Genomic DNA, 109,890 nt, shown 5'->3' on the forward strand with positions numbered 1-109,890 from the left:
TACTCACCCTCTCGGGCTTTCCTCCGGGCGCTTCCCTTCGGTATTTCGTGTTCCCGACTCTATCAGACTCTTTCGTGTCCGATTCCCCGTCGGAATTGGGGTTCGCTTCGAGTTCTTCGCTTTCGCGTTTCCCTTTCGGCGTGACCACTACTTTAGCGGGTTTCCCCGGCTACTCATAATCGAGTCATTCGAGTTCGAATTGCGGCATGCCGAAATTCGCACCCGTTGGGGTTCGATCGTAGGTAGTGGATGGCCACTTGGGGTTGCTGAACAGCAGGGCCCGTCTCAAGCGGCTCGGGCCACGTTAGGCGTCCCTTGAAGCCGAGTCAAGTTCGGCGGCGGCGCGGCTGATGGGCCCGGTAGGGGCTCACCGTGGGGTCGTCGGAGATCCAGAAGCGCCAGAGGTGCGGGGCGCCGTCACCACCCACTCCGGTACGCGGACCGCTGCGTACCTGGTCGGGCGTGGGAGGGGTGCCGGCGAGCATGGCGAGCGGGGACTCCGGGCCACCGCACACGTCCGTGCCGTTCAGGTGCCGGCCCACATCGAGTGCGGTGGCCAGCCGGGCCGGGCCTTTGGCCAGTTCTTTGTCATGACGGGCCGAGAGTCGACGTTTGCGGGCCAGTTCGGCGCCCACCTGGAACTCCCCCGCCCTGAGCAGCACACCGCTCGCCCTGCCTTCGGGGCCGCACACCAGGTTGAGGCAGTGCCACATCCCGTACGTGAAGTAGACGTACGCGTGTCCGGGCGGGCCGAACATCACGTCGTTGCGGGCCGTGCGGCCGCGGAAGGCGTGCGAGCCGGGGTCGTTCGGGCCGTCGTACGCCTCGACCTCCGTCAGGCGGAGTTCAAGAGGCCCCGCCGGAGTGCGGCGTACCAGCGTGCGGCCCAGGAGGTCCGGGGCGACTTCCAGGACCGGGCGGTCGAAGAAGTCCCTGGGAAGTGGCGTACGTTCGGTGCCCGCGATCATGCCGTACGAGGGTAGTGGACGGCGGACGGAACGGGATTCCGCGGTCGCGCGTTCGTCAGGCCGACGTCGGCGGGCGGCGGAACTGGTTCTGGGGAGAAAGCCCCCTAGGCTCGGGCCTACCAGTTGATGCCGAATCAGGAGGTGCCGACGTGAGCGAGCTCAAGAGGCCGCCGCTTCCCCACGACTTCCACCCCGAGGTGCCGTCGTTCACCGTGGTGAGCGAGGACCTCGAGCCGGGGGCCGTGCTGAAGGACGCCCAGGTCTACGGGGGCGGGAACACCTCGCCGCAGCTGCGCTGGGAGGGTTTCCCAGCGGGGACCAGGAGCTTCGCGGTGACGTGTTTCGACCCGGACGCTCCCACGGGCAGCGGGTTCTGGCACTGGTCGCTGTTCGACATCCCGGCCTCGGTGACCGAGCTGCCGGCAGGAGCGGGCAGCGGGAAGTTCGAGGGACTGCCGGCCGGGGCCGTGCAGGTGCGCAACGACTACGGTTCGAAGGACTTCGGGGGCGCCGCGCCGCCGGCCGGGGAGACCCACCGGTACGTCTTCACGGTGTACGCGGTCGACACCGACAGGCTGGGCCCCGACGCGGAGGCCTCACCGGCCGTGGTCGGTTTCCATCTGCGGTTCCACACGCTCGGGCGGGCCCAGCTCATCGGTGAGTACACCTCTCCCGCGCAGAGCTGACAGTTCGCTTTCCGTTTGCCCTGCCCTGGTCTTGGAGAGATCAGGACAGGGCATTTTTCTTTTGCCGGGGTCCGGGGTGCGCCTCGGGCCGGCCCGGATATTGCGTTGTCCATCGTGGCGAGCCCGGCCAGAGTTGATCCATGCCCGCCAGGGAGTGGGCCGGCACTACGGAGGTGGGCACGATGCGGGACACGCTGGTACTGAACGCGAGCTTCGAGCCGCTGTCGACGGTGACGCTCAACCGCGCTGTGGTGCTGGTCCTCCAGGACAAGGCCGTGGTCGAGCAGTCCCACCCCGAGCTGCGGATGCGTGCGGCCGCCGTCGACATACCGGTGCCGCGGGTGATCAGGCTGTGCAGATACGTACGGGTGCCGTTCCGAAGACAGGCACCGTGGTCGAGGCGGGGGGTGCTGATCAGGGACCAGCACCGGTGCGCGTACTGCGGGCGGCGCGCGACGACCGTGGACCATGTGGTGCCGCGGGCCCAGGGCGGCCGGGACGGGTGGCTGAATACGGTCGCGTCCTGCGCCGAGGACAATCACCGCAAGGCGGACCGGACGCCCCAGGAGGCGGGGATGCCGTTGCTGCGGCAGCCGTTCGTGCCGTCGCCGGCCGATGCGATGCTGCTGGCGATGGCGGCCGGGGACCGGTCGGAGCTGCCCGAGTGGCTGGCTTCGGGCGCCGTACCGGCCGCGTAACAGGGTCAACTTCCTTGCGGGGAGCCCGCCTTCACGATGAGGGCGGGCTCCTTCACGTGCGTACGGCCGCTACTTGAGGGTCAGTTGGAGGATGGCGACGACGCCGACGGCGATGATGACGCCGCGCAGGACCGCGGGCTTCAGCCGGCGGCCGACCTTGGCGCCGATCTGGCCTCCGACGGTGGAGCCGACGGCGATGAGCAGGACGGCGGTCCAGTCGAATTCGGCGACGAAGAGGAAGAAGACGGCCGCGATGCCGTTGACGACGGCGCCGAGGATGTTCTTGACGGCGTTGATGCGCTGCAGGCTGTCGCTCAGGAGCAGGCCCATCAGGGAGAGGTAGAGGACGCCTTGGGCGGCGCCGAAGTAGCCGCCGTACATGCTGGCGAGGAAGAGGCCGACGAGGAGGGCGGTGCCGCCTTCGGGGTGGGCCTCGGTGCCGCGGGCCTCGCGGCGGCTCTTGATGACGGCGGCTATGCGGGGCTGGAACAGGACGAGGACGAGGGCGGCGCCGACCAGGACCGGGACGATCGCGTCGAACGCCGTGGACGGCAGGGCGAGCAGCAGGACCGCCCCGGCGAGGCCGCCGAGCAGGGCGGTGCCGCCGAGCCGGAGCACCCGGCGCAGCTGGCCGCGCAGTTCGTGGCGGTAGCCGATGGCTCCGCTGATGGAGCCGGGGACCAGGCCGAGCGCGTTGGACACGTTGGCCGTGATCGGGGGGAGTCCGGTCGCCAGCAGCACGGGGAAGGTGAAGAGCGTGCCTGAGCCGACGATCGTGTTGATGGTGCCCGCGCCGATTCCGGCGGCGAAGACCGCGAGTGCTTCCCAGATGGACAAGGCCATCTCCTTACACAATCAGTGAGTCGCCTCCCCGCCATGGAGGTCGAGGGGCCGCACTGATCATGCATGCACGGTGCAGGGCACAGTCAACTGCCCTCAGTCGACGGGGGGTTCCTCGCGGCGCTCGACGGGGGCGTTGCCGGAGTTGCCGCCCGTGTTGAAGCCGGGCATTCCGCCGCCGAGGTTGCCGAAGGCGCCGGAGAGGCCCTTGAGGGCGTCGCCGATCTCGCTGGGCACGATCCAGAGCTTGTTGGCGTCGCCCTCGGCGATCTTCGGCAGCATCTGGAGGTACTGGTAGGAGAGCAGCTTCTGGTCGGGGTCGCCGGCGTGGATGGCCTCGAAGACCGTACGGACGGCCTGCGCCTCGCCCTCGGCGCGCAGGGCGGCCGCCTTGGCCTCACCTTCGGCGCGCAGGATCGCGGACTGCTTCTCACCCTCGGCGCGCAGGATCTCCGACTGCCGTACACCTTCGGCCTGGAGGATCGCGGCGCGCTTGTCCCGGTCGGCGCGCATCTGCTTCTCCATCGAGTCCTGGATGGAGGTCGGCGGCTCGATCGCCTTGAGTTCGACGCGGTTGACGCGGATGCCCCACTTGCCGGTGGCCTCGTCGAGGACGCCGCGCAGCGCCGCGTTGATCTCCTCGCGGGAGGTCAGGGTCCGCTCCAGGTCCATGCCGCCGATGATGTTGCGCAGCGTGGTGACGGTGAGCTGTTCGATCGCCTGGATGTAGCTGGCGACTTCGTAGGTCGCGGCGCGGGCGTCGGTCACCTGGTAGTAGATGACGGTGTCGATATTGACGACCAGGTTGTCCTGGGTGATCACCGGCTGGGGCGGGAAGGGGACGACCTGTTCGCGGAGGTCGATCCGGTTGCGGATCGAGTCGATGAACGGGACGACGATGTTCAGTCCGGCGTTGAGGGTCCTCGTGTAGCGGCCGAAACGCTCCACGATCGCGGCGCTGGCCTGCGGAATGACCTGGATGGTCTTGATCAGGGCGATGAAGACCAGCACCACCAGAATGATCAGGACGATGATGATCGCTGACATCGCGTACCCCGTGCCCTTCTTGCTCTCGGTAAGTCCTGGAAGCTGTCGGAAGTTCCGGACCGGATGATCCTGGCATGGTTCACATGACGATGGCAGTGGCTCCGTCGATCTCGACGACATCGACCCGGCGGCCCGGTTCGAAGACCTGGTCCTCGTCGAGTGCGCGTGCGGACCAGATCTCGCCCGCCAGTTTGATCCGGCCGCCGCGGGCGTCGACCCGTTCCAGGACGAGGGCCTGACGGCCCTTCAACGCCTCGACTCCGGTGGCGAGTTGGGGACGCTGGTTGCGGTGCCGGGCGGCGATGGGGCGTACCACCGCGATGAGCGCGACGGAGACGGCCACGAAGATGAGCACCTGCGCGACGAGACCGAGACCGAAGCCCGCTCCGATCGCGGCGGCCATCGCGCCGACCGCCATCATGCCGAACTCGGGCATGGCGGTCAGTACGAGCGGAATGCCCAGACCGGCCGCGGCCACCAGCCACCAGATCCATGCCTCGATGTCCACCAGGTCATGGTAGGTCGGGGTGGCCGCTCCCCGACAGTGCGCGCTGGTCAGCCGAGCGGGAGACCGGTCGCGGTGTAGCGGTCGCCGCGGTGCTCCACGAGCAGCGGGAGGCCGAAGCAGAGGGAGAGGTTGCGGGAGGTCAGCTCGGTCTCCATGGGGCCGGCGGCGAGCACCTTGCCCTGGCGGATCATGAGGACGTGGGTGAAGCCGGGGGCGATCTCCTCGACGTGGTGGGTGACCATGACCATCGAGGGCGCGTACGGGTCGCGGGCGAGCCTGCCCAGGCGGCGCACCAGGTCCTCGCGGCCGCCGAGGTCGAGACCGGCGGCGGGCTCGTCCAGGAGGAGGAGTTCGGGGTCGGTCATCATGGCGCGGGCGATGAGGGTGCGCTTGCGCTCGCCCTCGGAGAGCGTGCCGAACTTGCGGTCCAGGAAGTCGGTCATGCCGAGCCGGTCGAGGAAGGCGCGGGCGCGGTCCTCGTCGACGGCGTCGTAGTGCTCCTGCCAGGTGGCGGTCATGCCGTACGCGGCGGTGAGCACCGTCTGCAGGACGGTCTGGCGCTTGGGGAGCTTGTCGGCCATGGCGACGCCGGCCATGCCGATGCGCGGGCGCAGCTCGAACACGTCGACCTTGCCGAGCTGTTCGCCGAGGATCTTGGCGCTGCCGGTGCTCGGGAAGAGGTAGCTGGAGGCGATGTTGAGGAGGGTGGTCTTGCCGGCGCCGTTGGGGCCGAGGATGACCCAGCGCTCACCTTCCTTGACCGACCAGGAGACGTCGTCCACCAGAGCGCGTCCGTCGCGGACCACGGATACGTCCACCAGCTCCAGTACATCGCTCATGAGCGCGTTGTCTCCCCATGCCATCGTCTTGAGTTCGCGAGTGCCGTTCGGGCGCGCCTGTGGGCGCGGCCCCAGGGGAAAACCTACGCCACCGGTGAAGTGATCCCGCCCTTAGGGGGTGGCCGGTGGATGAGGGCCCTGCCAGGCGTCGCGACCCCGGCCCTGATCCGCCGGACACCCCCCTGGGGCCGGTCGTGGGGCTTCCCTAGGCTGGGGGCATGTTCTCGGAACCACGTTCAGGTCGGCTGGCCGCTTGGGGAAATGCCCTGTTGGCCGGAAATGTTTCGCCGGACGACGCTGCGCTCGCGATCGTCGGGGAGGACGCGGTGCACCGCGTGGCCGGGCTGCCCGGCGAATCCGCGCCGGTGGGGCTCACGCTGGCACTCGGCCGGCTGCGCACGCTCGGGGTGAGCGGGTGGCGGGTCGCGCTGCCCACGGCGGGGCATCCGCTGGGGCTCAGCGGTCCCGCGGAGTTCAACGCGCGGGCGCTTGAGGCCGAGGAGGCGGTGGTCGGGTTCGGGGCGCCGTACGGGCTCGTCCCCGAGGTGTACGAGGTGGGGCCGGCCGGTGATGTGCATGCCGAGGTCCGCTGGCACTGCCTGGCGGTGCGCGAGGCACCGCCGGCCGACGTGCCCTCGCTCGGGGAGGCGGAGCGGGAGCTGGCGGAGGCGCTGCGGGAGGCGACGGCGGAGCTGACCCGGCTCGATGTGGCGGGCTCGGGCCCGGCCGCGGCAGCGGCGATCGACGCGTACCGGGCACGGGCCGAGGGCCCCGACGAGGAGGTGCTCGCCCCCGGGTATCCGCCGCGCGCGGTCCGGGTCCTTGAGCTGGCCCGGCGGGTCGCACTGCTGGTGTCGATCGCGTACGAGAGCGGCCACGGGGGCGCGGTGAGTGCCTCGGAGATCGCGGCGCGGGGCGAGGCGCTGCGCCCGGTGGAGCGGGTGGCGAGGCGGGCGAGGGTCGCGGCGTACAACGCGTATGTGGAGGAGCGGGAGCGGCGGGGCTGACCCCGGGCGGGCCCGCGGTTGCGCGGGGCGTCGGCCCCCGCGTCCGGTCGCGGGTACGCCTCCGGCCCCCGGGCTGAGCCTGGGGGCCGGAGGTCACTGCGTGGGCGCGGGGCCGGTCAGTGGTTGGTGCACTCGTTCCCGAACGCCGGGTTCAGCAGGCCGACCACGTTGAGCGTGTTGCCGCAGACGTTGACCGGGACATGGACCGGGGCCTGGATCAGGTTGCCGGAGACCACGCCCGGGGAGTGCTCGGCCTTGCCGTCGGCGTTCGCCCCGCCGTTGGCGGAGGCGGCACCCGCCGCAGCGGCGAGCATGCCGCCCGCGACCATGGTGACGGCGACGGCCTTGTTGAGCTTCTTCACTTCAGGATCCTCCTGGTCATCGCCGCGGCCAGCCGCCGCGGCACGCCATGAAGAACGGCCGCCGACCCCCAGGGGATGCGCTATGTGGGTGACATACACACGACGGTATGAATGTTCAGCAGGACCCTGACGTTCCGGTTCGCCGCGGGTCAGCCCGTCACCCCATGTCGTACGGCCCAGAGCGCGGCCTGGGTGCGGTCGGCGAGGTCCAGCTTCATCAGGATGTTCGAGACGTGCGTCTTGACGGTCTTCTCGGACAGGACGAGCGCGCGGGCGATCTCCCGGTTGGAGCGGCCGTCCGCGATCAGCGCCAGGACCTCCTTCTCCCGCTCGGTGAGCGTGGAGCCGCGGCCGGTGCCGCCGTGCCCCTCGTCCTGGGCGAGCAGGGCGCCCGCGACTTCGGGCTGGAGCAGCACGTGCCCGGCGTGCACCGAGCGGATCGCTCCGGCCAGCGCGTCCGGGTCGACGTCCTTGTATACGTAGCCGAAGGCACCCGCGCGCAGGGCGGGGACCACCGTGCGCTGCTCGGTGAAGCTGGTGACGATGAGGACCCTGGCGGGGTTGGCGAGCTCGCGGAGCTTGCGCAGGGCCTCGACGCCGTCCATGCCCGGCATCTTCACGTCCATCAGGACGACGTCCGGCTTCAGCTCCTCGGCGCGGGCGACGCCCTCGGCGCCGTCGGAGGCCTCCCCCACCACCTCTATGTCGTCCTGTACTTCCAGGAAGGTCCGCAGCCCCCGGCGGACCACCTGGTGGTCGTCCACGAGCAGGACCCTGATCACCTTGTCAGCCACCGGGGACCTCCATCTCGATCGTGGCGCCCTCGCCGGGTGCCGATTGCACGGTCAGCCGGCCCGCCACACCGCTCGCCCGGTGCCGCATCGACACCAGGCCGAGATGGCGGCCGGCCCGGCGGACCGCCCTCGGTTCGAAGCCCTTGCCGTTGTCGGTGACGCGCAGGACCGCGCCCTGCCCGTTCCTCGCCAGTACGACGTCGACCCGGTCGGCGCCGGAGTGGCGCAGCGCGTTGTGCAGGGCTTCCTGGGCGACCCGCAGCAGGGCCTCCTCCTGGGCCGGGGGCAGCGCGCGGACCCCGCGGTTGTCGAAGGTGACGCGGGCCGCGTGGGCCCGGTCCAGGACCTGGATCTGGGTGCGCAGGGTGTTCACCAGGCCGTCCTCCTCCAGCGCCGCGGGCCTCAACTCCACGACGGCGGCCCGCAGTTCGTCGGCGGCCTCGGCGGCGAGGGCGGCGACCTGCTGGAGCTCGCCCTTGGCGCGGGCCGGGTCGCGGTCGACGAGCGCGGCTGCCGCCTGGGCGGTCAGACGCAGCGAGAAGAGCTTCTGGCTGACCGCGTCATGCAGCTCGTGCGCGAGCCGGGAGCGCTCCTCGGCGATGGTGAGCTCTCGGCTGCGCTCGTACAGGCGGGCGTTGGTGAGGGCGATGGCGGCGTGCTGGGCGAGGATGCCGAGCAACTCCTCGTCGTCCTCGGTGAAGCCGCAGCCGCCCTCCGGTTTGGGGCAGCGTTTGTTGGCGAGGAAGAGCGCGCCGATCGTCTCCTCGCCGTCGCGGATCGGCATGCCGAGGAAGTCCGACATGTCGGGGTGGGCGGACGGCCAGCCCTCGAAGCGGGGGTCCTCGCGGACGTCGGCCAGGCGCTCCGCCTTCTCCTCGTGGAGCATCGCGGCGAGGATGCCGTGCTGGCGCGGCAGCGGTCCGATCGCCCGCCACTGCTCCTCGCTGATGCCGTCGACCACGAACTGGGCGAAGCCGCCGTGGTCGTCGGGCACGCCGAGCGCCGCGTACTCCGCGTCGAGCAGTTCGCGCGCGGACGCGGTGATCGTCTTGAGGACGTCCCTGACCTCAAGGTGCCGGCTCATGGCGAGCAGGGCGCTGCTCACGGCGGCGAGGCCCGCGTTCGGCGACGGGCTCTCCCCTGCTGGGGCGGGGTGGACGGGTCGGGGACGGCTCATGTGGTCACCGTACCGGCGGGGTACGACAGACCGCCTCGGCCTGTGGACGGCCACGGCCTGGGTCCCCGGGCCTAGGTCGAAGTGCCTTGGCGGGGTGGGGCCCGCGTCCGAGGCGGCGGGACCGGGCCCGGCGCCACTCTGAACGCAGATCGACGGACGCGGATCGACGTATGCAGATCGACAGATGCAGATCAGCGCACGCACATAGACGGACAGAGGGGCTGGACACCATGCCGGTTGCGATCATCACGGGGGCTTCGAAGGGGCTGGGGCGCGCGCTCGCCGGGGCGCTGGCCGCGCGGGGCTGGGATCTGGTCCTCGACGCCAGGACCGCGCCCGTACTGGAGGAGACGGCGCGCGGGCTCATGGCGTACGGGACACAGGTCGTGGCGCTGCCCGGGGACGTCACCGATGCCGGGCACCGCGCGGAGCTGGTGGCGGCGGCGCGGGAGCTGGGCGGGCTCGATCTGCTGGTGAACAACGCCTCCGCGCTGGGCGCCGAGCCGCTCGTAGGGCTCGATGCGCTGGATCTCGCGGGGCTGCGGACGGCGCTGGAGACCAATGTGGTCGCGGTGCTCGGTCTGGTACAGGAGTCGCTGCCGCTGCTGCGCGGGGCGCGGGCGGGCGCGGTGGTCGCGGTCAGCTCGGACGCGGCGGTGGAGGCGTACCGGACCTGGGGCGGGTACGGGGCCTCGAAGGCGGCGCTGGACCAGTTGGCGGCGGTGCTCGCCGTCGAGGAGCCGGGGCTGCGGGTGTGGGCGGTGGACCCGGGAGACATGCGGACGGATCTGTACGCGGCGGCGGTGCCGGTGGACGACGACTCCGGCAGGCCGGAGCCCGCCGCGGTGGTCCCGGGCTTCCTGCGACTCCTCGACGAGCGGCCCGCGAGCGGGCGGTACTCCGCTCCCTCTCTTGTGGAGAAGGCGCGTCTTGTGGAGGAGGCGCGATGACGGTGCCCATGGTGGTGCGGGTGCCGGACGGACTGCTCGCCTCGGTGCCCGCGGAGGTGCGCGGCTCGGGGCGGGACGACGTGCGGCTGATGGTGTCGCGGGGAGAAGCGGTGTCCCATCACGCGTTCCGCGATCTCGCGGGACAGCTGCGGGCCGGGGACGTACTCGTCGTCAATACCTCCGCGACCCTGCCCTCAGCGGTCGACGGCACGGTGGCGGGGCGGCCGGTGGTGGTGCACTTCTCCACCCGGGGGTCCGACGGGCGCTGGGCGGTGGAGCTGCGTACACCGGCCGCGTCCGGAAGTACGGAGCGGCGGATGGGGGACCGGTCGGGGACGGTCGTCGCGCTGCCCGGCGGGGAGCGGCTGGTCCTCGATGAGGCGCTGAGCCCGGACCGCCTGTGGTGGGCGCGGAGCTCGGCGGTCGATGTGCCGGGGCTGCTGCACCGGCACGGGCGGCCCATCCGGTACGGCTACACCGAGCGGGACCAGCCGCTGGCCGCGTACCAGACGGTGTTCGCGCTGCCCGCGCCCGGCGGGCTCGGCTCGGCGGAGATGCCGAGCGCGGCGCGGCCCTTCACGGTGGAGCTGGTCGCGGAACTGGTGCGGCGGGGTGTGCAGTTCGCGCCGATCACGCTGCACACGGGGGTGGCGTCGGCGGAGGCGCACGAGCCGCCGTACCCGGAGCGCTTCGAGGTGCCGCGGGCCACGGCCCGGCTGGTGAACGCGGCGAAGGCGGGCGGCGGCACGATCGTGGCCGTGGGGACCACCGCGGTGCGCGCCCTGGAGTCGGCGACCGGGCCGGACGGGGTGGTGCGGGAGGCGTCGGGGTGGACGGATCTCGTGGTGACCCCGGAGCGCGGGGTGCGGGTGGTGGACGCCCTGCTGACCGGGCTGCACGAGCCCGAGGCCTCGCACCTCCTGATGCTGGAGGCGATCGCGGGGCGCCAGGCACTGGCCGTCGCCTACGACCAGGCGCTGAGGCGGCTCTACCTGTGGCACGAGTTCGGCGACGTCCACCTCATACTTCCGGCCGAGAACCCTCACCCTGCGCATTGCTACCGCAACGCCCGGTAAGACTGTTACGTGTTCGATGTGAGCCCGGGCATAGGACGCATATCACTTACGAAGCTCACTAGTGGACAAATAAAGGCGGTGTGAGCGGGGCGAGAGCGGGTAGGACGCGTCTTTCGCGGGCCCCTGATCCACTATCCGGCTTCGTATGTCGCACCTTTGCCACACGATTTTGCGGCCGCTAACAATGACTCCCGTCGCACAGCGCTGCGGCTCAACCGCCGCGGCGCCTCGGTGCGCCGTCCACGTCATTCGGAAGAGGTCCAACCGCCATGCCCGAGTCCAGCAACCCTGGTCATAGTCGTCTCCACAAGACGCACAAGATCTCGATTGCCGGTGTCGCCGCCCTCGGCGCCGCCGCTCTCGCCCTGACGGTTCTCCCCGGGACAGGCACGTCGGGCAACGCCGTTGCCGCCGAGCCGGCCGCCTTCTCGGCGACCGTCGCCAGCACCAAGACGCTCTCGGAGAGCATCTCCCAGCAGCAGGTCACCGCGGGCAAGCAGGCCCAGGACGCCGCGAAGGCCAAGGCCGACGCGGACGCCAAGGCGAAGGCCGAGGCCGACGCGAAGCAGCGTGACGAGGCCGCCGCCGCCAGCCGCTCCGCCGCCCGCAAGCCGGTGTACGCCAACAACCTCGACGGCTGGATCCGCCAGGCCCTCGACATCATGAAGAGCAAGGGCATCCCGGGCTCCTACGACGGTCTGCACCGCAACATCATGCGCGAGTCGACCGGCAACCCGAACGCCATCAACGGCTGGGACATCAACGCCATCAACGGCATCCCGTCGAAGGGTCTGCTCCAGGTCATCCAGCCGACCTTCAACGCCTTCCACGTGCCGGGCACCTCGTCGAACATCTACGACCCGGTCGCCAACATCACCGCCGCCGCCAACTACGCGGCGAGCAGGTACGGCTCGATCGACAACGTCAACAGCGCCTACTGAGCGACGTAGGGCGTACCCGACGCCGAAGGGCGGCACCCCGCACAGGGGTGCCGCCCTTCGGCGTCTTGCGGCGCGGCGCTACTTGCGCATGACCTCGGGCTCGTGGCGGCGCAGCAGGCGCGCGACCACGAAGCCGAGGGCGATGCCGATCAGCATCAGCACCGAGATGTCGGTGAACCACTGCGCGGCGTCGTGCTTCCACAGCGGGTCGAGGTTGGTCGGGTTGTTCTCGTCCATCGGCCCCATCAGGTGGGACAGGTCGAGCGTCGTGCCGGCGCCGGCGATGGCCCAGCGGGACGGCATCAGCCAGGCGAACTGCTCCAGGCCGACCGAGTCGTACACCTTGAAGAGAATGCCGGTGAAGACGACCTGGACGATGGCGAACATGACCAGGAGCGGCATCGTCTTCTCGGAGGTCTTCACCAGCGAGGAGATGATCAGGCCGAACATCATCGAGGTGAAGCCGAGCGCGATCACGACCAGGCACATCTCGATCGCCGGCGGCATCACCAGGCCCTCGGTGGGCAGCTTGCGGGTCGAGAAGCCGATGACGCAGAGGATCACGCCCTGGACGGCCGTGATGACGCCGAGGACCAGGATCTTGGACATCAGGTACGCCGAGCGGGACAGGCCGGTGGCCCGTTCGCGCTCGTAGATGACCCGTTCCTTGATCAGTTCTCGTACGGAGTTGGCGGCGCCGGAGAAGCACATGCCGACCGTGAGGATCAGCATGATCGTGCCCGCGTCGCCGTTGAACCGGGACGGCGGTGTGGGCGCCGCGAGGCCGAACTTCGCCGGGATGACGACGCTGACCGCGCCGATCACGGCGGGCAGGGCCACCGACAGGACGAGGAAGCCCTTGTCGGAGGCGATGACCGACGCATAGCGGCGCATCAGCGTCCACAGCTGGGAGACCCAGCCCTGCGGCTTCGGCGGCTTCATCGCCTGGGCCGGCGGCATCTGCACCGACTGCGGGGCGACCGCGTCGATGTCCGCGGCGTACATCTGGTAGTGCTGCGAGCCCTTCCAGCGGCCCGCCCAGTCGTAGTCGCGGTAGCTCTCGAAGGCGGAGAAGACATCGGCCCAGGTGCTGTAGCCGAAGAAGTTCAGCGCCTCCTCCGGCGGACCGAAGTAGGCGACCGAGCCGCCCGGCGCCATCACCAACAGCTTGTCGCAGATGGCGAGTTCGGCCACCGAGTGGGTGACCACCAGGACCGTGCGGCCGTCGTCGGCGAGGCCGCGCAGGAGCTGCATGACGTCGCGGTCCATGCCCGGGTCGAGGCCGGAGGTCGGCTCGTCCAGGAAGATCAGCGAAGGCTTGGTCAGGAGCTCCAGGGCCACCGACACGCGCTTGCGCTGGCCACCGGAGAGGGAGGTGACCTTCTTCTCCTTGTGGATGTCCAGCTTGAGCTCGCGCAGCACCTCGTCGATGCGCTGCTGGCGCTCGGTCTCGGTGGTGTCGGCGGGGAAGCGCAGCTTGGCCGCGTACTTCAGCGCCTTCTGGACGGTCAGCTCCTTGTGCAGGATGTCGTCCTGCGGGACCAGACCGATGCGCTGGCGCAGCTCGGCGAACTGCTTGTACAGGTTCCGGTTGTCGTAGAGGACGTCGCCCTGGTTGGCGGGCCGGTAGCCGGTGAGCGCCTTGAGCAGGGTGGACTTTCCGGAACCCGAGGGGCCGATGACCGCGATGAGGGACTTCTCGGGGACGCCGAAGGAGACGTCCTTGAGGATGTCCTTGCCGCCGTCGACCGTGACGGTCAGGTGGCGGGCGGAGAAGGAGACGTCACCGGTGTCGACGAACTCTTCGAGCCGGTCGCCGACGATGCGGAAGGTCGAGTGTCCGACGCCGACGATGTCGTTGGGGCCGAGCAGCGCGGTGCCCGACTTGGCGACGGGCTGGCCGTTGACGTAGGTGCCGTTGTGGGACCCGAGGTCGCGGATCTCCATCCGGCCGTCGGGCGTCGCGTGGAACTCGGCGTGGTGGCGCGAGACCTGGAGGTCGGAGACGACCAGCTCGTTCTCGAGCGCACGGCCGATGCGCATGACCCGGCCGAGCGACAGGTGGTGGAAGGTGGTCGGGCTGCGGTCCCCGTAGACGGGCGGGGCGCCGGCGGCGCCGCCCTGCTGCGGGAACTGCGGCTGCGGGGGCTGCTGTTGGGGCTGCCCCTGCTGTGCCTGCTGCCACGACTGCTGCGGGACCTGCGCCTGCTGGGCCTGCTGCGGCGGCTGGGGCTGCTGCTGTTGCGGAGCCCACCCGCCCTGCTGGGGCTGCTGCGCAGGGGCCGCCTGCGCCTGCTGGGCCGGGGCGGGCTGCGCGTAGGCGGCCGCGGCGGCACCGGACAGATTCAGCCGCGGACCGTCGGTCGCGTTGCCGAGGTGGACCGAGGAGCCGGGGCCGATTTCCATCTGGTGGATCCGCTGGCCCTGCACATAGGTGCCGTTGGTGGATCCGTGGTCCTCGATGACCCAACTACGTCCGCCCCAGCTGATCGTGGCATGCCGCCACGAGACTCTGGCGTCGTCGACGACCAGGTCACCCTGCGGATCACGTCCCAGGGTGTACGACCTGGACGCGTCGAGCGTCCAGGTGCTGCCATTCAATTCCAGTACGAGTTCCGGCACTCCAGCCCCACTTGTAGTCCCCCGAAAGGCCTCCGCGCCGGAGGCCTGTGACTCCCGCACGGGGAGTCTAGGGATGGTGAACATCGGGGGGAACTATTTCAGGCCCGGGCTCGTATCCGAAACCCGGGCCTTGTGAATTACGTGCACAGACCGCGCACAGTCCGGTCCCGGTCCTGCAACAGGCCCCCGGCGTCCGCCCGTTGACGTGGAGCAAACACCCCCCGAGAGTAGTAAGCACCCATGAGTGCGTACGGATCATGCTGTCCACCCATAAATACCTTGGGATGCGGATCAACATGCTCTCTCCGCATTAATGGGGCAAGTCGGCTCTTATCCGGGGGTCCTGATGGGTGTGCGCGACAACACGGGCCGGGGCGCGATCCGATGGGGCGATGCCGTCCTCGCCGCGATCGCCTCGGTGAGCTGGGCGCTGGTCGCGATGGCGGGGACGGCGGCGCTCGGTCTGCATCTGCTCGGGGCGGACGCGGCGGGGGCGCTGGGTCCGATGACGGCGGCCGTGGTGGTGCTGGGGGCGGGCGGCTCGGTCACGCCGTCCGGCGACGTCTCGGCGTTCGGTCTGAGCGGCGCGGAGGCCAGCACCACCGTCGATTTCGCGCCACTGGGGGTCGGTCTCGCGGGCGCGGTCCTGCTCGCCTGGTTCTTCCTCCGCTCGCTGCGGGCCGCCGGAACCTGGATCTCGGGTACGGAGCTGGCGGTGCGCGCGGCAGCGGTGGCCGTCCTCTTCGTCGCCGTCATCGGCGGACTCGCCTGGGCCGGTCACGACCTCATCACGATCGACGGCGGACAGCTGGGCCTGGACAAGGTGAAGGTGCCGGGCATCCCCGGCCTCGGGGACATCGGCGGTCTGCTGCCGGGCCGGCTCGCCGGCCTCGCCCACGCCAAGGCGCGGGTCGGCTTCAGCGTCGATGCCGCCCGTTCGCTGGCGGGCGCGGTGTGCTGGGTGCTCGGGGTGCTCGTGATCGCCCTGCTCGCCTCGCGCCGCACCCCGCTGCCGCGCGGCTGGGAAGCGCTGCACCGGGTGGTGCGGCCCGCCGTGTCGGCGCTGGTCGCGGTGGCTTTGGTCGCGGTCGCGGCGGGGCTCGCGGCGGCGGCGTACGCGGCGATCGGCGACGCCCACCCGCGGCGCATCGCGGGCGCCGCGCTGCTCGGCGCCCCGAACGCCGTCTGGCTCGCGATCCCGCTCGGCCTCTTCGTGCCGTGGAGCGGACACGCCACCGGAACGCTCGCCCGGCTGCTCCCCCACCCGCTCGACCAGCTCCTCGGGGTCCGGACCGACCAGTCGGTGACGCTGGGGCGGCTCGCCCAACTCGACCACCGGGTCTGGCTGTTGGCCCTCGCGACGGCCGTCCTCATGCTGTACGCGGGGGTGCTCGCCGCGGCTCGTACGCCGGTGCGCGGGCGCTCCCTCGGCGCGTTCACGGGGAGCTGCGCGCTGGCGCTCGGCGCGGCCACCGCGCTCGCGCTTCCCCTGATGGTGTGGCTGACCGGGGTCTCCGCGAACGCCTCCCTGTCGGTCCTGGGCTTCGACGCGTTCGGGGCGGGCGTCGAGCTGCACGGCGACGCGGGTCTCGCGGTGGCGCTCGGGGCGGCGTGGGGCGCCGGGGCCGGGGCGGCGGGGGCGCTGCTCGCCCGGGTGTCGGGGGCGGCCGGGCGGCGGGCCGCGCCGCTCGCGGGCGAGGCGAGCGCACCACCGGGGCCGCGCGGGGAGACGGCCGGGGCACCGGGCCCGTACCACCCGGCGCCGCCCTACCGGCCGCCGAACCCCGACACCAACCCGTATCTGAAGCTGCCGCCGGGACTGCACGGCTCCCCCACGCTGCCCGGCCTCCCGGACCGCCCCCCGGCCGGGCCCCGGCCGCGCAGGCCGCCGTACGAGGGCCCGCCGCCCCCGCCGGGTGCGCCCCGGGGCCGCCGCTGAGCAGCGCGCGGGCCGGGCGAGGGGGCCGTCCGAGGGGGCGCTGTCCGCAGGTCGGGACGGCGTGCCGGGCCTCAGCTGCGGGCGGATACGGTGGGATCACCATGACGCCATCGCCCCTGCACCCCGCCGGCCAGACCTCCGACGCCGGTCAGAGCTCTGACGTACCCACCCTCCTCGTCAAGATCTTCGGTAAGGACCGCCCCGGCATCACCGCCGGGCTCTTCGACACCCTCGCCGCCTACTCCGTCGATGTCGTGGACATCGAGCAGGTCGTCTCCCGTGGCCGCCTCGTACTGTGCGTGCTCGTCACCGAGCCGACCGTGGCTTCCGCGGGCGAGCTGCGCGCCACCGTGCACAGCTGGGCGGAATCGCTCCGCCTCCAGGCCGAGATCATCTCCGGCATCGGCGACAACAGGCCGCGCGGCAGCGGCCGTTCGCACGTCACCGTGCTCGGCCATCCGCTCACCGCCGAGTCCACGGCGGCCATAGCGGCCAGCATCACCGCCACCGGCGGCAACATCGACCGCATCTTCCGGCTCGCCAAGTACCCGGTCACGGCGGTGGAGTTCGCCGTGTCCGGCGTGGAGACCGGGCCGCTGCGCACGGCGCTCGCGACCGAGGCCGCCGCTCTCGGCGTGGACGTGGCCGTCGTCTCGGCGGGGCTGCACCGGCGGGCCCAGCGGCTCGTCGTGATGGACGTGGACTCCACGCTGATCCAGGACGAGGTGATCGAGCTCTTCGCCGCGCACGCCGGCTGCGAGGACGAGGTCGCCGAGCTCACCGCCGCCGCGATGCGCGGCGAACTCGACTTCGAGCAGTCGCTGCACGCCCGGGTGGCGCTGCTCAAGGGCCTGGACGCCTCGGTGGTGGACAAGGTGCGCTCCGAGGTCCGCCTCACTCCGGGCGCCCGCACCCTGGTCCGCACGCTCAAGGCGCTCGGCTATCAAGTCGGCGTCGTATCGGGCGGGTTCACCCAGGTCACCGACGGCCTCAAGGAGCAGCTCGGGCTCGACTTCGCCTCCGCCAACACCCTGGAGATCAAGGACGGCAGGTTCACCGGCCGGGTCACCGGCGAGATCGTGGACCGGGCCGGGAAAGCGCGGCTGCTGCGGGAGTTCGCCGCCGAGGCCGGGGTGCCGCTGGCCCAGACGGTGGCGATCGGCGACGGCGCCAACGACCTCGACATGCTGAACGCGGCCGGTCTCGGCGTCGCCTTCAACGCCAAGCCGCTGGTCCGGGAGGCCGCGCACACCGCGGTGAACGTGCCCTTCCTCGACACCGTGCTGTATCTGCTCGGCATCACCCGCGAAGAGGTCGAGGCCGCCGACGGCCTCCTCGACTGAGTCTCCGAACGGCGTAACGGATGCGGGGAGGGCCCCGGTGCACTGCGCCGGGGCCCTGTCTTCGTACCGCGTACGAGTCGTCAGTCGTGCGGGGCCCAGAAGTCCACGAGCTTGCCGACGCCGTGCTCCACCGACTTCCAGGAGCCGCTGAAGGTGACCACGGCGAAGGCGGAGGTCGGGAAGCCGCCGCGGTTCATCCGCGCCAGCACATCGCTCTCGGCCTGCCCCGCGAGCGCGTCGGCCAGGGCGTGCATCCCGGGGTTGTGCCCGATGAGCAGCAGGTTGGCGACGTCGTCGGGGGTCTCGTTGAGCAGCGCGATCAGTTCGCCGAGCGACGCCTCGTACAGCCGCTCGTCGTAGACCGTCCTGGGGCGGTGCGGCAGCTCCTGGACGGCCAGCTTCCAGGTCTCGCGGGTCCTGGCCGAGCTGGAGCAGAGGGCAAGGTCGAAGGGGATACCGGATGCGGCCAGCCGGCGGCCGGCGACGGGGGCGTCCGTCCGCCCCCGGTCGGCGAGCGGCCGGTCGTGGTCGGACACCTGGGGCCAGTCGGCTTTCGCGTGCCGGAGGAGGACGATCCTGCGGGGTGTATCGACGCTCATGCTTCCCAGCTTCGCATGAATGGCGGCGGTGGGCGCAGGGGGTCCGAGGGCTGCCCCACCGGCGTGATAAAGGAGGTTCGCGGCTAGCGGGACAGGGTCTGCTGGATGCGGTCGACGAGGTGGGCGAGGGTGGCGTCGGCGGACCCGGCCTGGGTGTCGCCCGATCCGATGACGAGCGCGAGGAGCACGCCGAACGCGATCGCGGGCAGCACGACTCCCCACCACGGCAGCCTGAAGTCGACGCCACCGGTGGCCGGGTGGGGGGACCTGGGGTGCGTGTGGGCCGGCATGACCGCCTCCGTGTGGTTCCGGTACGAGTTCCGCGTACGAACGTGGCGTTCGTCGTGGTACCTCAGAACCTACGGATCCGGCGGGCCCGGTCCCATCCGGTGACCCACCCAGTCGACCCTGACCCTGGCCCCCTAGGGGATGGTGGGGACAGCACCACCATCCGCTCTTCGGGGGCGTCGGTCAGGGGGAGGCGATCGTCGCGATGATCGCGACGACGACCGTGACGGCGAGCATCGCGCCGAGCACGAGAAGGAGCTTCTTCTGGCTGTTCTGCGGATTCGGTTCGAGCACTGGCATGCGGTCAGTGTCGCATCCCGGTTTCGCCCGCTATCGCCCGGCCCCGGCCTCGTCCTCGATCGTACGGTCGCGTCCGGCCAGCACACCGACCGCGATCTGGGGCACCATCAGCACCGCCATCAGCGCGATGGGCAGGTCCCAGCCGCCGCTGCGGTCGTGCAGGACGCCGACCAGGAGGGGGCCCGGGATGGAGAGCAGATAGCCGACGCACTGCGCGAAGGCGGAGAGCCGCACGACGCCCGCGCCGGTCCGCGAGCGCTTGCTGATCATGGTGAGGGCCAGCGGGAAGGCGCAGTTGGAGATGCCGAGGAGCAGCGCCCAGACCCAGGCGCCGGCGGCCGGCGCGAAGTAGAGCCCGGCGTAGCCCGCCAGGCCGCAGGTGCCGAGCGCGACGACGATGGGGCCCTGGCTGCGCAGCCGGTTGACCAGCCACGGGATGACGAAGCCGAGCGGCACGCCCATGACCATGGTGATGGAGAGCAGCAGGCCGGCGGTGCCGGCCGAGACGCCCGCGTCGCGGAAGATCGTCGGCATCCAGCCCATGGTGATGTAGGCGCCGGTCGCCTGGAGTCCGAAGAAGCAGGCCAGCGCCCAGGCCGTGCCGCTGCGGGTGATGCGCAGCGCGGGCGCCGCCTGGGCCCGGGAGCTGGGGGCCGGATCGGCGCTGCCGGAGCGGTCGCGCGCCAGCGGGATCCAGACCGCCACCGCGACGACGGCGAGCAGCGCCCAGATGCCGAGGCCCTGGCGCCAACTGCCGCCCAGCGCATCGGTGATGGGCACCGTGGTGACCGCGGCGAGCGAGGTGCCGGCGGCGAGCGCCATCGAGTAGAGCCCGGTCATCGAGCCGACCCGGTCGGGGAAGTACCGCTTGACGATCACCGGCATCAGGACGTTGCTCAGCGCTATGCCCATCAGGGCGAGCACGCTGGCCGCGAGGAAGGTGACGGTGCCGCCCGCCAGGGAGCGCAGCAGCAGTCCGGCGGTCACCGCGGCCATGCCCGCGAGGACGACGGCGCCGGGGCCGAAGCGGCGGGCGAGCCGCGGCGCCATGATGCCGAACAGGGCGAAGCAGAACGCCGGTACGGAGGTCAGCACTCCGGCGATGCCGCCGCTCATGTGCAGCCCGCCGGTGACCTCCTTCATCAGCGAGCCGAGGCTGGTGATCGCGGGGCGCAGGTTGACGGCGGCGAGCACCAGCGCGAGCGGCACGAGCCAGCGCGTCCACGACGGCACCCGGCTCGCACCGGCGGGTAGCCGCGGGGACTCGGCGCGGACGGTGGGCGCGGGGCTCAGCGTGGTGGTCTCTTCGTCGGGCATGGTGCCATCATAGAATCATGGGATGATTGGTTGTCCAATCGTGCCCGCGCCCGTCTTTCGCAACCGTCCCGAGCCGTGTTTTTCGCAACCGTCCCGCGCCGTCCCGTACGCTTCTCGCCCTTCGCGCCCTCACCGCGTCCCGTCTCACCCCTTCCCACCCCGCCCCTTCTCGCACTGGAGCACCCGCACCATGACCCTGAGCTCTCCCCGGCGGTCCGCCCTCGCCGACCAGGTGATCGCGCAGTTGCGGAACCAGATCACCTCGGGCGAGTGGCCCGTCGGCGCGCGCATCCCGACCGAGCCGGAGCTGGTCGAGCAGCTCGGGGTGGCCCGCAACACGGTCCGCGAGGCGGTCCGCGCCCTCGCGCACAACGGCCTGCTCGACATCCGGCAGGGCTCCGGCACGTACGTCATCGCGACCAGCGAGCTGGCCGGGGTGATGCACCGCCGGTTCGCCGACGCCGACCCGCGCCATGTGGCCGAGCTGCGCTCGACGCTGGAGTCGTCGGCGGCCCGGCTGGCCGCGCGGCGGCGTACCGAGCGGGAGCTCAAGCAGTTGGACACGCTGCTTGAGCGGCGCGAGCGGGCCTGGGCCTCCGGCGACCGGGAGGCCTTCGTCGCGGCCGACGCCACGCTGCACCTGGCGGTCGTCGCCGCCTCGCACAACGACGTACTGACCGAGCTGTACGCGGACCTCGGGCATCTGCTGCGCGACTGGCTGCGCGACGACGTGGGGCTCGACATGACGCCGGAGAACCACATGGACCACGGCCGGATGGTCGACGCGATCCGCGCCGGCGACGCGGAGACGGCCGCCACGGAGGCCGCCGCCCACGCCTTCCACTGCCTGCAGGAGCGGCTCGAAGGGCGCTGAGCAGCGGTCAGCGAGCCTTCTCGTGCGTCACCCAGACCGTGCCGACGTCCTTCCAGCAGCGGTCGATGAGCTTGATGGTCTGCCCGGGGTCGACCTCCACGGGCGCCGAGTCCGCGTCGAGGTCCCACCAGAGCGCGCAGTCGATGTGCAGCCGCACCCGGTCGGCGTCCGGATAGGGGTTGTGGCAGTACATCGTCACGTGCGAGCCCTGTACGGAGGTCCGGCAGGTGGCGCCGAAGGGCTCGGGCGGCGCCGGGGCGGGCGCGGCAGCGGGCGCCCCGGCGGCCCGCACCACGGAGGGGGCGGCCAGTCCGGCGGCCGCCGCGAGCAGCAGGAACAGCAGGGCCAGGGCCCGGCGCTGTCCGACGCGCAAGGGGCGCACACCGCCACCTCCTCCCCGGCCGACTGCCCGACATGTCCGTTTCGATCAGTCTGCGGGGAAGTCGCGGTCCACGCACGGCGGCCGCCCACCGGAAGGGTCCGGTGAGCGGCCGCCGAGGGGCGTACGGGCGTTACGCGCCCATCATGTGCACGCCGCCGTCGACGTGGATGATCTCGCCCGTGGTCTTCGGGAAGAAGTCCGAGAGCAGCGCGACGATGCCGAGGCCCGCCGGCTCCGGGTCCGCCATGTCCCACGCCAGCGGGGAGCGGGTGTTCCAGACGTCCGCCAGGTCCGCGAAGCCCGGGATGGACTTGGCGGCCATCGAGCCGATCGGTCCGGCCGAGATCAGGTTGCAGCGGAAGTTCTCCTTGCCCAGGTCGCGGGCGAGGTAACGGGAGGTCGCCTCAAGTGCGGCCTTGGCCGGGCCCATCCAGTCGTACTTCGGCCAGGCGTACTGCGCGTCGAAGGTGAGCCCGACGATGGAACCGCCGTTGGGCATCAGCGGGCGGCAGGCCATGGTGAGCGACTTCAGGGAGTACGCCGAGACGTGCATCGCGGTCGCGACGTCCTCGAAGCTCGCCTCCAGGAAGTTGAAGGCGCCCTGCGGGGCGAAGCCGATGGAGTGGACGACGCCGTCCAGACCGCCGAGCTCCTCCTTGACCAGACCGGCCAGGCGGTCCAGGTGCTCCTGGTTGGTCACGTCCAGCTCGATGACCTTGGCGGGCTTGGGGAGCTTCTTGGCGATGCGCTCGGTCAGGGTGGGCCGGGGGAACGCGGTGAGGATGACCTCCGCGCCCTGCTCCTGCGCGACCTTGGCCGCGTGGAAGGCGATGGAGGACTCCATCAGCACACCCGTGATGAGGATGCGCTTGCCGTCGAGAATTCCGCTCATGGTGATCAGTGACCCATGCCCAATCCGCCGTCAACCGGGATGACGGCTCCAGTGATGTACGAAGCGTCGTCCGAGGCGAGGAACTTCACCGCGGAGGCGATCTCCTCGGGCTGCGCGTAGCGGCCCAGCGGCACCTGGGACACGATGCCCTTGCGCTGCTCCTCGGTGAGCGCCTTGGTCATGTCGGTGTCGACGAAACCGGGCGCGACGACGTTGAAAGTGATGTTGCGGGAGCCGAGCTCGCGGGCGAGCGACCGGGCGAAGCCGACCAGGCCCGCCTTGGAGGCGGCGTAGTTGGCCTGGCCCGCCGAGCCGAGCAGCCCGACGACCGAGGAGATCAGCACGACGCGGCCCTTCCTGGCCCGCAGCATGCCGCGGTTGGCGCGCTTGACCACCCGGAAGGTGCCGGTGAGGTTGGTGTCGAGGACGGACGTGAAGTCCTCCTCGGACATCCGCATCAGGAGCTGGTCCTTGGTGACGCCGGCGTTGGCGACGAGCACCTCGACGGGGCCGTGCGCGTCCTCGACCTCCTTGTACGCCTGCTCCACCTGTTCGGCGTCGGTGATGTCGCACTTGACGGCGAGGCACCCCAATTCCGCCAGGGCGGCCGGCGGCTCTCCGGAGCGGTACGTGATCGCTACCTTGTCGCCGTTCTCGGCGAATGCGCGGGCGATGGCGAGGCCGATGCCCCGGTTACCTCCGGTGACGAGAACCGAGCGGCTCAACGGATCACCCTTTCGATCGGCGGATTCGTACTCCCCGCAAACTATCGGTACCGCCCGACTTACGAGGAATCGAGCCCTGACAGTGGCGCAGAACGAGCGCTGTCGGGTCCCTACAGAAAGGCGTAGTCACAGCGCCCGCCGACGCGACATGATCGGGGTGTCCGGTCTCATACAACAGGGAGACGACTGTGCCATCTGGGACCCATTCCATCGACGAAGCCTTCACGGCGCTGCCGCTGCGGGCCCTCGCCGACGCGGCGCTCGCCCGGGCCCGCGCCCTGGGCGCCGACCACGCCGACTTCCGCTTCGAGCGGGTGCGCAGCGCAGCCTGGCGGCTGCGCGACGCCCGGCCCGCCGGGTCCTCCGACACCACCGACCTCGGCTACGCGGTCCGGGTGGTGCACGGCGGGGCCTGGGGGTTCGCCTCCGGCGTCGATCTGACGATGGACGCGGCGGCCAAGGTCGCCTCCCAGGCGGTGGCCATGGCCAAGCTGTCCGCGCAGGTCATCGCGGCGGCGGGGTCGAGCGAGCGAGTTGAGCTGGCGGCCGAGCCGGTGCACTCCGAGAAGACCTGGGTCTCCTCGTACGAGATCGACCCCTTCTCGGTGCCGGACGAGGACAAGAGCGCGCTGCTCGCCGAGTGGAGCTCGCGGCTGCTCGGCGCCGACGGGGTCGAGCACGTCGACGCCTCGCTGCTCACCGTGCACGAGAACAAGTTCTACGCGGACACGGCGGGCACGGTGACGACCCAGCAGCGGGTGCGGCTGCACCCACAGCTGACCGCGATCGCGGTGGACCGCACGACCGGTGAGTTCGACTCGATGCGGACGATCGCGCCGCCGGTCGGGCGCGGCTGGGAGTACCTGACCGGCACCGGCTGGGACTGGGACGCCGAACTGGAAGAGATCCCTTCGCTTCTGGCCGAGAAGATGCGGGCGCCGAGCGTCGAGGCCGGTCGCTACGACCTGGTCGTGGACCCGTCCAACCTGTGGCTGACCATCCACGAGTCGATCGGCCACGCCACCGAACTGGACCGGGCGCTCGGCTACGAGGCGGCGTACGCGGGGACCTCGTTCGCCACCTTCGACCAGCTGGGCAAGCTGACGTACGGCTCGCAGGTGATGAACGTGACCGGCGACCGGACCGCCGAGCACGGGCTCGCGACCATCGGCTACGACGACGAGGGCGTCGCGGCGCAGTCCTGGGACCTGGTGAAGGACGGCACCCTCGTCGGCTACCAACTCGACCGCCGCATCGCGAAGTTGACGGGGCTCGGCCGCTCCAACGGCTGCGCTTACGCGGACTCCCCCGGGCATGTGCCGGTCCAGCGGATGGCGAACGTCTCGCTCCGGCCGGACCCGGGCGGGCTCTCCACCGAGGACCTGATCGGCGGCGTGGAGCGCGGCGTCTACGTGGTCGGCGACCGGTCCTGGTCGATCGACATGCAGCGCTACAACTTCCAGTTCACAGGGCAGCGCTTCTTCCGGATCGAGAACGGCCGGCTCGCCGGCCAGCTCCGCGATGTCGCCTACCAGGCGACGACCACCGACTTCTGGGGCTCCATGGAGCAGGTCGGCGGCCCCCAGACCTACGTCCTGGGCGGCGCCTTCAACTGCGGCAAGGCCCAGCCGGGCCAGGTGGCGGCGGTCTCGCACGGCTGCCCCTCCGCCCTGTTCCGCGGCGTCAACATTCTGAACACCACGCAGGAGGCCGGGCGATGAGCTCCCGTACGACCGTCAAGCCGCACGAGATCGTCGAGCGGGCCCTCGAACTGTCCACCGCGGACGGCTGCGTCGTCATCGCCGACGAGCACTCCTCGGCGAACCTGCGCTGGGCCGGCAACGCGCTGACCACCAACGGCGTCACACGCGGGCGGACCCTGACCGTGATCGCGACCGTGGACGGCGCCGAGGGCACCGCGTCCGGTGTCGTGTCGCGGTCGGCCGTCACCGCGGCCGACCTGGAGCCGCTGGTCCGCGCGGCGGAGGCGGCGGCGCGTGGCGCCGGGCCCGCCGAGGACGCGCAGCCGCTGGTCGGCGGGGTCCCGGTGGCGCCGGACTTCACCGACGCCCCGGCCGAGACCAGCCCGGCCGTGTTCGCCGACTTCGCGCCCGCGCTCGGCGAGGCCTTCGCCCGCGCCCGGGCCGGCGAGCGCGAGCTGTACGGTTTCGCCAGCCACGAGCTGACCTCCACCTACCTCGGTACGTCCACCGGCCTGCGGCTGCGCCACGACCAGCCCAACGGCACCCTGGAGCTGAACGCCAAGTCCCCGGACCGGACGCGTTCGGCGTGGGCCGGCCGCGCGACGGCGGACTTCAAGGACGTCGACCCGGGCGCGCTCGACGAGGAGCTCGCCCGCCGGCTCGGCTGGGCCCAGCGCCGCGTCGAGCTGCCCGCCGGGCGGTACGAGACGCTGCTGCCGCCCGCCGCCGTGGCCGATCTGCTGATCTACCAGATCTGGTCGGCGGCGGCCCGGGACGCCGCCGAGGGCCGCACCGTCTTCTCCCGGCAGGGCGGCGGCACCCGCATCGGCGAGACGCTCTCCCCGCTGCCGCTGTCGCTGCGCAGCGACCCGAACGAGCCCGGCCTGGAGTACGCGCCGTTCATGGTGGCGCACTCCTCGGGCGACACGGAGTCGGTGTTCGACAACGGGCTCCCGGTCACCGCGACCGACTGGATGCGGGACGGCCGCCTGGAGCACCTGGTCACCACCCGGCACAGCGCGCAGCTCACCGGTCTGCCGGTCGCGCCCTCGCCCGGGAACCTGATTCTGGACGGCGGTGGCGAGCGCTCCCTGGACGAGATGGTCGCCGCCACCGAGCGGGGCCTCCTGGTGACCTGCCTGTGGTACATCCGCGAGGTGGACCCGGCGACGCTGCTGCTGACCGGTCTGACCCGGGACGGCGTCTACCTCGTGGAGAACGGCGAGGTGGTCGGCGAGGTGAACAACTTCCGGTTCAACGAGTCGCCGGTGGACCTGCTGTCGCGGGCCACCGAGGCCGGGCGCACCGGGAAGACCCTGCCCAGGGAGTGGAACGACTACTTCACCCGGGCGGCGATGCCCGCGCTGCGCATTCCCGACTTCAATATGAGCTCGGTCAGCCAGGGTGTGTGACGCCCATAGACTGGGTCGAGCAATCAACCCTGGATCCAAGGAGACGTAGAACCGTGACGGACATCGTCGACGAGCTGAAGTGGCGCGGGCTGTTCTCGCTGTCCACTGACGAGGACGCATTGCGCAAGGCTCTCGCGGACGGTCCCGTCACGTTCTATTGCGGCTTCGACCCGACCGCGGCCAGCCTGCACGTCGGCCACCTGGTGCAGGTGCTCACCGTCCGCCGGCTCCAGCAGGCCGGGCACCGGCCGCTGGCGCTCGTGGGCGGTGCGACCGGCCAGATCGGCGACCCGCGGCCGACCGCCGAGCGCACCCTGAACGACCCGGAGACGGTCGCGAACTGGGTGAACCGGCTGCGCGGCCAGATCGAGCCGTTCCTGTCCTTCGAGGGCGAGAACGCGGCCGTGATGGTCAACAACCTGGACTGGACCGCGGGCCTGTCCGCGATCGAGTTCCTGCGGGACATCGGCAAGCACTTCCGGGTCAACAAGATGCTCACCAAGGACTCGGTCGCCCGGCGTCTTGAGTCCGAACAGGGCATCAGCTACACGGAGTTCAGCTACCAGCTGCTCCAGGGCATGGACTTCCTGGAGCTGTACCGGCGGTACGGCTGCACCCTCCAGCAGGGCGGCAGCGACCAGTGGGGCAACCTCACGGCCGGGCTCGACCTGATCCACCGCCTGGAGCCGGACGCCGAGGTGCACTGCCTGGCGACGCCGCTGATGGTGAAGTCGGACGGCACCAAGTTCGGCAAGACCGAGGGCGGGGCCGTCTGGCTCGACCCGGAGATGACCACCCCGTACGCGTTCTACCAGTTCTGGCTGAACGTGGACGACCGGGACGTCTCGACGTACCTGCGCATCCTCTCCTTCAGGTCCCGCGAGGAGCTGGAGGAGATCGAGAAGCTCACCGAGGAGCGGCCGCAGGCGCGTACCGCGCAGCGTGCGCTCGCCGAGGAGCTGACCACGCTGGTGCACGGCGCGGACCAGTGCGCGGCCGTGATCGCCGCGTCCAAGGCGCTGTTCGGCCAGGGCGAGCTGGCAGAGCTGGACGAGGCGACGCTGGCCGCCGCGCTGTCCGAGCTGCCGCACGCCAAGGTGTCCGAACTCGGCCTGGTCACCGACCTGTTCGCCGAGGTGGGCCTGGTGGCGAGCAAGTCCGCCGCCCGCCGCACCGTGAAGGAGGGCGGCGCCTACGTGAACAACGTGAAGGTGACCGCCGAGGACGCGGTGGCCACGGCCGGGGAGCTGCTGCACGGGCGCTGGCTGGTGCTGCGCCGGGGCAAGAAGAACCTGGCGGCGATCGAGGTCGTCGAGGTCACCGGCGCCTGACGGGTACGAACGCACGGAAGGGGGCGGTTCCCCTCACGGGACCGCCCCCTTCCGCGCGCCGTCAGGCTCTCTGCTTGTTGCCCCGCAGCGCCATGTACAGCATGTCGCCGAGGAAGACGATGACGACCGCGGCCGCGATCTGGAGCCCGTGCCGGCCCCAGTCGATGCCCTTGGTCTCGGCGATCCCGATCGCCCGGGCGACCGAGTTGCCGACCACGCCGCCGATGATGCCGAAGATGGTGGTCAGCCAGAGCGGACTGTGCTGCTTGCCGGGAATGATCGCCTTGGCGATGAGGCCGAGCACGAATCCGACGATGATGGCCCACAACCAGCCCATGGCTGCCTCCTAGTGCGGCTCGACGTGAGCGGGTCCAGCCAGTGTCTGCCCGTACCCCGTACGGCGCATGTCGGACAGGTCCGTACGTGGTCGGTACTGCGCCATCCGCGCAGGTTGGAGCCGCCCCGGTCTCGAACCCGGCGGAGCCCCGGCGTACGGTGATATCAGTACGGGCCGGGGAGAGCCCGGGGTGGAACTCAGGTGGTGGAACGTGATGCGGAAGCAGAGCGGCGGTCAGGTCTTCCGGATCACGGGGGCGCGCACGGGGCTCGCCGAGGACATCCGGGGGCGGCAGCGCCGCTACGTGATCTCGATGTCGGTCCGTACCGTTTCGGTGGTTCTGACCGCGGTGCTGTGGAACGTCGAGCGTCCTGTCGCCATCGTGACGCTCGTGCTCGGTGCGCTGCTGCCCTATGTGGCCGTGGTGTTCGCCAACGGGGGCCGGGGGAACGTCACTTCGCTTCCCTCAACGTTCATTTCCGCACCGAGCCGGCCGGCCCTCGGTGCGGCACCGACGGACGGGTCAGCGGAATCCGCGACGGAACCCACAGGCAGTGACCGCGAGCCCCGGTCACCCGGACCGGCTTGATCCGTCACCGTCCGCAAACCTCAGGAAAAGCTCAGATCAATCATGAAGTTCCGGTGCCCGACACCGGGTGCCCCATGCCATACTTCGTAGGCGCTCCGCATCCCCCGTCGGAGCGACGGACCGACGCCGGGCAGCTCCCCCCGTGGCTGCTCGGCGTCGCCCTTTTGTACGGGCCCGGATGACGCACAATGTCTCTGTGAGTGACGAGACGAGTGACGAGACCCCCATCTGTTCCGCCAAGGGCTGCCGTGCCGACGCCGTCTGGGTGCTCGCCTGGAACAACCCGAAGGTCCATACCCCGGAGCGCCGCAAGACGTGGCTCGCCTGTGCGGAGCACCGCGAGCACCTCTCCCAATTCCTGGGCGTACGGGGCTTCTTGAAGGATGTGGTGACGCTCGCCGAGTGGGAGTCGGCCGGCTCAGCCGCCGATCGCTGACATCGGGCGGTCGGGCTGCAGGAACGAGGGGTCGTCCAGACCGGATCCGGCCTTCTTCCCCCACATGGCCAGCTTCCAGAGCCCGGCGATCTCCTCGTCGGGGGCGCCCGAGCGCAGCGCGGCGCGCAGGTCGGACTCCTCGCGGGCGAACAGGCAGGTGCGCACCTGGCCGTCGGCGGTGAGGCGGGTCCGGTCGCAGGCCCGGCAGAACGGGCGGGTCACCGAGGCGATGACGCCCACGGTGTGCCGGCCGCCGTCCACCACCCAGCGCTCGGCGGGCGCGGAGCCCCGCGCGTCGTCCCCTTCGGGGGTGAGCGTGAAGCGCGTACGCAGCGATTCCAGGATGTCGCCGGCGGTGATCATGCCGTCGCGCTTCCAGCCGTGCTGCGCGTCCAGCGGCATCTGCTCGATGAAGCGGAGCTGGTAGTCGTGCTCGACGGCCCAGGCGAGCAGATCGGGGGCCTCGTCGTCGTTGAGGCCGGGCATCAGGACGGCGTTGATCTTGACCGGGGTGAGGCCCGCCGCGCGGGCGGCCTCCATGCCCTCGATGACGTCCTTGTGCCGGTCGCGGCGGGTCAGCGTCTTGAAGACGTCGGGGCGCAGGGTGTCCAGGGAGACGTTGACACGGTCGAGGCCGGCCGCCTTCAGGGCGGCGGCGGTGCGCTTGAGGCCGATGCCGTTGGTGGTGATCGACATCTGGGGGCGCGGCTCCAGGGCGGCGCAGCGCTCGACTATCCCGACCAGGCCGGGCCGGAGCAGCGGCTCGCCACCGGTGAAGCGGACCTCGGTCACCCCGAGGTCGGTGACGGCGATGCGGATCAGCCGGACGATCTCGTCATCGGTCAGCAGATCGGGCTTGGCGAGCCACTGCAGACCCTCTTCCGGCATACAGTACGTACACCGCAGATTGCACCGGTCTGTGAGTGAAACGCGCAGGTCAGTGGCCACACGGCCGTAGGTGTCGATGAGCACTGTGGGCCCCCTTCCCTGTCTCGGAACGCTGTCTCGAAATGGTTTCGGCGTGTATACACCGAGCCTACGCGAGACGTCCGACAACAGGTGGGGGCCGATTGTCACGAGGTGCGGCGAGGCCGTGTCGTAGGACTCTACGACACGGCCTCGGCCGTCCGCCGTGCGGATGTACGTCAGTGGGCGCCGACGCCCGTGAGGGACTTGACCTCCAGCTCGGCGTACTTGCCCGCGTCGGGCTCCTCCTTGGAGAGCAGCGAACCGATCCAGCCGAGCAGGAAACCGAGCGGGATTGAGATCAGGCCCGGGTTCTCCAGCGGGAACCAGTGGAAGTCGACGCCCTTGAACATCGACGTCTTCGGGTTGCCGGACACGACGGGCGAGAACAGCACCAGGAACACCGAGCTGAACAGGCCGCCGTAGATCGACCAGAGGGCGCCCTGGGTGGTGAAGCGCTTCCAGAACAGGCTGTAGAGGATGGTCGGCAGGTTTGCGGAGGCGGCGACGGCAAAGGCGAGCGCGACCAGGCCCGCCACGTTCATGTCGCGCGCGAAGGCGCCCAGGATGATCGCGACCGCCCCGATGAAGACGGTGGCCCAGCGGGCCGCCCCCATCTCCTCCTTCTCCGTCGCCTTCCCCTTGCGGATGACGTTGGCGTAGATGTCGTGCGCGAAGGACGAGGACGAGGCGAGGGTGAGGCCGGCGACGACGGCGAGGATGGTCGCGAAGGCGACCGCCGAGATCACGGCGAGCAGGGTCGCGCCGCCGGTGGTGCCGACGCCGCCGCCGAGGTACTCGGCGAGCTGCGGGGCGGCCGTGTTGCCCGCCGGGTTCTGGGCCTTGATCGCGGCCGGGCCCACGAGGGCGGCGGCGCCGAAGCCGAGCGCGATCGTCATCAGGTAGAAGGCGCCGATGATGCCGATCGCCCAGTTCACCGACTTACGCGCGGCCTTGGCGGTGGGCACCGTGTAGAAGCGGATCAGGATGTGCGGCAGGCCCGCGGTGCCGAGGACCAGGGCGATGCCGAGCGAGATGAAGTCCAGCTTGGAGGTGCCGTTGACACCGTACTTCAGGCCGGGCTCAAGGAACTTGGAGCCCTTGCCGCTCTTCTCCGCGGCCGTGCCGAGCAGGTCGGAGATGTTGAAGTGGAACTTGAGCAGCACCAGGAAGGTCATCAGGATCGCGCCCGCGATGAGCAGCACGGCCTTGACCATCTGGACCCAGGTGGTGCCCTTCATGCCGCCGATGGTGACGTACACGATCATCAGAACGCCGACCAGGGCGACGATGAGGATCTTGCCCGCGTCGGTGGTGATGCCGAGCAGCAGTGAGACGAGCACGCCCGCGCCCGCCATCTGCGCGAGCAGGTAGAAGATCGACACGACGATGGTGGAGGCGCCCGCCGCGGTGCGGACCGGGCGCTGGCGCATCCGGTAGGCGAGGACGTCGCCCATCGTGTAGCGGCCCGAGTTGCGCAGCGGCTCGGCGACCAGGAGCAGCGCCACCAGCCAGGCGACCAGGAAGCCGATGGAGTACAGGAAGCCGTCGTAGCCGAAGAGGGCGATGGCTCCGGCGATGCCGAGGAAGGACGCGGCGGACATGTAGTCGCCGGAGACCGCGAGGCCGTTCTGGAAGGCGGTGAACTGGCGGCCGCCCGCGTAGAAGTCGGAGGCGTTCTTGGTCTGGCGCCCGGCCCAGACGGTGATGGCGAGGGTCGCGGCGACGAACACCGCGAACAGCGTGATGATCAGCGGCCGGTGCTCGGTGGTCGAGGAGGCCGCGGCGAGGGGAACGAGTGCGGGGCTCATGCGCCGGCCTCCATGCGGGACCTGATGGCCTCGGCCTTGGGGTCGAGCTTCGCCGCGGCGTGCCGCGAGTAGAACCAGGCGATGAGGAAGGTGGTGAGGAACTGGGCGAGGCCGAAGACGAAGGCCACGTTGATGTTGCCGATGACCTTGGTGGCCATGAAGCCGTCCGCGTAGTTGGACAGCAGCACGTACAGCAGGTACCAGGCGATGAAGGCGATGGTCAGCGGGAAGGCGAACGAGCGGTGGGCGCGGCGGAGTTCGCCGAATTCCGCGCTCTCCTGCATCGCGGCGAACGCCTCGGTGCTGGGCTGGGCGGGGCGTTGGTCCGCCCCGGCTTCGGGCGGCGGCGCGTCGGTGGCCACGGAATCTCCTCGCGATGCGGGTGAGGCTGGAACAGAAAATCCGGACAAGGGGACCTCGCTGTGGGGGCGGGTGATGCGGTCCCCCTGACAACGGCACGGAGCCCGCGGCGTCTCGGTTCAGTCCGGCCGTTTTTTTCTCCGCGCGGGATCCATTCACGCCGGATGGGCGGCATTCCTCGCTAAATCGGCGGAAGTCGTTGATCTGCCGAGATGATCGGCGATAGCTTCACTCGTCATACATCCGCCGACCCCCGGCGCCCCGGCCGGACCGGTGCTGCCGCTCTTCACCTCCGTACGCATCGAGAGTTCCGCCAACCACATGGAGACCCCATGACGTTGCACATCTCCCGTACGCGCCGCGCCATCGCCGTCTCGGCGGGTCTGGCCACCGCCGCCGCGCTCGCACTGCTGCCCGGCACCGCGTCGGCCGCGGCCACCGGCATCGGCTCGGTGACCGCGAAGGCGGCGCAGCCGACCGGGCCCGATCTGAGCTACATCGTCAACATCCGCCCGGGGAAGGGGAATTCGGACCGGGTGCAGAGAGCCATCGCCGACGCGGGCGGCACGGTCGTACAGGCGTACGACCAGTTAGGTGTGATCGTGGCGCACTCCGCCGACACGGGGTTCGCGCCGGCGATCCGCAAGGTCAGCGGGGTCGATTCGGCGGGGGCGACCCGGGCCGCGCCGCTGCCCGCGCAGTCCACCACGGACGTGGGTATGCCGAAGATGCTCACCGCCGAAGACCTGAAGGCGGCGAGCGCCAAGGCCGCGCCCGGTGAGGATCCGCTGGAGCCGTTGCAGTGGGACCTGAAGGCGATCAAGGCCGACAAGGCGCACGAGAAGACCCTGGGCAGCCCCAAGGTCACCGTCGGCGTCATCGACACGGGCGTCGACGACACCCACCCGGACATCGCGCCCAACTTCGACCGGGCGAAGTCGGTCAGCTGCATCACCGGCAAGCCGGACACCACGGACGGCGCCTGGCGCCCGTTCACCACCGGCGGCTCCCCGCACGGCACCCATGTCGCGGGCGAGATCGCGGGCGCCAAGAACGGCATCGGCATCACCGGCGTCGCCCCCGGTGTGAAGATCGCGGCCATCAAGGTGGCGACGCAGGGCGGCAGCTTCTTCTACACGGAGTCCGTGGTGTGCGGTTTCGTGTGGGCGGCCGAGCACCACATCGACGTGACGAACAACAGCTATTACACCGACCCCTGGTACTTCAACTGCAAGAACGACCCGGACCAGAAGGCGCTGGTCGAGGCGATCACGCGGGCGTCGACGTACGCCGAGTCCAAGGGCACCGTCAATGTGGCGGCGGCCGGCAACGAGAACTACGACTTCGCGGCCGACGCGATCACCGACCCGTCGAGCCCCGACGACGCGACCCCGGGCAGCCGGGTCGTCAATCCGCGTGAATGCCTGGACATCCCGACCCAGCTGCCGGGTGTGGTGACGGTCGCCGCGACCGGCGCCAAGGGCATCAAGTCGTCGTACTCCAACTACGGCCTCGGCTTCATCGACATCGCGGCACCCGGCGGCGACTCGACCGCGTTCCAGCCGCCGCAGGCCCCGGCCACCAGCGGGCTGATCCTCGGCCCGGTCCCCGGCGGCGGCTGGGCGTACATGGCCGGCACCTCGATGGCGGCGCCGCATGTGGTGGGCGTGGCGGCGCTGCTGAAGTCGGAGCACCCGGACGCATCGGCGTGGGAGATCAGGGCGCTCCTCGAACTCCAGGCGGACAGGACGCCGTGCACCACGCCGTACGACATCGACGGTGACGGCAAGGTCGACGCGGTCTGCCAGGGCGGGAAGTTCTACAACGGCTTCTACGGGGCGGGTATCACCGACGCCCTCAACGCCGTGACGAAGTAGGCCAGTTGAGGGGGCCGTCCGGTTGGCCGGGCGGCCCCCTTGCCGGTGTCAGACGGTGACGAGGACCTTGAGGGCGGTGCGCTCGTCCATCGCCCGGTAGCCGTCCGGTACGCCCTCGATGCCGACCGTGAGGTCGAAGACCGGGGAGGGGTCGATGGTGCCGTCGAGCACGTCGGCGAGCAGCTCGGGGATGTAGGTGCGCACGGGCGCGACGCCGCCGCGCAGCGCGATGTTCCGGTCGAACATGACGCTCAGGTCGAGGCCGGTGCTGCTGCCGTGCGGGACGCCGACGTAGCCGATGGCGCCGCCGTCTCGGGTGATCTCGACGGCGGTCCGCATCGACTGCTCGGTGCCGACGGCCTCGATGACGGAGTGCGCGCCCTGGCCGCGGGTCAGCTCGCGCACCGCGTCCACGGCGGCCTCGCCACGCTCGGCGACGACGTCGGTGGCGCCGAAGAGCTTCGCGATGTCGGTACGGACCTGGTGGCGGCCGAGCGCGATGATGCGCTCGGCTCCGAGCCGCTTGGCGGCAAGCACTCCGCACAGGCCGACGGCGCCGTCCCCGACGACGGCGACGGTCGAGCCGCGCTTGACTCCGGCGCCGAGAGCCGCGTGGTGGCCGGTGCCCATGACGTCGGACAGCGCGAGCAGCGCGGTCAGCAGGCGGTCGTCGGAGGCCGCGTCGGCGGGCAGCTGGACGAGGGTGGCGTCGGCGAACGGGACGCGGACGGCCTCGCCCTGGCCGCCGTCGGAGCCGGCCGAGCCCCAGAATCCGCCCTGCGGGCAGGAGGTGGGCAGGCCCTCGGCACAGAAGTCGCAGGTGCCGTCGGACCAGACGAAGGGCGCGACGACGAGGTCGCCCTTGCGGAACCCGCGTACGTCCGGTCCGGCCTCCTCGACGATGCCGAGGAACTCGTGGCCGATGCGCTGTCCGGGCTCACGCGCGGACTCGCCGCGATACGCCCACAGATCGCTGCCGCAGATGCAGGCGCGCAGGACGCGGACGACCGCGTCGGTGGACACCCGCACCTTCGGGTCCGGCACCTCCTCGACCCGGATGTCGTGGGGGGCGTGGATGACGGTGGCGCGCATGGTGCGGGTCCTTGCCGGTCAGGGGGTGGTTCGGGGCTTCCCACGGTACGCCTGTGCCAGGAGTGCCTGCGCGCCGAGATAGCTGAGCATGACCCAGAAGTCGGGGCGCGGCGGCTGCGGCCAGTGGGCGACGCCGGTGGCGATGAGGGTGTCGGAGAGCAGGAACAGCGCACCGCCGAGCCCGACGAGCGGCCCGAGCCGGGAGGAGCGGTAGGCCATCGCGGTGAGCAGCAGGCTGTATCCGGCGACCGGGATCCGCAGCCCGGCCGGCAGGTCCGGCCAGAGCGCGGCGACGGTCGCGACCAGTGCGATCCCGTACCCGGCGCCGAGCCCGGGATGCGTCCTGCCGCGCCCGAACAGGACGAGGTAGCAGACGTGCCCGGCGGCGAAACAGCCCATCCCCAGCAGGAAGGCGGGGTCGGCGTCCGAGAGCAGGAAGACGTCTCCGCCCCAGCCGCACAGCAGCGCGGCGACCAGCAGCCGGGGCCCGCCGCGCGCGGACACGTGCCCGGCGAGCAGCGGCATGAGGAGCGGTTTGGCGACGAGGTGTCCGGCGCGCCAGCCCGCGAGCAGTGAGCCCAGGTCGACGGCGGCTGCGAGACCGAAGGCGAGGAGCAGCGGGGCCGCGTACCGGGCCCTCGGGTACCCGGCGCCGGCCGTCGTCACGCGGCGTTCTCCGGGACCGCCTGCGGCGCGGCCCCAGCCCGGGGCGCCGGCTGCCAGCCCGGCCCGCGGAAGATCCGCCCGGCCCGCTCGCGCCAGCTGCGGGCGGCGCGCACGTCGCGGGCGATGGCGGCGTACTCGTGGGTGGCCACGCGCAGCGGGTTGAAGGTGGCGATGTTCTTGGTGAGCCCGAACACGGGCCGCTCGGTCTCGGCCGTGAACGAGCCGAACATCCGGTCCCAGACGATCAGGATCCCGCCGAAGTTCCGGTCCAGATAGCCGCCTTGGGAGGCGTGGTGCACCCGGTGGTGCGAGGGCGTGTTCAGGACGAACTCGAACGGCCGGGGCAGCTTCCCGACCCGCTCGGTGTGCACCCAGAACTGGTACACGAGGTTCGCCGACGAGCAGAAGGCGAGGACGGCGGGGTGCACGCCGAGCGCGATGAGCGGCACGTAGAACGGCCACACGGTCCACGTCGTCCAGGGCTGGCGCAGCGCGGTGGTGAGGTTGAACTTCTTGCTGGAGTGGTGCACGACGTGGCAGGCCCACAGGACCCGGATGACGTGGTGCCCCCGGTGCGACCAGTAGTAGAAGAAGTCCTGCCCCAGCAGCATCAGCGGCACCGTCCACCACAGCACCGGGATCGCGAGCGGGGTGAGGGCGTACACCGCGGTGTAGATCGCGACGATGGGGATCTTCCAGAGCGCGTCGAAGACCAGGCTGCCCAGTCCCATGCCGACGCTGGTGGCGGCGTCCTTCGTCTCGTACCCGGCGGCGTCCTCGTCCGGATGGAGCCGGTAGCTCACCATTTCAATGACGGTGAGCAGCACGAAGGCGGGTATCGACCACAGCACGACATTGGGCAGGTTCGGCGACATGCCTGCACCGTAGGGGCGTGGTGGCGGGCCCGGCTAGATGTTGTTACCGACAAGTATGCGAGACGAGTTGTCAGCAGCCTTTGGTGAGTTCCACCAATGAGGCGTCACAGGCCCGGCGTACGATCGCTGGCACCGGTGCGCTCTGGGGGAGGCAACTGCGGTGCCAGGACTGGAAGTTGTGGTCGTGCGGCTGGCGAGCACGGTGGTGTCGGCGGTCGCGAAGTCGGCCCTGTCCCCGAAGCCGGGTGCGGGCCTCGTCACGGGGCCCCTGCGCCCGCTGCCGAAGCCCGCGTCACCGGACCGGCTGGCGAAGGTGCTGGGGCGGCGCCTTGAGGAGGCGTACGGCGCGCTCCCCGAGCACGAGCGGACGGCGGCCGTCGACGCGGTACGGGACGGCTTCGCGGCGGCGGGCGCGATCGACGCGGAGCGGCTGTTCGCGCTCGGCCTCGCCCCGGACCGCCTTGCCGCCGAACTGCGCCGCCCGCACCCGGGCCGGGGCGAGGCCCTGTACGAGGAGCTCCTCGCCCTGTGCTGCGCGCATGCTCTCGAACAGCTCACCGCACACCCGTCGTTCGCGGCACGGGCCGCGGTGGAGCAGGTCCGCTCGGCCGACGCCACGCGGGAGTTGATCGAGGAGGTACGCGACCGGGTGGGCCCGCGTGCCGAGGCCACCGCGCTCGTCTTCGAGGAGCGGTACGCACAGTATGTGGCGCTGACGCACGGGCGGTTGGAGCTGTTCGGGCTGACGCTCGGGCGGTCGGGGAGCGAGTGGCCGCTGGACACCGCGTACATCAGTCTGACGGTCAGCGGCGATCCCCGGCAGGCGGTGGGGCTGCCGCATGCCAGGCCGACGGCGGTGAGCGTGGAGCACGCCCTGGCCGGCACGGACCGGCTGCTGCTGCGGGGCCCGGCGGGCTCGGGCAAGTCGACGCTCGTCCAGTGGCTGGCGATGAACGCGGCCCGCCGGTCGTTCGGGCCCGAACTGGCCGACTGGAACAGGTGCGTTCCGTTCGTGCTGCGGCTGCGGGCGTTCACCGCGGCCGAGTCCCTGCCAATGCCGGAGGACTTCCTGCGCGCGGCGGGCGTACCGCTGTCGCCCGCGCCCGGCTGGGCCGAGTCGCTGTTGGCGGAGGGCCGGGCGCTGGTTCTGGTGGACGGTGTGGACGAGGTGCCGATGCGGCTGCGGGCCCGGACCGAGGCCTGGCTGAAGTCGCTGGTCACCGCGTTCCCGCGGGCTCGGTACGTGGTGACGACCCGGCCGTCGGCGGTGTCGGAGGACTGGCTGGCGGGGCGCGGGTTCACGGCGCACTCGCTGCTGCCGATGGAGCGCGAGGACGTGCGCGCGTTCGTGGCGCACTGGCACGACTCGGCGCGGCTCGCCTGCCCGGCGCCCGAGGAGCGGGCCCGCCTGGACACGTACGAGAAGTCCCTGCTGACCGCCGTCACCACCCGGCGCGATCTGGGGCGGCTCGCCACCAACCCGCTGATGTGCGCGCTGCTGTGCGCCCTGAACCGGGACCGCCGCATGCAACTCCCGCGCGCCCGCAAGGAGTTGTACGACGCGGCCCTGGACATGCTGCTTGTCCGGCGGGACACCGAGCGGGAGATCGCCGGCGTCGAGGGGGTCACGCTCACCCGGGACGAGCAGACGGCGCTCCTTCAGCGGCTCGCGTACTGGCTGATCCGTAACGGCCTTACAGAGGCAAACCGGGACGAGGCCGCCTCGATGGTCGCGGGGTGGCTCGGTGCGATGCCCCAGGTCAGCGGCGCCCCCGACCAGGTCTTCGCCCACCTGCTGATCCGCAGCGGACTGCTGCGCGAGCCGATGCCAGGTGCGGTGGGCTTCGTCCACCGCACCTTCCAGGACTACCTGGGCGCGAAGGCGGCGGTCGAGGAGCGGGACTTCGGAGCCCTTGTGAAGAACGCACACGACGACACGTGGGACGACGTGGTGCGAATGGCGGTGGGGCATGCACGGATCGATGAACGCGCCCGCCTGCTACGGCAGTTGATGCGCCGCGCCGACCACGCCCCGCGCCTCCGCCACCGGCTGGTACTCCTTGCCGCAGCCTGCCTCGAACACGCCCCGGAGCTCGACCCGCAGGTGCGCGCCGACGTGGAGGAGCGGGCCCGGGAACTGATGCCCCCGCGCACCTGGGACGAGGCGGAGGCGCTGGCCAAGGTGGGCCCGCTGGTCCTCGAACTGCTCCCGGGGCCGCAGGGGCTCACCGAGGAGGAGGCGGCCTGCGTGGTGCGGACGGCGGGGCTGATCGGCGGTGACGCGGCGCTGAGCGTGGTGAGCCGGTTCCGGGGGGAGGAACGCGCGATGGTGCGCGTCCAACTATCCCTGGCTTGGCGCAAGTTCGAGGCGTACGAGTATGTGACGGAGGTGCTGGCGCCGGCTCCGGAGTGGAGCACGACCTATCTCTCCGTACGGACCGAGGAGCAGGTGGCCCAGTTGGGGCGGCTGCGCCACATGAAACTGATCATCCTGGAGGGCGACCACCCCCTGTCGGACGGCCTCCTCGCCCACCGGGACCTGACCGCCCTGACCCTCGCCGGGAACAGCGTCGTCGACGACTTGACCCCGCTGGGCCGACTGCCCGCTCTGGAGCGGCTCGGGCTCAACGTATGCCCGGCCGTCACGGATATTGCGCCGGTCTGCGACCTGCCCGCCCTCCGCAACCTCTCCCTCATCGGTCTGTCGCCCGGACTTCCCCTGGAGCCGCTCGCCCGACTCGACCAACTGGAAAGTCTTGTTCTGGGAACCTCCGGTGAAACACGGCGGCTTGCCGACCTTCCGGCCCCGAAGTGCCTCCTAACCCTGGGGCTGTACCGGGGGTCGGAAGGGATCAGTCTGAACGGTCTGGAGCGCTGGCCCGATCTCCACAACCTGACCATCACTGGTGGCCTCCAGGCCGGGGAACTGATCCACCGCTCCACACTGCGGGAACTGCGAACCCTGCAAATCTTTGATCATCGGACCCTCGACCTCGCCGCATTGATCCAGCACTACGGGCTGACCACCCTCTACCTCAACGGCTGCCATCTGATCGCAAGCCTGTCGGTCCTGCGCGAGCTACCGGATCTGCGGCGCCTGGAGTTCTTCAACTGCACGGGACCGATCGACCTCAGCACCCTCGTCAACCTGCGCCAGCTCCATATCCGGTACCAACTCACCGAAGTCCAGGGCGCCGAATTCCTCCCACCAGAGCGCGTACAGCGGGCTTGAAGGGGCTCACACCCCCACCGCCCCCAACAGCACCCCCGCCCCATACGTGACCCCCATCGCCACCGCTCCCCCGCCCACGTTCCGCAGCACCGCGCGGCGCGCCGGGGCGGAGCCGAGGCGGGCGCTCCACCAGCCTGTGAGGGCCAGCGCGGCCAGGACGGAGCCGACCGTGACGTACAGGCGGGCGGAGGCCGGGGGCAGCACGATCGCCAGCAACGGGAGCAGCGCGCCCGCCGTGAAGGCGAAGAAGCTCGCCCATGCCGCGTGCCAGGGGTTGGTGAGTTCGTCGGGGTCGATGCCGAGCTCGACGCGGGCGTGCGCGCGCAGGGCGTCGCGTTCGGTGAGCTGGACGGCCGCCTCCCGGGCCAGCTCCTCGCTCAGCCCGCGCTCCATCAACAGGCCGGTCAGCTCGGCGAGTTCGGCCTCCGGCGATTCCCTCAGCTCGCGCCGCTCCATCGCGAGCGCGGCCTTCTCCGAGTCGCGCTGCGTGGAGACGGAGACGTACTCGCCGGCCGCCATGGACATGGAACCGGCGAGCAGTCCTGCGAGGCCCGCCGTCAGCAGGGCCGAGCGGTCGTCCGTCGCACCGGCCACGCCGACGACGAGGCCCGCGGTGGACACGATCCCGTCATTGGCGCCCAGGACCGCGGCCCGCAGCCAGTTGAGCCGCGAACCGAGCGCCCCGTTGTGTGCCTCGTCGTGGTCGGGGGATGAGCTCATGCGGGGAGGGTCTCACCATCCCCCTCACCACACCCGCACCGACCCACCCAGCGCGAACGCCGGGCTCGTCGCCGCGGCGGGGATCTCCTTCAGCGGCTCGGCGATCTCGTCCACCGTGGGGCCGACGCGTGCCGCGATGGTGTCCAGGAAGGTCAGGTCGAAGCCGTACACGCGGGCCGCGTTGCCGCCGACCATCGCGGCGACCTCGTCCCTCGGCAGACCGGCGTACGCGATCCGCAGGCCCTCCCTGGAGAACGGGGTCGTGCCCTCGTCGTGGGGGTAGTCGCTGCCCCACATGATCTTGTCGAGGCCGATCCGGTCCCGCAGCGGCACCTCGTGCGGCCGCATGAAGCTCGCGCCGACGAAGCAGTTGTCCCGCCAGACCTGGGACGGCCCCTTGCCCATGGACTGGGCGAGGCCCGCCCCGAACTTCGATTCGGCGGTGGCGGCCCTGGTCGCCGCGGCCACCAGGCGGTCGTGGTAGTAGTCCAGCATGTCCAGCACCCCGGGGATCCAGCCCGAGCCCTGTTCGGTGAGGACCAGGCGCAGCTCCGGGTGGCGGCGGAACACGCCACCGAAGATCAGGTGCCACAGCGCGCGGTGCGAGAACCAGGTCGTCTCCACCATGAACACGGCCCGCGCCGCCGGTTCCTCGCCCAGCGGCGGCGACGCGGACCCGCCGTGGTGGTTCACCGGGAAGCCAAGTTCCGCGCAGACCGCCCAGATGGGGTCGTACGACGCGGAGTGGAGCTCGACAAGCCCCGAGCCCGGCGGAGTGCCCGGCAGCAGGATGCCTCCCGTCAGGCCCGCCTCCTTCACCCGGCGGACCTCCCGTACCGCCTCGTCCACGTCGTTGAGCAGGATCTGCGCCACGCCCGCCCGCTGACCGGCCGCCTGGCCGCAGAAGTCCGCCAGCCAGCGGTTGTGGGCGCGCAGGCCCGCCCAGCGCTGCTCGAACTCCTCCCGTGTGGGCGCGGGGGCCATCAGCGAGGCCGAGGGGAAGAACGGCGGGATGGTGTTCGGGAAGACGACCTCCGCCACGATGCCGTCCGCCTCCAGCTCGGCCGTCCGCCGGGCCGAGTTCCAGTTGCGGTCGGCCGTGTCGGCCATCAGGTCCTCGTACGGATTGACGTAGGTCGCCGCCCACGCGTCGAAGTCCTCGTGGTACTTCGACTCCAAGTACGGCTTGTAGTCCAGGAGATCGGCCCCGGCGTGGCAGTCCGCCGAGATCACCGTGTAGCGGTCCGTCATCACGACACCCCCAGGGCCGGGAAGTCGTGGCCGGTCAGCCAGTGCCGGCCCACGTCGCGCGAGCGCGCCCAGGAGGCCGCCACCGCCAACTGGTCCTCGCTCTGGCCGAGTTCGGCCGGGGTGGGACCGATCCGGCGGGCGACCGGGGCCAGCTTCTCGGTGTCGAAGCCGAAGACCTCCGCCGCCGCGAGGCCCAGCATCCGCCGGGTCTCGGTCACCGGGATGTCGTGGAAGGTGTTCTTCAGCCATTCCCCGGTGTGGGGCCACGTCCCCTCCGGATGCGGGAAGTCGGAGCCCCACAGGATGTTGTCCACGCCGATCTCGTACCGCTGGGCGAGTTCGCGGCGCTTGGTGTTGGTGGCGCAGATGAACATCTGGCGGTCGAGGTACTCGCTCGGCGGGCGCTTCAGCTCCGCGAACGGCGAGAGCTTCTTGCCGCCGTGGGCACCGAGGTAGAGGCGGTCCATGAACCACAGCAGGTTCGGCAGCCACCAGCAACCCGATTCGGCCACCCCGAACTTGAGCCCGGGGTGCCGCTCGAAGACCCCGGACCAGAGCAGGAACCAGAGCGGCCTGGCGGGCCACCACGTCACCTCGGAGACGTAGATGCCCAGATGGTCGCCGTACTCGTGGCGCGGGGCCGCGCCGGAGTGCGTGACCATGGGCATGCCGGTCTCGGCGGCCGCCGCCCAGACGGGGTCGTAGCGGCGGTCGTGGTACGGGGCCCGGTCCACCCACATCGACGGGATCATCAGCGCGCCGAGCCCGGACTCCTTGGCGCGGTGGATCTCGGCGACCACCCGGTCGACCTCGCCCGTGATGGGCAGCAGGGCCACCCCGCAGTGCCGTTCGGGATGCTGCCCGACGAACTCGGCCAGCCAGCGGTTGTGCGCCTGGGCGCCCGCCATGCCGAGGTCGGGGTCCTGGTCGCCGGAGAGGCCGAGTCCGACGCCGAAGGGCGCCGCGGTCCGGCTGTCGACGGCGTCCGCGTCGGGGAAGACGACCTCGGCGGCCACCCCGTCCCCGTCGAGTTCCTTGAGCCGCCGGGTGGCGTCCCAACCACCCTTCAGCCCTTCCTCGTTGTCGCTGAACCACCTGTCGGCGAAGGCCTCGTTGCGCACCCCGAGCCGGGTCATCTCCTCGCGGCGGCGGTCGCGCCCCGCGAGGAACGCGTCGAAGTCCCGGTGGAAGCGGGCGTCCAGATAGGGCCGGTACCGCTCGGTGGGCAGCCCGGCGTGGCAGTCGGAGGAGATGATCAGGTACGGGTCGCTGCTCTGGTACGGGTCGTTCTGAGCCGTCATCACACGTCCCTCAGTCCAGAATGAAGCTTTCCAGGTACGACGGGTCGGCGCGGTCGAGCATCGACGTCGACCTCGCTCTGATCTGCCGGTCGCTGTGCTCGCTCGCCGGCAGCATCCAGAACCGGCCGGCGCGGATCCCGTCGACCACCTCCGCGGCCACGGACTCGACCGGGGTGAACTCGATCTCGTGCCCCGCCGCCTTCATCGCGGACTCCCACTGGCCGAGGCTGCGGTACGGGGTCCTGCGCGGCCGCTCCTTGGCGTACCGCTCGGGCCGGTTGCGGTGCGACTCCCACAGTCCGGTGCGCAGCATGTGCGGGCCGGGGAAGAGCACCGAGGCGCCGACGCGCACACCCTCCGCCTTGAGGTGGGCGTACAGCGACTCGGTCATCGTCACCACCGCCGACTTGGTGACCGCGTACACCGAGGCGGTCGGCAGCGGGGCGATGCCGCCGTCGCCGGAGGAGGTGTTGACGATGTGGCCGGGCTCGCCGCCCGCGATCATGCGGGGCACGAAGGCCTGGATGCCGTGGAAGACGCCCCACACATTGACCGCGAAGGCCCACTTCCAGTCGTTGACCTCGTGCTCCCACATGCGGCCCTCGGCGCCGGAGCCGACCCCCGCGTTGTTGCACAGCACGTGCACGGCCCCGAAGGCGTCGTACGCCGCGTCCGCGAGCGCGGTCACGGAGTCCCGCTCGCTGACGTCGGCGATCCGGGCGAGGACCTGCGCTCCCTCTTCGCGCAGTTCCCCCGCCGCCTTCTCCAGGGCGGCCGCCTCGACGTCGGCGAGGACGACCCTGAGGCCCTCGGCGGCGAACCGCCGGGCCATCGCGAGCCCGATCCCGCTCGCCGCCCCCGTGACGACGGCGACCTGCCCCGCGCGCAGCTCCATCTCAGACGCTCCCCTCGGGCGGCCCGTCGAGGATCTGCTGAGGGTCGTCGTAGCGCTGGTGGATGTACGGCAACAGGGCCTCGGCGCTGACCCGTTCGGCCACCCTGCCCCGCTGGTCGGTGGTCTTCTCGCCGATGGTGATGTCGACCACCCGGCGCACCGGCAGATCGGCGACCGGGTCGTACCTCGACTCGCGGAGCACCACATCACCGGCGATCTTCTCCAGCCTGCGCACCTTCTCGTTGCGTACGCAGTGGACGAGGACCGGATCGGCGTCGAAGCCCGCGCCGTCCACGGCCGGCAGGAACTTGAAGTAGAAGTCGGTCTTCCGGGTCGGCCCGGGCAGCGGCAGCGGGCCCTCGACGGCGCCCCGCACCTCCACGAACGCGATCCCGTGCCGGGCCAGCGAGGCCCGTACGACCAGGCCGTCCCGCTCGACGAGCACCTCGCCGAGCTTCTTCGGCTCGCCGAACACCTCGCGGCCCCCGATCAGGGCCCGCTCGTGGGTCATCGGCATGACCAGCGGATACCAGCCCTGCTGCCCGTCGTGCACGGCGGCGACCGCCACCGAGCCCGCACCGAGCGGATAGCCGGGCAGGTCGACCTTGCTGATGTTGGCTCGCACCAGTGGGCGTTCGGCGGGCTTGAGCGGCGGCGGCAGAACGGCCGCGACCGCGTCGGGATCGCTCTCCCAGAGGGCCACCACACCGGTCGACCAGATGTCGGGGAGCTTGGCGCTCGCGGTGCGCGCGGCCTGGATCTCGGCCTCGGTGCGCGCGCCGTACCGTACGCGTGCCATGTCGTACCACCCTTCGTGACGTCATCCGTTCCGGGTCTGTCCGGGGGTCTGTAACACAGTTACACCGAGCCCGATGAAGGGTAAAGGCCCGTGCACGCACCGGAATTGAGGGGGGATCAGAAATGACGCGCGCGTCGCTCACCCGGGAGGAGATCCTGGCCGCGGCCGGATCCCTGGTCAGGCAGCACGGCCCGGCGGCTCTCACCATGCGCAAGCTGGCCGCCGAGCTGGGTACCGCGGTCACCTCGATCTACTGGCACGTCGGCAACCGCGAGTCGCTCCTGGACGCGCTGGTCGAGCGGACCGTCGAGGAGCTGGGCGAGATCAGACCGCGCGGGCGCACCCCGGCCGCCCGCGTCGTCTCGGTCGCCCGCGCCCTGCGCCGCGAGCTGCGCGCGCGCCCGCACCTGATCGCGATGGTCCACGAACGGGGCCTGACCGAGCGGATGTTCCTGCCCGCCCAGCAAGCCCTGGTCCACGAGATGCACGCGGCGGGCCTGCGCGGCACCCGGGCGGCCCAGGCGGTGCGGGCCGTGCAGTTCCAGGTGGTGGGGTACGTCCTGGTCGAGCGCAACCGGGAGCGCGCGCCGGTGCAGCGCCCCGACGAGGAGGAGCTGTGGCACACCGCCCCCGCCGAACACGACCCGGCGCTGGCCCGCGCCCTGGCCGGCCCGGTGGACCAGGACCGGCTTTTCACGGACTCGGTACGGGCGCTGGTGGCGGGGCTGCTCGCGGGCCCCGGGAGTTAGCGCCCGTACACGGAGGGGTGGCTCTTGAGCGGGCCACCAGGCCCGCAAATCGCCTGCGGCCGGGCCCAGTTGACGGCCGGGGCCCAGCCGCGCCCGCCGCCGGGGCACCGGCGGCGGCACCGGCCGCGGCCGAGGCTGTCAGTGCGGCCCCGTATTCTCTGTGACCATGCTCGACGACCTGACGACAGCAGCGACGTGGCCGGCCGCCTACCCACAGGGGTACGCGGTCGTCGACGTGGAGACCACCGGCCTCGCCCGCGACGACCGGATAATCTCGGCTGCCGTCTACCGGCTCGACGCCCAGGGCAACGTCGAGGACCACTGGTACACGCTGGTCAATCCCGAGCGCGACCCCGGGCCGGTCTGGATCCACGGTCTGACCAGTGACGTGCTGGCGGGGGCCCCGCTCTTCCCGCAGATCGCCGAGGAGTTCGCGGCGCGGCTCGACGGGCGGGTCCTGGTCGCGCACAACGCGATCTTCGACTGGCAGATGATCGCGCGCGAGTACGCCCGCGCCGAGCGCACCGCGCCGGTCCGGCAGCGGCTCTGCACCATCGCGCTGTCCAAGGAACTGGCGCTGCCGCTGCCCAACCACAAACTGGAGTCGCTGGCCGCGCACTACGGCGTCGTGCAGCAGCGCGCGCACCACGCCCTGGACGACGCGCGGGTGCTCGCCGAAGCGTTCCGGCCCAGCCTGCACGAGGCGGCGGCCGGCGGGGTGCGCCTCCCGCTGCTCGAATGCCGGCCGCTCACCGAGTGGACGGACTCCCCCGCGACCCCGCGGATCGGCTACCAGGCCTCGTACAGCGGCGCGGGCAGCTGGCGGGCCTCGCGCAAGCGGCCCGCCTGCCCCTACCCCAACCCCGGGCGCTACGCGCCGGACCGGCCGCTGAAGCAGGGCATGCGGGTGGCGTTCTCCGGCGACACCTCCGTCGACCGGGAGCTCCTGGAGGACCGGGCGATCGAGGCGGGGCTGCACGTGGCGACCAGCGTCTCGCGCCTCACCAGCCTGCTCGTCACCAACGACCCGGACTCCGCGACCTCCAAGACGGTCAAGGCGAAGTCGTTCGGCACCCCGGTCGTGGACGAGGCCGCCTTCACCCAGCTCCTGCGGGACGTGGCACCGGCAGACGGGTGACCGCCGGGCGTGCCGTCCGGCCCCGGGCGGGCGGCACACCGCACCCTGTGGCGCATGGCACGTTGCGAGGTCTGCGGAAACGACTACGGGATGTCCTTCGAGGTGCACGCGCAGGGCGCGGTGCACGTCTTCGACTGCTTCTCCTGCGCCATTCACCGCATGGCGCCCATCTGTGAACACTGCCGGGTCCAGATCATCGGCCAGGGCGTCGAGGTGGGCGACCTGTGGTACTGCGGGGCGCACTGCGCCCGAGCGGAGGGAAAGGCAGGCATCGTGGACAAGGTCTGACCGTCCTCCCCGCACCCCACTCGGCGCACCCCGTGGTCCGAGTTGTACGGTCATGGGGTGTACCGCTTCCTGTTGTCCCGGCAGTGGGTGCTCGTCACCCTCCTGGCCCTCGCTCTCATCCCCACGATGATCGAGCTGGGTTTCTGGCAGCTCCACCGGCACGAGCACAAGGTCGCCCAGAACACGCTCATCGCCGACAACCTGAAGTCCGAGCCGGTCCCGGTGACCGACCTCACCTCGCCGGGCCACACGGTCCCGCAGGGCGACTACTGGCGCCGGGTCACCGCGACCGGCACGTACGACACCGGCCACGAGGTCGTCGTGCGGCGCAGGACCGCCGCCGACGGCCGGGTCGGCTACCACGTGCTCACGCCGTTCATCCTCGACGGCGGCCAGACCGTGCTGGTCAACCGGGGCTGGATCGCCGACAACGGCAACCAGATGGACTTCCCGAAGATCCCCGCGCCGCCCAGCGGCAAGGTCACGGTCACCGGCCGTCTGATGGCCGACCAGACGACCGCGGCCAGCGGCATCAAGGACGTCAAGGGCCTGCCGCCCCGCCAGGTCATGCTGATCAGCAGCGCCCAGCAGGCCAAGGCGCTGGGCCGTCCGGTGCTCGGCGGCTACATCGAGCAGACCGCCCCCGAGTCGGCCGACAACTCGCCCGAGCTCATCCCGGCCCCCGACGACGGCTCGATCGGCCCGCACATGGCGTACGCCGTCCAGTGGTGGCTGTTCTCGGCCGGGGTGCCGGTCGGCTGGTTCATCCTGGTACGGCGTGAGAAGCGCGACCGGGCGGAGGCGGCGGCCCAGCCGGCTGCCACGCCCGAGCCCGCGACTGCTTAGCAATTTGCCCGGGCGGGAACACGCCATGGCGTGACCCAACGTACTCAGCGCATCGAGGACTACGCCCTCATCGGCGATCTGCAGACCGCGGCCCTGGTCGGCCGGGACGGATCCGTCGACTGGCTCTGCCTGCCCCGATTCGACTCCGCCGCCTGCTTCGCGGCGCTGCTCGGCGACGAGGACAACGGCCACTGGCGGATCGCACCGACCGAGGCGGGCCGCGCGGGCCGGTGCACGCGGCGCGGCTATCTGGACGATTCGCTGATCCTGGAGACCGTCTGGGAGACCCGCACCGGCACCGTGAAGGTCCTCGACTTCATGCCCCAGCGCGACCTGGCCCCCGAGGTCGTCCGCATCGTGGAGGGCGTCAGCGGCACCGTCGAGATGGACTCCGTGCTGCGGCTGCGCTTCGACTACGGCCATGTGGTGCCGTGGATGCGGCGCTCGGACGGGCACCGGGTGGCGATCGCGGGCCCCGACTCGGTGTGGCTGCGCAGCGATCCCGAGGTCAAGACCTGGGGCCAGCAGATGAGCACCCGTTCCTCGTTCACGGTCGGCGAGGGGGAGAAGGTGGCGTCCATCCTCACCTGGCATCCCTCGCACGAACCGCGCCCCGAGCTCATCGACCCGTACGAAGCCCTGGAGCAGTCCCTCGCCGACTGGCGGGAGTGGGCGGCCCGTTGCCGCTACGAGGGCCGCTACCGGGACGCCGTGGTGCGCTCCCTGATCACCCTGAAGGCGCTCACCTACGCGCCCACCGGCGGCATCGTGGCGGCCCCCACCACCTCGCTGCCCGAGGAGCCGGGCGGCGTGCGCAACTGGGACTACCGCTACTGCTGGCTGCGCGACTCCACCCTCACCCTGGAGGCGCTGCTCTCGGCCGGCTATCTGGACGAGGCCGCCCAATGGCGGGACTGGCTGCTGCGCGCGGTCGCCGGCGACCCGGCCGATCTCCAGATCATGTACGGACTCGCGGGCGAGCGACGCCTGCCCGAGGTCGAACTCCCTTGGCTGAAGGGCTACTTGAAGTCCGCTCCGGTACGGGTGGGCAACGCGGCCGTCGAGCAGCTCCAGCTCGATGTGTACGGCGAGGTGGCCGACTCGCTGTATCTGGCGCGCGCCGCGGGCCTGCACAGCCAGCCGCACGCCTGGAGCATCCAGCTCAGCCTGCTCGGCTTCCTGGAGGCGCGGTGGCGCGAGCCGGACGAGGGGCTGTGGGAGGTGCGCGGACCGCGCCGGCACTTCGTCCACTCGAAGGTGATGGCCTGGGTGGCCGCCGACCGCGCGGTGCGCACCCTGGAGGCGGATCCGAAGCTGCGCGGGGACGCCGGGCGGTGGCGGCGGATGCGCGACGAGGTGCACCGCGAGGTCTGCGAGAAGGGCTTCGACCCGGTCCGGGGCACCTTCACCCAGGCGTACGGCTCGCCGGAGCTGGACGCGGCGACGCTGCTCATCCCCCGGCTCGGCTTCCTGCCGCCGGACGATCCCCGGGTGCTGGGCACGGTCGACGCGGTGCGCGCCGAGCTCGGCACGAGCGGTTTCGTACGCCGCTACAGCACCGACAGCGCGACGGTGGACGGGCTGCCCGGCGGCGAAGGAACGTTCCTGGTGTGCTCGTTCTGGCTGGCGGACGCGCTGCGCCTGACCGGGCGCGAGGAGGAGGCCCGGGAACTGTTCGAGCGGCTCCTCGCACTCCGCAACGACGTGGGGCTGCTCGCCGAGGAGTACGACCCGGCGGCGGGCCGCCAGCTGGGCAACTTCCCGCAGGCCTTCAGCCACATCGGCCTGGTCGCGACCGCCTGCGCGCTGGGGCACTGCGGACAGGAGGCAGGATAGGCGCATGGATCTTGGACTGAAGGACCGCGTGTACGTAGTCACCGGGGCGTCGCGGGGGCTCGGCCTCGCGGCCGCCCGCGAGCTGGTCGCGGACGGCGCGAAGGTCGTCATGACCGGCCGCACCGAGCAGACGCTGAAGGAGGCCGTCGCCGAACTCGGCCCCGGCGCGCTCCCGGTGACCTCGGACAACGCCGACCCGGCAGCGGCGGCTCGGCTGATCGCCACCGCCCGCGAGCACTTCGGGCGCTTCGACGGGGTGCTGATCAGTGTGGGCGGACCGGCGCCGGGCTTCGTCGCCGACAACACCGACGAGCAGTGGCGGTCGGCCTTCGATTCGGTGTTCCTCGGCGCGGTCCGGATGGCCCGCACGGCGGCCGACGAACTCGACACCGGCGGAGTGATCGCCTTCGTCCTGTCCGGCTCCGTCCACGAGCCGATCCCCGGCCTCACCATCTCCAACGGGCTGCGCCCCGGCCTCGCGGGCTTCGCCAAGTCGCTGGCCGACGAGCTGGGTCCGCGCGGCATCCGCGTCGTCGGGCTGCTTCCGGCCCGCATCGACACGGACCGGGTCCGCCAGCTGGACGAGCTGTCCGGCGACGCGGAGGCGGCCCGCGCGGCCAACGAGTCCCGCATCCCCCTGCGCCGCTACGGCAGGCCCGAGGAGTTCGGCCGCACGGCCGCGTTCCTGCTCTCACCGGCTGCGTCGTACCTGACGGGCATCATGCTGCCGGTGGACGGCGGAGCACGGCACGGCTTCTGAGGCGGTCGGGGGGCGGGGCTTCGGCGCGGGGAGGGGCGGGGTGGGAGAGCCCCCGCCCTCAACTCACCCGCCGCGCCCCGTGTTTGACCGCCCGCAGGCGGACCTCGGCGGGCAACTGGGCGAGGCCCGCCGAGTCCCGGGCGTGGGCCAGCGCCTCTCCTTCGAGCCGCGCGAGCGCACCCGCGGGCTCCGCGTGCGGTTCCAGGAGCAGCGACACCCGCGCAGCGGGCGTGGAGCGGCGGCCGACCAGCGCGACCTGGGCCCGGGAGACCCCGTCCAGCGCCTCCGCCTCTCCCGCGAGCACGGCCTCCAGGGCCCGGCCCCGCAGCAGCGCGCCCTCGCCGTCCCCGGAGTCCACCAGGATCTCGGCGAGGCGGGCCCGGCGGAACTGGGCGAGCAGCCACCACAGGGCGAGCAGCACGACCACGGCCAGCGCGGCGATCACCACCGGCCACCACCAGCCCCGGTCGTGCCAGTGGACCCGGCGGGACCGGCTCAGGAGCACCTCATGCCGGTCGCCCCAGGGCCACCAGGAGGGGACCGCCAGGCCGAGCCCGGCGGCGAGGGCCGCGCCGCCCGCGAGGAACAGCACAAGACCGGCGGCGCCGAGCAGCACCCGGTTGACGGTCCTCAGCATGTCTCACCCCTTCCGTGCGGGGCGGCTCACGTGGACCGCGAGACCGGGCGGCCTGGTCAGGCCCAGCTCCCGGATGCCCGCGCCCAGCGCCGCGTCCAAGTCGGCCCGTACGTCATCGAGTTCACGGAAGTGCGACAGGGCGCGCACCACGACCCTGGCGCGCCCCATCCGGACCCGCACGCCCTGGACTCCGGCCACTTCCATGGCCCGGTCGCGCAGGACGAGCGCCGCGGCCGTCCGGTCGAGCCCGGCGCGCACGGCCGCCGATTCGCGCCGCATCGGCAGGACGCCGCGCAGTCCGGGGGTGGCCGCGAGCACGATCAGCCAGACGCCGATCAGCGCCACGGCGGCCGCGCCCGCGAGCACCGCCACGTCGTCGATGGGGTGGCCCGCCAGCCAGTCGGCGAGCCGCGCCCGCCAGTGCATCGCGGGGCGGTGGGCGCGTACCGCGGCGATGTCGTAGAGGAAGAGACCGGCCGCCACGAGGACGACGAGGGCGAGCAGCCCGGCGGGCACTCTGCGCACCGACCAGAACCGGCCCGCGCCGTCCGCCTCGCCCTCGGCGAGGACCGGCACCGGGTCGTAGTCGGCGGCCGAGGCCGACTGGTCGAGGCCGTGGCCGGCGGCCGGATCCTGCTCGATCACCGGCAGTTGTCGCGTGCTGTCGTCGGGTTCGTGCGGCTGGCTCATCGGATCCTCCCGGGGTCCGCCGCGCCCGTGTGCGCCGAGTGCAGCCGCTCGATCTGCACCGCCACTTCGGGCACCTCCATCCCCGCCAACACCCTTACCCGTTCGGCGACTTGGCGACGCACCGCGCCGCACTGGGCGCCGAGGTCGCCGGGGTAGCCGAGTTCGAGGCTGACCCGCACGCGGGCGCTTTCCTGGTGCACGATGACCGTGGCGCGCGGGGGTGCGCCGCCCGCGGGGATCGTGTCGAGCGCTTCCCTGGCCGCCTGTGCGGCGATCTTCGCGACGACCCGGTCGGCGATCCGGGTGGCACCGCGCTCGGCGGCCGCGATCCGTCCGGACGCCGTCATGGATCAGCGCCGCCGGTCGCCGCGGTCGCGGGGGCGGAAGAAGTCGCCGGGTTCGAGGTCGCCCTCCAGGAACCGGCCCACGACGAAGCCGACCGCGCCGAGCGCCGCGACCAGCAAGAACGCCCCGAAGCCGCCGAAGTATCCGGCGAAGCCGAGCGCCATCCCGGCCATCAGGCCTACCACCGCCATGCTCATGCTGAGCTCCTCGGTCCGATACAGGTTCCGCTACGTGTCCCTTGAGGGGGAGTCTTGACGGGGCGCTTAATGGAGCCGGGACTCCGGCTCCTCCTCTTCCTCGTCGGGCAGCTTCACATCGCTGACCGCGATGTTGACCTCCACGACCTCCAGCCCCGTCATCCGTTCCACCGCCGAGATGACGTTCTCACGGACGTCCCGGGCGACATCGGCGATGGACACGCCGTAGTCCACGACGATTTCGAGGTCGAGCGCGGTCTGCACCTCGCCCACCTCGGCCTTCACCCCGCGCGTGACGGCCGATTTGCCGCCGGGCACCCGGTCCCGGACCGCCCCGAACGTACGGGAGAAGCCGCTGCCCATCGCATGGACGCCGAGTACGTCGCGGGCGGCAAGCCCGGCGATCTTCTCGACCACGCCGTCGGAGATCGTGGTGCGGCCGCGGCCGCCCGGATCACCGCCGCCCCGCTTGCCGATGGAGGTGGTCTTCCTGGCCTGCTCGGCCGGTTCGCCCGACGGGTCGTTCTCGGGTGTGCCGGGCCTGTTGCGCTGTGCGGTGTCGCTCATCGACCGTTCGTCCCTTCGCCCTTGGACTCCGCTGCCCACATTAAGCGCGGTTGCCCCGGCTCGCCCCTGCGATGCGGCACGCTGGAACCATGACGGGTGACGGATGGAATGCCGCGGTACGCAGGCGGCTGGGCCTGGGCCGGCTGCTCGCCCTCGGTGGTCCGCAGGACGGCGCCTGGATCGCCGAACGGGCCGCGACCGCGGTGCTCAGAGCCGCGGCGGCGCAGTTTCCGGGCCTCTCCGTGACATCCCTGCGGCTCGCCCCGGCCGACCCCGGCGCACCGGCCGAGGCCGTGGTTCCGGCCCCGCCAAGCGCCCTGCCGCCGGGCCCGCTCCGTATCTCGGCCGAACTCGCCGCCTGCGGCGACCAGCCGCTGCCGGGGCTGGCGGCGGGCCTGCGGGACGCCCTGCTCGCGGCGGCGGACGACCGGCTCGGGCTGGTGGTCTCGGACGTCGATCTACGGGTGACGGCCCTGCTGGGCGCCCTCCCGGACCCCCCGCCCAGCGGCCCCCCACCCGGCGTAGCCGAGCCGCCCGCGGTCGCGGCAGCGACGGCCGCCCTGTCGACCCCGGGCGTCGCCCACCTGACCGCGGAACTGGGCCCGCCCGTGCACACGGCAGCCGGCCACATCAGGCTCGAACTGGCGACAACGCCCCCGCACCAGCCCCTGGAGGTCGCCCGCGCCGTCCGCGCCGCAGTGGCAACGGCGGCACCGGAGGCGAAGTCGGTGGCGGTCCTGGTCACTTGGTCCGGGTGACCATCCGTCGGCCCCTCCCGCGTCCACGACGGGCGGCGATCGAGGGCCGGGCAGCCGAAAACAAGCCCCTCATGGGGCGCTCCCTGGCCCTTAAGGCCTGGGGGGAGATTGAGGAGCGGGGGTCTGCGGGCAGGGCCCCCAGCAACCCCCCGCAGGATGCGGCCCGGTTCAGTCGGACAGTCCCGCCAGGTCCCGCAGCCGCCGAGCCTGAGCAGCCCGCTCAGCAAGGCGCTGCTCCTCATAGCCCCGCCCCACCGCACCGCGCAGCAGCGCCTTCGTCTCCACCACCGCATCCCGCGGGGCGCCAAGCAGCGCCCCCGCCAAGTCCCGTACCGCGGAGTCGAGTTCGTCAGCCGGCACCGCGAGGTTGGCGAGTCCGGTCCGTTCGGCCTCCTCGGCCCCCACGAACCGCCCCGTCGCGCAGATTTCGAGCGCGCGGGCATAGCCGACGAGCCCGACGAGCGGATGCGTGCCCGTCAGGTCGGGGACGAGTCCGAGGCTGGTCTCGCGCATGGCGAACTGCACGTCCTGCGCGACGACCCGCAGGTCGCAGGCGAGGGCGAGCTGGAAGCCGGCGCCGATCGCATGCCCCTGGACGGCCGCGATCGACACGATGTCGTTGCGGCGCCACCAGGTGAACGCCTCCTGGTACTCCGCGATCACCGCGTCGAGCTCCGCGTCGGAGCCGCGCGCGAGGTCCAGGAACGAGGGCTCGCCGTCGAAGCCTTCGGGGGTGAAGGCCTGGCGGTCGAGGCCCGCGGAGAAGGACTTGCCCTCACCGCGCAGCACGACGACGCGCACGCTGCCCGGCAGCGACCGTCCGGCCTCCGCCAACGCCCGCCACAGAGCGGGAGATTGGGCGTTGCGCTTGGCCGGATTGGTCAGGGTCACCGTGGCGACCGCGTCGTCGACGGAGAGCCGAACGCCGTCCTTGTCGAATACCTCAGCTGCGGATGCGGACGAAGCCATGGAGCGCCTCCGGGTCAGTGGCCGTCAGTGCATGACCGCGTCGGCGGTCATTAAGTGACTGCACAGTAACCACCCGGTCGACCGCACGGCCGACCGGGTGGCCGCCACCGGACCCGGTGGGCCACAAGGGACGTCCGAACCTGCCTCGGTCAGGCCGAGGCGGCCTTCTTGCCCCGTGTCGCTCCGCCGCGTCCACGGAGAGTGACCCCGGACTCGCTGAGCATCCGGTGGACGAATCCATAGGAGCGGCCGGTTTCCTCGGCCAGCGCCCGGATACTCGCACCGGAGTCGTACTTCTTCTTCAGGTCTGCCGCGAGCTTGTCGCGCGCGGCGCCGGTTACCCGGCTGCCCTTCTTCAGAGTCTCGGCCACCCGTGCCTCCTCATGGGAAGTGCGCTCTGGACTTCTCATGATCACCCCTCCCGCGCTTCCTGGCCACCCATTCGGCAAGGTCCGTACAACGAGCTTGCGGGCGCCGGCGGCGTCCGGCCGGAGCCAAATACCGCATTCCGGCGGGGCTTGGACATGTCCCGGCCCGAAAGTCGAGAGGAAACGCCAGGTCAGCGCTGTGTTCCGGGTCACACGCGGAAAAAGGCCCGTCCCACGGGGACAGACCTTGATCCGATGCGTCACACGCCGGGGTACGAGACGTACTCACTCAGATTGAGGATCACGGCTGAGCCGAATGATCCATAGGGAGTGGATCAGCGCATGGATCATGCACGGATCCCGCCGCCGGGGCCCCGGATCAGGCAAGCGCGACGAGATCCGCGTAGTCGGGACCCCACAGGTCCTCGACGCCGTCCGGGAGCAGGATGATCCGCTCCGGCTGGAGCGCCTCGACCGCGCCCTCGTCGTGGGTGACGAGCACGACGGCGCCCTTGTACGTGCGCAGCGCGCCCAGGATCTCCTCGCGGCTGGCCGGGTCGAGGTTGTTGGTGGGCTCGTCGAGCAGCAGGACGTTGGCGGAGGAGACGACGAGGGTGGCGAGGGCGAGGCGGGTCTTCTCGCCGCCGGAGAGGACTCCGGCCGGCTTGTCCACGTCGTCGCCGGAGAAGAGGAACGAACCGAGCGTCTTGCGCACCTCTACGAGGTCCAGGTCCGGGGCGGAGGAGCGCATGTTCTCCAGAACCGTGCGTTCCGGGTCGAGCGTCTCGTGCTCCTGCGCGTAGTAGCCCATCTTCAGGCCGTGCCCCGGGGTGACCTCGCCGGTGTCCGGGTTCTCGGCACCGGCGAGCAGCCGCAGCAGCGTCGTCTTGCCGGCACCGTTCAGACCGAGGATGACGACCCGCGAGCCCTTGTCGATGGCCAGGTCGACATCGGTGAAGATCTCAAGGGAGCCGTACGACTTCGACAGGCCCTCGGCGGTCAGCGGGGTCTTGCCGCAGGGCGCCGGGTCCGGGAAGCGCAGCTTGGCGACCTTGTCGGAGACACGCACCGCCTCCAGGCCCGACAGCAGGCGCTCGGCACGCTTGGCCATGTTCTGCGCGGCGACGGTCTTGGTGGCCTTGGCGCGCATCTTGTCGGCCTGCGAGTTGAGGGCGGCGGCCTTCTTCTCGGCGTTCTGGCGCTCGCGCTTGCGGCGCTTCTCGTCAGCCTCGCGCTGCTGCTGGTAGAGCTTCCAGCCCATGTTGTAGACGTCGATCTGGGCGCGGTTGGCGTCCAGGTAGAAGACCTTGTTGACGACCGTCTCGACCAGGTCGACGTCGTGGGAGATCACGATGAAGCCGCCGCGGTACGTCTTGAGATAGTCCCGCAGCCAGACGATGGAGTCGGCGTCGAGGTGGTTGGTCGGCTCGTCAAGGAGCAGGGTGTCGGCGTCCGAGAAGAGGATCCGGGCGAGCTCGATGCGACGGCGCTGACCGCCGGAGAGGGTGTGCAGCGGCTGGCCGAGCACCCGGTCGGGCAGGCCGAGCGCGGCGGCGATGGTGGCGGCCTCGGCCTCGGCGGCGTACCCGCCCTTGGTGAGGAACTCGGTCTCCAGGCGCTCGTACTTCTTCATCGCCTTCTCGCGGGTGGCGCCCTTGCCGTTCGCCATGCGGTCCTCGTTCTCGCGCATCTTGCGCAGGACTTCGTCGAGGCCGCGGGCGGACAGGACGCGGTCGCGGGCGAGCACGTCGAGGTCACCGGTGCGCGGGTCCTGCGGCAGATAGCCGACCTCACCCGAGCGCGTGATGGCGCCGGCGGCCGGGATGCCCTGGCCGGCCAGGCACTTGGTGAGGGTGGTCTTGCCCGCTCCGTTGCGGCCGACCAGGCCGATGCGGTCGCCCTTGGCGACGCGGAAGGAAGCGGACTCGATGAGGATTCGGGCGCCGGCGCGCAGCTCGATGCCGGTGGCGGTGATCACGGAAAGACTCCAGGGCGGTATGGACGGCGGACGGACGTCAAGAGGCGCCGCGCGAAGCGTGTCCTTGAAAGGGCGGTGGCGGGCGACGGGGCGAGGAGGTCGACGCCGTCTAATGCGCAAGGAGAATTGCCATGGAGCCAATTCTAACTGGGCCGCGCAACCCTGTTTCCGCCGCCGCCCCTACGCCGCTGACCAGGGAGTTCGTTGCCGAGCGGGGTACGGTCGGGGGTGATCCGGCCGAAGGCGTCGACGGCGGTCAGTTCCTGGCTCCAGGAATCCCGCCCCCGGCACGGCTGCGCGACCAGCAGCGCCCCGCCGGTGTGCACGGTGCGCCCGGGGTCGAAGGCGCAGCCCTCGCGGGCGGACAGCAGCCAGCGCAGATCGCCGTCGGCGGCGCGGAAGGCGGTGATCCGCTCCGGCGTCACGACGGCGAGCATGCGGACGCCGGGATCCAGCGGCTGGAACACGCCGGAGGCGCGGCCGTGCCGTCCGGCCAGCCAGGCGCCGAGGCCGGGCACCGCGCGGTGCCAGCGGACCCGGCCCGGCCCGGTGTCGGTGATCATCCCGTCGGCCCAGAGGGTGAAGGTGTGGCCGGGGGCGGAACGCAGGGCGAGCGGGCTGCTGCCTCGTCTCGCGTACGTCCAGTGCCGGGCGCCGCTGCGGCTGTCGTACGCCTCGACGGCCGCGCCCCGGATCCGTACCGCCACGGGACCGGCCGGGCGTGCGGAGAAGCTGTCGAAGCTGTCGCCGTAGGGGGTTTGGCGGGTGTGCTGGGCCGCGGTGACCAGCGGCAGAGCGAGTACGGCGGCGACTGCGGTCAGCGCGAGACGGGTCCGGTCCATGACGCGCCGAGCGTATCGGCCGGGGTAACAAAAAAGGCGCATAAAACGGGCGTAGCGCAATGAACTGTTTGATACTCGGGGTGACATTCGGTGGGCTGCCCCGCATGCCGGCCCCGGTGGAGCGGAGAGTGGTGCGCCCGTGCAGTTCGACGACGACGCCGATCTGGACACATCCGAGGTCAAGGATGTGCGCGGCAGCCGGATCCCGGGCGGCGGGGCCACCGTGGGCGGCGGAATCGTCGCCTTCGTCGCCCTGCTGCTCGGGCTGTTCTTCGGGGTGGGGCCGGAGGAACTCGGCCTCTCGTCGGGCGGCACCACACCGGCGGCCAGTTCCTCGTCCCAGGCGCAGGTGTCGCAGAGCTGCAAGCGGGGTTCGGACGCCAACGCCAAGGAGGACTGCCGGATCGTCGCGGTGGTCAACAGCGTGCAGGACTACTGGGGCCAGGAGTTCCCGAAGCGGGGCGGCCGGTACTCCCCCGCCCAGACCGTCTTCTTCACCAGCCGTGTCAACACCGCGTGCGGCGCGGCGAGTTCGGCGGTCGGTCCCTTCTACTGTCCGGGCGACCGGCAGGTCTATCTCGACCTGGGGTTCTTCAACGAGCTGCAGACGAAGTTCGGTTCGAGCGGCGGCCCCTTCGCGCAGGCGTACGTGGTGGCGCACGAGTACGGGCATCACATCCAGAACCTGATGGGCACCCTGCAGAAGGCGCAGGACGGTCAGCAGGGCGCCAACAGCAACGCGGTGAAGGTGGAGTTGCAGGCCGACTGCTACGCCGGGGTCTGGGCGCACCACGCGACGACGACTCCCGACCGGTCGACGGGCCGCCCGCTGGTCTCCCAACTGACCGGCCAGGACATCAAGGACGGACTGGACGCGGCAGCCGCGGTCGGCGACGACCGGATCCAGGAGAAGTTCCAGGGCCGGGTCACCCCGGAGACCTGGACGCACGGCTCGGCCCAGCAGCGCCAGCAGTGGTTCTACACCGGCTACCGGAACGGCGACATGGCCCGCTGCAACACCTTCGCGCGGTGAATTCCGGCGGCGGAGGGCGTTGTCAGTGCCGGGTGCAACACTGAGATCCAGGTCACAGTCAGCGGCTTGGACCCGGAAGGAGTGATCGGCATGAGCATGTATCCGACGATTCTCTACAGGGACGCGAAAGCGGCGATCCGCCAGCTCAAGGACGCCTTCGGCTTCACCGAGGTGTGCGTGTACGAGGGCGAGGACGGCGCCGTGATGCACGCCGAGCTGTCCTATGGGACCGGCATGGTGATGCTGGGTTCCAAGGGCCGCGAGGGCCTCTATGCCCAGACGATGGCGGACGCGGGCCCGGCGGGGGTGTACGTGGTGGTGAGCGATGTGGACGCGCACCACAAGCGCGCCGCGGAGCAGGGCGTGGAAATCCTGATGGAGCCGACGGACCAGGACTACGGCTCGCGGGACTACATGGCGAGGGACGCGGAGGGCAATGTGTGGAGCTTCGGCACGTATGCGCCGGGCGGGGCGGGGTGAGGGACGGCGGCCCCCGGGCCCCTGCCCGGCGCCGCTCACCTCCAGGCCCGGTCACACCGATCGGGCGGCACGCCAACCGGCCGACGGACGCCAGGCCCGGTCACACCGATCGGGCGGCACGCCAACTGGCCGACGGGAAAGGGGGGTTGACGATCACCGGTGCCGCCCCGGGGGCGGCTGGGGGCGCCGCTACACCGAACCGTTGTGGACCTGGAAGGCCGCGCGGCGGACCGCCTTGGCCAGGGCCGGGTCGGGGTGCGCCGCGGCGAGGGCGACCAGGACCTGCACGGTGCGGGGATGTCCGACGGCCCGCACCTCGGCGAGCAGCGCGGGCACCGTGCCCTGCACCGCCGAGTCGAGGTGGCGTACGAGCAGTTCGCTCTCGCCGTGGTCGGCCACGGCGGCGGCCGTGTCGACCCATAGCCAGGTGGACTCCTCGCGGGTGAGGACACCCAGCGTGTCCTCCGGATCGCCGCCCGCGTACTCGGCGAGCCAGAGCAGGGCGTACGGGCGCAGGGAGGTTTCCGCTGCGGCGGCGCGCACTCCGGGCTCGGCGGGCGCCCCCACCGCGCGCAGCGCCTCGAAGGCGAGTCCGCGCAGCAGCGCGTCGTCGCCGCGTGCGGCGTCCAGGAGCTCGGTGACGGCGCTGCCGACGGTGCGCGCGGCGATCCAGGCGCGGTACTCGGCGCGGGCCGGGCCCGGGGTGAGACCGGCGCAGCCGCGCAGCATGTCCTCGGCGGACTGCTCGATGTTCCCGGCCGGGCTCTGCGCGGCGACGCAGATCTGCTCCAGCTTGACCCAGACCGCCCAGTTGCCGAGCGGGGTCAGGGTGGCCTGGCTCGCGCCGAGGGTGAGCGCGCCGACGGCGGCGAGGCCGGCCAGGGCCCAGTCGAGGAGGTGCGGAAGCAGCGGCGGCAGGGCTGTGAGGTCGGGCTCGGGGCGGTAGGGAACCTCGCAGCGTTCCTCGCGGAGTTCGGCGACCCGCTGCCCGAGCAGATCGAGCAGGGCCGGGACCAGCACGGGGCCGGCCGAGAGCTGAAGGAGGGAGAGCACCTGGGGCACGGCCTCGACGACCTCGGCGACAGCGGTGGGGGCGATGTCGTCCGGGGCGGGATGGACGATGGACCACGCGTCGAACAGGGCGACCCAGCCGCGCAGCACGGCCGCGTCGTCGCGGTCCCAGGCGCGCAGCCGCCAGCCCGGACGCACGGTGGCGCCGTGCAGCTCGACCAGGCCCGCGAGCCGGGCGCGGTCCCAGCCGGCCCGCACCTGAGCGGCCGTCAGGCCGAGTGCGGCGGCGGCCCGCGCGGCGACCGGGGCGGGGAGCGGTCCTGGCCGACCGGGGCCGGCGGCGGCGCCGCGGGCGCGCTCGGCGTCGGTCCAACGGGCGACGCGTACGGCGTCGGCGAGCACCGCCCTGGCCTGGCGGGCCAGTTCCCCGGCGGCTGGGGTGCCCGCGGGCGGCCGGAGCGCCGGCCTGGTGCGCCGGTCGGTCACGGCCCTGCGGGCGGTGGCAAGAGGTCGGGCTTCCCTCGGCTGCGGAGCGCGGACGAGCCGCAGTCCGGAGTCGCGCGGCAACTTCTCTTCAGGCTTCCGGGAGGTCACGGATGCAGTCTTCCCGCTGACGGCCCGAAAGCCCAAACGGAATCGGCCACCCCTGCCGTTCGCGGGGCGGCGGGGACCGCTGGGATCCGGGGGTGGGCCCCGAGTGATCACCGTCCTGCGGCGGCCCGGAGGCCCGGCTGGAATCGGCCGGTCGGCCTCGCCCGGCGGCGGGGCGTGCCATGCCCGGGACAGGAAGCGGTCCGTTGTCGTGCCGGAGGGCGCGTCACATGAGGGGGGTGAGGAAGCGGCGCAGGGTTTCTTCGTAGCGGGGCGGGTCGGCGTTCCACATCGAGGCGTGGGGGGCGTGCGGGACCGTGTGCAGGGTGATCAGTTCCGGACGGCGGTCGGCCAGTTCGCGGGACGGGCCCCATGGGGCGAGGGTGTCGTCGGGGCCGTGGAAGAGCAGCGTCGGGACGCGCAGCGCCGCGGGGTCGACGGCTTCCTGGAGGCGGTCGCCGTGGATGCCGGTGCGGCCCTGGGCGGCGCGGACGGCGAGCGGCAGCAGCGCGCCCGGGGTGCGGCGGGCCGCGGCGAGGGCGCGCAGGGTGAACTCCCAGTCCAGTACGGGCGAGTCGAGGACGATGCCCCTGATGCGGTCGCGCAGGGGGGAGTTGGCGGCGGCGTGCAGGGCCATCGTGGCGCCGGTGGACCAGCCGTGCAGGATCACGCGCTGCGCCCCGGACCGCATGGCGAAGCGGATCGCGGCGTCGAGGTCGCGCCATTCGGAGTCGCCGAGGTGGCCGAGGCCGTCCGGGGAGCGGGGTGCGCCCTCGTCGCCGCGGTAGGCGAGGTCGAGCACCGGCAGTTGCTGGCGGTGCAGGAACTCCATGATGTTCAGGGGGTGTTCGCGGGTGGTGCCGAGGCCGTGCGCGGTGATCACCCAGGTGGTGCGGGGGCCGGGGACCAACCAGGCGGGCAGCCTGCCGAGTTCGGCCGGGATCTCGACGTCCTGGTAATCCAGACCGAGCGCGGTTTCCGGAGTGCCGTGGTGCACCTGGGGAGTGAGCCGCACCCGGTCCCCCGGTGTGACGGCGCCCCGGGTGACTCGCTCCAGTCGGCGTACCACCGTGTCGGCGGTGTGCGGGGCGCCGTCGAGGACATCGCCGACCACCGCGTGGACGTCCTCGCCCTCCAGGCCGTACGTCCCCGGGCGCAGTGCCGCCAGCGAGCGGGTCAGGGTGATCCGGCCGGGGGCCGTGGCGTGCACGGTCAGCCGGGGATCGGCGGGCAGCGGGCGGCCCGGCGGCGGCTTGAGAGCGGCGTCGCTGGCGTACCGTCCGGCGACGTACGCTGCCGCACCGACGCCGATGAGTGTGGTGACGGCCGCTGCCGTCTTCGTAGCGGGGCGCACAGCTCCAGTCTCGGCCCCCGTCGGCCCGGGTGCCAGCGGGGGCGGCCGCTCAGCGGGACCCGACCGCCCTCCACCGGACACCCCCTAAGGCTGGCCGTAGCCGCGCAGCCGCTCGGCGGCCTCGTCGAGCTGGGCGGGGCTGAGCAGGGACGGGGTGCGGCCGGGCAGGGCGGCGGCGGTGAGCCAGAGCCGGCACATCCACTCCAGCTGGGCGGTGCGGTCGTAGGCCTGGGCGAGGCCGGTTCCGTACGTGACGGTTCCGTGGTTCTGGAGGAGGCATCCGGTGCGGCCCGCCAGCGCCCGCAGCATGTTCTCGGCCAGTTCCTCGCTGCCGTACAGGGCGTACGGAGCGACCCGCACCGCGCCGCCGAGGGCGGCCGCCATGTAGTGGACCAGCGGCAGTTCGCGGACGAGGGTGGACACGGCCGTGGCGTGCACGGCGTGGGTGTGGACGATGGCCCGGGCGTCGGTGTTCCGGTACACGGCGAGGTGCATCGGGATCTCGCTGGTGGGCCGGAGCGCGCCCATGACCTGGCGGCCTTCGAGGTCGACGGCGACCGTGTCGGCGGGGCCGAGCCGGTCGTAGGGGACGCCGGTCGGGGTGACGAGGACCAGATCGCCGACGCGTACCGACACATTGCCCGAGGTGCCGACGACGAGTCCTTCCGCGGCGGTCCTGCGCGCGGTGTCGATCAGTTCGGCCCAGGCTACGGCGGTCGCCGCCTCGTCACTCATGCGGCTGATCCTGCCAGGCCGGTCGCGACCGGGGCACGGCGGCAGAACGGCGATCTTCCACTGACCTCCGGGCGTTTGTTCCGTACATCGGGTTGTACATCTGTTCCGTACATCGGACTGCACATCGGGATTCCGGGGGACACCATGGCGCGCGACCGCAACCCGATTCGACGTGGCGGCCGGGCGCTGCTCGCGGCGTCGCTGGCCGCGCTGACCGCGGGCTCGCTCGCGCTCACCGCACTGCCCGGCGCGTCGGCCGCGGACAAGCCGCTCGGCCACGATGTCTCCTCGCACCAGAAGAACGTCGACTGGGGCTCCGCGATGGGCCGGGGCGCCTCGTTCGTCTACGTGAAGGCGACCGAGTCCACGACGTACCGCAATCCCTACTTCGGCCGGCAGTACGACGGTGCCCGGCAGGCGGGTCTGGTCCGGGGCGCCTACCACTTCGCGGTGCCCGACCAGTCGTCCGGCCGGGCGCAGGCCGCGTACTTCGTGCGCAACGGGGGCGGCTGGCGGCGCGACGGCTGGACGCTGCCGCCCGCGCTCGACCTGGAGCACAACCCGTACGGCAAGGACGCCAAGGGCGGCAGCAGCGACACGTGCTACGGGCTGAGCCCGGCCGCGATGACCGGGTGGATCACCGGGTTCAGCGACGAGGTGCGGCTGCGCACCGGCCGCCGTCCGGTGATCTACACGACCGCACGCTGGTGGAACGACTGCACCGGCGGCAGCCGGGCCTTCGCCGCGACCCACGCCCTGTGGCTCGCCCGGTACGCCGCGACGCCGGGCGCGCTGCCGGCCGGCTGGTCGTACTGGACGTTCTGGCAGTACGCCAACGGCAGCGGCAGCCTTCCGGGTGATCAGAATCTCTTCAACGGGACTTTCGCGCAGCTGAAGCGGCTCGCGGCGGGCTGAGAGGCGGCTCGCGGTGGGCCGAGAGGGTTGAGAAGCGGCCACATACACCGCCACGCCCGCCTCAGTTCATCTTCCGTTCATCCAGGTTACTTACGTTCGTCCAGCCACTGACGTCGAACGATTGCCTGGGTAAATGGAACACATGACACTGCTGCTCGCGATTGTGATCGCAACAGCTCTCGTGTTCGATTTCACGAACGGTTTCCACGACACCGCCAACGCGATGGCCACCACCATCTCGACCGGCGCCCTGAAGCCCAAGACGGCGGTCGCCATGTCCGCCGCGCTCAACCTGGTCGGCGCGTTCCTGTCAGTGGAGGTCGCCAAGACGATCTCCGGCGGGATCATCGACGAAAAAGGCATCAGAACCGAGGTGATCTTCGCGGCGCTGGTCGGCGCCATCCTGTGGAACCTGCTGACCTGGCTGCTCGGCCTGCCGTCCAGTTCCTCGCACGCCCTGTTCGGCGGACTCATCGGCGCCGCGGTCATGTCGGCGGGCTGGTCCTCGGTGCACGGCTCGACCGTCGTCACCAAGGTGCTGCTCCCCGCGGCCGCCGCCCCGCTCGTCGCGGGCGTCGCCGCACTGCTCGCCACCAAGCTGACGTACCGGATCAACCGCCGCACCGGCGAGAAGGCCACCGCCAAGGGCTACCGCGCGGGCCAGATCGCCTCCGCCGGCCTCGTCTCGCTCGCCCACGGCACCAACGACGCCCAGAAGACGATGGGCATCATCACCCTCGCCCTGGTCGCGAGCGGTGTGCTGCACCCGGGTGCGAACCCCCCGCTGTGGGTCATCGTCTCGGCCGGCCTCGCCATCGCGCTGGGCACCTACCTCGGCGGCTGGCGCATCATCCGCACCATGGGCAAGGGCCTCACCGAGCTCAGGCCGCCGCAGGGCTTCGCCGCCCAGACCGGCGCCGCCGCGGTCATCCTGACCTCCTCGCACCTCGGCTTCTCGCTCTCCACCACCCAGGTCTGCACCGGCTCGGTCATGGGCGCGGGCCTCGGCCGCAAGGGCGGTGTGGTCCGCTGGTCCACCGCCACCCGCATGGTCGTCGCCTGGTGTCTGACGCTGCCGGCGGCCGGACTGGTCGGCGCGGGCGCGGAGTTCCTCACCCGGCAGGGCACGTGGGGCATCGCCGCCGTCGCGGTGCTCCTGGTCGCCGGTGCGGGCATCATCTGGTCGCTCTCGCGCCGCCAGCCCGTCGACCACACCAACGTCACCGCCGACGCGCCCGCCGAAGCGGCCGAGCCCGCCGGTGTCATCACCACCGCGATCGCCGCGGTCACCCCGCCGCCGACCGGCGCCGCCGCCGCGGCCACCGACCTCAAGGCCACGATCCAGGCCCCGGCCCCGGTGACCCCCGCCGACCCGCCCCGCCCGGCGACGGTCTGACCAGGTACAGGTAAGGAATCCTCATGCACATCGACTGGGCGGCTCTCGGCTCCGTCTTCGGCGTCAGCCTCGTGGTGACCGTCGGCCTGGTGGGCCTGTTCACCCTCGGCATCGTCGGCCTCGCCAAGCAGGAGGCCGCGGCCGCCGGCTCCGGCAACGTGGCCCTGGCGCGCACGAGTGCGTACGCCTGCTTCGCGCTCTGCGCGGCGGCCGTCGGGTACGGGATCTACTTGATCGTCGGCTGACCCGCACCGCACTCGCGAACCGCCCTCCGGCTCCGTCGGGGGGCGGTTCGCTGTGTGTCTCGGCACACTCTCGCGCCGCAGGTCAACGGCAAGTTGACGGGTGTTCTCGGTGCGTGGTGGACTGCACCGGCCAGCTACGGCGGCAGAAGAGGAAGCAGGTGCGAATCCGGCGCGGTCCCGCCACTGTCACCGGGGAGCCAATCCCCGCGAGCCAGGAACTCTCACCGCCGGTCACGTCGTACCAGGGCGCGGACACCCTGAGTGAGGACATACCGCCATGCGCGCCTGCCTGTTGAGAATCACCGCAGTTCCACGCGACGGCCTGGCGGGCTGAGCCCGTGCGGGCCGATCGCAGCTTCGCGTACGGCGCCACGGCCGGACTCCTCGGCGACCTCCTGCTCGGCGATCCGCGCCGTGGGCATCCGGTCGCCGCGTTCGGGCGGGCGGCCGGCGCCGTCGAGCGCGTGCTGTGGCGCGACCACCGCGGGTGGGGCGCGCTGCACACCGTCGTGTGCGCGGGCGGCGCCGCGGGCGCCGCTGCCCTCCTTTCCCGCGCCGTACGAGACCGTCCCGCCGCGGCCGCCGCGCTGACCGCCGCCGCCACCTGGATGGTGCTGGGCGGCACTTCGCTGGGCCGCGAGGCGCGGGCCATCGGCGGCGCGCTGGCCGCGGGCGATGTGGAGGTGGCCCGGGAGCGGCTGCCGCACCTGTGCGGGCGCGACCCGCAGTCCCTGGACGCGGACGGGATGGCCAGGGCCGTCGTGGAGTCGGTCGCCGAGAACACCTCGGACGCGGTGGTCGGCGCCCTGGTGTGGGGCGCGCTGGCCGGAGTGCCCGGGCTCGTGGGGTTCCGGGCGGTCAACACCCTGGACGCGATGGTCGGGCACAAATCGGCCAAGTACCGCAGGTACGGCTGGGCTTCGGCGCGCCTGGACGATGTCGCGGGCTGGCCGGGCGCCCGGCTCACCGCCGTCCTCGCTGTGCTCGCCGGGCCGGACACGAGGGGCGCCATACGGGCCTGGCGCGCCGATGCCGCCCGGCACCCGAGCCCCAACGCGGGCCCGGTCGAGGCCTCGTTCGCGGGGGCCCTCGGCGTACGCCTGGGCGGCACGCTCTCCTACGGAGGGCGCGTCGAGCACCGGCCGGTCCTGAACGCATCCGGGCGGGCCGTCGAAGTCGCGGACATCGAGCGGGCGGTACGGCTCTCGCGCCGGGTGGGCTGGCTGACGCTGGCCGCCGCCGTCGCCACGAGGGCCGCTGTGAGGAAGGGACGTACATGGGTGGCGGGCTGCTGATCGCGGGCACGACCTCCGACGCGGGCAAAAGCGTCGTCACGGCCGGGATCTGCCGCTGGCTGGTGCGCCAGGGCGTCAAGGTCGCGCCCTTCAAGGGGCAGAACATGTCGCTGAACTCGTTCGTCACACGCGGGGGCGCGGAGATCGGGCGGGCGCAGGCGATGCAGGCGCAGGCGGCGCGCGTGGAGCCGAGCGCGGTCATGAACCCGGTGCTGCTCAAGCCGGGGAGCGACCGTTCGAGCCAGGTAGTGCTGATGGGCAGGCCCGTGGGCGAGTTGAGCGCCCGCGGCTACCACGGAGGCAGGCAACAGGCACTGCTCGGCACCGTCCTGGAGTGCCTGGAGGAGCTTCGGGGCACGTATGACGCCGTGATCTGCGAGGGGGCGGGCAGCCCGGCCGAGATCAATCTGCGGCGGACCGACATCGTCAACATGGGTATCGCGCGGGCCGCGCGGCTGCCCGTGGTCGTGGTCGGCGACATCGACCGGGGCGGGGTGTTCGCCTCGTTCTTCGGGACGACGGCGCTACTGAGCCCCGAGGACCAGGCGCTGATCGCCGGGTACGTCGTCAACAAGTTCCGGGGCGATGTGTCCCTGCTTGAGCCCGGCATCGAGATGCTGCGCGGCCTCACCGGCCGGCCCACCTACGGGATCCTGCCGTACGCCCACGGCCTCGGCATCGACGAGGAGGACGGCCTCAGGGTGTCGATGCGCGGGGCGGTGCGCGAATCGGTCGTGGCGCCGCCGGTCGGCGAGGACGTGCTGCGCATCGCGGTGTGCGCGGTGCCGCTGATGTCCAACTTCACGGACGTCGACGCGCTCGCCGCCGAACCCGGCGTGGTCGTCCGCTTCGTGGACCGGCCCGAGGAACTCGCCGACGCGGACCTGGTGGTGGTGCCGGGAACGCGCGGCACGGTCCGCGCGTTGGAGTGGCTGAGGGAGCGGGGGCTGGCGGCAGAGCTGGTGCGCAGGGCGGCCGAGGGGCGCCCGGTGCTCGGAATCTGCGGCGGTTTCCAGCTGCTCGGCGAACACATCGAGGACGAGGTCGAGTCGAAGGCGGGCTCGGTGGCGGGCCTCGGCCTGCTGCCCGTACGGGTGCGGTTCGCCGCCGAGAAGACGCTCGCGAGGCCCGTCGGCGAGGCCTTCGGCGAGCAGGTGGAGGGGTACGAGATCCACCACGGCGTCGCCCAAGTCCTGGGCGGGGAAGCCTTCTTGGACGGTTGCCGGGTGGGCGCGGTCTGGGGCACGCACTGGCACGGCTCGCTGGAGAGCGACGGGTTCCGGCGCCGGTTCCTTGAGCAGGTCGCCCAGGCCGCGGGCCGCCGGTTCGTGCCCGCCCCCGACACGTCGTTCGGCGCGCTGCGCGAGGAACAGCTGGACCGGCTCGGCGACCTGATCGAAGAACACGCGGACACCGACGCCCTGTTGAGGCTGATCGAGCAGGGCCCGCCCGCCGGGCTGCCGTTCATCCCGCCGGGGGCGCCGTGAGCGCGCCCCGCAGAGCCGGCGAGAGCCTGCCGCACCCCCTGCCCGGCCCCGCCGGCAACGATCGACCGCCCCTCGAAGGAGTGATCAGCACATGAGCACCCGGTATCCGTTCACCGCCGTCGTCGGCATGGACGACCTGCGCCTTGCGCTGCTCCTGAACGCCGTCAGCCCGGCCGTGGGCGGTGTCCTCGTCCGGGGCGAGAAGGGCACCGCGAAGAGCACGGCCGTCCGGGCCCTCGCGGATCTGCTGCCCGAGGTGGCGGTGGTGGCGGGCTGCCGCTTCAGCTGCGACCCCGACGCACCCGACGCGCAGTGCCCGGACGGGCCGCACGAGGCCGGACCGGGCGCCGCCCGCGCCGCGCGCATGGTCGAGCTCCCGGTGGGCGCCTCCGAGGACCGCCTGGTGGGCGCCCTCGACATCGAGCGCGCCCTCGGCGAGGGCGTGAAGGCCTTCGAGCCGGGCCTGCTCGCGGACGCCCACCGCGGCATCCTGTACGTGGACGAGGTCAACCTCCTGCACGACCACCTCATCGACCTGCTGCTCGACGCCGCCGCCATGGGGTCCTCGTACGTCGAGCGCGAAGGCGTCTCCGTACGGCACGCCGCGCGGTTCCTGCTCGTGGGGACGATGAACCCCGAAGAGGGCGAGCTGCGGCCGCAGTTGCTCGACCGGTTCGGCCTGACCGTCGAGGTCGCCGCCTCCCGCGAGCCCGGGCAGCGGGTGGAGGTGGTGCGGCGCCGGCTGGCGTACGACGACGACCCGGCCGCGTTCGCCGCGCGCTGGGCCGGCGAGGAGGGCGAGCTGCGGGCCCGGATCGTGACCGCGCGCGAACTCCTGCCCTCCGTCGTGCTCGGGGACGCGGTGCTGCTGCAGATCGCCGCCACCTGCGCGGCGTTCGAGGTGGACGGGATGCGCGCCGACATCGTCATGGCGCGGACCGCGACCGCGCTGGCCGCCTGGGACGGGCGTACGGACGTGACGTCCGAGGACGTGCGGCAGGCCGCGCTGCTCGCGCTGCCGCACCGGCGCAGGCGAAACCCCTTCGACGCGCCGGGACTTGACCAGGACAAGCTCGACGAGACCCTGGAGCAGTTCAAGGACGAGACCGAGGGTGACGACGATCCGGATCCGGGCCCCGAAGGACCGGGCGGTCCCGGCGGGGGCGGTGGCATCCCGCCGCAGGGCGACTCCCCCGAGAACCCGGCCGAGGCCCCGGAGGCCGCCGAGGCTCCGGAGGCGGCCGGCTCCCCCGCCCCCGGCGGCCCCGGCGAGCGGGCCGCGGTCAAGGCCGCCGAGCCGTTCCGTACGAAGATGCTGAGTGTGCCCGGTCTCGGCGAGGGCGCGGCGGGCCGCCGCTCGCGGGCCCGTACCGACCACGGCAGGACGACCGGTTCGCGGCGGCCCCAAGGGGCCCTCACCAAGCTGCACTTGGCGGCGACCGTGCAGGCCGCGGCCCCCCACCAGCGGGCGCGCGGCCGTTCGGGCCGCGGTCTCGTGGTGCGGCGGGACGATCTGCGCCAGGCCACCCGCGAGGGCCGCGAGGGCAACCTGGTGCTGTTCGTGGTGGACGCGTCCGGGTCGATGGCGGCCCGGCAGCGGATGAGCGCGGTCAAGGGCGCGGTGCTCTCGCTACTGCTCGACGCCTACCAGCGGCGCGACAAGGTCGGTCTGATCACCTTCCGCGGCAAGGACGCCGAGGTGGCGCTGCCGCCCACCTCGTCGGTGGACGCGGCGGCGGCCCGGCTCGAATCGCTGCCCACCGGCGGCCGCACCCCGCTGGCGGCCGGGCTCCTGAAGGCCCATGACGTGCTGCGCGTGGAGCGGCTGCGCGACCCGTCGCGGCGGCCGCTGCTCGTGGTCGTCACCGACGGCCGGGCGACCGGCGGCCCCGAGCCGGTGGCGCTCGGCGCGCGGGCCGCCCGGCTGCACGCCGCCGAGGGCACCGCGTCCGTGGTCGTGGACTGCGAGTCGGGGATGGTCCGGCTCGGGCTCGCCGGGGAGCTGGCGCGCGAGCTCGGCGGGAGCGCGGTCACGCTGGATGAGCTGCGCGCGGATTCCATCGCCGGTCTCGTCAAGGACGTACAGGGAACATCGAGGAGGGCCGCTTAATGCCGCAGGGACAGGTCAGTGTCGTACCCGAGGACGGTCTGACGACTCGTCAGCGCCGCAACCGGCCGCTGGTCATGGTGCACACGGGCGTCGGCAAGGGGAAGTCGACGGCCGCGTTCGGGATGGCGCTGCGCGCCTGGAACCAGGGCTGGCCGGTCGGGGTGTTCCAGTTCGTGAAGTCGGCGAAGTGGAAGGTCGGCGAGGAGAACGCGCTGAAGGTGCTCGGGGCGTCCGGCGAGGGCGGCCGGGTGGACTGGCACAAGATGGGCGAGGGCTGGTCCTGGATCCAACGGGAGCCCGCCGAGGGCGAGCCCAGCCACGAGGACAAGGCCCGCGAGGGCTGGGAGCAGGTCAAGCGCGACCTGGCGGCCGAGACGTACACGTTCTACGTGCTCGACGAGTTCGCCTATCTGCTGCACTGGGGCTGGGTCGACGTCGAGGAGGTGGTCTCGGTGCTGCGGGACCGCCCCGGCACCCAGCACGTGGTCATCACGGGCCGCAACGCGCCGCAGCACCTGGTGGACTTCGCGGACCTGGTGACGGACATGTCCAAGGTCAAGCATCCGATGGACGCCGGCCAGAAGGGCCAGCGGGGCATCGAGTGGTAGCACGTCTCGTCATCGCGGCGCCCGCGTCGAGCAGTGGGAAGACCACGGTCTCGACGGGGCTCATGGCCGCGTTCAGCTCCGCCGGGCTCGCCGTGTCACCGCACAAGGTCGGGCCCGACTACATCGACCCCGGGTACCATGCGCTCGCCACGGGCCGGGTCGGCCGCAACCTCGACGCGTACATGTGCGGGCCCGAGCTGATGGGCCCGCTGTTCGCACACGGCTCGCGCGGCTGCGACCTCGCCGTGATCGAAGGCGTGATGGGCCTGTACGACGGCGCCGCCGGGCAGGGTGAACTTGCCTCCACCGCGCAGGTGGCGAAGCTGCTGCGGGCGCCGGTGGTGCTGGTCGTGGACGCGTCCTCGCAGTCGCGGTCGGTGGCGGCCCTGGTGCACGGCTTCGCGTCGTGGGACCCGCAGGTGCGGATCGGCGGCGTGATCCTCAACAAGCTGGGCTCGGACCGTCACGAGGCGCTGCTGCGCGAGGCGATGGAGGAGGTCGGGGTGCCGGTCCTCGGCGCCCTGCGCCGCGCTCCCCAAGTCGCCTCGCCCTCCCGGCACTTGGGCCTGGTGCCGGTCGCCGAACGGCGGGCGGATGCGGTGGCCGCGGTGGCGGCGATGGCGGAGCAGGTGCGGGCGGGCTGCGACCTGGAGGCCCTGCTCGCACTGGCCCGGTCGGCACCGCCGCTGGGGGTGACCGCGTGGGACCCGGCCGACGGGCTGGGAGTCTCCGCGGACCTCAGCCGAAATCAAGCCCGTCCGGCGTTTGAGGACTGGGGGTCTGGGGGCAGAGCCCCCAGTTCGGGAAGGGGCGGGGTGGGGAAAAGCTCCGCGCAGCGGCCCATCGTCGCCATGGCCGGCGGACCCGCGTTCACCTTCTCCTACGCCGAGCATCCCGAACTGCTCACCGCCGCCGGCGCAGAGGTGGTCACCTTCGACCCGCTCCGGGACGAGGAACTGCCGCCCAACACCGCAGGGTTGGTCATAGGCGGCGGTTTCCCCGAGATGTACGCCGCCGAGCTGTCGGCCAACGAACCGCTCAGGAAGGCCGTCGCGGAACTCGCCCGGAGCGGCGCCCCCGTGGCCGCCGAATGCGCGGGACTGCTCTACCTCGCGAGGTCCCTGGACGGGCAGCCCATGTGCGGCGTGCTCGACGCCGACGCGCGGATGTCGGGCCGCCTCACCCTGGGCTACCGCGAGGCCGTGGCGGTGCAGGACAACAGCCTGGCCGCCGCCGGAACCCGGCTGCGCGGCCACGAGTTCCACCGCACCGTCATCGAGCCCGGCGCCGGCGCCACCCCCGCCTGGGGTCTGGTGCACCCGGAGCGCCGGGTCGAGGGCTTCGTACAGCAGGGTGTGCACGCGAGCTATCTGCACACGCACTGGGCGGCCCGCCCCGAGGTGGCCCGCCGCTTCGCCGAGGGCTGCGCCAGATGACGCGCTCAGCCCGCCATGCCCACCACCAGCCAGATGAACCCCACGCCCGCGACGGTGCACAGCAGCGTCGACAGGGCGGGGTGCTCGTGGTGGGCCTCGGAGAGGATCTCGGCGGCGGCCAGGTACAGGAGCACGCCGCCGAAGAAGCCCAGATAGCTGCCGAGCAGCTGCTCCGGAAGGGTGAACAGCAGGGTGGACGCGGCGCCCAGCATCGGGGCCACCGCGTCGGCGACCAGCATCGCCACCGCCTTGCGCTTCTCGTTCCCGTACAGGCTGGTGATCGTGTACGTGTTGAAGCCGTCGGCGAAGTCGTGGGTGATCACGGCGAGAGCCACGGCAGCGCCCATGCCGCCGCCCACCTGGAAGGCCGCGCCGAGCGCGATGCCATCCATCAGGCTGTGCCCGACCATCGCGGACGCGGCCGTGAGGCCCACCTGGGGAACCCTTTCGTTGCCCGCTCCGTGGGCGGCCTGGCGGACCGCGAGCACCCGCTCCACGACATGTGCGAAGAGGAAGCCGCCGACGAACAGAAGCAGCGCCCGCGGCACGCCGAACACGTCCTCACCGGCCGCGTTCAGGGCCTCCGGCAGCAGGTCGAGCCCGACCACGCCGAGCATCAGACCGCCCGCGAGCCCGAGCACGAGGTGGCGCCGGTCGGTGACCCGCTGGGCGGTCCAGCCGCCCACCAGGGTCATCAGGAACGCGCCGAGCGCGACGATTACCGCCATGCGCCCTTGCTAACCGACCCGGCCCGTACTCCGCATGTCCACTCCCCGTCCCGGACCGCCAACCATTCTTAGGGAACCCCGCCATGGCCGACGACGCCACCCGCGGCAAGGCCGCCCCCGCCCCGCAGGACGCGGGGGCCCTTCTCGTCGTGGGGGTCGGCGCCTCGACGGGTGTCTCCGCCGACGAGGTGCTGGGGCTGGTCGAGGCCGCGCTCACGGCCGCGGGCCTCGCCGGGTCCGCCGTGGCCGAGCTGGCCACCGTGGCGGGAAAGGCGCGGGAGCCGGGGATCCTCGGGGCGGCGGCGAAGCTCGGGGTGCCGATCGTCTCGTACGCCGCCGACGAGCTCGCGGCGGTCCGGGTGCCGCACGGGTCGGACGCGGTACTGGCCGCCGTCGGAACCCGTTCCGTGGCGGAGGCCGCCGCGCTGGCCGGGGGCGGCGAACTGCTCGTCCCCAAGCGGAAGTCGAGCCCCGGGGGCCGGGCCGCGATGGCGACCTGCGCGATCGTGCGACGCCGCGCCCCCGCATCGCCGTACGCCGACGGCCGCGACGGGCCCCCCACCAGCAGCGAGGAAGCCATGCCCGTACCCGCGACCGAGGCCCCGTACGGTCCGGGCCACCACGGGGGCCCCGAGGCCCAGCACGATTCCCGGCACCTCGGGGACCCCGAACCGCAACCCCACCACGATCTGCGGCACCACGGTGACGCCGAAGTCCGGGACGACGGGGGCGAGTTGACCGATCTGGCGGTCAATGTCCGCACCGGCACTCCCCCGGCCTGGCTGCGGGAGCGGATCGCCGGGTCGCTGACCGGACTGGCCGCCTACCCGGACGGCCGGGCGGCGCGCGCGGCGGTGGCGGCGCGGCACGGGCTCGACGCGGAGCGGGTGCTCCTCACGGCGGGCGCCGCGGAGGCCTTCGTCCTGCTGGCCCGCGCCCTGACGTACCGTCACCCCGTCGTCGTGCACCCGCAGTTCACCGAGCCCGAGGCCGCGCTGCGCGATGCCGGGCACGAGGTACGGCGGGTGCTGCTGCGGGCCGAGGACGGCTTCCGGCTTGATCCCGCGGCCGTCCCGGAGGAAGCGGACCTGGTGGTGGTCGGCAACCCGACGAACCCCACCTCCGTACTGCACCCCGCCCGCACCCTGGCCCAACTCGCCTGCCCTGGGCGGACGTTGGTGGTGGACGAGGCGTTCATGGACGCGGTGCCGGGCGAGCGCGAGGCTCTCGCGGGCCGGACCGACCTCCCCGGCCTTGTGGTGCTGCGCAGCCTGACCAAGACGTGGGGGCTCGCCGGGCTTCGGATCGGGTACGTACTGGCCGACCCCGGGACGGTCGCCGCGCTCCAGCGGGCCCAGCCGCTGTGGCCGGTGTCGACCCCGGCGCTCGTCGCGGCCGGTGCCTGCGTGGAGCCCCGCGCGCTGGCGGAGGCCGAGGCGGCCGCGGTGCGGATCGCCGGAGACCGGGCTCATCTCCTCGCGGGCCTCGGGGAGTTCGACGAGGTGCTGGCGGTGGAACCGGCCGAGGGTCCGTTCGTCCTCATACGCGTCGAGGGCGCGGCGGAGGTCAGGGAGCGGCTGCGCGGCCTCGGCTTCGCGGTCCGGCGCGGCGACACGTTCCCGGGCCTCGGACCCGAGTGGCTGCGCCTCGCGGTACGCGACCGCCCCACCACCAACCGCTTCCTCCAGGCCCTCGACCAGGCCTTGGCCCTCGACAAGCACTGAGGAGCGCGGCGGACATACGCACGCGGGGCGAGCGGCGCGCATCCCTCGCACCGCCCGCCCCCTCCAGCCCCCGCTAAGCGGTCTTGTGGAAGTCCGCTGCGGCACCACGCCCTGAAGGGGCGCGGGGAACTGCGCGACCAGCCACGCACAGCCCGCAGCCGACAACTCCCCACGCTTCCCCGCGGAACGCTCAGTGCTCCGTGCTCAATCGGACCGGTTGCCGCGCCCCCGGCTCAGGACCAGCGCGCCCGCACCGCCCACGAGCAGGACCGCGGCCCCGCCGACGAGGTACGGGGTGGCCGAACTCCCGCCCGTCTGCGCCAGTTTGGTGTCCGCCGCGACGCTCTGCGTCTTCACATCCGTACCGGCCGGAGCCTTCGCCGGGTCGCCCTTGGCCACCGTGGTGCCGCCCTGTCCGGGCTGTTCGGGCGGCTCGGGCGTTTCGCAGGTCGCCTCGGCGAGGGTGACCTCGCCCTTGACGTCGGCGACGTTCAGATGGAGCGGGTTGACCGACACCTTCAGCTGAAGAGCGACGGCCGCGGCGGTGCGCGAGGCGGTCGTGGTCTTCGACAGGTCGAGGATGACCTCGCCGACCCCGGGCACCCGCACCCGCGTCGTGCCGCCCGAGGACAGGGTGACCTTCCGGCCGAGCACGGTCACCGCACCCAGCACATTCGACTTGGCGACCGGCGCCCGGCCCGCCTCGCAGACCGCGCTGGAGGTCACCTCGCCGACCTCCACGAGGGAGAGCAGCGGCAGCCCCGGCACATGCAGCCGGGCGTTCACGAGCCGGGTGGAGCCCTCCGCCCTCTTGGCGTCGGCGCTCGCCCTGGCCGTGGCGACGTCCGCCTTCAGCACATTGACGGGCTGACCGCCGCTCACCCCGTCCAGTTTCACGGTCAGCGCGGTCTGCTCGGCCCCGGCCGGCGCCTGCACCTCGTTGAGCGTGGCCTTGAGCGGTACGTCGACCGCCTTGTCGAGCAGGGAGACGTCGAGCCCGGTGCGCAGCACGACGGCGCTCGCCCGGCCGCCGCCGTCGCCGGGTCCGCCGGTCGCCCGCGCGGGCGCGGCGAGCAGCAGCGGCCCGGCGGCGAGCGCCACACAGGCCGCGATCGCGGCGGAGCGGCGGCCGGCGGGACGACGGGCGGCCGGACCGTGCGCGGGCAGGCGGAAGTTGTTGCTGTTCAAAGTGGTGGAACCCCCACAGGAGACATGGCTGTCCGGGCGCCCGCCACGGGGACTCGTGGGACTCCTGCGAATCGTGGGGCGCGCCGGTGACTTGAGACACCGGAATCTTTACGCACGGAGAGTGAACTGGCAGTAGCCTGCCGTGAGTTCACCCCAAAGGATGGTTTCCGCGCCTGCATTCGATTCTTCTGGCGCGGGAGCGCCCAACTGTCACCCCCGTCACCGCCCCGCACCCCCTACGCCGCCCCACCACCCCGGCGTACGCACAGAGTGCTCTAACGACCCACTCACGCCACACGTAACGTCCGGTCAACCGGGCGAGGCATGACGGCGGTCCAGCTGTCGCCAAGCGACCGCACCGCAGACCGAGTTGGCGGCCCCCGGCGTACCGGGCGTCAGCCCACGACGCGTCCGTTGAGCACGATCCGGCTCGGCGCCGCGAGCGCCCGGACATCCGCGCGCGGGTCCTGGTCGTAGACGACGAGGTCCGCCGGGGCGCCCTCTTCCAGGCCCGGGCGCCCCAGCCAGGACCGCGCGCCCCAGGCCGTCGCGGAGAGCGCGTCGAGCGCCGGGATGCCCGCCTTGACGAGTTCGGCGACCTCGGCGGCGACCAGGCCGTGGGCCAGCGAGCCGCCCGCGTCCGTACCGACGAAGACGGGCACCCCGGCGTCGTACGCCGCGCGCACCGTGTCGTAGCGGCGCTCGTACAACCGCCGCAGATGGGCGGACCAGTTGGGGAACTTGGCCTCACCGCCGTCGGCGAGATGCGGGAACGTGGCGATGTTGACCAGCGTCGGGACGATCGCGACACCGCGCTCGGCGAACAGCGGGATCGTGTCCTCGGTCAGGCCGGTGGCGTGCTCGACGCAGTCGATGCCCGCCTCGACCAGGTCCCTGAGGGAGTCCTCCGCGAAGCAGTGCGCGGTGACCCGGGCGCCAAGCCGGTGGGCCTCGGCGATCGCGGCCTCGACCTCGCCGCGCGGCCAGCACGCGGTCAGGTCGCCGGCGTCCCGGTCGATCCAGTCGCCGACCAGCTTGACCCAGCCGTCGCCGCGCCGCGCCTCCCGGGCGACGTACGCGACGAGGTCGCCGGGCTCGATCTCGTGGGCGTAGTTGCGGATGTAGCGGCGGGTGCGGGCGATGTGCCGGCCGGCCCGGATGATCTTCGGCAGGTCCTCGCGGTCGTCGATCCAGCGGGTGTCCGATGGCGAGCCCGCGTCGCGGACCAGCAGGGTCCCGGCGTCGCGGTCGGTGAGGGCCTGCTTCTCGCTCACCTCGTCCGGCACCGGGCCGTGCCGGTCGAGGCCGACGTGGCAGTGCGCGTCGACCAGACCCGGCAGCACCCAGCCGGTCAGGGTGAGGGCTTCGCCCGGGGGCCGCTCGTAGGTGATCCGCCCGTCGACCGCCCACAACTCGTCCCGTACGTCCTCGGGTCCGGCAAGGACGCGCCCCTTCACATGCAGCACCGCGCGATCGCTCATGGTCAGCACTGTACGAGGCGCTGGGTACCCTCGATCCAGAGGCTCAAGAACACCGACGTGACCGAAGAAGGCACCCCCGTGACGCACCCGCTCCTGGACCTGGCCCCGCTGACCGCCGACCATTTCGCGGCGATCGAGCGACGGGTGGCCGCCCTGCTCGCCACCGAGCAGGACGTGGTGATCATGCAGGGCGAGGCACTGCTCCCCCTGGAGGGCTGCATCCGGGGCGCCGCTCACCCCGGCTCCACCGCGCTCAACGTCGTGACCGGTCCGTACGGGCAGACCTTCGGCAACTGGCTGCGCGACTGCGGGGCCAAGGTGATCGATCTGGAGGTGCCGTTCCACACGGCGGTCACCGCGGAGCAGATCGATCAATCGCTCACCGAGCACCCGGAGATCGATTTCGTTTCGCTCGTTCACGCGGAGGCGGCGACCGGCAATACGAACCCGGTCGCGGAGATCGGCGAGGTCGTGCGCCGGCACGGCGCCCTGTTCATGCTGGACGCGGTGGCCTCGGTGGCCGCCGAGCCGCTGCTCCCGGACGCCTGGGGGGTGGACCTGTGCGTGATCGGCGCGCAGAAGGCGATGGGCGGCCCGGCCGGTGTCTCGGCCGTCTCGGTCAGCGCCCGCGCCTGGGAGCGGATCGCCGCCAACCCCGAGGCGCCGCGCCGCTCCTACCTCTCGCTCCTGGACTGGAAGCAGCGCTGGATCGACGGCGGTCGCAAGGCCCTGCTGCACGCGCCCGCACAGTTGGAGATGCTGGCCCTCGATGCCTGTGTGGAGCGCATCGAGTCCGAGGGCCTGGATGCCGTGATGGCCCGGCACGCCTCGGCCGCCGCCGCGACCCGGGCGGGTGCGCTCGCGCTCGGCGGCGGGCTCGCCCCGTACGTCCACGAGGCCTCCGACGCCGCCCCGGTGGCCACGACTCTCCGTGTTCCGGCGGGAGTTGACGCCCGCGATCTGGTCGCGAAGGCGCTCGCCTCGGACCCCTCGCTGCCGGTCATCGCGGGCGGCGGCGCGCTGTCCGCGACGATGGTCCGGGTCAACCACTACGGCGTGGACGCCGCCCGCGGCGCGGTCCAGTCCTCGCTGGCGGCGCTGGGGGCGGCGCTCGGCGAGTACGGGATCTCGGTGGACCTGGAAGCTGCCCGCAAGGCCGTTTCCGAAACCTGGTGAGACTTTTCCGGCAGTCCTCCGCCACGTAAAGAGCGACCGAATTCCATAAAACATTCCGCACAACGAATCCATACAACGGGAAGCTGCTTATCCAACGCAGCTTCCCGTTTTCTTCTGCCCCGGCTCCCCGACCTCAAACGCATACGTTTCATCAAGATTCCGGGACGCTCACCGGGGTGTGATCGACTCCACAATCCCGCCCTTTTGCCCGGTAATACCGGGAAATTTCGGTTCGCGCGCATGCTCGCGTGATAACACAGATACCCTCCGGGCACACCCCCTGGCGGGAATGCGATTTCAATTTCCGGTCGGTAAATTCCCTCGGCATGACCGCCGCGCAAACAGCAGTCCCTATCGAAAGCCCACGAGTGGAGGACGGAGCCGCGATCTGGCGCATCGCGCGTGACTCCGAGGTGCTCGACCTCAACTCCTCGTACAGTTATCTGCTCTGGTGCCGCGACTTCGCCCGGACCTCCGTGGTGGCCCGGGACGGCGCCGGTGAGCCGATCGCGTTCGTCACCGGCTACGTACGGCCCGAGCGGCCGGACACCCTCGTGGTCTGGCAGGTCGCCGTCGACCGCGCCCACCGGGGCCGGGGGCTTGCGGGACTGCTGCTCGAAGCGCTGACCGCGAAGGTGACCGCCTCGCACGGGATCACCCGGGTCGAAACGACGGTGTCGCCGGACAACACTCCTTCCGACCGGCTCTTCACCTCGTACGCCGAGCGGCGCGGCGCCGTGCTCAGTCGTGAACTCCTCTTCGATGCGGGGCTGTTCCCCGACGACGGGCACCAGCCCGAGGTCCTCTACCGCATCGGCCCCCTCCACCCCCAGGGAGAATCGCTGTGACCATCACCCCGCCGGCCCTCAGTGTCTTCGAGTCGCTCGAATCGGAGGTGCGCAGCTACTGCCGCGGCTGGCCCGCCGTGTTCGACCGTGCGCAGGGTGCCCGCCTCACCGACGAGGACGGCCACAGCTACCTGGACTTCTTCGCCGGGGCCGGCTCACTCAACTACGGCCACAACAACCCCGTACTGAAACGGGCGTTGATCGACTACATCGAGCGGGACGGCATCACGCACGGCCTGGACATGGCGACCACCGCGAAACGCGCGTTCCTGGAGACCTTCCAGAACGTGATCCTGCGGCCGCGCGACCTGCCGTACAAGGTGATGTTCCCCGGCCCGACCGGCACCAACGCCGTCGAGTCCGCGCTGAAGCTGGCCCGCAAAGTGAAGGGCCGCGAGTCGATCGTCTCCTTCACCAACGCCTTCCACGGCATGTCGCTCGGCTCGCTCGCGGTGACGGGCAACGCCTTCAAGCGGGCCGGCGCCGGGATCCCGCTCGTGCATGGCACGCCGATGCCGTTCGACAACTACCTCGACGGCCGGGTGCCCGACTTCCTGTGGTTCGAGCGGCTGTTGGAGGACCAGGGCTCCGGGCTCAACAAGCCGGCGGCCGTGATCGTGGAAACCGTGCAGGGCGAGGGCGGCATCAACGTGGCCCGCGCCGAGTGGCTGCGCGCGCTCGCCGATCTGTGCCGGCGCCGCGACATGCTGCTCATCGTCGACGACATCCAGATGGGCTGCGGCCGCACCGGCGCGTTCTTCTCCTTCGAGGGGGCGGGCATCGTGCCGGACATCGTCACCGTCTCCAAGTCGATCAGCGGCTACGGCCTGCCCATGTCGCTGTGCCTGTTCAAGGGCGAGCTCGACGTGTGGGAGCCGGGCGAGCACAACGGCACCTTCCGCGGCAACAACCCGGCGTTCGTCACCGCGACCGCCGCGCTCGACGCGTACTGGGCCGACGGGCAGATGGAGAAGCACACCCTGGCGCGCGGCGAGCAGGTCGAGCAGGCGCTGCTCGCGCTGTGCGCCGAACACGTCCGGCTGGGCGCGAGCTACCGGGGCCGGGGCCTGGTGTGGGGCCTGGAGTTCGCCGACCCGGCCCGCGCCTCCGAGGTCTGCGCCCGCGCCTTCGAGCTGGGGCTGCTCCTGGAGACCTCGGGGCCCCGGAGCGAGGTGGTCAAGCTGCTGCCGCCGCTGACCATCACGCCCGAGGAACTGGACGAGGGGCTGCGGACGCTGGCCCGCGCGGTCGCCGCGACCGTCTGACCGATCGCCCGGTTCACCGACGTATACAGAAAGGCACCAACTCACCGTGATTGTCCGATCGTTCAAGGACATCGAGAACACCGACCGCCATGTCAAGGCCGCCTCCGGCACCTGGGAGAGCAAGCGGATCGTCCTCGCGAAGGAGAAGGTCGGCTTCTCCCTGCACGAGACCGTGCTGTACGCGGGCACCGAGACGGCCATGTGGTACGCCAACCACATCGAGGCGGTGCTGTGCGTCGAGGGCGAGGCCGAGCTCACCAACGAGGAGACCGGCGAGACCCACTGGATCGCGCCCGGCACGATGTACCTCCTCGACGGCCACGAGCGCCACACCCTGCGCCCCAAGACCGACTTCCGCTGTGTCTGCGTCTTCAATCCGCCCGTCACCGGACGGGAGGACCACGACGAGAACGGCGTCTACCCCCTGTTGACCGAACCCGAGGAGGGCTGACCATGACCGCCCAGGATCTGTACCCCACGCGTGGCACCGCCGAGGTGATCACCCCCCGCCAGGACCCGGTCGTCTGGGGACCGGCCGCCGGGCTCGAATCGTACGACCGGGACGGCTTCCTCGCGATCGACCAACTGCTCACGGACGACGAAGTCGCGGTCTACCGCTCGGAACTTGAGCGATTGATCGCCGATCCTTCCGTACGTGCAGATGCGCGGTCGATCATCGAGCCGCAGTCGCAGTCCGTGCGTTCGGTCTTCGAGGTGCACCGGATCAGCGAGCTCTTCGCCCAACTGGTGTGCGACGAGCGGGTCGTGGGCACGGCCCGCCGGATCCTGGGCTCCGAGGTGTACGTCCACCAGTCCCGGATCAACGTCAAGCCGGGCTTCGGCGCCTCGGGCTTCTACTGGCACTCTGACTTCGAGACCTGGCACGCGGAGGACGGCCTGCCGCGGATGCGGACGGTCTCGGTCTCGATCGCGCTGACCGAGAACCACGACACCAACGGCGGCCTGATGATCATGCCCGGCTCGCACCGGGACTTCCTCGGCTGCGCGGGCGCCACCCCGAAGGACAACTACAAGAAGTCGCTTCAGATGCAGGACGCGGGGACGCCGTCCGACGAGGCGCTCACGAAGATGGCCGACCGGCACGGCATCCGGCTGTTCACCGGCCGGGCGGGCTCGGCGACCTGGTTCGACTGCAACGCGATGCACGGCTCCGGGGACAACATCACCCCGTATCCGCGCAGCAACGTCTTCATCGTCTTCAACAGCGTGGAGAACGCGGCGGTAGAGCCCTTCGCCGCCCCGATCCGCCGCCCGGAATTCGTCGGGGCGCGGGACTTCGCGCCGGTGCGGTGAGCCGCCCCCGGCCGGGGGTCCGGGGGTCGTCCCCCGGGAGACACAGCATCGGGGCGCGGGACTTCACGCCGGTGCGGTAAGCGGCCCCGAGGGGTGGCTGGCGGGCGGGCAACTCCCGCCCGTCCGCCGCCCCGTCGGCCCATCGCTGAGCGTTCGCACAACGATCACAACCTCATTGATCATTCGCGCAGAGATCGTTGGTACGGTCGCCCCCATGGCTGATGAATCTTCACGGACTCCCGTCACCGGCGCCGATGTCGAGCACGCCGTGCGGCTGTCCGTCACCGCGCTGCGGGCCGGGCTCACCGCGGACTGGAGTGTGAAGGCCGGCCCGCTGGAGTGGGACTGCTGGGAGACCGTCGAGCACCTCTCGGACGACCTCTTCGCGTACGCCGTGCAGCTGGGCCCCGCGCAGCCGCCGCTCGACGGCGAGGTGCCGTACCTGTGGGAGGCGAAACGTCCCGGCGGCCCCCGCAACGCGGTGCACGCCGACCGCGCCGCCGGTCCCGCCGGACTCCTCCAGACCCTGGAGGCGAGCGGCGCCCTGCTCACCGCGATGGTGCGCACGACCTCGCCGGAGGTACGAGCCCACCACAGCTTCGGCGTCTCGGACCCCGAGGGCTTCGGAGCGATGGGGATCGTGGAGACCCTGCTGCACACGCACGACGTGGCCCAGGGGCTCGGACTTGCCTGGGCCCCGCCCGGCGGCCTGTGCGACCGGGTGCTCGCCCGGCTCTTCCGGGACGTACCGGCCGACCAGGACCGCTGGCGGGTGCTGCGGTGGGCCACCGGCCGGGCGGACCTGCCGGGGCGGCCCCGCCCGGAGCGGTGGCGCTGGTACGGCGAACCGCTCGGCCAGGGCGCGGCCGCCCGCTGACTGCATTGCGGACGACGCTCCCGGCGACGGCTCCCGGCGTCTCGCGCGCCCGCGACCCCGCTCAGTGCGCCCGCAGCAGCTCCAGCAGCCGGTCCACGTCGTCGGCCGAGCTGTAGAAGTGGAAGGCCGCGCGCAAGTTGCCCGCGCGGTTGGAGAGTTCGAGTCCGGCGCGGCTCAACTCCTCCTGGCGGTGACCGAGTCCCGGCACCGAGACGATCGCCGAGCCGGGCGCGGCCACCGGCTCGTGCCCCAGCGGGGCCAGCCCGGCGCGGAAGCGGTCGGCGAGCGCCGTGTTGTGGGCGCGGATGCGTTCCGTGCCCAGTTCCTCGATCAGCGCGAGGGAGTGCCGGGCCCCGGTGTACGAGAGGAGCGCGGGGCTCTCGTCGAACCGCCGCGCGGAGTGGGCGAGTTCCTCGACGGGGCCGTAGCAGCTGTCCCAGGGACGCTCGCCTGCCACCCAGCCGGCGAACAGGGGGTTCAGCCCGCCGAGGTCGTCGGGGACGGTGAGGAAGGCGACGCCGCGCGGGGCGGTCAGCCACTTGAAGCCGACGGTCACGGTGTAGTCGTACGCGTCGGCGTCGACCGGGTACCAGCCCGCGCCCTGGGAGACGTCGACCAGCGTCCGGGCGCCGTGGGCGCGGGCGGCCTCGCGGATCGCGGCGAGGTCGGCGATCCGGCCGTCGGCGGACTGGACCGCGCTGACCGCGACCAGCGCGGTGCCCGGCCGGACCGCTTCGGCGAGGCTCTCCAGCGCGGCGGTGCGCACCTTCAGGTCGCGGCGCATGTGGAACGGGTTCACCACGGAGCTGAAGTCGGCCTCGGCGACGAGGACTTCGGCGCCCTGCGGCAGCGAGGCGGCGACGAGGCCGGTGTAGACGGCGACGGACGCACCGGCCGCGACCCGGCGCACGGGGACACCGGCGAGCCGGGCGTAGGTCGCGCGGGCCGCCTCCACGTCACCGAACATGTCGGTCGGCCGTCCGGCCGCCGAGGCGGCCACGGCTTCGCCCATGGCCGCCACGGTGCGGGCGGGCAGCAGCCCGGTGCTCGCCGTGTTGAGGTAGGTGGTCTGCGGCGCGAACTCGCCGCGCGCGAGGGGGTCCAGTTCCATGGCTCCACCCTGAATCCCCGGCAACCCCAAGTCAATTGACAAAAAGTAACCGGCACCCCCAAGTGGCGCTTATGCGAGGGGCCGGGTCAGCGGACTTCGCAGCCCTCGGGTCCGCAGGCCTCGGCGTCGCCCTCGATCGTCTTCAGGACCGGGGTGTGCGACCGCCAGGCCTGTTCCAGAGCCTGCGTGAAGACCTCGGCGGGCTGGCCGCCGGAGATGCCGTACGTGCGGTCGAGCACGAAGAACGGGACGGCGTTGGCGCCAAGCTCGGCCGCCTCGCGCTCGTCGGCGCGCACCTCGTCGGCGTAGGCGTCCGCGTCGCCGAGGACCCCGCGCACCTCGTCCGCGTCCAGACCGGCCTCGACCGCGAGCTCCACCAGGACCTCGGCGTCGAAGACGGAGCGCTCCTCGGCGAAGTTGGCCCGGTAGGCGAGGTCGAGCAGCTCGCTCTGGCGGCCGCGCGCCTTGGCGAGGTGCAGGAGGCGGTGGATGTCGAAGGTGTTGCCGTGGTCGCGACCGTCAGCCAGGTAGCCCAGGCCCTCGGCGTGCGCGTTGGAGGCGACGTGCGCCTCCATCTCGCGGGCCTCTTCGAGGGTCCGGCCGTACTTCTTCGCGAGCATCGGGATCACCGGGCCGATGTCGCCCTTGGCTCGGTTCGGGTCGAGCTCGAAGGAGCGGTGGACCACCTCGATCTCGTCGTGGTGGGCGAACTCCGCCAGGCCCTTCTCGAAGCGGGCCTTGCCGATGTAGCACCACGGGCAGGCGATGTCGCTCCAGATCTCGACGCGCATGTCACTTCTCTCAGATTTGTTGAACACCGTACGTTTTCGTTCTGGACAACACGTGCCGGACCGGGAGCATTCCCCGGGGTCAGGCCGCCGCGGCCAGCCTGCTGAAGGTGGCCCGGTAGGCGCTCGGCGTGAGACCGGTGCGCCGCACCAGGTGGCCGCGCAGGGAGTCCGCGCTGCCCAGGCCGCTCGCCTCGGCGACCTGGTCCATGGCGAGCGTGGTCGTCTCCAGGAGCTCCTTTGCCCGCTCGATGCGCTGGTGCAGCAGCCACTGGAGCGGGCTGACCCCGCTCTCGGCGTGGAAGCGCCGGGTCAGGGTGCGCACACTGACGCCCGCGTGCCGGGCCAGGTCGGTGAGGGTGAGCGGCTTGTCGAGGTTGCTCATCGCCCAGCCCCGGGTGTCCGCGCAGACCACCCCGCGCTCGGCGGGCAGCGGAGTCTGGGTGAACTGGGTCTGCCCGCCCGGCCGCACCGGTGCGACCAGCGCCTGCCGGGCCACCTTGTTGGCGACGGCGGCGCCGTAGTCGGTGCGGATGATGTGCAGGCACAGGTCGATCCCGGCGGCGTACCCGGACGAGGTCATGACATTGCCGTCCTGGACGTACAGGACGTCGCCCTTGAGGTCGAGCGAGGGGTAGCGCCTGCGCAGCTCCTCGGCGAGTTCCCAGTACGTGGTGGCGCTGCGCCCGTCGAGCAGTCCGGCCTCGGCGAGCACGAAGGCGCCGCTGCAGATCGACGCGATGCGCACGCCCTCGGCGGCGGCCCGGCGGACCGCGGCCACCGTGCGCGGATCGGGTACGTAGCGCTGGCCGGTCCCGGCGACCAGTACGGTGTCGGCGCCTTCGACCGCCTCCAGGCCCCGGCCCACGTACAGGTCGAGTCCGCCGGTCGTGGCGATCGGGCCGGGTTCCGGGGTGCAGACCACCACCTCGTAACCGGGCCCGCCGTCGATCTCGACCTTGCTGAACAGCAGCTCGGGGATGGCGAGGTTGAACATCGAGACGGGCGAGGGCGCGATGACGGCGACCCGGTGCAGCGACATGGCCAGAACCTCCGGACGTATGGCATTCAGGCCACTACTGTACGCGGCCTCCACTCGCCAAGCTGGGGGCATGTCACCGAACGCCACACTCCAAGCCGCGCCCGCCGACCGCCAGTTGACCCCGAGGCCGCCGCGCGGGGCCTCCCCCGCCCTCACCCTCGCCGCCGCCCTGCTCGGCTTCGCGCTGATCACCCTGGACGCCTCCGTGGTGAACGTGGCGCTGCCCGCGATCGGCGGCGACCTCGGCGGCGGCATGTCCGGCCTCCAGTGGGTGGTGGACGCCTACACGCTGGCCTTCGCCGCACTGATGCTCTCGACGGGCGCCTTCGCCGACCGGATCGGCTCGGCGAAGGCGTACGCGCTCGGCACGGTCGTCTTCACCCTCGCCTCGGCGGCCTGCGGCCTCGCCCCGGACCTGGGCGTGCTGATCGGTGCCCGGGTCGTGCAGGGCGTGGCGGCCGCGGTGGTGCTGCCCGCCTCGCTCGCCCTCGTACGGCAGGCGTATCCGGACCCCGCCCGGCGAGCCAAGGCGGTGGCGCTGTGGGCCGCCGGGGGTTCGGTCGCGGTGGCGCTCGGCCCGGTCGCGGGCGGCGCGCTGACCACGGTCTGGGACTGGCGCGGGATCTTCTTCATCAACCTGCCGCTGGGTATCGCGGCCCTCGCCCTGACCGCCCGCGCCCCGCGCACCGAGCGCCGTCCCGCGCCGCTCGACCTGCCGGGCCAGCTGGCGGCCGTCGTCGCGCTCGCCGCGCTCGCCTTCGCGGTGATCGAGCAGGGCACGGTACGGATCGTGGCGGGCGCGGTGGCGCTGGCCGCCGGGGTCGCGTTCTGGCTGATCGAGCGACGGGTGGCGCACCCGGTGGTGCCGCTCGGCCTGTTCCGCAGCCGGACCGTGGTGGTCGCCATCGGCGCGGGCGCCGCGGCCAGCGTCGCCTTCTACGGGGTGATCTTCGCCTTCAGCCTCTACTTCCAGCGGGTGCGCGGCGAGTCCGCGCTGACGGCCGGCCTGATGTTCCTGCCGATGACGGCGCTGATCCCGGTGGTCAACGTGCTCTCCGGAAAGCTGTCGAACCGCTTCGGGCCGCGCGTCCCCATGCTGATCGGCCAACTCCTCGCCCTGGTCGGCCTGTTGGCGCTGCTGCTCGCCGACGAGCACACCCCGACGCTGCTCGCCGCGTTCCTGATGGTTCCGCTGGCGCTCGGCTGCGGGATCTCGGTGCCCGCGCTGACCGCCGCGATGATGGAGGCGCTGCCCCAGGAGCGGGCGGGCCTGGCGGCCGGAGTGCTCAACGCCGGCCGGCAGGTCGCGGGCGCCCTGAGCATCGCGGTGTTCGGCACCCTGGTCGCGGGCGGCGGCGGCTTCGTGCCCGGTCTGCGCACCAGCCTGCTGGTCGCGGCGGCCCTGTTCGCCCTGTCGGCCCTGGCCACGCTGCGACTGCGGCCGGCCGAGAAGTAGATTCTTGACCCTCACACCGTGTCAGGCAGTGAACTCGGAGACGTCATGTTCACCATCGGAGACTTCGCCCGGCACGGCCGCGTATCGGTCCGCATGCTGCGTCACTACGACGCGACCGGACTGCTGCGCCCCGCCCATGTCGACCCCGCCACCGGCTACCGCTTCTACACCGCCGCCCAGCTCGCCCGCCTCAACCGCGTCATCGCGCTGAAGGACCTCGGCTTCACGCTCCAGCAGGTCAAGGAGATCCTGGACGAGAAGCTCGACGCCGAGGAACTGCGCGGCATGCTGCGGCTGCGGCGGGCCGAGCTGGAGGAGACCATGTCGGCAGCGGCGGCCCGGCTCGTGCAGGTCGAGGCGCGGCTCCGGTCGATCGAGAGTGAGGGCACCATGCCCGTACAAGACGTCGTACTGAAGAAGCTGCCCGCGGTCCGGGTGGCCGAACTGACCGCCACCGCGGCCAGTTTCGTGCCGCAGGACATCAGCCCCGTCATCCAGCCGCTGTACGAGGAGCTGTTCCGGCGCCTGGAGGCGGCCGGAATCGCGCCGACCGGCCCCGGCATCGCGTACTACGAGGACGCGCCGCAGGGCGGCGGCGCGATCACCGTGCACGCGGGCGTCCAGGTCTCGGCCCCGCCGCAGGAGCTGGACGGCCTGCGGGTGCACGACCTGCCGGCCGTCGAGCGGGCGGCGACCGTCGTGCACCGCGGTTCGATGGACGCGGTGCTCACGACCGAGCAGGTCCTGGCCCGGTGGATCGACGCGCAGGGCCACCGCTCGGCGGGCTACCCGAGGGAGGTCACGCTGGAGTGCCCGGCGGACGTCGACGCCTGGGTGACCGAGCTCCAGGAGCCGGTCGTCTGAGCCGTTGGGCCGGGCCCTTCGCGGGGCCCGGCCCGTGCCGGGTCACTCGCCGTCGCGGGCGTTCACCCGGCGGGGCAGTCCCAGCGGGTTGTCGTCGCGCAGCTCCGGCGGCAGCAGGGCCTGCGGAGTGCTCTGGTACGTGACCGGGCGCAGCCAGCGTTCGACGGCGGTGGCGCCGACCGAGGTGGCGGTGGAGGTGGCCGCCGGGTAGGGGCCGCCGTGGTGCTGGGCGGGGGCGACCGCGACCCCGGTCGGCCAGCCGTCGACCAGGACGCGGCCCGCCAACTGGGTGAGTTCGGCGAGGAGTTGGAGCCCCGCGCCGTCGCCCTCCGCTTCGGCGGCGGAGAGCTGGAGAGTGGCGGTGAGGTTGCCCGGGAGGCGGGAGAGCACCGCGCCGATCTCGCGGTCGTCCGCGTACCGGGCGACGACGGTCACCGGGCCGAAGCACTCCTCCAGGAGCAGATCGTGCCCGCCCTCCCCGGCGAGCAGCGCGGCCGGTACGGTCAGGAATCCGCCGCTCACCGTGTGCTCGCCGCCCGCACCGGGCGTGACCGGGGCCTCGACACCGGGCAGCGCGGCCCGCTCGGCGACCCCGGCGAGGAACGCCTCCCGCATCCGGTGGTCGAGCATCACCCCGGCGTCGGTGTCGCTGACCGCCGCCGTGAGGGCCTTGAGCAGGGCGTCGCCCGCCGCGCCCTGGGGGGCGAGGACGAAGCCCGGCTTGGTGCAGAACTGGCCGACGCCCATGGTCATCGAGGCGCCGAGCCCGGCCCCGATCCGCTCGCCGCGCTCCTCGGCGGCGGCGGCCGTCACCACGACGGGGTTGAGGGAGCCGAGTTCGCCATGGAAGGGGATGGGCACCGGACGCGCGGCCGCCGCGTCGAACAGGGCCCGCCCGCCGCGCACCGACCCGGTGAACCCGGCGGCCGCCACCAGCGGATGGCGGACCAGCTCGACGCCCGCGGTGAAGCCGTGCACAAGGACCACGACGTCCTCGGGCAGTCCCGCCTGGACCGCGGCGCGGCGCAGCAGCGAGACGCAGAGCTCGGAGGTGGCCGGATGGTCGGGGTGCGCCTTGACGACGACGGGGCAGCCGGCCGCGAGCGCGCTCGCGGTGTCGCCGCCGGGCACGGAGAAGGCGAGCGGGAAGTTGGAGGCCGAGTAGACGGCGACGACACCCAGCGGGATCCTGACGCGCCGCAGGTCCGGCCACGGCGGGGTGCGGGACGGGTCCGCGTGGTCGATCCGTACGTCGAGGAAGGACCCCTCCTCGACGACCTCGGCGAAGTCCCTCAACTGGGCGGTGGTGCGGGCGAGTTCACCGGTGAGCCGGACCGGGCCCAGCGCCGTCTCGGCGTCGGCGGCCTCCACCACGTGGTCGGCGGACGCGTCCAGGAGGTCGGCCGCGGTCCGCAGGAACACGGCGCGGGCGCTCAGGTCGGCCAGCGCCGGGCGCGCGGCCGAGGCCGCCCGGACCGCCTGGTCGACCTCCTCGGGTGTGGCTTCGACCGCAACCTCTTCACGCGGCTTCCCGGTTCGGGGGTCGACACTCCAGACTGGTGCTGCTGCGCTCACCGCGTTGTCCTTCCACTGCCGTTCCGCTACTGCCGCCCACCAGAACTTGTTCGCTATTCTGAACAGAGTTCCCGATGCTGAATATGCTGGGACTCTATTGACGGGCGTTCCGCCTTGGCAAGAAGCCTTGGCGAGAAGGAGCGGGGAGCTGCATGTCGGCCGATTCAGGTGGAGCACAGGTCAAGTCCGCGGTGCGGACCGTCGAGTTGCTCGAGTATTTCGCAGGGCGCCCCGGAATGCACTCCCTCGCCGCCGTCCAGGAAGCGGTCGGCTATCCCAAGTCCAGCCTCTACATGCTCCTGCGCACCCTGGTGGAGCTCGGCTGGGTGGAGACCGACGCGACGGGCACCCGGTACGGGATCGGTGTCCGGGCGCTGCTCGTCGGCACCTCGTACATCGACGGCGACGAGGTGGTGGCCGCCGCCCGCCCCACCCTGGACCGGCTCTCGGACGACACCACCGAGACCATCCACCTCGCCCGCCTGGACGGCACGAACGTCGTCTACCTCGCCACCCGCCAGTCCCAGCACTACCTGCGCCCGTTCACGCGGGTCGGCCGCCGGCTGCCGGCCCACTCGACCTCGCTCGGCAAGGCGCTGCTGGCCACCCACAGCGACGAGCAGGTGCGCAAACTGCTCCCGGAGACCCTCCAGCAGCTCACCGAGCACACCATCACGGACCGCGAGAAGCTCATCGAGGAGCTGCACCTCATCCGCGAGCAGGGCTACGCCGTGGACCGCGAGGAGAACACGCTGGGCCTGCGCTGCTTCGGCGTCGCGATCCCGTACCGCACCCCGGCCCGCGACGCGATCAGCTGCTCGGTACCGGTGGCCCGGCTGACCCCGGCCCACGAACAGATGGTGAAGGACGCCCTGTTCGACGCAAGGGACCGCCTGACCCTGGCGACGCGTCGGCTGTGACTCCGCAACGCTGGTCCCAAGAAATCAGCCCCTCCGGCGATTGAGGAGCGGGGTCCGGGGCGGAGCCCCGTGCCCACTGGCCGGCAGCCGCACTCCCCCGCACGGCGGAGGCGGATCATCAGGCCGCAGGAGGTGAGGGGCAGGGGTGGCACGGGAGCGTGAGGGCATGACCACACTCACCCTGCCGCGCCCCACCCTGCGCCCAGCACTTCGCACCGTCACCATCGTCGCCTGCCTCCCCTACCTCGCCCTCAAAATCGCCTGGATCTCCGGCAGCCACCTCGGCATCCCCGAACACAGCGTCCTCCTTGAGCACCGCGCCTTCATGGCTGCGGCCAACGGCGGCACCGTGCTCATGGACGCCTGCGTCATCGCGCTCGCGCTGCTCCTGACCCGCCCCTGGGGCCTGCGCATGAAGGCCTGGGTGCTCGCGCTGCCGATGTGGTTCGCCACCGGCCTGCTCGCGCCGATCATGACCGGATACCCGCTCCAGCTCCTGGTGCACGCGCTCGGTGGCACCGTCAACAATCCCGCCGACACCGGCCGCGCCCCCATCCTCGACGACTGGGTCTTCGGCATCGTCTACGGCGGCTTCATCATCCAGGGCCTCACCCTCGGCACCCTGTTCGCGCTGTACGCCCGCGACCGCTGGGGCCACCTGTGGCGCGGCCGGACCGGCGAGCTGCCGGACAGCCCCACCCGGCCCGCACAGCGCGCGGCCGCCGTCGCCGTCGCGGTGCTCTCGCTGCTGCCCGCCGGGATGCACCTGCTGTGGGCCACAGGGTCGACGGCGGGCCTCAGCCGGTCCCTGGCCAAGCAGCGCACCAGCGACGAGTACGCGCTGGAGGCGGTGTTCACCGTGTTCGTCGTCCTGGGGGTGGCGGGCGTCCTGATGCTCGCCTTCGGGCTCGGCAGGTCGCTGCCCCTGCGGGTGCCGCTGGCGCTCGCGTGGCTGGGTTCCGGCGCCACCGCCTGCTGGGGCGGCTGGCTCGCGCTCGCCTCGCTCGGCAGCACGGGCGACCCCGGGGATCTGCCCACCTCGCTGATGCACCTCACCTACGCTGTGCAGATGATCATCGGGATGCTGGCCGTCACCGTCGGCGCCTACTTCTTCGCCGAGCGCTCCCGGCAGCCGGACCGTACGCCGTGATGCGGGCGCTGTTCGGGGTGCGGGCGCGGCACCGCTGGGTCCATCTGGTCCTGGGCGGGGCCCTGTTGATGCCGTACTTCCTGGTGGGTTCCGTCATCGTCGGTTCCTTCACGCACGGCACCAGTGCCTTCGCCTCGTTCCCGCTCGCGCTCGCCTCCTTCGCCGTCGCGCTGCCGTTCGCCGCCGTCTCCGGGCTCGTGCCGATCGCCCGGCCGCTCCTGGTGTTCGGCGTGCGGGCGCTGTGCGAGGTCGATCCGGCGGCGCTGGCCGACGGGCCCGCACGCTCCCGGGACGCGCGGCTGCGCGCCGCCACCTGGTACACGCTGCACGTCGCGACGGGCGGGATCCTGAGCGGGATGAGCCTGGCGCTGCCGCCGTTCACGGTGTTCCTCATCGTGTTTCCCCTCCTTCCGGACCTGCGCGGGACCCCGTACAGCACCTCGGGCCCCCTCACGACCGGCTGGGGCACCGCCCTCGCCCCGGTCGCCGGGATCGCGATGCTGCTCGGTCTGGCGGCGTGTTCGGCGGCGGCCGGCGCGCTGCTCGCCCGGCTCGCGCCGGTGCTGCTCGGGCCGACGCCCGCCGACCGGCTCGCCGTCGCCGAGCAGCGCGCCGCGGAACTGGCCGTGCGCAACCGGCTCGCGCGCGAGCTGCACGACTCGATCGGCCACGCTTTGAGCGCGGTCACCCTCCAGGCGAGCGCGGCCCGCCGCGTCCTGGACTCCGACCCCGGGTTCGTCCGCGACGCGCTCGCCGCGATCGAGGAGACCACCCGGCGCACGGTGGACGAACTCGACTCCGTACTGGGCGTGTTGCGCCAGGACGACGACGCCGGCGACCTCGCGACCCCGGACCTGGCCGCCCTGGCGGGCCTGCTGTCCCGTACCGGTCTGGAGGTGGCGTACACGCTGGAAGGCGATCCGGCCGCCGTGCCTGGGCTTGTCTCGCGCGAGGCGTACCGCATAGTCCAGGAGGGACTGAGCAACGCCCTTCGCCACGGCGGGAGTTCACCCGTGACACTGCACGTCGCCATCCGTGGCGGAGAGTTGGAGATGGTGATGGAGAACCCCCTGTCCGATACGGCGCCCGTGGTGCGGCCGGGCGGCGGCCGAGGGCTGCGCGGCATCGCCGAGCGGGCCCGGCTGCTCGGCGGCCGGGCCGAGTCGGGCCCGCAGGACGGCGTGTGGCGGCTCAGCGCGCGCTTCCCGCTGGACGGTGGCCGATGAGCACCGCGATCCGGGTGGTGGTCGCCGACGACGAGCGGATGGTGCGCACGGCGCTGCGGGTGATCCTCGACGCCGAGCCCGGCCTGGAGGTGGTCGGCGAGGCCGCCACCGGCGCGGAGGCCGTCTCGGTCGTCCGCGACAGACTCCCCGACGTCGTCCTGATGGACGTCCGGATGCCCGAGATCGACGGCATCCGCGCCACCGAGCAGATCCTGGCCACCATGGCGGCGCCGCCACGGATCGTGGTGGTCACGACCTTCGAGAACGACAGTTACGTGTACGACGCGCTGCGCGCGGGCGCCGCCGGGTTCCTGCTCAAGCGGGCCGCGGCCGAGGAGCTGATCCAGGCGGTCCGCCTGGTCGCCCGCAGCGATTCGCTCCTCTTCCCGGCGAAGGTCCGCGACCTCGCCGCCCGGCACTCACCGGCCCGCCCAGCCGCCCCGGCCTGGGCGGCCCGGCTCACCGAGCGCGAGGCGGAGGTACTGCGGCTGATGACGACGGGCCTCACCAACGCGGAGATCGCGGGCCGCCTGTACGTCGGCCCGGCCACGGTGAAGACCCATGTCGCCTCGGTCCTGGCCAAGACGGGCACCCGCGACCGCACCCAGGCGGTGATCGCGGCGTACGAGTCGGGCTTCGTACGGCCGCGCTGAGCGCTCCGCGGGAAGTGGCGTTCGTCGGCTGCGGGCCGGTCGTGGCTGATCGCGCAGTTCCCCGCGCCCCTTCAGGGCGCGGTACCGCACCTGACTTCCACAAGACCGCTGCCCGATGAATGTTTCCTGAGAAACCGGGGCAACCGGAACTTCACGCTCCCGGCCGGCCGTCTTGCGTACGGGATGAACAAGACAATCAGGCACGCCTCGGTCTTCTGTCTGCTGATGGTGCTCGCCCTCCTCGGACGAGCCACCTATGTGCAGTTCTACAAAGGCCAGGCCCTCGCGGACGACAAGCTGAACCGGCGGAACACCATCGCGGAGTACTCGCAGCCGCTCGGGGACATCATCGTGGCCGGCTCGCCGGTCACCGGCTCGGAGAGGAAGAACAGCGGCGATCTCGCATATCAGCGCAGCTACAAGGACGGGCCGATGTACGCGCCCGTCACCGGCTTCGCCTCCCAGGTGTACGGATCGACCCAGCTGGAGGGGATCTACTCCAAGGTCCTCGACGGCAGCGACCCGCGCACGCAGAACCCCTTCGACGCGATCACGCTGCAGCGCGCGGCCGGCGGCGACGTCCTGACCACCATCGACCCGGCCGTACAGAAAGCCGGGTACCAGGCGCTCGGCGGCAAGGTGGGCGCTGCGGTCGCGATGGACCCGAAGACCGGCCGCATCCTCGGCATGGTGTCCACCCCGTCGTACGACCCGTCGAAGATCGCGGGTTCCTCGTCGGCGGACGGCGACGCGTGGAAGCAGTTGTCCGAGGACAAGAGCCAGCCGATGCTCAACCGGGCGCTGCGCCAGCCGCTGGCGCCGGGGTCCACCTTCAAGCTGGTGGTGGCGTCGGCGGCGCTGGAGAACGGGCTCTACTCCTCGATCGACGACAAGACCGCGAGCCCCAACCCGTACCGGATGCCGGGCACGACGACCGATCTGCGCAACGAGTCGGCGTCCGCGCCCTGTGAGAACGCCTCGATCCGCACGGCGCTCGAATACTCCTGCAACAACGTCTTCGGCAAGATGGCCGTGGACCTGGGCCAGGACAAGGTGCGGGCGATGGCCGAGAAGTTCGGCTTCAACGACGCCGCGCTGGACGTTCCCGTACGTGCCGCGGCGAGTGTGTATCCGAAGAACATGAACTCGTCGTCGACGGCCCTTTCGGGCATCGGCCAGTTCGATGTGACCGCGACGCCGATGCAGATGGCCATGGTGTCGGCCGCCATCGCCAACGACGGTGTGCTGTCGTCGCCGCACATGGTCTCGAAGGTCACCGACTCCAAGGGCACCACGCTCCAGTCGTACCGGGACTCCGAAGGCAAGAGGATCCTGTCTTCCAGGACGGCGCAGCAGATGTACAGCGCGATGGTCTCGGTGGTCACCGACGGCACCGCGTCCAACGCGAAGACGGACGGCCTGGAGGTCGGCGCCAAGACCGGCACGGCGCAGCACGGCGTGGACAACTCCAAGACGCCGTACGCCTGGTTCACCTCGTTCGCCAAGGACCCGAAGACCGGCAAGGAGGTCGCGGTGGCCGTGGTCGTCCAGGACTCCGACGCCGCGCGCTCCGAGGTCAGCGGCAACGGCCTGGCGGGCCCGGTCGCCCAGGCGATGATGAAGGCCGCGCTGGCTTCGCAGTGAGAGACGTGCCGTTGAGGCCCGGTCCGGGGCGCGCGGAGACGGCGGGCGCCCCGGACCGGAGCTGGATCAGGGCAGGAAGTACATCGGGTTCGGGATCTTGTACGTCTTGTCGGCGTAGCCGCCCGAGAGGTCGGTGTACTGGTCGCCGAGGTTGGCGACGATGTTGTAGCCGAGCGACTCGATGTGCTTGCGGGTGCCCGACTTGTAGTCGACCGTCGAACAGGTCCAGGTGGGCTTTCCGCAGCTCAGGTAGGCCGGCGGGTTGGCCTTGTCCTTGAGGAAGAAGTGCGCGGCGTCGAGCGGTACGTGGTAGCCCGCCTTGCTGAGGTTGGCGGCGCTGGCGTCCCGCTGGGTGGCGTCGCGGCCGGTGAGGAAGAAGACCGTGACACCGTTCTTGGCCGCGTAGTCGACCAGGTCCGGCATGCCGAAGACGGCTATCGACTGCGCACGCTGCACATAGGCGTTGAAGGCGGCCGCGTTGTAGGCGAAGCCGTTCTTCTTCTCGAAGTCGTACGTCAGCAGCGTGGTGTCGTCGACGTCGAGCACGATGGCGGGCTTGCGGCCGTCCCGCCCGGGGTGCTCGGCGGCGTGCTTGATCTGCCGCTTGGCACGGGCCTCGATCTCCGCGACCTGCTTGGCGTAGTTACTCGTGGGCGAGGCCTGGTAGTTCCCGGCGGCGTCCGCCGTACCGCCGTAGTACGCGTTGATCTTGTCTTCGACCTTGGTGATGTTGGGGATCTCGCGGTCCGACTTCGGCGCCGCGTTGTCGGCGGTGGCCGCGCCGACTCCGTAGAAGGCGACACCGGTGACGGCGAGCGCAGCGGCGGCGGCTGCGGTTTTGGTGAAAGTGCGCATGATCGCTTGTCTACGCGCATCACACGCGCCCCGCCAGGGGAAACGCCAAAAACGTTGCCGCACTGTGTCCTGCCGCGACGTGGCCGAAGTGCCCGGTCGGCGCCCTTGACTAGGAAGCGGGCGCGCGCACAAGTAGGGAATCCGCCCGATCCGCGGCGGCCTGCCTATTGGCCACATTTGACGCCGTGAAACATGCGAGGAAGTGGGCGATCGCGCGGGTTCTCCGCGACCGGAACGCCGGGCTCTTCCTGACCGGTGTGGTCGTCTCGGGCTTCGGCTCGTCCGCGATGTGGCTGACGTCCGGCATCTGGGTCAAGTCGCTTACCGGCTCGGACAGTCTGGCGGCGCTGACGGTGTGCGCGATGTGGCTGCCGACGCTGGCCGGTCCGGCGCTCGGCACGGTCGCGGACCGGGTGCGCCGCCGCCCCCTCCTGGTGACGGCCAACCTGACGATGGCCGCCCTGCTCCCACTGCTCCTCGCCGCCAACTCCCGCGACCGGATCTGGCTCCTGTTCGCCGTGCTGGTGCTGTACGGAGTGAACGGCGTGGTCCAGGACGCGGCCGAGGCGGCCCTGGTGGCGACGGCCCTGGACGAGGATCTGCTCGGCGACTTCAACGGGCTGCGGATGACGGCCAACGAGGGCATGAAACTGCTCGCCCCGCTCGCGGGCGCCGGTCTGTACGCCCGCTGCGGCGGCCCGGCGGTGGCCCTGCTCGACGCGACCACCTTCGTCCTGGCAGGCGGGGTCTTCGCGCTGATCCGGGTGCGCGAGGAGCGCCCGTCCCGCACGCGGTCCGCGAGCTGGACAGCCGAAACGGCGGAAGGCATCCACCACTTGTGGCACTCACCGGCCCTGCGCCCGCTCGTGCTGGCTGGAGCCGCCACGATGTTCCTGGCGAGCCTGGGCAGTTCGGCGCTGTACGCGGTGGTCGACAAGGGGCTCGGCCACGCACCCGGATTCATCGGGGTGCTGTACGCCGTGCAGGGGGCGGGGTCGGTGAGCATCGGGCTGCTCGCCGGTCCGCTGCTGCGGCGGCTGCCCGCCAGGGTGTTCGGGGCGGCGGGCACCGGGGTGTTCGCGGTCGCGGTGTGCCTGCGCGCGCTGCCCTCCGACGGGTTGGCGCTCGCATGCGCCTTCTCGGTGGGGGCAGGGCTGCCGTGCGTGCTGATCGCAACGCTGACGTCGGTGCAGCGGGCGACGCCGTCGGCGCTGCTCGGCCGCACCACGGCAACGGCGAACACCCTGCTGTTCGCCCCGAACGCGGTGGCGCTGGCGCTGGGTTCGGGATTGGTGGCGGTGGCGGACTACCGGGTGACACTGCCGGTGGTGGGGGCGGCGGGTCTGGTGGTGGCGGGGTGGTTGGTTCTTTCCCCTGCTCGTCCGGCGGTTTCAGCGGACCTCAGCCAAAAATCAAGCCCCTCCGGCGCTTGAGGAGCGGGGTCTGGGGCAGAGCCCCCCACGCGGCGGTAGCCGCAAAGTGTCACAGCGGGAAGGGGCGGGTAGGGGAATTCGCGCCGCAGGCCCCCTCATCCCACCACCCCCGACCTCCGCACCGCCTCAAGGTCGGCATCCGACGCCAACCCCGCGTGGTAGAGCCGGAGTTCCGTCGCTCCGAGCGACACCGCCCGCGCCGCATCCTCCGCCAGCACCCCCGGCCGACCCCCCATCCCCGACACCACCGTGAAGTTCGCGGCCAGTACCGCCCTCCGAGCGCCATTCGCGGCGAAGGGTTCCAGCAGCCCCGCCCCACCCGTGCAGGGCACGACCACCCCATCGGCCACGCCGAGGATGTGCGCGGGGTCCACTCCCGTGTTGGGCCCGCAGTGGTGGGCCGCCGGGTCTGCGTGCAGCAGCACCCGGAACCCTGCGCGAGCCCGCCCCCGTACCGCCGCGACGGCCGATTCCTGGAGGGTCCGGGCGGTGCGTGCGCGGAACTCCAGGGTGGCCGCGAGCAGTTCGGCGCCGGACGCGCCCACCGGCCCGCCCCGCCACACCGGCTCCAGCGCCCCCCTCACCCGTTCCATCAACTCCTGGGAGTCCAGGCCGACTTCGGCGTACCCCTCCCCGCACGAACCACAGAAACACAGCGACATCAAGTACTGCGCGGTGTCGTCGAGCGCCACGCCCGCGATCTTGTCGTGGGCGTGCAGATGCGCGAGGCCGTACCAGCCGCAGGACTCCAATTCCGTACCGGACGCGCCGGGGCGGACCGCCGCTTCGGCCGCCAGCGCGACGAGGTAGGAGCGGACCCGGGGCTGGGCGATGCACGGCGCCCAGGGGTAGCGGTCGCCGTACGCGTTGACGACCGAGGTCGCGGGGTGTTCCGCGCCGAGCCGGGAGTTGTGTGCGAGCACCACCCAGGAGTGGATATCGAGACCGGCCGCCGCCAGGGCCTCGGCGGCCCGGCCGAACGCGTCGCCCGGCGCCCAGGAACCGGCCGGGTACGGCCTCAACTCCCGTCCCTGCCAGAGCTGTTCACCCGGCGGATACAGCACGGCGGCGTACTCGGCCGTGACGATGCGGTGGCTCGGATGGCGCGGCGTCAGGGCCCGGGTCGAGTGATAGGCGGAGGCGAGGGTCACCTGGCGGACGCCGAGGTCCGCGATGCGGGCCGGGGCTTCGGGATCGCCGAGGACGTCCCAGGGGTAGAGGAACGCGGAGCTCCTCACGCGCCCGTCCCGGGCTCGTCCGGGCCGAGCAGCGCCCGGCCCCGTTCGATCAGCGCGGCCAGCTGCTTGACGTGTCCGGCGGCCGGCGCGCTCAGCGGCGGCCGGACCTCGCCGACCTCCAGACCGCCGAGCCGTACACCCGCCTTGACCAGCGAGACGGCGTATCCCCTGCCCTGGTTGCGCAGCTCCACGAGCGGCACGAAGAACCCGTCGAGGAGGCGGTTGGCGGTGGCGTCGTCGCCCGATTCGAGGGCCTGGTGGAAGGCCAGCGCGATGTCGGGCGCGAAGCAGAACACGGCGGAGGAGTAGCGGGTGATGCCGATGCCGCGGTAGGCGAGGCCGGTGAGTTCGGCGGTGGGCAGCCCGTTGAAGTACAGCGGGTCGAGTCCCGCCGCGCGTACGGTGCTGACGATGCGCTGCATCAGGTCGAGGTCGCCGTGGCCGTCCTTGAAGCCGATGATGCCGTCGGCCCGGGCGAGCGCGACGGCGGTCTCGGGGGTCAGGATCGCGTTGTCGCGCTGGTAGACGATGACGTCGAGCCGGGTCGCCGCAGCCAGTTCGGTGTAGTGGCTCAGCAGGCCCGCCTGGTCGGCGACGACAAGGTAGGGCGGCATCGCGAGCAGCCCGTCGGCGCCGGCCTCCTCGGCGAGCCGGGCGTAGTGGACGGCGAGGGCGGTGCCGTATCCGGCGCCGGCGACCACCGGGACGCGGCCCGCCGCCTCCTCGACGGCCGCGCCGACGCAGGCGCGGAACTCCTGCGGGGTCAGGGCGTGGAACTCCCCGGTGCCGCAGCAGGCGAACACGGCGGCCGCGCCGGCCTCGATCCCGTTCCTCACGTGCACACGGAAGGTGTCCAGGTCGAGGGAGCCGTCCGGCCCGTACGCGGTCACGGGGAAGAACAGCGGTCCGCTGACGTGAGTGAGACGGGCGGCGAGCGGGGCTGAGGTCACGGGCTGCTCCCTGAACAAGGCCGTTGTGCACAATTATGACTGCCGTCTATATTTCTGAACTCCGCCACGCTAAGCCGTCGCAATAGCGGCGGTCAAGACGAACAACCCCGACGCGCAGGCGAATTCGATGCCTGCGCGCGCCACTTGACGGGGTTCGGCCGCACTCCCTAGCGTTTCCACGCATGTGAACCATGTCCATGGATGCATCAGGGCATTGACCGACCTGGCCTGGAGCTCCCTGGACCGCCCCCGCGCACCGAGGAGAGCCCATGCCCGCCCCCCGCACCGTCCTGCTGACCGGCGCCGCCGGCGGACTCGGCACCCTGATGCGCGGGCTGCTCCCGGCGTACGGATACGAGCTGCGGCTCCTGGACCTGCTGCCCGTCCCCGGCGAGCCGGACGCAATCACCGCCGACCTCGCCGACAAGGACGCGCTGCGCGAGGCCGTCCGCGGCGTGGACGCGGTCCTGCACCTCGCGGGCATCTCCCTCGAAGCCTCCTTCGACAAGATCGTCCGGGCCAACATCGAAGGCACGTACAACCTCTACGAGGCCGCGCGCGCGGAAGGCGTACGGCGGATCGTCTTCGCCTCCTCCAACCACGCGGTCGGCTTCACACCCCGCCCGCAGGGCGCGGACCCGCTGATTCCGGTTGCCACCTCGCACCGCCCCGACACCTTCTACGGCCTGTCCAAGGCCTTCGGCGAGGACCTCGCGCAGCTCTACTGGGACAAGCACGGCCTGGAAACCGTCTCCGTACGCATCGGCTCCTGCTTCCTGGAGCCCACATCCGTACGGATGCTGTCGATCTGGCTGAGCCCCGGCGACGGGGCCCGGCTCTTCCACGCCGCGCTCACGGCCGAGCGGGTCGGGCACACCGTGGTGTACGGCTCCTCCGCCAACACCCGCCTGTGGTGGGACCTTTCACCGGCGCGGGCGCTCGGATACGAGCCGCTGGACGACTCCGAGCAGTACGCCGGGAAGCTCCTCGCGGAACAGGGCGAGCTCGACCCCGACAACCCGGGGCACGCGTACCTCGGCGGCCAGTTCACCACCGACCACCCGCCGATGTGGCCGCATTGAAACCGCCTGGTGGGGCGCGGAACTGTCGCCGCCGCCGTCTCCGTTGGAGAGCCCGTCGCGTGCCCGCTGACGGAACCCTGACGACATTGGACCGAGGTTCAAGGAACCGCAAAGCGGCGCCGCTCGTTCCCGGGGCATGACCGCAATGACCCCCGGCTCGAATCTTCCGCTCCCGACCGGCCGCGTGACGGTGGAGGTCGCCGCTCCCGTGCGGCTCGACGTCTCGGGCCTGCTGCTCACCGCCGACGGCAAGGTCCGCTCGGACGACGACTTCATCTTCTACAACCAGCCGCAGGGCCCCGGTGTCACCCACCGCTCCGGCGGCGGCACCCCGCCCGACGCGATTGTCGTGGACACCGCCGCCGTGCCGCCCGGCATCGAGAAGATCGTGGTCACCGCGAGCCCGGACGCGGCGGGCCAGACCTTCCAGGGCATCGAACCCACGGCCACCCTGCGCAACGCCGACGACGGCAGCGTGATCGCCACGTTCACCCCGCCCCAACTGGGCGCCGAGACAGCCCTGGTGGTCATGGAGATCTATCTGCGCGGCGGCGCGTGGAAGGCCCGCGCGGTCGGCCAGGGGTACGCCAACGGACTCGCCGGGATCGCCACGGACTTCGGCGTCACGGTCGAGGAGCAGCCCGCGGCGCCGGTCGCCATACCCCCGCAACCCACGGCACCGGCCGCCGCGCCTCCGATGCCGTCCGCTCCCCCGGCCGACCCGCGCCTGGCCGCACCCGCCCCGCCGACGCCCGCGGTCCCGCCCGCGCCCACGCCTGTGGGTAGCGGAAAGGTCAACCTGGACAAGGGCCGGGTCAGCCTCCGGAAGAACGAGACGGTGTCGCTGGTCAAGGCCGGCCGCCCGCTGCTCACCCAGGTCAAGATGGGCCTGGGCTGGGAGCCCGCGTACGGCGGCCGGGACATCGACCTGGACGCGTCGGTGATCGCCTACGGCCCGGAGCGCAACCACCTGGACAGCTGCTACTTCGGCAAGCTTTCCATCCTGAACGGCGCGATCAAGCACTCCGGCGACAACCTGACGGGCGAGGGCGCGGGCGACGACGAGGTGATCGTGGTCGACCTCGGCCGCATCCCCGCCGAGGCCACCGGCCTGGTCTTCACGGTCAACTCCTTCTCCGGCCAGAAGTTCACCGAGGTCGCCAAGGCCTACTGCCGCCTGATCGACGCGGCGAGCGGCGAGGAACTGGTCCGCTTCGACCTGACGGGCGCGGAGCCGCAGACCGGCGTCCTGATGGCCAAGTTGGTCAGGCAGTTCTCCGGAGAGTGGGAAATGACCGCCCTGGGCACCTTCGCGAAGTCCCGCACGGTCCGAGGCATGGTCAAGCCCGGGGCGGAGGCGCTGTAGGTTTTCGCCGGTCGGAGGGCTGACGCCGGTCACGGACCCATGCTGCCGCCTTGAACCGTCACGCCGACTGCCCGGCATCGGGCGGTCGGGCCCGCAATACGGATATTGCCGGTTTCCATTAGTAACCATCAGATTCGCGTAGTGGGCGGTAGGCGTTTGCCGCCCCGATTTCCCAACGGTTTCCCCGTCGGTCACTGGCCAGCTGGAGCAGAGTCTGACCCCGGCCGCCACCACGGGAACGGCGGCAGCCGGGGCGCCACGTCAGGTCTTCGGCGCGATGACGAAACCCTCGCTGAGGCCTCAGGGGCGGACCGGCCTTCCCGGTGCTAAGGCCCCGTCCTGGCCGCGGTCCTGCCAGGGAGTTGTTCGGCCGGGACGGGAGTCAGCGGGACTGGCTGTGGCAAGCGCAGTCGGAGTTGAGGGTCTGGATCGGCGATTCCGCGGGCCGTTCGCGGATGACCTGCGGGCCGTCGCATCGCCAGTGGGCGTCGAGTCGGCACTCCGCCGAGGTGTACCCCGTGCGGACTGCTGGTCGGTCGTTGCTCACGCCCATGGGAACGCCACCACTGTCACGGGCCGCCGCGTCAGGTCGTACAGGGGCTTGATGCCACGGTCCTCGGCGCACCGCCGGTGCGCGAAAACGGGCCTCGGGGAACCGCTGGTTGTCGCGGCCAGACGTACACAGCAATCGGCACCCGGATTCGGGCAATACGCGCACTCGGGGTCCGGAAGGTTGGGTTCGTGGCTGGTCATATCGTTCCCCGCACGTCGTTGTCAGCTGGTGTGAAAACCAGCGTCAGCGCGGCGGGCATGAAGAAGGGGCAGGAATCCTGCCCCTCGTCCACGTGTTCGCTCAGGCTGCCAGCAGGCCCACCTTCACTGCGAGTTCGGAAGCCCTGCGGCGCCGGTCCGGGCTCTTCGCCTCGGTCTCCTCCAGGATGATCCGGCGCGCGTACCCGTTGTAGCGGATCGTCTCCGGGGCGGCTTCGTGGGCTTTGTCGAGGGTAGCGAGCGCAACCTCGGGCTGGTTGTCGAGCTGGTAGCCGCGAGCCTCCTCGATCCGATGGCGGGCCAGACGCGGCCGGGAGGGGATGGCGGTGGCGTCCGATTTCACCGACTGCCGCACCGATTCCCCGCCGGCTCGCAGTTCGACGGCGACGGTGACGGCGTGGGCACCCATGATGGCCCGCGAGAAGCTGGTGATGGGGTGGTAGTAGGTGGCTGGGAGCTTCCTGGCGGCCTTGTCTGCCTTGTCCCACCATCCCCAAGCAACGCCGTTCTCCCCGCGCCGTGCAGCCGTGTATCCGGCTTCGAACTGGAGGGCTCCGCAGATCGCGAGAACCTTGTCGGGCGCGTCGGGGAGGAACGGTTCGAGGTAACGGAGGGCTTCGGTGGTTACGGCGTCGGCGACATCGAAGTGCCCCGGCCCGCTGTCGCGGTGGGCTTGGGCGGTAAGCCAGGCGGCGACGCCGATGGCGTGCGGGTCTTCGCTCTCATGGGCCGCGACCATGCCGCGTTCGGCGACGCGCCATAGGAGGCTGCTGTCGGGCTGGTAGGCGACGAAGAACTGCGACAGGGAGTACACCTCGGACAGCGCGGCCTGAGCCGCCCTGCGGTCGGCTGCCGAGTCGGCTGCGCGGACCGCGAGCTGGGCGTCGATGATGAGGTCCGGCAGCAAGTCGCCCAGCACCTCACGGTGATTGGGGGCCGTGTGGCGTGCCGTCCATGCTCCGGACAGCCGGTGTCGCAGGTGGAGTGCCGACGGCACGGGCCGCTCCACGGACAGCGGGAACGCGTTGATCGCGTCGCGAACAGCGGGGAGCTTGGCGTGTCCCGGGCCGATGAACAAGTCGACGGCCAGGGACTGGTCGCCGGTGAGGTCGGCGAGGTCACGGACACGGAGAACCTCCGCGATACGGAGGATCATCGGCAGCTTCGGTACCTGGATCTGACCATTCTCAACTTGCTTCAGCCACGAGGGCGACATGCCGAGGAGGCCGGCGAGGACGGGGCGGCTCATGCCGCGGCGGTCGCGCAGGATTTGTACGCGTTGCCCGAAGGCGACGGGTTCGGCGAATGGGTCCGGGGTAGCATTGTTGCGCATTACGGCCTTGCCCCTTCCTTGCAGCTCGTCACTGTCAGGGTATGGGGTGAGGCCGTCGTTTTGTCAGGGGAACAGGGGGAGTTCGGCCATCGCGGCGGCACCATTGCCGGGGCCCGGCGCCATTCTTGATCCATGCCCGCCACACCTGCCGACCGCAGCCCCGCGCGCTCTGTCGCGGTGATCAACTCGGAGATCCAGCCGGGCGTTTCGGGAGCGGGCGGCGCTGTCGCCTGAGGACGTCAAGCTGTACCGCGAGCTGGTGCTGGAGAGGGATGCGCGACTGGGCAGAACCCGCCCCCAGCCGGGAACGGCGGCAGCCGGGCGCTACGTCAGGTCTTCGACACGATGACGAACCCTCGCTGAGGCCTCAGGGGCAGGCCAGCCTTCTCGGCTGCCTTCTCCCGTGCACGCAGTTCAGCGGCGAGGCGCGCATAGCGGGGGTCGATCCACTCTCGTTCCATCGGCCCTCCTCTCTCCGGGCGGCAGCATAGCTACTCCCCGGGGCTCTTCGGCATCGGTCCAGGCGTGGGGTTCGGCTGAGGCAGGGAGTCAGTGGGTCGTGGCGCGGCAGGCGGGATCGCCTTTGAGGTGGCGCCAGTTGTCCGGGCGGGCTCCGCTCGTTGAGGCGTGGGCGTCGGCTTGGCCGACCTTGATGGCGACGCCTTCAATGGGCCTGTCGCAGTACAGGCAGATCTTGATGCCGCTCATGGCTGTCATGAGGCCTGCTCCGTCCTGGGGCCGGTTTGGACGGGTACGAGGAGGAGGAGGTGGGCGATGCGTTCGGCGCAGCTGGCTTCGTGGCCGCGTTCGCCGATTTCGTAGCCGAACGAGGTGACGTAGAGGTCTCCGTCCGTGGCAATGTCCTCGGTGAGCATTTCGTGGAGGGGGCTGGCCGCTTGCAGGTGGGGTTCCGTGTCGTCGACGTCGACGTGGAGTCCGCGTTTCCGCAGGTGGCCTGCGAGTTTCTGCAGGTCGCTGTCCATGCAGAGACGATCTCAACGCGGGAGGCTGGGCGGGATATGACACCCTATGACACGGAGTTGATCATGCGGGCGGTGGCGATTACGGGGACCCGGACGACCGGACACCGCACCCTGGACGATTACGCCAACCTGTTCACGGCGTACCTCCAACCCTTCGCCGATGACGCGCACTTCTACATCGGCGGCGCCCAGGGCATCGACTCCCTCACCCTGCTCTGGCTGGCCGAGAACACCGACGCCGACATCACCATCGTCACTCCGGGCACAGTCGACCAGCAGCCTGACGAGGCGCGTCAGGCCATCACCCGCACGCGAGACCGCATCGAGGACATCGTGGAGCTGCGCGCAGCAGAACTCCACACGCCCGCCTACCACGCCCGGAACCGGTGGATGGTCGACCACGCGTCCATGACCATCGGCTTCCCGCACGCCACGGAGCCGTCGACCGGGACGTGGCAGACGATCAACTACACGGCGGAGCAGGGGAAACCGCGCCTGATCGTGCCCGTGTAGACGCGATTTGCGCCACCATGGCGACATGGGCGACAGAGCGGCCGGTGCGGCAATCCTCAAAGCGTTGCGTCGGCGCCGTGGCCTGTCGCTCGCCGAGCCGCCCGCGCCCTGATCGCGATCGCCGGACAGCTGGGGCAGCCTCGCAGTTCGCTGCCGTCCGTCGCCGGTCTGCAACGGTCCGTCGCACGCTGGGAGGCTGCGAAACCGGCCTGCCCCGACGCCCGCCACCAACTCCTCCTCGCCCACCTCTACGGCCGCACTCCAGCAGGAGCGATCGCGCTCGGCGCGGGCTCGGACTTCGCCGAGCTGATCGACGCGCTCACTCATCTCGGCGAAGGCGCAGCCCAGTTGGCCGAGCTGCGGTCGATGCTGGTGCGGACAGCGACGGATCAGGGCGGCGGCATGCTTGCCCTGCTGTCGACTGGCGTCCAGGCCGGGCTGGCAGCGGCGATGGCCGACCCGTCGCGCGCTGACCAAGAACTCGTGTCGGGCCTGTCGTCGGTCGTCACCGACGTCAACGCCCAGGTCGGCAGCCTGGCGTTCGTGCGCCTCCAGTTGATGCTCGCTCCCGCCCTGGAGGCCTGCCGCCAGCTGATCGCCGGGCCCGTTCCAGAGCCCGTCCTCCCGCAGCTGCGTGGCATCGCGGTGGCAGCGCACACGCTGGCCGGGCGTCTGGCGTTCGAGACCCGGGACGATGTCGCCTCCCGCGGCCTGTACGCCGTCGCGACCCGCGAAGCCGGGCTGCTGCCGGATCCGTGGCGGCGGGCCACCGTCCACATGAGTCACGCCCTGACGACACTGTACTCGACGCAAGGCCTCGACGGCGCCCGGACGTTGGTGGAAGCGGCTGTGCGGGATGCCCGCAATGGGGCCAGTGTCGTCGTGCGGGCCAGGGCTCATGCGTTGCACGCGGAGATCGCGGCTCGTGCGGGCGAAGAGCGGCAGGCTCAGGCGGCGTTGGGGCTGGCCTGGTAGACATGGAGCGCGACCATGACGGCGACCCGTCCGCGTCGAGCTTCACCGCTGGGCATCTGCGGGGGTTCGAGGGGGTCTGCGAGCTGTACGTCGGAGACGCGGGGCTTGCGCACGACCGGTTCGCTGCTGCGGCCGGCGCTCTGGTGGCGCCGCGGGAGCAGGTGCAGCGGGCGATCACCGCAACAGATCAGGCGCTGGCCCGGATCCGCATGGACGACCCGCGGTCGGCGGCCGACCTACTGCACGAGTGTGCGCTGGCGGCTGCGACGACAGGTGGTCGGGTACCGGCGATCCGTTTGCGGCGAGCCCGTCAGGAGCTGCGGCCGTGGCGGCGGGAGGACTGGGTGGCGGACCTTGATGACCACCTGATGGATGTCCTCGGATCCTGACGCTCTCCGAGCCGTTGCCGGCGGCCTTTGATGCGCGCGCCGGTGTGGTCGTCGTCCGGTCTCGGCATACTGGTCTCCGTTCCTTACTCGTCATATGGAACGGTACTCGCGCGGGCCTGGCGCGTGGCCTGGTCCGCGCCTCCCCCGATTCCATCCGGTTCGGGGGCAGTTGCATGTGATCCACTGGCCTCATGACTTCACGGACGCTGTACTTGTTCTGTAGCGCGGCCCCGCCAGTCTTCAATGTCGCCCGGGTCATCGAGGAGGCCCAGGCCGACGGCTGGGATGTGTGCCTCGGGTTGACGCCGACCGCGGCCAACTGGCTGGAGGAGTCGCTCGGGGGCCTCGCCACTCTGACCGGACACCCGGTGCGCAGCGAGTACAAGCGGCCCGGGGAGCCGGACGTTTGGCCGCCCGCTGACGTGATCCTGTTCGCGCCGGCGACCTTCAACAGCATCAACGCGTGGGCGCTCGGGCTGACTTCGGCATTCGTCGTCGGGGTCGTCGCTGAGGGGATTGGCAAGCACATTCCGACGGTGGCGATGCCGTGCGTGAACGCGGCCTATGTGCAGCATCCGCAGTTCGAGCAATCCGTGGCGACGCTGCGCCGGGCTGGGGTGACAGTGTTGTACGGCGAAGGCGGGTTCGTACCGAACCAGCCTGGCGAGGGCCGTCCGGAGGGCTATCCGTGGCGGATTGCCCTGGATGCGGTGGGCACGACTGTCGGGTCCCGGCCCCGTTCTTGATCCATGTCCCGCACACCTGCCGATCGAGGTTCTGTGCGTTCTGCGTTCGCCGCAGGGAAGACCGGGTGGCCGCTCTGGACGACCCCCCTGTAGAAACCCCACAACCCCCGCAGGACAAATCGCTACCCCACCCCCATCCACGCGGAGCACCCCCCGCTGGCAGAGTCGGGGGCATGAGTGATCTTGGAGAAGTGCTTGTCACCGGGCTCGGTGCGATCACCCCGCTGGGGGCGGATGTGGCCACTACCTGGGCGGGGATGCTGGCCGGTAGGTCCGGTGTGGGGCTGATCGGGGAGGAGTGGGCGCTGGGGCTGCCGGTGCGGGTGGCCGCTGGGCTGCCCGTGGACCCGGTCTCGCTGCTCGATCGGGTCGAGGCGCGGAAGCTTGATCGGTGTGAACAACTCGCGATGATAGGCGCCCGCGAAGCCTGGCGGGACTCGGGTGCCCCCGAGGTGGCCCCGGAGCGGCTCGCCGTGGTGATCGGCACCGGCACCGGAGGCGTCCTGACCACGCTGGGCCAGGACGACACGTATGAGAAGAGCGGTGCCCGGCGGCTGTCCCCGTACGCCGTGCCGATGCTCATGCCGAACGGCCCCGCCGCCTGGGTGTCCATGGAGCTCGGCGCGCAGGGCGGGGCCCGGACTCCGGTCAGCGCGTGTGCGTCGGGGGCCGAGGCGATCGCGATGGGCCTGGACCTGATCCGCGCGGGGCGGGCCGACGTGGTGGTGGCCGGCGGCACCGAGGCCTGTCTGCATCCGTTCACGATCGCCGCGTTCGCGCAGATGAAGGCGCTGTCGACGCAGGACAAGGACCCGGAGTCGGTGTCCCGGCCGTTCGACGCCGACCGCAGCGGTTTCGTCATGGGCGAGGGCGCGGGTCTGCTCGTGCTGGAGCGGGCCGAGTTCGCGCGGGCGCGGCGGGCGCGGGTGTACGGGTCGGTGGCCGGTGCGGCCGTCACGTCCAGCGCGGACCACATCACGGCCTCCGACGTGGCCGGTCAGGTCCGGGCGATCGAATCGGCGCTGCGGGACGCCCGGTTGAGCCCCACGGACATCGGCGTGGTGCACGCGCACGCCACCTCCACGCCCTCGGGCGACCTCGCCGAGGCGGCGGCGGTGGCCCGGGCCATCGGTACCCACCCGGTGGTCACGGCCACCAAGTCGATGACCGGGCACATGCTGGGCGCCTCCGGCGCGGTGGGTGCGATCGCCGCGCTGCTCGCGCTGCGCGACGGCACCGTGCCCGCCACCCGCAACCTGGAGAACCTCGACCCGGCGGTCACGCTCGACGTGGCCGCGGGCCAGAGCCGTACGGGCTCCTGGGACGCGGCGCTCGCCAACTCCTTCGGGTTCGGCGGCCACAACGTGAGCCTGGTCCTGGCGAAGGCCTCCTCCTGAGACGCACTCAGGCCGCCGGCCCGATGCCTTCGAGCAGCAGCGTCAGATAGCGGCCCACGTCCTCGGTGCCGCCGTGCGAGAGTTCGGCGGCGGTGGCGAGGGCGTGGGTGAGGCGCAGGAGTTCGATGCGCTTGAGGTCGCGGCGGACCGCGCCCGCGTCCTGGGCGGCGGACAGCAGCCGGTCGGCGGCGGCCTTGAGGTGCTCGCTGCACGCCGACATGACCGCCGAACTGCCGTCCGTGACGGCCGCGCCGAGCAGCGCCTTGAGCCCCCGGATGCGGATCATCTGCTCGGCGAGCTCACGCAGCCACAGGCGGAGCGCCTCACCCGGATCGGGC

110 protein-coding genes and 1 riboswitch (1 of these 111 only partly in view) are annotated in these 109,890 nt (G+C 71.7%); of the genes, 55 read left to right on the plus strand and 55 right to left on the minus strand.

The genetic code is table 11. The features are described 5' to 3' along the window. Nucleotides 1-326: 326 nt before the first annotated feature. Entirely contained in the window at nt 327-968 is a 642-nt protein-coding gene (locus ACIBK6_RS06565; RefSeq protein ID WP_399049330.1) for a DNA-3-methyladenine glycosylase, read from the minus strand. A gap of 149 nt (nt 969-1,117) precedes the next feature. Between ACIBK6_RS06565 and ACIBK6_RS06570 the strand changes: the two genes are divergently transcribed. Continuing rightward, entirely contained in the window at nt 1,118-1,654 is a 537-nt protein-coding gene (locus tag ACIBK6_RS06570; RefSeq protein ID WP_399049331.1) for a YbhB/YbcL family Raf kinase inhibitor-like protein, read from the plus strand. 182 nt (nt 1,655-1,836) lie between these two features. Then, nucleotides 1,837-2,352: an HNH endonuclease gene (locus ACIBK6_RS06575; protein ID WP_399050149.1), complete on the plus strand. Its 516-nt coding sequence runs from the start codon at nt 1,837-1,839 to the stop codon at nt 2,350-2,352. Nucleotides 2,353-2,421: 69 nt separating this feature from the next. Here ACIBK6_RS06575 and ACIBK6_RS06580 read toward each other — a convergent pair whose 3' ends face one another. The 4 genes from ACIBK6_RS06580 to ACIBK6_RS06595 form a co-directional block, all read right to left on the minus strand. Continuing rightward, nucleotides 2,422-3,195: a sulfite exporter TauE/SafE family protein gene (locus ACIBK6_RS06580; RefSeq protein WP_399049332.1), complete on the minus strand. Its 774-nt coding sequence runs from the start codon at nt 3,193-3,195 to the stop codon at nt 2,422-2,424. 93 nt (nt 3,196-3,288) lie between these two features. Then, nucleotides 3,289-4,239: an SPFH domain-containing protein gene (locus ACIBK6_RS06585; RefSeq protein ID WP_399049333.1), complete on the minus strand. Its 951-nt coding sequence runs from the start codon at nt 4,237-4,239 to the stop codon at nt 3,289-3,291. Between the two features lie 79 nt (nt 4,240-4,318). Beyond that, nucleotides 4,319-4,747 carry an NfeD family protein gene (locus tag ACIBK6_RS06590; RefSeq protein ID WP_399049334.1) on the minus strand — a complete coding sequence of 143 codons (429 nt, stop codon included), beginning with the start codon at nt 4,745-4,747 and terminating at the stop codon, nt 4,319-4,321. 47 nt (nt 4,748-4,794) lie between these two features. Next, nucleotides 4,795-5,586 carry an ABC transporter ATP-binding protein gene (locus ACIBK6_RS06595; protein ID WP_399049336.1) on the minus strand — a complete coding sequence of 264 codons (792 nt, stop codon included), beginning with the start codon at nt 5,584-5,586 and terminating at the stop codon, nt 4,795-4,797. 218 nt (nt 5,587-5,804) lie between these two features. Between ACIBK6_RS06595 and ACIBK6_RS06600 the strand changes: the two genes are divergently transcribed. After that, on the plus strand, nt 5,805-6,593 hold the full coding sequence (locus ACIBK6_RS06600; RefSeq protein ID WP_399049337.1) for a hypothetical protein: 789 nt from the start codon (nt 5,805-5,807) through the stop codon (nt 6,591-6,593). A gap of 116 nt (nt 6,594-6,709) precedes the next feature. Here ACIBK6_RS06600 and ACIBK6_RS06605 read toward each other — a convergent pair whose 3' ends face one another. From ACIBK6_RS06605 to ACIBK6_RS06615, 3 genes are all read right to left on the minus strand, one after another. Beyond that, nucleotides 6,710-6,955, minus strand: coding sequence for a chaplin (locus ACIBK6_RS06605; RefSeq protein ID WP_399049338.1), 246 nt, complete (start codon nt 6,953-6,955; stop codon nt 6,710-6,712). A 149-nt stretch (nt 6,956-7,104) separates the two neighbouring features. Beyond that, nucleotides 7,105-7,749: a response regulator gene (locus ACIBK6_RS06610; protein ID WP_399049340.1), complete on the minus strand. Its 645-nt coding sequence runs from the start codon at nt 7,747-7,749 to the stop codon at nt 7,105-7,107. Further along, a complete protein-coding gene (locus ACIBK6_RS06615) occupies nt 7,742-8,926 on the minus strand; it encodes a GAF domain-containing sensor histidine kinase (RefSeq protein WP_399049342.1) in 1,185 nt (394 codons plus the stop codon). The genes ACIBK6_RS06610 and ACIBK6_RS06615 overlap by 8 nt, the downstream gene beginning before the upstream one ends. Before the next feature lie 230 nt (nt 8,927-9,156). On the opposite strand from ACIBK6_RS06615, the gene ACIBK6_RS06620 reads away from it, so the two are divergent. From ACIBK6_RS06620 to ACIBK6_RS06630, 3 genes are all read left to right on the plus strand, one after another. Beyond that, complete coding sequence (locus tag ACIBK6_RS06620) at nt 9,157-9,876, plus strand: SDR family NAD(P)-dependent oxidoreductase (RefSeq protein ID WP_399049343.1); 720 nt, start codon at nt 9,157-9,159, stop codon at nt 9,874-9,876. Continuing rightward, the gene (locus tag ACIBK6_RS06625) at nt 9,873-10,952 is read left to right on the plus strand and encodes an S-adenosylmethionine:tRNA ribosyltransferase-isomerase (RefSeq protein WP_399049345.1); all 1,080 of its coding nucleotides are present in this window, start codon (nt 9,873-9,875) and stop codon (nt 10,950-10,952) included. Before ACIBK6_RS06620 ends, ACIBK6_RS06625 begins: the two co-directional genes overlap by 4 nt. 269 nt (nt 10,953-11,221) lie before the next feature. Continuing rightward, entirely contained in the window at nt 11,222-11,893 is a 672-nt protein-coding gene (locus tag ACIBK6_RS06630) for a transglycosylase SLT domain-containing protein (protein WP_399049348.1), read from the plus strand. Between the two features lie 78 nt (nt 11,894-11,971). Here the strand turns inward: ACIBK6_RS06630 and ACIBK6_RS06635 are convergent, their stop codons facing one another. Beyond that, on the minus strand, nt 11,972-14,515 hold the full coding sequence (locus ACIBK6_RS06635) for an FHA domain-containing protein (RefSeq protein WP_399049350.1): 2,544 nt from the start codon (nt 14,513-14,515) through the stop codon (nt 11,972-11,974). A 346-nt stretch (nt 14,516-14,861) separates the two neighbouring features. Between ACIBK6_RS06635 and ACIBK6_RS06640 the strand changes: the two genes are divergently transcribed. Together ACIBK6_RS06640 and serB are read left to right on the plus strand one after the other, a co-directional pair. Then, entirely contained in the window at nt 14,862-16,454 is a 1,593-nt protein-coding gene (locus tag ACIBK6_RS06640; RefSeq protein WP_399049351.1) for a streptophobe family protein, read from the plus strand. A 101-nt stretch (nt 16,455-16,555) separates the two neighbouring features. Further along, nucleotides 16,556-17,797, plus strand: coding sequence for a phosphoserine phosphatase SerB (gene serB / locus ACIBK6_RS06645; protein WP_399049353.1), 1,242 nt, complete (start codon nt 16,556-16,558; stop codon nt 17,795-17,797). 80 nt (nt 17,798-17,877) lie between these two features. Here serB and ACIBK6_RS06650 read toward each other — a convergent pair whose 3' ends face one another. From ACIBK6_RS06650 to ACIBK6_RS06665, 4 genes are all read right to left on the minus strand, one after another. Beyond that, a complete protein-coding gene (locus tag ACIBK6_RS06650) occupies nt 17,878-18,396 on the minus strand; it encodes a SixA phosphatase family protein (protein WP_399049355.1) in 519 nt (172 codons plus the stop codon). Between the two features lie 83 nt (nt 18,397-18,479). Next, a complete protein-coding gene (locus ACIBK6_RS06655; protein ID WP_399049357.1) occupies nt 18,480-18,686 on the minus strand; it encodes a hypothetical protein in 207 nt (68 codons plus the stop codon). A 181-nt stretch (nt 18,687-18,867) separates the two neighbouring features. Next, nucleotides 18,868-18,984 carry an SGM_5486 family transporter-associated protein gene (locus ACIBK6_RS06660; protein ID WP_399049359.1) on the minus strand — a complete coding sequence of 39 codons (117 nt, stop codon included), beginning with the start codon at nt 18,982-18,984 and terminating at the stop codon, nt 18,868-18,870. A gap of 30 nt (nt 18,985-19,014) precedes the next feature. Further along, nucleotides 19,015-20,301, minus strand: coding sequence for a CynX/NimT family MFS transporter (locus tag ACIBK6_RS06665; protein WP_399049360.1), 1,287 nt, complete (start codon nt 20,299-20,301; stop codon nt 19,015-19,017). Nucleotides 20,302-20,491: 190 nt separating this feature from the next. On the opposite strand from ACIBK6_RS06665, the gene ACIBK6_RS06670 reads away from it, so the two are divergent. Next, the gene (locus tag ACIBK6_RS06670; RefSeq protein WP_399049362.1) at nt 20,492-21,175 is read left to right on the plus strand and encodes a FadR/GntR family transcriptional regulator; all 684 of its coding nucleotides are present in this window, start codon (nt 20,492-20,494) and stop codon (nt 21,173-21,175) included. Nucleotides 21,176-21,182: 7 nt separating this feature from the next. Here the strand turns inward: ACIBK6_RS06670 and ACIBK6_RS06675 are convergent, their stop codons facing one another. From ACIBK6_RS06675 to fabG, 3 genes are all read right to left on the minus strand, one after another. Further along, on the minus strand, nt 21,183-21,548 hold the full coding sequence (locus tag ACIBK6_RS06675; RefSeq protein ID WP_399050151.1) for a hypothetical protein: 366 nt from the start codon (nt 21,546-21,548) through the stop codon (nt 21,183-21,185). A gap of 139 nt (nt 21,549-21,687) precedes the next feature. Then, nucleotides 21,688-22,449, minus strand: a complete 762-nt coding sequence (gene fabI, locus ACIBK6_RS06680) for an enoyl-ACP reductase FabI (protein WP_399049364.1) — start codon at nt 22,447-22,449, stop codon at nt 21,688-21,690. A 5-nt stretch (nt 22,450-22,454) separates the two neighbouring features. Next, the gene (fabG, locus tag ACIBK6_RS06685; RefSeq protein ID WP_399049366.1) at nt 22,455-23,174 is read right to left on the minus strand and encodes a 3-oxoacyl-[acyl-carrier-protein] reductase; all 720 of its coding nucleotides are present in this window, start codon (nt 23,172-23,174) and stop codon (nt 22,455-22,457) included. 209 nt (nt 23,175-23,383) lie between these two features. Here fabG and ACIBK6_RS06690 point away from each other — a divergent pair, with 209 nt between their 5' ends. The 3 genes from ACIBK6_RS06690 to tyrS are packed head-to-tail and all read left to right on the plus strand — an operon-like array spanning nt 23,384 to nt 27,620. Beyond that, a complete protein-coding gene (locus ACIBK6_RS06690; RefSeq protein WP_399050153.1) occupies nt 23,384-24,895 on the plus strand; it encodes a TldD/PmbA family protein in 1,512 nt (503 codons plus the stop codon). Next, nucleotides 24,892-26,289 (plus strand): metallopeptidase TldD-related protein, encoded by a 1,398-nt coding sequence (locus ACIBK6_RS06695; protein ID WP_399049368.1) that lies wholly within the window; start codon nt 24,892-24,894, stop codon nt 26,287-26,289. The genes ACIBK6_RS06690 and ACIBK6_RS06695 overlap by 4 nt, the downstream gene beginning before the upstream one ends. A gap of 53 nt (nt 26,290-26,342) precedes the next feature. Further along, nucleotides 26,343-27,620 carry a tyrosine--tRNA ligase gene (tyrS, locus tag ACIBK6_RS06700; protein WP_399049369.1) on the plus strand — a complete coding sequence of 426 codons (1,278 nt, stop codon included), beginning with the start codon at nt 26,343-26,345 and terminating at the stop codon, nt 27,618-27,620. Nucleotides 27,621-27,681: 61 nt separating this feature from the next. Here tyrS and ACIBK6_RS06705 read toward each other — a convergent pair whose 3' ends face one another. Beyond that, nucleotides 27,682-27,957, minus strand: a complete 276-nt coding sequence (locus ACIBK6_RS06705; RefSeq protein ID WP_399049371.1) for a GlsB/YeaQ/YmgE family stress response membrane protein — start codon at nt 27,955-27,957, stop codon at nt 27,682-27,684. Nucleotides 27,958-28,171: 214 nt separating this feature from the next. Here ACIBK6_RS06705 and ACIBK6_RS06710 point away from each other — a divergent pair, with 214 nt between their 5' ends. Both ACIBK6_RS06710 and ACIBK6_RS06715 read left to right on the plus strand, forming a co-directional pair. Beyond that, nucleotides 28,172-28,546 (plus strand): DUF3099 domain-containing protein, encoded by a 375-nt coding sequence (locus ACIBK6_RS06710; protein ID WP_399049373.1) that lies wholly within the window; start codon nt 28,172-28,174, stop codon nt 28,544-28,546. A gap of 178 nt (nt 28,547-28,724) precedes the next feature. Further along, on the plus strand, nt 28,725-28,982 hold the full coding sequence (locus ACIBK6_RS06715; protein WP_399049375.1) for a hypothetical protein: 258 nt from the start codon (nt 28,725-28,727) through the stop codon (nt 28,980-28,982). Here ACIBK6_RS06715 and moaA read toward each other — a convergent pair. The 3 genes from moaA to ACIBK6_RS06730 all read right to left on the minus strand — a co-directional run bounded on the left by moaA (nt 28,965) and on the right by ACIBK6_RS06730 (nt 32,121). Then, nucleotides 28,965-29,954, minus strand: coding sequence for a GTP 3',8-cyclase MoaA (gene moaA / locus ACIBK6_RS06720; protein ID WP_399049377.1), 990 nt, complete (start codon nt 29,952-29,954; stop codon nt 28,965-28,967). The two genes, ACIBK6_RS06715 and moaA, sit on opposite strands and share 18 nt — an antisense overlap. 173 nt (nt 29,955-30,127) lie before the next feature. After that, entirely contained in the window at nt 30,128-31,759 is a 1,632-nt protein-coding gene (locus ACIBK6_RS06725; RefSeq protein WP_399049379.1) for a cation acetate symporter, read from the minus strand. Then, nucleotides 31,756-32,121 (minus strand): DUF485 domain-containing protein, encoded by a 366-nt coding sequence (locus ACIBK6_RS06730; protein WP_399049380.1) that lies wholly within the window; start codon nt 32,119-32,121, stop codon nt 31,756-31,758. Before ACIBK6_RS06730 ends, ACIBK6_RS06725 begins: the two co-directional genes overlap by 4 nt. A gap of 330 nt (nt 32,122-32,451) precedes the next feature. On the opposite strand from ACIBK6_RS06730, the gene ACIBK6_RS06735 reads away from it, so the two are divergent. Next, complete coding sequence (locus tag ACIBK6_RS06735; protein WP_399049382.1) at nt 32,452-33,996, plus strand: S8 family peptidase; 1,545 nt, start codon at nt 32,452-32,454, stop codon at nt 33,994-33,996. A 48-nt stretch (nt 33,997-34,044) separates the two neighbouring features. Here the strand turns inward: ACIBK6_RS06735 and ACIBK6_RS06740 are convergent, their stop codons facing one another. Genes ACIBK6_RS06740 through ACIBK6_RS06750 form a run of 3 tightly spaced genes read right to left on the minus strand, consistent with a single transcriptional unit; the run spans nt 34,045 to nt 36,629 of the window. Next, nucleotides 34,045-35,088, minus strand: coding sequence for a zinc-dependent alcohol dehydrogenase family protein (locus tag ACIBK6_RS06740; RefSeq protein WP_399049383.1), 1,044 nt, complete (start codon nt 35,086-35,088; stop codon nt 34,045-34,047). 18 nt (nt 35,089-35,106) lie between these two features. Beyond that, a complete protein-coding gene (locus ACIBK6_RS06745; protein ID WP_399049385.1) occupies nt 35,107-35,754 on the minus strand; it encodes a lysoplasmalogenase in 648 nt (215 codons plus the stop codon). Next, the gene (locus tag ACIBK6_RS06750; protein ID WP_399049386.1) at nt 35,751-36,629 is read right to left on the minus strand and encodes a sterol desaturase family protein; all 879 of its coding nucleotides are present in this window, start codon (nt 36,627-36,629) and stop codon (nt 35,751-35,753) included. The genes ACIBK6_RS06745 and ACIBK6_RS06750 overlap by 4 nt, the downstream gene beginning before the upstream one ends. Nucleotides 36,630-36,789: 160 nt before the next feature. Here ACIBK6_RS06750 and ACIBK6_RS06755 point away from each other — a divergent pair, with 160 nt between their 5' ends. Next, nucleotides 36,790-39,861 carry an NACHT domain-containing protein gene (locus ACIBK6_RS06755; RefSeq protein ID WP_399049388.1) on the plus strand — a complete coding sequence of 1,024 codons (3,072 nt, stop codon included), beginning with the start codon at nt 36,790-36,792 and terminating at the stop codon, nt 39,859-39,861. Nucleotides 39,862-39,867: 6 nt separating this feature from the next. Here the strand turns inward: ACIBK6_RS06755 and ACIBK6_RS06760 are convergent, their stop codons facing one another. From ACIBK6_RS06760 to ACIBK6_RS06780, 5 genes are read right to left on the minus strand one after another with little or no spacing between them, the layout of a single operon-like run. Then, a complete protein-coding gene (locus tag ACIBK6_RS06760; RefSeq protein ID WP_399049390.1) occupies nt 39,868-40,581 on the minus strand; it encodes a VIT family protein in 714 nt (237 codons plus the stop codon). Between the two features lie 24 nt (nt 40,582-40,605). After that, nucleotides 40,606-41,832 carry an amidohydrolase family protein gene (locus ACIBK6_RS06765; protein WP_399049391.1) on the minus strand — a complete coding sequence of 409 codons (1,227 nt, stop codon included), beginning with the start codon at nt 41,830-41,832 and terminating at the stop codon, nt 40,606-40,608. After that, nucleotides 41,832-43,133 carry an amidohydrolase family protein gene (locus ACIBK6_RS06770; RefSeq protein ID WP_399049392.1) on the minus strand — a complete coding sequence of 434 codons (1,302 nt, stop codon included), beginning with the start codon at nt 43,131-43,133 and terminating at the stop codon, nt 41,832-41,834. Before ACIBK6_RS06770 ends, ACIBK6_RS06765 begins: the two co-directional genes overlap by 1 nt. 10 nt (nt 43,134-43,143) lie before the next feature. Continuing rightward, nucleotides 43,144-44,028: an SDR family NAD(P)-dependent oxidoreductase gene (locus ACIBK6_RS06775; RefSeq protein WP_399049393.1), complete on the minus strand. Its 885-nt coding sequence runs from the start codon at nt 44,026-44,028 to the stop codon at nt 43,144-43,146. A gap of 1 nt (nt 44,029) precedes the next feature. Next, nucleotides 44,030-44,827, minus strand: a complete 798-nt coding sequence (locus ACIBK6_RS06780; RefSeq protein ID WP_399049394.1) for an acetoacetate decarboxylase family protein — start codon at nt 44,825-44,827, stop codon at nt 44,030-44,032. A gap of 122 nt (nt 44,828-44,949) precedes the next feature. Here ACIBK6_RS06780 and ACIBK6_RS06785 point away from each other — a divergent pair, with 122 nt between their 5' ends. The 6 genes from ACIBK6_RS06785 to ACIBK6_RS06810 all read left to right on the plus strand — a co-directional run bounded on the left by ACIBK6_RS06785 (nt 44,950) and on the right by ACIBK6_RS06810 (nt 50,444). Further along, the gene (locus ACIBK6_RS06785; RefSeq protein WP_399049395.1) at nt 44,950-45,576 is read left to right on the plus strand and encodes a TetR/AcrR family transcriptional regulator; all 627 of its coding nucleotides are present in this window, start codon (nt 44,950-44,952) and stop codon (nt 45,574-45,576) included. Nucleotides 45,577-45,736: 160 nt separating this feature from the next. Further along, entirely contained in the window at nt 45,737-46,714 is a 978-nt protein-coding gene (locus ACIBK6_RS06790; protein WP_399049397.1) for a DEDDh family exonuclease, read from the plus strand. Nucleotides 46,715-46,768: 54 nt separating this feature from the next. Continuing rightward, entirely contained in the window at nt 46,769-47,002 is a 234-nt protein-coding gene (locus ACIBK6_RS06795) for a hypothetical protein (protein WP_399049399.1), read from the plus strand. A gap of 57 nt (nt 47,003-47,059) precedes the next feature. Beyond that, entirely contained in the window at nt 47,060-47,848 is a 789-nt protein-coding gene (locus tag ACIBK6_RS06800) for an SURF1 family protein (RefSeq protein WP_399049401.1), read from the plus strand. Between the two features lie 30 nt (nt 47,849-47,878). Next, the gene (locus ACIBK6_RS06805) at nt 47,879-49,684 is read left to right on the plus strand and encodes a glycoside hydrolase family 15 protein (RefSeq protein WP_399049403.1); all 1,806 of its coding nucleotides are present in this window, start codon (nt 47,879-47,881) and stop codon (nt 49,682-49,684) included. A gap of 4 nt (nt 49,685-49,688) precedes the next feature. Continuing rightward, on the plus strand, nt 49,689-50,444 hold the full coding sequence (locus ACIBK6_RS06810; protein ID WP_399049404.1) for an SDR family oxidoreductase: 756 nt from the start codon (nt 49,689-49,691) through the stop codon (nt 50,442-50,444). 58 nt (nt 50,445-50,502) lie between these two features. Here ACIBK6_RS06810 and amaP read toward each other — a convergent pair whose 3' ends face one another. From amaP to ACIBK6_RS06835, 5 genes are all read right to left on the minus strand, one after another. Beyond that, nucleotides 50,503-51,081: an alkaline shock response membrane anchor protein AmaP gene (gene amaP, locus ACIBK6_RS06815; protein ID WP_399049406.1), complete on the minus strand. Its 579-nt coding sequence runs from the start codon at nt 51,079-51,081 to the stop codon at nt 50,503-50,505. Nucleotides 51,082-51,084: 3 nt separating this feature from the next. Next, nucleotides 51,085-51,771, minus strand: coding sequence for a DUF6286 domain-containing protein (locus ACIBK6_RS06820; protein ID WP_399049408.1), 687 nt, complete (start codon nt 51,769-51,771; stop codon nt 51,085-51,087). After that, the gene (locus ACIBK6_RS06825) at nt 51,768-52,118 is read right to left on the minus strand and encodes a hypothetical protein (RefSeq protein WP_399049410.1); all 351 of its coding nucleotides are present in this window, start codon (nt 52,116-52,118) and stop codon (nt 51,768-51,770) included. The genes ACIBK6_RS06820 and ACIBK6_RS06825 overlap by 4 nt, the downstream gene beginning before the upstream one ends. 3 nt (nt 52,119-52,121) lie before the next feature. Beyond that, nucleotides 52,122-52,313 (minus strand): hypothetical protein, encoded by a 192-nt coding sequence (locus tag ACIBK6_RS06830; protein ID WP_399049412.1) that lies wholly within the window; start codon nt 52,311-52,313, stop codon nt 52,122-52,124. Between the two features lie 66 nt (nt 52,314-52,379). Then, nucleotides 52,380-52,880 carry an Asp23/Gls24 family envelope stress response protein gene (locus tag ACIBK6_RS06835; RefSeq protein ID WP_399049414.1) on the minus strand — a complete coding sequence of 167 codons (501 nt, stop codon included), beginning with the start codon at nt 52,878-52,880 and terminating at the stop codon, nt 52,380-52,382. Between the two features lie 89 nt (nt 52,881-52,969). On the opposite strand from ACIBK6_RS06835, the gene ACIBK6_RS06840 reads away from it, so the two are divergent. Further along, entirely contained in the window at nt 52,970-53,638 is a 669-nt protein-coding gene (locus tag ACIBK6_RS06840) for a hypothetical protein (protein ID WP_399049416.1), read from the plus strand. Between the two features lie 168 nt (nt 53,639-53,806). Here the strand turns inward: ACIBK6_RS06840 and ACIBK6_RS06845 are convergent, their stop codons facing one another. From ACIBK6_RS06845 to ACIBK6_RS06860, 4 genes are all read right to left on the minus strand, one after another. Beyond that, a complete protein-coding gene (locus ACIBK6_RS06845; RefSeq protein ID WP_399049418.1) occupies nt 53,807-54,607 on the minus strand; it encodes an enoyl-CoA hydratase/isomerase family protein in 801 nt (266 codons plus the stop codon). A gap of 149 nt (nt 54,608-54,756) precedes the next feature. After that, nucleotides 54,757-54,978, minus strand: coding sequence for a helix-turn-helix domain-containing protein (locus ACIBK6_RS06850; RefSeq protein ID WP_006123601.1), 222 nt, complete (start codon nt 54,976-54,978; stop codon nt 54,757-54,759). 376 nt (nt 54,979-55,354) lie between these two features. Beyond that, nucleotides 55,355-56,953 (minus strand): ABC-F family ATP-binding cassette domain-containing protein, encoded by a 1,599-nt coding sequence (locus tag ACIBK6_RS06855; RefSeq protein ID WP_399049420.1) that lies wholly within the window; start codon nt 56,951-56,953, stop codon nt 55,355-55,357. A 143-nt stretch (nt 56,954-57,096) separates the two neighbouring features. Continuing rightward, entirely contained in the window at nt 57,097-57,795 is a 699-nt protein-coding gene (locus ACIBK6_RS06860; protein ID WP_399049422.1) for a hypothetical protein, read from the minus strand. Nucleotides 57,796-57,934: 139 nt separating this feature from the next. Here ACIBK6_RS06860 and ACIBK6_RS06865 point away from each other — a divergent pair, with 139 nt between their 5' ends. Next, the gene (locus ACIBK6_RS06865; protein WP_399049424.1) at nt 57,935-58,828 is read left to right on the plus strand and encodes a neutral zinc metallopeptidase; all 894 of its coding nucleotides are present in this window, start codon (nt 57,935-57,937) and stop codon (nt 58,826-58,828) included. Between the two features lie 90 nt (nt 58,829-58,918). Further along, nucleotides 58,919-59,308, plus strand: a complete 390-nt coding sequence (locus ACIBK6_RS06870; protein WP_399049426.1) for a VOC family protein — start codon at nt 58,919-58,921, stop codon at nt 59,306-59,308. A gap of 189 nt (nt 59,309-59,497) precedes the next feature. Here the strand turns inward: ACIBK6_RS06870 and ACIBK6_RS06875 are convergent, their stop codons facing one another. The 3 genes from ACIBK6_RS06875 to ACIBK6_RS06885 all read right to left on the minus strand — a co-directional run bounded on the left by ACIBK6_RS06875 (nt 59,498) and on the right by ACIBK6_RS06885 (nt 62,999). Beyond that, on the minus strand, nt 59,498-60,913 hold the full coding sequence (locus ACIBK6_RS06875) for a hypothetical protein (protein ID WP_399049427.1): 1,416 nt from the start codon (nt 60,911-60,913) through the stop codon (nt 59,498-59,500). A gap of 223 nt (nt 60,914-61,136) precedes the next feature. Beyond that, entirely contained in the window at nt 61,137-62,264 is a 1,128-nt protein-coding gene (locus tag ACIBK6_RS06880; RefSeq protein WP_399049429.1) for an alpha/beta hydrolase, read from the minus strand. A gap of 84 nt (nt 62,265-62,348) precedes the next feature. Further along, nucleotides 62,349-62,999, minus strand: a complete 651-nt coding sequence (locus ACIBK6_RS06885) for a class II aldolase/adducin family protein (RefSeq protein WP_399049430.1) — start codon at nt 62,997-62,999, stop codon at nt 62,349-62,351. Between the two features lie 144 nt (nt 63,000-63,143). Between ACIBK6_RS06885 and ACIBK6_RS06890 the strand changes: the two genes are divergently transcribed. The 8 genes from ACIBK6_RS06890 to ACIBK6_RS06925 all read left to right on the plus strand — a co-directional run bounded on the left by ACIBK6_RS06890 (nt 63,144) and on the right by ACIBK6_RS06925 (nt 72,491). After that, nucleotides 63,144-63,914, plus strand: a complete 771-nt coding sequence (locus ACIBK6_RS06890; RefSeq protein ID WP_399049432.1) for a lysozyme — start codon at nt 63,144-63,146, stop codon at nt 63,912-63,914. A gap of 133 nt (nt 63,915-64,047) precedes the next feature. Beyond that, nucleotides 64,048-65,310, plus strand: a complete 1,263-nt coding sequence (locus ACIBK6_RS06895) for an anion permease (RefSeq protein WP_399049434.1) — start codon at nt 64,048-64,050, stop codon at nt 65,308-65,310. A 23-nt stretch (nt 65,311-65,333) separates the two neighbouring features. Next, the gene (locus ACIBK6_RS06900; protein ID WP_399049436.1) at nt 65,334-65,555 is read left to right on the plus strand and encodes a hypothetical protein; all 222 of its coding nucleotides are present in this window, start codon (nt 65,334-65,336) and stop codon (nt 65,553-65,555) included. Nucleotides 65,556-65,654: 99 nt separating this feature from the next. Beyond that, a riboswitch (cobalamin riboswitch) is annotated at nt 65,655-65,797 on the plus strand. 96 nt (nt 65,798-65,893) lie between these two features. Further along, nucleotides 65,894-66,850, plus strand: coding sequence for a cobalamin biosynthesis protein (locus tag ACIBK6_RS06905; protein ID WP_399049438.1), 957 nt, complete (start codon nt 65,894-65,896; stop codon nt 66,848-66,850). Next, nucleotides 66,832-68,337, plus strand: coding sequence for a cobyric acid synthase (locus ACIBK6_RS06910; RefSeq protein WP_399049440.1), 1,506 nt, complete (start codon nt 66,832-66,834; stop codon nt 68,335-68,337). Before ACIBK6_RS06905 ends, ACIBK6_RS06910 begins: the two co-directional genes overlap by 19 nt. Nucleotides 68,338-68,428: 91 nt before the next feature. Then, nucleotides 68,429-70,447 carry a putative cobaltochelatase gene (locus ACIBK6_RS06915; protein WP_399049442.1) on the plus strand — a complete coding sequence of 673 codons (2,019 nt, stop codon included), beginning with the start codon at nt 68,429-68,431 and terminating at the stop codon, nt 70,445-70,447. After that, on the plus strand, nt 70,447-71,055 hold the full coding sequence (gene cobO / locus ACIBK6_RS06920) for a cob(I)yrinic acid a,c-diamide adenosyltransferase (RefSeq protein ID WP_399049444.1): 609 nt from the start codon (nt 70,447-70,449) through the stop codon (nt 71,053-71,055). The genes ACIBK6_RS06915 and cobO overlap by 1 nt, the downstream gene beginning before the upstream one ends. Then, nucleotides 71,049-72,491, plus strand: a complete 1,443-nt coding sequence (locus ACIBK6_RS06925; RefSeq protein WP_399049446.1) for a cobyrinate a,c-diamide synthase — start codon at nt 71,049-71,051, stop codon at nt 72,489-72,491. Before cobO ends, ACIBK6_RS06925 begins: the two co-directional genes overlap by 7 nt. A gap of 5 nt (nt 72,492-72,496) precedes the next feature. On the opposite strand, the gene ACIBK6_RS06930 is transcribed toward ACIBK6_RS06925, so the two are convergent. After that, nucleotides 72,497-73,219 carry a ZIP family metal transporter gene (locus ACIBK6_RS06930; protein ID WP_399049448.1) on the minus strand — a complete coding sequence of 241 codons (723 nt, stop codon included), beginning with the start codon at nt 73,217-73,219 and terminating at the stop codon, nt 72,497-72,499. A gap of 83 nt (nt 73,220-73,302) precedes the next feature. On the opposite strand from ACIBK6_RS06930, the gene cobC reads away from it, so the two are divergent. Beyond that, nucleotides 73,303-74,943 carry an Rv2231c family pyridoxal phosphate-dependent protein CobC gene (cobC, locus tag ACIBK6_RS06935; protein WP_399049449.1) on the plus strand — a complete coding sequence of 547 codons (1,641 nt, stop codon included), beginning with the start codon at nt 73,303-73,305 and terminating at the stop codon, nt 74,941-74,943. Between the two features lie 204 nt (nt 74,944-75,147). Here cobC and ACIBK6_RS06940 read toward each other — a convergent pair whose 3' ends face one another. After that, nucleotides 75,148-76,131, minus strand: coding sequence for an SCO1860 family LAETG-anchored protein (locus tag ACIBK6_RS06940; protein ID WP_399049451.1), 984 nt, complete (start codon nt 76,129-76,131; stop codon nt 75,148-75,150). Between the two features lie 395 nt (nt 76,132-76,526). Continuing rightward, complete coding sequence (locus tag ACIBK6_RS06945) at nt 76,527-77,612, minus strand: amidohydrolase family protein (RefSeq protein ID WP_399049453.1); 1,086 nt, start codon at nt 77,610-77,612, stop codon at nt 76,527-76,529. A 78-nt stretch (nt 77,613-77,690) separates the two neighbouring features. Here ACIBK6_RS06945 and ACIBK6_RS06950 point away from each other — a divergent pair, with 78 nt between their 5' ends. From ACIBK6_RS06950 to ACIBK6_RS06975, 6 genes are all read left to right on the plus strand, one after another. Further along, on the plus strand, nt 77,691-78,788 hold the full coding sequence (locus ACIBK6_RS06950) for a pyridoxal-phosphate-dependent aminotransferase family protein (RefSeq protein ID WP_399049454.1): 1,098 nt from the start codon (nt 77,691-77,693) through the stop codon (nt 78,786-78,788). Nucleotides 78,789-79,114: 326 nt separating this feature from the next. Beyond that, nucleotides 79,115-79,636 (plus strand): diaminobutyrate acetyltransferase, encoded by a 522-nt coding sequence (ectA, locus tag ACIBK6_RS06955; protein ID WP_399049455.1) that lies wholly within the window; start codon nt 79,115-79,117, stop codon nt 79,634-79,636. Continuing rightward, nucleotides 79,633-80,901 (plus strand): diaminobutyrate--2-oxoglutarate transaminase, encoded by a 1,269-nt coding sequence (gene ectB, locus ACIBK6_RS06960; protein WP_399049456.1) that lies wholly within the window; start codon nt 79,633-79,635, stop codon nt 80,899-80,901. Before ectA ends, ectB begins: the two co-directional genes overlap by 4 nt. Nucleotides 80,902-80,947: 46 nt before the next feature. Next, nucleotides 80,948-81,352 (plus strand): ectoine synthase, encoded by a 405-nt coding sequence (locus tag ACIBK6_RS06965; protein WP_399049458.1) that lies wholly within the window; start codon nt 80,948-80,950, stop codon nt 81,350-81,352. Nucleotides 81,353-81,354: 2 nt separating this feature from the next. Continuing rightward, entirely contained in the window at nt 81,355-82,215 is an 861-nt protein-coding gene (gene thpD, locus ACIBK6_RS06970; protein ID WP_399049459.1) for an ectoine hydroxylase, read from the plus strand. Between the two features lie 214 nt (nt 82,216-82,429). Next, nucleotides 82,430-83,092 (plus strand): hypothetical protein, encoded by a 663-nt coding sequence (locus ACIBK6_RS06975; RefSeq protein WP_399049460.1) that lies wholly within the window; start codon nt 82,430-82,432, stop codon nt 83,090-83,092. 61 nt (nt 83,093-83,153) lie between these two features. On the opposite strand, the gene ACIBK6_RS06980 is transcribed toward ACIBK6_RS06975, so the two are convergent. From ACIBK6_RS06980 to ACIBK6_RS06990, 3 genes are all read right to left on the minus strand, one after another. Continuing rightward, a complete protein-coding gene (locus ACIBK6_RS06980; RefSeq protein ID WP_399049461.1) occupies nt 83,154-84,203 on the minus strand; it encodes an aminotransferase class V-fold PLP-dependent enzyme in 1,050 nt (349 codons plus the stop codon). 86 nt (nt 84,204-84,289) lie between these two features. Then, entirely contained in the window at nt 84,290-84,994 is a 705-nt protein-coding gene (locus tag ACIBK6_RS06985) for a DsbA family oxidoreductase (RefSeq protein WP_399049462.1), read from the minus strand. A gap of 79 nt (nt 84,995-85,073) precedes the next feature. Continuing rightward, on the minus strand, nt 85,074-86,033 hold the full coding sequence (locus ACIBK6_RS06990) for a GlxA family transcriptional regulator (RefSeq protein ID WP_399049463.1): 960 nt from the start codon (nt 86,031-86,033) through the stop codon (nt 85,074-85,076). A gap of 70 nt (nt 86,034-86,103) precedes the next feature. On the opposite strand from ACIBK6_RS06990, the gene ACIBK6_RS06995 reads away from it, so the two are divergent. Further along, on the plus strand, nt 86,104-87,489 hold the full coding sequence (locus tag ACIBK6_RS06995) for an MFS transporter (protein ID WP_399049464.1): 1,386 nt from the start codon (nt 86,104-86,106) through the stop codon (nt 87,487-87,489). Nucleotides 87,490-87,534: 45 nt separating this feature from the next. Beyond that, nucleotides 87,535-88,353, plus strand: coding sequence for a MerR family transcriptional regulator (locus ACIBK6_RS07000; protein WP_399049466.1), 819 nt, complete (start codon nt 87,535-87,537; stop codon nt 88,351-88,353). A 42-nt stretch (nt 88,354-88,395) separates the two neighbouring features. Here the strand turns inward: ACIBK6_RS07000 and ACIBK6_RS07005 are convergent, their stop codons facing one another. Next, nucleotides 88,396-89,928: an aldehyde dehydrogenase (NADP(+)) gene (locus ACIBK6_RS07005; RefSeq protein WP_399049468.1), complete on the minus strand. Its 1,533-nt coding sequence runs from the start codon at nt 89,926-89,928 to the stop codon at nt 88,396-88,398. A 152-nt stretch (nt 89,929-90,080) separates the two neighbouring features. On the opposite strand from ACIBK6_RS07005, the gene ACIBK6_RS07010 reads away from it, so the two are divergent. The 5 genes from ACIBK6_RS07010 to ACIBK6_RS07030 all read left to right on the plus strand — a co-directional run bounded on the left by ACIBK6_RS07010 (nt 90,081) and on the right by ACIBK6_RS07030 (nt 95,521). Further along, nucleotides 90,081-90,848, plus strand: a complete 768-nt coding sequence (locus tag ACIBK6_RS07010; protein WP_399049469.1) for an IclR family transcriptional regulator — start codon at nt 90,081-90,083, stop codon at nt 90,846-90,848. Between the two features lie 166 nt (nt 90,849-91,014). Continuing rightward, on the plus strand, nt 91,015-91,998 hold the full coding sequence (locus ACIBK6_RS07015; protein ID WP_399049471.1) for a hypothetical protein: 984 nt from the start codon (nt 91,015-91,017) through the stop codon (nt 91,996-91,998). Beyond that, complete coding sequence (locus ACIBK6_RS07020; protein ID WP_399049473.1) at nt 91,998-93,224, plus strand: sensor histidine kinase; 1,227 nt, start codon at nt 91,998-92,000, stop codon at nt 93,222-93,224. The genes ACIBK6_RS07015 and ACIBK6_RS07020 overlap by 1 nt, the downstream gene beginning before the upstream one ends. Further along, on the plus strand, nt 93,221-93,877 hold the full coding sequence (locus tag ACIBK6_RS07025) for a response regulator (protein WP_399049475.1): 657 nt from the start codon (nt 93,221-93,223) through the stop codon (nt 93,875-93,877). Before ACIBK6_RS07020 ends, ACIBK6_RS07025 begins: the two co-directional genes overlap by 4 nt. 183 nt (nt 93,878-94,060) lie before the next feature. Continuing rightward, nucleotides 94,061-95,521 carry a peptidoglycan D,D-transpeptidase FtsI family protein gene (locus tag ACIBK6_RS07030; protein ID WP_399049477.1) on the plus strand — a complete coding sequence of 487 codons (1,461 nt, stop codon included), beginning with the start codon at nt 94,061-94,063 and terminating at the stop codon, nt 95,519-95,521. A 66-nt stretch (nt 95,522-95,587) separates the two neighbouring features. Here ACIBK6_RS07030 and ACIBK6_RS07035 read toward each other — a convergent pair whose 3' ends face one another. After that, the gene (locus tag ACIBK6_RS07035) at nt 95,588-96,376 is read right to left on the minus strand and encodes an HAD family acid phosphatase (protein WP_399049480.1); all 789 of its coding nucleotides are present in this window, start codon (nt 96,374-96,376) and stop codon (nt 95,588-95,590) included. Between the two features lie 185 nt (nt 96,377-96,561). Between ACIBK6_RS07035 and ACIBK6_RS07040 the strand changes: the two genes are divergently transcribed. Beyond that, nucleotides 96,562-97,809 carry an MFS transporter gene (locus ACIBK6_RS07040; RefSeq protein WP_399049482.1) on the plus strand — a complete coding sequence of 416 codons (1,248 nt, stop codon included), beginning with the start codon at nt 96,562-96,564 and terminating at the stop codon, nt 97,807-97,809. Between the two features lie 95 nt (nt 97,810-97,904). On the opposite strand, the gene ACIBK6_RS07045 is transcribed toward ACIBK6_RS07040, so the two are convergent. Both ACIBK6_RS07045 and ACIBK6_RS07050 read right to left on the minus strand, forming a co-directional pair. Continuing rightward, complete coding sequence (locus tag ACIBK6_RS07045) at nt 97,905-99,047, minus strand: hypothetical protein (protein WP_399049483.1); 1,143 nt, start codon at nt 99,045-99,047, stop codon at nt 97,905-97,907. Then, the gene (locus tag ACIBK6_RS07050) at nt 99,044-99,997 is read right to left on the minus strand and encodes a 5-dehydro-4-deoxyglucarate dehydratase (RefSeq protein WP_399049485.1); all 954 of its coding nucleotides are present in this window, start codon (nt 99,995-99,997) and stop codon (nt 99,044-99,046) included. The genes ACIBK6_RS07045 and ACIBK6_RS07050 overlap by 4 nt, the downstream gene beginning before the upstream one ends. A 269-nt stretch (nt 99,998-100,266) precedes the next feature. Here ACIBK6_RS07050 and ACIBK6_RS07055 point away from each other — a divergent pair, with 269 nt between their 5' ends. Next, nucleotides 100,267-101,079, plus strand: a complete 813-nt coding sequence (locus tag ACIBK6_RS07055) for an NAD-dependent epimerase/dehydratase family protein (RefSeq protein ID WP_399049487.1) — start codon at nt 100,267-100,269, stop codon at nt 101,077-101,079. A 136-nt stretch (nt 101,080-101,215) separates the two neighbouring features. Continuing rightward, nucleotides 101,216-102,445 carry a TerD family protein gene (locus ACIBK6_RS07060; RefSeq protein ID WP_399049489.1) on the plus strand — a complete coding sequence of 410 codons (1,230 nt, stop codon included), beginning with the start codon at nt 101,216-101,218 and terminating at the stop codon, nt 102,443-102,445. 853 nt (nt 102,446-103,298) lie between these two features. On the opposite strand, the gene ACIBK6_RS07065 is transcribed toward ACIBK6_RS07060, so the two are convergent. From ACIBK6_RS07065 to ACIBK6_RS07080, 4 genes are all read right to left on the minus strand, one after another. Next, complete coding sequence (locus ACIBK6_RS07065; RefSeq protein WP_399049491.1) at nt 103,299-104,549, minus strand: helix-turn-helix domain-containing protein; 1,251 nt, start codon at nt 104,547-104,549, stop codon at nt 103,299-103,301. Between the two features lie 329 nt (nt 104,550-104,878). Beyond that, nucleotides 104,879-105,010, minus strand: coding sequence for a hypothetical protein (locus ACIBK6_RS07070; RefSeq protein ID WP_399049493.1), 132 nt, complete (start codon nt 105,008-105,010; stop codon nt 104,879-104,881). An 88-nt stretch (nt 105,011-105,098) separates the two neighbouring features. Next, nucleotides 105,099-105,266 (minus strand): hypothetical protein, encoded by a 168-nt coding sequence (locus tag ACIBK6_RS07075; RefSeq protein ID WP_399049495.1) that lies wholly within the window; start codon nt 105,264-105,266, stop codon nt 105,099-105,101. After that, the gene (locus tag ACIBK6_RS07080; protein WP_399049497.1) at nt 105,263-105,532 is read right to left on the minus strand and encodes a hypothetical protein; all 270 of its coding nucleotides are present in this window, start codon (nt 105,530-105,532) and stop codon (nt 105,263-105,265) included. The genes ACIBK6_RS07075 and ACIBK6_RS07080 overlap by 4 nt, the downstream gene beginning before the upstream one ends. 36 nt (nt 105,533-105,568) lie before the next feature. Here ACIBK6_RS07080 and ACIBK6_RS07085 point away from each other — a divergent pair, with 36 nt between their 5' ends. The 5 genes from ACIBK6_RS07085 to ACIBK6_RS07105 all read left to right on the plus strand — a co-directional run bounded on the left by ACIBK6_RS07085 (nt 105,569) and on the right by ACIBK6_RS07105 (nt 109,552). Then, entirely contained in the window at nt 105,569-106,045 is a 477-nt protein-coding gene (locus ACIBK6_RS07085) for a hypothetical protein (protein ID WP_399049499.1), read from the plus strand. Between the two features lie 348 nt (nt 106,046-106,393). Further along, nucleotides 106,394-107,020: a hypothetical protein gene (locus tag ACIBK6_RS07090; protein WP_399049501.1), complete on the plus strand. Its 627-nt coding sequence runs from the start codon at nt 106,394-106,396 to the stop codon at nt 107,018-107,020. Between the two features lie 2 nt (nt 107,021-107,022). Further along, entirely contained in the window at nt 107,023-107,409 is a 387-nt protein-coding gene (locus ACIBK6_RS07095) for a hypothetical protein (protein ID WP_399049503.1), read from the plus strand. A gap of 191 nt (nt 107,410-107,600) precedes the next feature. Beyond that, nucleotides 107,601-108,155, plus strand: a complete 555-nt coding sequence (locus ACIBK6_RS07100; protein ID WP_399049505.1) for a flavoprotein — start codon at nt 107,601-107,603, stop codon at nt 108,153-108,155. Nucleotides 108,156-108,328: 173 nt separating this feature from the next. Then, nucleotides 108,329-109,552, plus strand: a complete 1,224-nt coding sequence (locus tag ACIBK6_RS07105) for a beta-ketoacyl-[acyl-carrier-protein] synthase family protein (protein ID WP_399049506.1) — start codon at nt 108,329-108,331, stop codon at nt 109,550-109,552. A gap of 7 nt (nt 109,553-109,559) precedes the next feature. Here the strand turns inward: ACIBK6_RS07105 and ACIBK6_RS07110 are convergent, their stop codons facing one another. Then, nucleotides 109,560-109,890: the 3' portion of a TetR/AcrR family transcriptional regulator gene (locus tag ACIBK6_RS07110; protein WP_399049508.1), read on the minus strand. Its footprint extends 260 nt past the window's final position; only the last 331 of its 591 coding nucleotides appear in the window; the start codon falls outside the window, past its right edge — the gene reads right to left on this strand; its stop codon occupies nt 109,560-109,562.

Source organism: Streptomyces sp. NPDC050485 (assembly GCF_044458185.1).
GTDB lineage: Bacteria > Actinomycetota > Actinomycetes > Streptomycetales > Streptomycetaceae > Streptomyces.

Coding starts and splice junctions, on each gene's coding strand:
- ACIBK6_RS06565 (WP_399049330.1), bottom strand. CDS start 968: ATGATCGCGGGCACCGAACGTACGCCACTTCCCAGGGACTTCTTCGAC.
- ACIBK6_RS06575 (WP_399050149.1), top strand. CDS start 1,837: ATGCGGGACACGCTGGTACTGAACGCGAGCTTCGAGCCGCTGTCGACG.
- ACIBK6_RS06580 (WP_399049332.1), bottom strand. CDS start 3,195: ATGGCCTTGTCCATCTGGGAAGCACTCGCGGTCTTCGCCGCCGGAATC.
- ACIBK6_RS06585 (WP_399049333.1), bottom strand. CDS start 4,239: ATGTCAGCGATCATCATCGTCCTGATCATTCTGGTGGTGCTGGTCTTC.
- ACIBK6_RS06595 (WP_399049336.1), bottom strand. CDS start 5,586: ATGAGCGATGTACTGGAGCTGGTGGACGTATCCGTGGTCCGCGACGGA.
- ACIBK6_RS06600 (WP_399049337.1), top strand. CDS start 5,805: ATGTTCTCGGAACCACGTTCAGGTCGGCTGGCCGCTTGGGGAAATGCC.
- ACIBK6_RS06615 (WP_399049342.1), bottom strand. CDS start 8,926: ATGAGCCGTCCCCGACCCGTCCACCCCGCCCCAGCAGGGGAGAGCCCG.
- ACIBK6_RS06620 (WP_399049343.1), top strand. CDS start 9,157: ATGCCGGTTGCGATCATCACGGGGGCTTCGAAGGGGCTGGGGCGCGCG.
- ACIBK6_RS06625 (WP_399049345.1), top strand. CDS start 9,873: ATGACGGTGCCCATGGTGGTGCGGGTGCCGGACGGACTGCTCGCCTCG.
- ACIBK6_RS06630 (WP_399049348.1), top strand. CDS start 11,222: ATGCCCGAGTCCAGCAACCCTGGTCATAGTCGTCTCCACAAGACGCAC.
- ACIBK6_RS06640 (WP_399049351.1), top strand. CDS start 14,862: ATGGGTGTGCGCGACAACACGGGCCGGGGCGCGATCCGATGGGGCGAT.
- serB (WP_399049353.1), top strand. CDS start 16,556: ATGACGCCATCGCCCCTGCACCCCGCCGGCCAGACCTCCGACGCCGGT.
- ACIBK6_RS06650 (WP_399049355.1), bottom strand. CDS start 18,396: ATGAGCGTCGATACACCCCGCAGGATCGTCCTCCTCCGGCACGCGAAA.
- ACIBK6_RS06655 (WP_399049357.1), bottom strand. CDS start 18,686: ATGCCGGCCCACACGCACCCCAGGTCCCCCCACCCGGCCACCGGTGGC.
- ACIBK6_RS06660 (WP_399049359.1), bottom strand. CDS start 18,984: ATGCCAGTGCTCGAACCGAATCCGCAGAACAGCCAGAAGAAGCTCCTT.
- ACIBK6_RS06665 (WP_399049360.1), bottom strand. CDS start 20,301: ATGCCCGACGAAGAGACCACCACGCTGAGCCCCGCGCCCACCGTCCGC.
- ACIBK6_RS06670 (WP_399049362.1), top strand. CDS start 20,492: ATGACCCTGAGCTCTCCCCGGCGGTCCGCCCTCGCCGACCAGGTGATC.
- fabI (WP_399049364.1), bottom strand. CDS start 22,449: ATGAGCGGAATTCTCGACGGCAAGCGCATCCTCATCACGGGTGTGCTG.
- ACIBK6_RS06695 (WP_399049368.1), top strand. CDS start 24,892: ATGAGCTCCCGTACGACCGTCAAGCCGCACGAGATCGTCGAGCGGGCC.
- ACIBK6_RS06705 (WP_399049371.1), bottom strand. CDS start 27,957: ATGGGCTGGTTGTGGGCCATCATCGTCGGATTCGTGCTCGGCCTCATC.
- ACIBK6_RS06710 (WP_399049373.1), top strand. CDS start 28,172: ATGCGGAAGCAGAGCGGCGGTCAGGTCTTCCGGATCACGGGGGCGCGC.
- ACIBK6_RS06715 (WP_399049375.1), top strand. CDS start 28,725: ATGACGCACAATGTCTCTGTGAGTGACGAGACGAGTGACGAGACCCCC.
- ACIBK6_RS06725 (WP_399049379.1), bottom strand. CDS start 31,759: ATGAGCCCCGCACTCGTTCCCCTCGCCGCGGCCTCCTCGACCACCGAG.
- ACIBK6_RS06735 (WP_399049382.1), top strand. CDS start 32,452: ATGACGTTGCACATCTCCCGTACGCGCCGCGCCATCGCCGTCTCGGCG.
- ACIBK6_RS06740 (WP_399049383.1), bottom strand. CDS start 35,088: ATGCGCGCCACCGTCATCCACGCCCCCCACGACATCCGGGTCGAGGAG.
- ACIBK6_RS06750 (WP_399049386.1), bottom strand. CDS start 36,629: ATGTCGCCGAACCTGCCCAATGTCGTGCTGTGGTCGATACCCGCCTTC.
- ACIBK6_RS06760 (WP_399049390.1), bottom strand. CDS start 40,581: ATGAGCTCATCCCCCGACCACGACGAGGCACACAACGGGGCGCTCGGT.
- ACIBK6_RS06765 (WP_399049391.1), bottom strand. CDS start 41,832: ATGACGGACCGCTACACGGTGATCTCGGCGGACTGCCACGCCGGGGCC.
- ACIBK6_RS06770 (WP_399049392.1), bottom strand. CDS start 43,133: ATGACGGCTCAGAACGACCCGTACCAGAGCAGCGACCCGTACCTGATC.
- ACIBK6_RS06775 (WP_399049393.1), bottom strand. CDS start 44,028: ATGGAGCTGCGCGCGGGGCAGGTCGCCGTCGTCACGGGGGCGGCGAGC.
- ACIBK6_RS06780 (WP_399049394.1), bottom strand. CDS start 44,827: ATGGCACGCGTACGGTACGGCGCGCGCACCGAGGCCGAGATCCAGGCC.
- ACIBK6_RS06785 (WP_399049395.1), top strand. CDS start 44,950: ATGACGCGCGCGTCGCTCACCCGGGAGGAGATCCTGGCCGCGGCCGGA.
- ACIBK6_RS06795 (WP_399049399.1), top strand. CDS start 46,769: ATGGCACGTTGCGAGGTCTGCGGAAACGACTACGGGATGTCCTTCGAG.
- ACIBK6_RS06810 (WP_399049404.1), top strand. CDS start 49,689: ATGGATCTTGGACTGAAGGACCGCGTGTACGTAGTCACCGGGGCGTCG.
- amaP (WP_399049406.1), bottom strand. CDS start 51,081: ATGCTGAGGACCGTCAACCGGGTGCTGCTCGGCGCCGCCGGTCTTGTG.
- ACIBK6_RS06820 (WP_399049408.1), bottom strand. CDS start 51,771: ATGAGCCAGCCGCACGAACCCGACGACAGCACGCGACAACTGCCGGTG.
- ACIBK6_RS06825 (WP_399049410.1), bottom strand. CDS start 52,118: ATGACGGCGTCCGGACGGATCGCGGCCGCCGAGCGCGGTGCCACCCGG.
- ACIBK6_RS06830 (WP_399049412.1), bottom strand. CDS start 52,313: ATGAGCATGGCGGTGGTAGGCCTGATGGCCGGGATGGCGCTCGGCTTC.
- ACIBK6_RS06835 (WP_399049414.1), bottom strand. CDS start 52,880: ATGAGCGACACCGCACAGCGCAACAGGCCCGGCACACCCGAGAACGAC.
- ACIBK6_RS06840 (WP_399049416.1), top strand. CDS start 52,970: ATGACGGGTGACGGATGGAATGCCGCGGTACGCAGGCGGCTGGGCCTG.
- ACIBK6_RS06845 (WP_399049418.1), bottom strand. CDS start 54,607: ATGGCTTCGTCCGCATCCGCAGCTGAGGTATTCGACAAGGACGGCGTT.
- ACIBK6_RS06860 (WP_399049422.1), bottom strand. CDS start 57,795: ATGGACCGGACCCGTCTCGCGCTGACCGCAGTCGCCGCCGTACTCGCT.
- ACIBK6_RS06870 (WP_399049426.1), top strand. CDS start 58,919: ATGAGCATGTATCCGACGATTCTCTACAGGGACGCGAAAGCGGCGATC.
- ACIBK6_RS06885 (WP_399049430.1), bottom strand. CDS start 62,999: ATGAGTGACGAGGCGGCGACCGCCGTAGCCTGGGCCGAACTGATCGAC.
- ACIBK6_RS06890 (WP_399049432.1), top strand. CDS start 63,144: ATGGCGCGCGACCGCAACCCGATTCGACGTGGCGGCCGGGCGCTGCTC.
- ACIBK6_RS06895 (WP_399049434.1), top strand. CDS start 64,048: ATGGAACACATGACACTGCTGCTCGCGATTGTGATCGCAACAGCTCTC.
- ACIBK6_RS06900 (WP_399049436.1), top strand. CDS start 65,334: ATGCACATCGACTGGGCGGCTCTCGGCTCCGTCTTCGGCGTCAGCCTC.
- ACIBK6_RS06910 (WP_399049440.1), top strand. CDS start 66,832: ATGGGTGGCGGGCTGCTGATCGCGGGCACGACCTCCGACGCGGGCAAA.
- ACIBK6_RS06915 (WP_399049442.1), top strand. CDS start 68,429: ATGAGCACCCGGTATCCGTTCACCGCCGTCGTCGGCATGGACGACCTG.
- cobO (WP_399049444.1), top strand. CDS start 70,447: ATGCCGCAGGGACAGGTCAGTGTCGTACCCGAGGACGGTCTGACGACT.
- ACIBK6_RS06930 (WP_399049448.1), bottom strand. CDS start 73,219: ATGGCGGTAATCGTCGCGCTCGGCGCGTTCCTGATGACCCTGGTGGGC.
- cobC (WP_399049449.1), top strand. CDS start 73,303: ATGGCCGACGACGCCACCCGCGGCAAGGCCGCCCCCGCCCCGCAGGAC.
- ACIBK6_RS06945 (WP_399049453.1), bottom strand. CDS start 77,612: ATGAGCGATCGCGCGGTGCTGCATGTGAAGGGGCGCGTCCTTGCCGGA.
- ectA (WP_399049455.1), top strand. CDS start 79,115: ATGACCGCCGCGCAAACAGCAGTCCCTATCGAAAGCCCACGAGTGGAG.
- thpD (WP_399049459.1), top strand. CDS start 81,355: ATGACCGCCCAGGATCTGTACCCCACGCGTGGCACCGCCGAGGTGATC.
- ACIBK6_RS06975 (WP_399049460.1), top strand. CDS start 82,430: ATGGCTGATGAATCTTCACGGACTCCCGTCACCGGCGCCGATGTCGAG.
- ACIBK6_RS06980 (WP_399049461.1), bottom strand. CDS start 84,203: ATGGAACTGGACCCCCTCGCGCGCGGCGAGTTCGCGCCGCAGACCACC.
- ACIBK6_RS06985 (WP_399049462.1), bottom strand. CDS start 84,994: ATGCGCGTCGAGATCTGGAGCGACATCGCCTGCCCGTGGTGCTACATC.
- ACIBK6_RS06990 (WP_399049463.1), bottom strand. CDS start 86,033: ATGTCGCTGCACCGGGTCGCCGTCATCGCGCCCTCGCCCGTCTCGATG.
- ACIBK6_RS06995 (WP_399049464.1), top strand. CDS start 86,104: ATGTCACCGAACGCCACACTCCAAGCCGCGCCCGCCGACCGCCAGTTG.
- ACIBK6_RS07000 (WP_399049466.1), top strand. CDS start 87,535: ATGTTCACCATCGGAGACTTCGCCCGGCACGGCCGCGTATCGGTCCGC.
- ACIBK6_RS07010 (WP_399049469.1), top strand. CDS start 90,081: ATGTCGGCCGATTCAGGTGGAGCACAGGTCAAGTCCGCGGTGCGGACC.
- ACIBK6_RS07015 (WP_399049471.1), top strand. CDS start 91,015: ATGACCACACTCACCCTGCCGCGCCCCACCCTGCGCCCAGCACTTCGC.
- ACIBK6_RS07020 (WP_399049473.1), top strand. CDS start 91,998: ATGCGGGCGCTGTTCGGGGTGCGGGCGCGGCACCGCTGGGTCCATCTG.
- ACIBK6_RS07025 (WP_399049475.1), top strand. CDS start 93,221: ATGAGCACCGCGATCCGGGTGGTGGTCGCCGACGACGAGCGGATGGTG.
- ACIBK6_RS07030 (WP_399049477.1), top strand. CDS start 94,061: ATGAACAAGACAATCAGGCACGCCTCGGTCTTCTGTCTGCTGATGGTG.
- ACIBK6_RS07035 (WP_399049480.1), bottom strand. CDS start 96,376: ATGCGCACTTTCACCAAAACCGCAGCCGCCGCCGCTGCGCTCGCCGTC.
- ACIBK6_RS07055 (WP_399049487.1), top strand. CDS start 100,267: ATGCCCGCCCCCCGCACCGTCCTGCTGACCGGCGCCGCCGGCGGACTC.
- ACIBK6_RS07060 (WP_399049489.1), top strand. CDS start 101,216: ATGACCGCAATGACCCCCGGCTCGAATCTTCCGCTCCCGACCGGCCGC.
- ACIBK6_RS07065 (WP_399049491.1), bottom strand. CDS start 104,549: ATGCGCAACAATGCTACCCCGGACCCATTCGCCGAACCCGTCGCCTTC.
- ACIBK6_RS07070 (WP_399049493.1), bottom strand. CDS start 105,010: ATGGAACGAGAGTGGATCGACCCCCGCTATGCGCGCCTCGCCGCTGAA.
- ACIBK6_RS07075 (WP_399049495.1), bottom strand. CDS start 105,266: ATGACAGCCATGAGCGGCATCAAGATCTGCCTGTACTGCGACAGGCCC.
- ACIBK6_RS07080 (WP_399049497.1), bottom strand. CDS start 105,532: ATGGACAGCGACCTGCAGAAACTCGCAGGCCACCTGCGGAAACGCGGA.
- ACIBK6_RS07085 (WP_399049499.1), top strand. CDS start 105,569: ATGACACCCTATGACACGGAGTTGATCATGCGGGCGGTGGCGATTACG.
- ACIBK6_RS07095 (WP_399049503.1), top strand. CDS start 107,023: ATGGAGCGCGACCATGACGGCGACCCGTCCGCGTCGAGCTTCACCGCT.
- ACIBK6_RS07100 (WP_399049505.1), top strand. CDS start 107,601: ATGACTTCACGGACGCTGTACTTGTTCTGTAGCGCGGCCCCGCCAGTC.
- ACIBK6_RS07105 (WP_399049506.1), top strand. CDS start 108,329: ATGAGTGATCTTGGAGAAGTGCTTGTCACCGGGCTCGGTGCGATCACC.